We start from the raw sequence: 110,518 nt of genomic DNA, 5'->3' as shown, positions 1-110,518 counted from the left end.
TTGTCGACGGCATCGATGTTGAAAATTGGCAAATGCTCAACGAATCGATTGACAAACCGCTGCTCAACCGGGCGCTGCGCGGCACCTACCCGCCTGGCTCGACCTACAAGCCTTTCATGGCCATGGCCGCATTGTCTACGGGCAAGCGCAGCGCCAGCACCATCGTCAACGATGCAGGCTCCTGGACGTATGGCGGGCACACCTTCCGCAGCCACGGGGATGCTGGGCTAGGCGCAGTTGACATGGTGCGGTCCATTGTGCTGTCGAGCAACGTGTATTACTACTCGCTGGCCAATGAGATGGGTGTGGATGCGATCCATGACTTCATGAAGCCGCTGGGTTTTGGCCAGATCACCGGCATCGATTTGCCCGGTGAAGTGCGCGGCATCTTGCCCAGCACCGAATGGAAGCGCAATTATTACAAGCGACCCGAGCAAAAGAAGTGGTACGGCGGAGAGACCATTTCTTTGGGCATAGGTCAGGGTTACAACACCTTCACGATGCTGCAACTGGCTTCAGCCACGGCCACCTTGGCCAACGCAGGCTTGCAGTTCAAGCCCCGTGTGGTCACGGCTACCCAGGACGCGTTGACACACGCCCAGACCCAGGTGGGCGCACAGCAGCCCCTGGACCTGGGGTTCAAGCCAGAGCACATGGACGTGGTGCGCAACGGCTTGGTGGGGGTGGTCACTTCAGGCACCTCGGCACGGGTGTTTGCTGGAGCGGGTTACACCAGCGCGGGCAAAACCGGCACGGCCCAGGCAGTGACCATCGGGCAAAAAGACAAGTACGACGCGGCCAAGTTGTCCGAATACCAGCGTGACCATGCCTTGTACATGGCCTATGCGCCCGCCGATAAGCCGCAAATTGCGGTGGCGGTGGTGGTGGAGAACGCAGGTTTTGGCGCGGCCTCGGCCGCCCCAATCGCCCGCCGTGTGTTTGACTATTGGCTGCTGGGGCAATACCCCAGCGAAGAAGACATGGCGGCCACACAAAAAGGCCAGACCGCCAGCCCGATCGGCAAGCCAAGGAACAAAGCTGAGGTGCCCTTGATGGCCCCCAAAATCCTGCCTGCTGGCAAACCTGACAAGCCCTGAACGCGGCTTGGCAGGGCGCAGGCGTTCAGCTGGCGTAGACCGTGTCCAAGCGGGCGAAGCCTTTGACTTCGATGGGGTTGCCAAATGGGTCCATGAAGAACATGGTCCATTGCTCACCCGGCAGTCCGGCAAAGCGCAGGTGCGGCTCGACCACAAACTTCATTTGCCGGGCCTGCAGGCGATCGGCCAGCGCTTGCCAATCGGCCTTTTGCAAGACCAGACCAAAGTGCGGCATGGGCACCAGGTGATCGCCCACATGACCCGTGAGGGTGGTTTTGAAAGGCTCGCCCAGGTGCAGGGAAATCTGGTGCGAAAAAAAGTCAAAGTCCACCCAAGTCTCGGTGGAGCGGCCTTCCTGGCAACCGAGCACACCGCCATAAAAGCGGCGCGCTTCGTCCAGGTCGGTGACATGAAAAGCGAAGTGAAACAGGCTGTGCATGCGTCAAAGCATATCAGCCCAAAGATCCCGCAGCAGCGGGAAGAACCCGAAGTCCGAACGGCTCAGCGGTGGTGCTCGGACAGGCTTTGGCAATCGATGCAGCGCTTGGCTGTGGGGTAGGCGTTCAGACGGGATGGGGCAATGTTGACGCCGCAATCGGTGCAGATGCTGTAAGAGCCTGCCCGGATGCGCTCCAATGCGGCATCGATGTCGCCCAGCTCGGCGGTTTCGTGTTCGTTCATGGCGAACTCGTCATTGCGCTCGGAAGTGGCCTGGGCCCGGTCATCAAAACTGCGCACATCGTGCGCTGCCGCCATGTCCGCACGAGAGACCAATCCGCCGCGCTCTTGAGCCATGCGCGTCAGCAGCTCTGTGCGTGCTGCGATCAGCTGTGTTTTGAAGATGTCGTGTGGGGCGGGTGTGGCGGTGTTCATGGAAGCATCATGAAACCGCCTTGCGTCGGTGGTGTTGACGCAGGTCAAACCCTGGCGACGTGGCCCTTGCGAAGGGCCATGTCAGGGCTTGGGTGAGTTTCAGGCCTTGGCTTTGGCGCGCGCCATCAACAGCTCGGTGTTGGCCTTGCGGTCGGCATTGACCTGTTGCATGGTGGGGCGCTCATTCATGCGTTTGAGGTAGTCGCGCACGGGAAGATCCGCCAGAAAGTCGCGGCCATAAACGATTTTGGTGGCCGCGGACACCAGAGGCAAATGCACCACCGCCGCGCAGTCGGCCAGGCTCAGGTTGTCTCCCAGTATGTAGGGCTCGAATTGCGCCAACTGGGCGAAAGCGGCCACGTTCTTTTCCAGCTGGGCGGCAGTCTTTTCCTTCACGCTGTCGCTGACCTGCCCGCCAAAGAAGGCTTGTGGATACACGTTGCGAGCCACCAGCTCGAGGTGAAGCTCCAAGAACGTGACCAATTCACGCACCTTGGCCGCCGCAAAGGGATCGGCCGGCAGCAAGGGGTGCTGGGGGTGCTGCTGCTCGATGTACTCCATGATCACTGCCGACTCGCACAGCGTACCTTTTTCGGTTTTGAGGTACGGCACTTTGCCCAAGGGACTGGCCTTGGGGTCGGTTTGGCCCACCCAGGCCAGCTCTTCGGTGAAGGGCACGCCTTTTTCGAGCAGTGCGAATTTGACTTTGTTGTAGTAATTGCTGGCCGAAAAGCCGCAGAGTGTCAGCATGGGGGTCTCCTGGGATGATCAATGGATCTCCAGCTTAACCCGCAGGCTCAGAAATGCGCGTCGCTGACTTGACCGCTTCAAGCGGCTGGGTGCTGTTCAGTCGTGTGCTTCGGGCGTGCGCAGGAAGAGGGCGAAAGACAAGGGCTTGGCATCGGGGTTTTGGCGCTGCAGCGCAGAGCGTGGAGATGCCGAGATGGGCGCAGGAGGTGTAGGTTTCAAAAGGGCAGGGGAGGCAGGCGGTTTGAGCAGTTGCAACCGTGCAGCTGTGCCCGATGTGGCCTTCGTGACCACGCGGCCCGTCACGATGTCGTCCCAGTTGCTGCCCAAAATGGTCGACACGCGCTGGGCCGCTTTGCGGCGCAAGCCTGGCGTGTAAAACAAGCTGTCCTTGCCGGTTTCTAACTCATACAGCTGCCAAACGGTGATGCAGGCTCTGGACGCCACCACAAAGGCTTCGAGTCCTTGTTGGGTGCGCAATCGGCGCAAGACACCACCGCAGGGGTCATCCGACTCTGTGCTTTGTTGGCCAATGAACCGCTCCATGTTTTTGTTGGCCAGCAGCAAGTGACGCTGAATGTGCCGCACGCGCACGGACTTGAGCACGCGCGACTGACCAGGGCCAAAGGGCATTTCCACGGTTTGCGCTTCCTCTTGGGCCGGTGCATGTGCAAGTTGCAGATGAGATTTGACAAATGAGTTCATGGCAAGGGCGGCAATGACGTGGATCGCTTTTTAATAACAAAAGTTATCTATAATTTTGCAATTCTATTATTAAATTTTTGTATTTTTGCCTTTGCCAATTCATTATGTAAAAATTGTTACCTTTAAGCCAAAGTAATTATTTTGTTTGGATCGAGAGTTGGCCATGAGGCGGGGTGTCAGGACATGGGCAGTCCAGTGGTGTGCATAAGCTCAAGAGATAGATCTTGCAAGGCTGGCATCAAGACCAACAACAAAAAACGCTTGATTGGTCTTGGAGCCTGTATGTTGGAGCGCTTGGTCTACCGCTCAAAAGCCACCCACAAGCTTGGCAACTTGCATTTTTCAATCTGCTGCTGCAATGCCGCAAGCGCAACCGCGACTTGGGCATCACGGGGCATTTGCTCTACACCGAAGAGCTTTTTGTTCAGTAAATTGAGGGGCCACCGGAGTCGATCGATGCCTTGTGGAAAAGCCTCAAACGGGATGAACGACATGACCAACTTGAGCTCCTCTAGCGCAGCCGCGAATCGACGCGGCGATTTGGCAAATGGTCCGTGGCGTTTTCCACTTATGGACATTTCAATAAATACGAGATGCCCGGATTTTTCCGGTCTACGAGGCCAACATGTGCGAGGCGGCTGAGCGTTTTCCCGGCTTGGTCACAGCCTTGGTTTGGGGTGATCCGTGCCCTTGTCTAACGGACGGTCAAACCCTCAATGTCATAATTGAGCGACATGCTGACTCTGCAATCCCTGCGCAACGCCCACCGCCTCACCCGCCTCGTGCTGGTGTGGTTTGTGTTGTTTGTGGGGGCGGCCGTGGCTTCGCCGCTGGTCAACCCAGAGGGCATGCAGCTGGTGTGCACCACAGCGGGCAGCGTCAAGCTGCTCCAGCTCGATGCCGATGGTGAAGAAACGCAAGGCAGCCACCACGGCCTGCACTGCGCCTTGTGTTTGCCGGTGGCCGCGCCCCCGGTGGTGTCGGTTTCAGCGCCAGTCCATGCCGGGCTGTCTCATGCGCTGCGTCCTCTAGAGCAGGCTAGGCTGGCCTCGCTCATTGGCCTGCCCTGGCAGGCCCGCGCTCCCCCCTTCTTTTTCTTGATCTCGTCGGCAGTTTGACGGCCAAGTGCGGTGTGTCCGCATGAGCCGGTCCACCTGTTCACGATCCGATTGGCTTGCTTTCAAGCATCGCCACACCTTTTTTCCTTGTGTCTTTTTTAACTGGAGTTCGCCATGAAACGCGTAGTTGTCTCTTTTGCCGTCCTGATGTCGGCCCTGTTCAGCCAGGCCCAAGCCCAAGTCACCGTGAAGGACGCCTGGGTGCGTGCCACCGTGGCGCAGCAAAAGGCCACGGGTGCTTTCATGCAGCTGCAGTCGGCGCAAGACGCCAAACTGATCTCGGCTCAGTCGCCTGTGGCCGGTGTGGTCGAGGTGCACGAGATGGCCATGGACGGCGGCGTCATGAAAATGCGTGCGGTGCCCAGCCTGCCCTTGCCCGCGGGCAAAGCGGTGGACCTCAAGCCCGGTGGCTACCACGTCATGCTGATGGACCTGAAAGGGCAGGTCAAAGACGGTGACACCGTGCCCGTGACCCTGGTGGTCGAAGGCCAGGACGGCAAGCGCCTGACCTTGGAGTTGAAAGTTCCAGCACGCAAAGCCGCCGCGCCCGCCATGAAGCATGGCGAGGGTCATTCGGCGCACAAGCACTGATCGAATCGCATTGAGACCTTTGTACTGACACGTCTGCGCAGAGCCGCATCGCTGCCATGTTCGCTTTGACCACAACACGTCGACTGTGTGCCCGTTGGGTGCTGGCTTGGTACGTGCTGTTTGTGGGCGTTTCGGTGTTGGCGACCACGCTGCAGCCCAAGACCATGGATGTGGTGTGCTCCGCCATGGGCATCATGAAAGTGGTGGTGCAAGGCGAGGGTGACGCCGCCCCAGTGAGCAGCAGCATGGACTGCCCGCTGTGCGCTCACGCTACCCCTGCACTGCCGCCACCCACGGTGGCTGCTTTGGCGCATGTGCACGATGCACGCGCACACATCGTGCAAGCCTTGCCCGAGGCCTTGCTGCTGGCACGCACCGCGCCGCCACTGCCTTCCCGCGGGCCACCTGTTTTCAATTGATCCACACCCCCGCTCACTGAACGCCTTTGTGGTGCTCAGAGCCTGTTGTTGCGCTTGGCCAAAACGGCCGATAGCGACCGATCGATTGAAAACTTGTCATGAAAAATTCCCTCTCTCTTTCTCCTTTGTCTTTGGCCGTGTTCGGCCTGTTGGCCAGTTTCAGTGCCGCTGCCGTGGCCCAAACCGCGCCTGCGTTGGACACCATCGTGGTGTCGGGCTCGCGCTCTGAAACCAAATTGTCTGAAACCCCCGTGTCCATTGAGGCGGTCAGCCGCGCCCAGTGGGATGCCGACAAGCCCAAGTCGGTGGGCGAGATCATCAACCGCATTCCGGGCGTGCACTGGAACGATTTGGGCAACGAGCAGCACAGCATGGCCATTCGCCAGCCTATCAGCACCAATGCGGTCTACCAGTATCTGGAAGACGGCATCCCGATCCGTCCCTTGGGCGTGTTCAACCACAACGCCCTGAACGAAAACAACATGAACGGTTCGAGCGGTGTTGAGGTGGTCAAAGGCGCGGCTTCGTCGCTGTACGGCAGCAACGCGGTGGGGGGCGCGGCCAACTTTTTGACGCAACGCCCTTCACGCACACCCACGGGCTATGTGGGCATTCGCCACGACCACACCGATGGTTTTACCCGTGTGGACTCGGGTGCGAGCAACACCTGGGGCGATTTGGGTCTGCGGTTTTCGCACTACAGCTCGCAGCGCGATACCCACAACTGGCAGCAGTACAGCGGCGGTAAAAAAGACGCTTTCACACTGCGTGGCGACTACAAGCTGAGTGACAAGTCCTGGTTGCGTGCCTCGCTGGTGCACACGAATCTGGACTCGGACACACCCGGCAGCTTGTTTGAAAACGACTTCCGCAGCAACCCCGGCAAAAGCATCAACACCTTCACTTGGCGCAAAGACAAAACCACCCGCGCTAACCTGGCTTGGGAGGGTGAAACCACGCAAGGCGGCTTGACCACCGTCACCCTGTTTGCCCGTAACAACGACCATGGTCAGCTGCCCAACTACACCATCTCGGGTTGCTCGGGCGCCAACTGCAAGGGCACATTGAACAACAACCATGTTGAATCGCTGGGCGTGGACGTGAAGCACGAACAAAAACTCGATTGGCTGCGTGCCCGCCTGGTCACAGGTGTCTACATTGACCGCAGTCAGAACGACTATGTGTCGGGCAACCTGAAAGTGGTGCGCGATGTGCCGACTGGCCGCTACATCAGCTACACCTTGAACAGCGTGGCCAAGCCCAGCGGGGTGCGCAACTACGGTGCGGGCATTGCCAACGATGCCGCGTTTGCACAGCTGGAGTTCAGCCCCAGCGAGCAAATCCGTGTGGTGGCAGGTGGCCGTTATGACCGCATCCGCTACGACTTCAAGAACAACCTGACACCCGGGGCCAACTACGGCGCCGCCAACGAGGTGCGCAGCTTTGCCAAGTTCAGCCCCAAGCTGGGCGCGACCTATGCCCTCAGCCCTGCCAGCAGTTTGTACGGCAACCTCAGCATGGGCTTCACACCACCCGAAGTCAGCCAGCTTTACGGCAGGACCGCCATTCCCGAATTGAACTCGGCCACCTACGACAACGTCGAAGTGGGCTGGCGTGCTCTGCTGCTTTCGGGCATTCGCCTTGATTCGGCCCTGTACCAACTCAGTGGCAAGGACACCATCGTGTCTTACACCTCTGAAATTGGGGACAGCTACAACAAAAACGCGGGCAACACCCGCAGTCGAGGCCTGGAGCTGAGCGTGAACCAAGAGTTGCGAGGATGGGGAGGGGAGTGGGACTGGCGCGTGGGAGCGACTTGGGCCGAGCACACTTTTGTGTCTTACCGCGTCAGCGACAAAGCGGGCGCCATTGAAGACTATTCGGGCAAAGGCATGCCGCAGGCCCCTAACCACACCATCACCGCCCAATTGGGGTGGAAATTCACACCGACTTCGCGCGTGGCTTTGGGCCTGGTCCAGCAAGGCAGCTACTGGATGAACAACGCCAACACGGTGCGTTACGCGGGCCACACCTTGCTCAACCTGACCGCCAGCCACAAGTTGCAAGATGGCTGGGAGGTTTGGGGCCAAGTGCGAAACCTGACCAACAAGCTGTATTCGGACAACGCGTCCAGCAGCTACAAAAGTGGCGCTTACACACCCAACACACAAAACACCTACGCCGCAGGTGCGCCGCGCAGCGTCATGTTGGGCTTGACCAAATCTTGGGGTCAACGTTGACGTGCAGTTTGGCTGGCGATGATGGGTTTAAAAGTCACCAGGACTTCGCCAGCCTTCAATTCAATCTCCCGACTTTGTGAGAGAAGCCCATGAACTTATTGAACCGTTGGTGTGCCGTGTTGGGCCTGGTGATGGCCGGGCTGTGTGTGGTGCCGCAGGCTGGGGCGCAAAACGCTGTCAAAGAAGTCAGCCAACCTGCTGCGACTTCACAGCACCGCCACCAGCGCCCGCAACTGGCCACAGGCGCAGCCATCGCACCCGATGGCCGTTTGTGGGTGGTGGGTTTGAATGCGCAGGCGCAACTTTTTGTGCAAAGCACGCCTTTGGGCGGCGCTGTGCAGTGGAGCGATGCACGCATCTTGAACACCGGCGCTGACCCGATTGCGGCCGATGGCGAAAGCCGCCCAAAAATAGTATTTGGCCCCCAAGGCTGGGCGGTGATCAGCTACACCATGCCGTTGGCCAAGCCATACACAGGTTTCATCCGCATGCTGCGCAGCAGCAATGATGGTCAAACGTTCAGTGCGCCCTTCACGGTGCACCAGGATCGGCAAGAGATCACCCACCGCTTTGATTCGGTGGCCTTTGATGCGCAAGGTGTGCTGCACACGCTGTGGGTGGACAAGCGTGATCAGCCACCCAAAGGCTCGGCGCAAAAATACGCCGGTGCCGCGATTTACCGCAACGAGTCCAAGGACGGCGGCCAGACCTTTGGCCCCGACACCAAGCTGGCCGACCACTCGTGCGAGTGCTGCCGCATTGGCCTGGCCCGCAACCCGCAAGGCCAGTTGCAAGCTACCTGGCGGCATGTGTTTGAGGGCAGCACGCGCGACCATGCTTTTGCCAGCGTGGGTGCCCAGGCCAACCGCATCACCCGCAGCACACACGACGACTGGCAGATCAACGCTTGCCCGCACCATGGTCCTGGATTGGCGCTCAATGCAGGCTCGTCGGGTTACCACACCGTCTGGTTTGGCATCCGCAAAGTGAATGGCCAAGACCAAGCTGCTGTGCGCTATGCCAGGCTGAATGCGCAAGGCGAGCCCTTGCCCGAGACCCTGCGTGTCTTGCCCGACGCGCGTGCCGAGCATGCCGATGTGCTGGCCGATGGCCAAAACGTGGCGGTGATCTGGCGCAGCAGCAAAGGGGCGGTGACCTCTCTCAAAGCCTGGCTGTCGACCGATGGCGGGCAAAACTTCACGCTCAAAACCCTGGGCCAAGCCACGGGCTACAACGACCACCCCCGCTTGGCGCAAAGCGGCGCACGCATGGTGGTGGTGTGGCGCAACACACAGGAGACACAAGTCCATGAACTCCGCTTTTAAATCCACGGCACTCGTCATTTGTACCGCTGCCCTTGGCTTGAGTGCCTCGGCGGTTTGGGCACAAGCACACCAGCACGCACATCCCCAAGGTCATGCCAAGGCGACCACTCAGCGCGTGGTCCTGCCATTCGACGAAACAACCTGGGCGCATGCCTTGCAAAACGGGCCACGCCCTGCGGCTTATTTGTTCACCACCTCGTATTGCAGCACCTGTCCAGCCGCGTTTGCGGTGTTGCACAAGGCCGTGCAGCGGCACAAAGACAAGCCTGAACTCAATGCCGTCATGATCGACGTGACGGGCCCACAAGCTTTGCGTCACGCTGCGCATTTCAAAGGCATGACCCACATGTACGCGTTTGATGGCTTCGAGCCTGCCATTCGTCAAGCGGTCGATCCGGCTTGGCCCAACGTCACGCCTTACGTGGTTCTGGTGGACGCCAAAGGCCAGACCCAAAGGGTGATTGGGCCGCCAACGCCTGTGATGCTCAAGCGGTGGTTGGCACCTGCTTGAATGCATCAACAGGTCGCTCGTGAAAATCAGCGCCAGTGAATAGATTTTTTGCGCATGTACAAATAGGAAAACAGTCGTTTGTTTTTTGTGGTCGGGCTTTCAGAATTCATCTCATCAGATTTTTGATGTGTATTTCTGGAGTGATCCCATGCAAAACAAACGCCCTTTCCTCAAACTCGCTGCATTTCTCGCGCTGACTTTTTCAGGTTTGGCAGTGCAGGCCCAAGCCTCCGTGAGCTTGCTCAACGTGTCTTACGACCCGACCCGCGAGCTGTACGCCGAATTCAACCAGGCCTTTGCCAAACACTGGAAGACCCAAACCGGCCAAGACGTGACCATCAAGCAGTCGCACGGCGGCTCAGGCAAACAGGCCCGCTCGGTGATCGACGGGCTGGACGCCGATGTGGCCACCTTGGCGTTGGCCGGTGACACCGACGCGCTGCACAAAAACGGCAAGCTGATTCCGAAAGACTGGCAAAAGCGCCTGCCGCACAACAGCTCGCCCTACACCTCCACCATCGTGTTGGTGGTGCGACAAGGCAACCCCAAAGGTATCAAAGATTGGGATGATTTGGTCAAACCCGGCATCAGCGTGATCACGCCCAACCCCAAAACATCGGGCGGGGCCCGTTGGAACTATTTGGCCGCGTGGGAATTTGCCAAACGCCAATACGGCAGTGAAGCCAGGGCCAAAGATTTTGTGGCGGCCTTGTACAAAAACGTGCCCGTGCTCGACACCGGGGCCCGGGGCTCGTCCATCACCTTTGCCCAGCGTGCGCAGGGCGACGTGTTGATCAGCTGGGAAAACGAAGCGTATTTGCTGGAAAAAGAATTCGGCAACAAGGTCGATTTCGTTTACCCCTCGCTGTCTATCCTGGCCGAGCCAGCGGTCACCGTGGTCGATAAAAACGTGGACAAAAAAGGCACCCGCAAAGTGGCCGAGGCCTATTTGCAGTTCTTGTACAGCGATGAAGCGCAAGACCTGATCGGCAAGCATTTCTATCGCCCCATTTCACCCAAAGCCCAAGCCAAGTACGCCAAGCAGCTGCCCAAGATCAAGCTCTTCAAAATCGAAGAAGCCTTTGGCAGTTGGGAGCAAGCCGCTAAAACCCACTTTGCCGATGGCGCTTTCTTTGACCAGATTTACACCGCCAAGTGAGGCATCGGCTTTAGCTGTGAATTGGCATAAGCAAACAACAAATGAGTTGTTTGAGATGGAAGCGTCTGCTTTCACAATCGCCGCCATGGCTTGCTATGGGTCCTTCACTGCGACGGGCAGATAGCAAGCAACCGCACCCATTCTTCCTTCTGATTCACCATGAAAAAACACACCCACATTGCATTGGCCATCACGCTGGCCTTGTCAGGCTTGGCGGCCAACGCCCAGACCTTGCTCAACGCTTCCTACGACGTGGCGCGTGAGTTCTACAAGGACTACAACACCGCCTTTGCGGCGCATTACAAAAAGACCACCGGCAAGGACGTGAAAATCGATCAGGCCCATGGCGGCTCCAGCGCCCAAGCGCGCGCAGTCAATGACGGTCTGGACGCCGATGTGGTGACCATGAACACCACCACCGATGTGGACTTTTTGGCCAGCACCGGCATCGTCGGCAAAGACTGGAACAAGCGCTTCCCACACAATGCCTCGCCCACCACCTCGACCATGTTGTTCCTCACCCGCAACGGCAATCCCAAGGGCATCAAGGATTGGGACGACCTGGTCAAACCCGGCATCAAGGTGATCGTGGTCAACCCCAAGACCGGTGGCAATGGCCGCATGGCTTACCTGGCCGCTTGGGGCTATGTGAAGAAGAAGGGCGGCTCGGACGCCGATGCGGCCGAGTTCGTGAGCAAGCTCTACAAAAACGTGCCGGTGCTGGCCAAAGGTGGGCGCGATGCGACCACCATCTTCTTGCAACGCAACATTGGCGATGTGCTGATCACGTTTGAATCGGAAGTGGTGTCGGTGGACCGCGAATTTGGCGTGGGCAAGGTCGATGCCATCCACCCGTCCATCAGCATCGTGGCCGAAAACCCGGTGGCGGTGGTCGAGCGCACGGTGACCAAGAAAGGCACGGGCCAGTTGGCCAAAGCTTATTTGGACTATTTGTACTCTGAAGAAGCCCAAGAGATCGCGGCCAAACACGCATTGCGTCCACGCTCGGCCACGGTGCTGAAAAAGCACGCCGCCACCTTCAAGCCTTTGCAGTTGTTCACCGTGAACGAGGTGTTTGGCTCTTTTGCTGAGGCGCAAAAACTGCACTTCAACGATGGCGGTCAGTTCGACAAAATTTACACCGTCAAATAAGTTCTCTCCATGACCGCATTGCCCATTGCGGCGCCCGCCCCACGGCGGACGCCAGCCAGGGTGTTGCCCGGATTCAACCTGACCCTGGGCTTCACCGTCTTTTACCTGAGTCTGATCGTGCTGATTCCGCTGTCTGCACTGGTCTTCAAAACCTTCACCCTCACCTGGGAGCAGTTCTGGGCCGCCGTTACCGGGCCGCGTGTTCTGGCGTCGTACCGATTGACCTTTGGCGCTTCTTTTATAGCCGCGCTGGTCAATGTTTTCTTTGGTCTGTTGATCGCTTGGGTGCTGGTGCGCTACGATTTTTTTGGCAAAAAAATTGTGGACGCTTTGGTGGATTTGCCCTTCGCCTTGCCCACAGCGGTGGCGGGCATTTCGCTCACGGCGCTGCTCGCAGGCAACGGCTGGATTGGCCAATACCTGGAGCCGCTGGGGATTCAACTGGCGTTCAACCCCAATGGGGTGGTGATCGCACTCATCTTCATCGGTTTGCCTTTTGTGGTGCGCACCGTGCAGCCGGTGCTGGAAGACACTGAAAAAGAACTCGAAGAAGCGGCCACCTGCTTGGGGGCGACACGCTGGCAGACCTTCAGCCGGGTCATTTTTCCGACCATCGCCCCCGCTTTGCTCACGGGCTTTGCCATGGCGTTCGCGCGTGCGATTGGTGAATACGGCTCGGTCATCTTCATCGCGGGCAACATGCCCATGGTGTCCGAGATCACGCCGCTCATCATCATCGGCAAGTTGGAGCAATACGACTACGCGGGCGCCACCGCCGTGGCCCTGGTCATGTTGGTGTTCTCCTTCATCTTGTTGCTGATTATCAACGCTTTGCAAACCTGGCAACGCCGCCGCTCGGGAGCTTCCTCATGAGTCAGACACTCACCGCCAGCAAGGTGCAGGCGGGCACCACCGAAGCCCGCTGGATACGCCGAAGCCTGATTGGCTTGGCGCTGACCTTCATGTTTTTGTTTTTGGTCTTGCCACTGGCCGCCGTGTTCACCGAAGCCTTGCGCAAGGGGCTGGACGCGTATCTGGAAGCGCTGAAAGAGCCGGACGCCTGGTCGGCGATTCGGCTGACCTTGATCACCGCTGCAGTGGCCGTGCCGCTGAACTTGGTGTTTGGCGTGGCAGCGGCCTGGGCCATTGCCAAATACGAATTCAAGGGCAAGTCGCTTTTAACCACACTGGTGGACTTACCGTTTTCTGTTTCGCCCGTGGTGGCGGGTTTGATCTATGTGCTGATGTTTGGCGCACAGGGTTGGTTTGGCCCCTGGCTTCAGGCACACGACATCAAGATCGTGTTTGCGGTGCCCGGCATCATTTTGGCCACGGTGTTTGTCACCTTCCCCTTCATTGCGCGCGAGTTGATTCCGCTCATGCAGGCTCAGGGCAACGACGAAGAGCAAGCGGCCATTGTGTTGGGGGCTACGGGCTGGCAAACCTTTTGGCGCGTGACGCTGCCCAACATCAAATGGGGGCTGCTGTACGGCGTGATCTTGTGCAATGCGCGGGCCATGGGCGAGTTCGGCGCGGTGTCGGTGGTGTCGGGTCATATCCGGGGGCAGACCAACACCATGCCCTTGCATGTTGAGATTCTCTACAACGAATACCAGTCGGTGGCCGCGTTTGCCGTGGCGTCTTTGCTGGCCTTGCTGGCGCTGGTTACCCTGGCCATCAAGTCCTTCATCGAGTGGCGGCACGAGCAAGAACTCAAGGCTTCGGCCAACACCCCGCCCGAGCAGCCAGTCCATTGACTTCACCTTTAGATTTTGGTTTGAAACATGAGCATCGAAATCCGTAACGTCAACAAGCAGTTTGGCGACTTCACTGCGCTGAACAATGTCAGCCTCGACATCGACTCGGGCGAACTGGTCGCGCTGCTGGGCCCATCGGGCTGCGGCAAGACCACGCTGCTGCGCATCATCGCGGGCCTGGAAACGGCCGACAGCGGCACCATCGCCTTCAGTGGTGCCGACACGACGCATGTGCATGTGCGTGAGCGCCAAGTGGGTTTTGTGTTCCAGCATTACGCCTTGTTCCGCCACATGACGGTGTTCGAGAACGTCGCCTTTGGCCTGCGCGTCAAGCCCCGAAACCAGCGCCCCAGCGAGGCTGAAATCAAGCGCAAGGTGCACGATCTTTTGGGCTTGGTGCAGCTCGATTGGCTGGCTGACCGTTACCCCTCGCAGTTGTCGGGTGGGCAGCGCCAGCGGATTGCGCTGGCCCGTGCGTTGGCGGTGGAGCCCAAGGTGCTGCTGCTCGACGAGCCCTTTGGCGCGCTGGACGCCAAAGTGCGCAAAGAGCTGCGCCGCTGGTTGCGCCGCCTGCACGACGAGTTGCATGTGACCAGCATCTTTGTCACGCACGACCAGGAAGAAGCCCTGGAAGTGGCCGACCGCGTGGTGCTGATGAACAAGGGCAACATCGAGCAGATCGGCTCGCCCCAACAGGTGTGGGACCACCCGGCCAGCCCTTTTGTGTATGGTTTTTTGGGCGATGTGAATTTGTTCCATGGCCGCGCCCACGAAGGCGAGATGCTGATCGGTGCGGACCAGCACGCCATCCGCCTGCAAAGCCCGGAGCACGGCCAGGTGCAAGACGCCAAGGCCTTTGCCTATGTGCGCCCACACGATCTGGATGTGGCGCGTTACACGCCGGGCTCTGCGCACACCGGTATCGTGGCCAAGCTCAGCCGCGCCATTGTGGTGGGGCCCGTGGCGCGTTTGGAGTTGGACCCCGTGGAAGCGGGCCTGTTTGGCAAAGACGCGGTCATCGAGGCGCAACTCTCGGCCTCTCAGTACCGCCAACAAGACTTCAAGGAAGGCGAGACTTTGGTGTTGACGCCGCGCAAGGCGCGGGTGTTTGTGGAAGCTTGAGCGGCCATGACAACGCAAGACGAAGGAGACCTGGAGAAGGTTCTGAAGGACGCAGCCGAGCTTTTTGGGCTGTTGTCTGCCCCCATGCGCTTGCACATCATCAGTGCGCTTTGCCATGGTGAAAAGAACGTGGGGCAATTGATCGAGGCGGTGAAAACGACGCAGCCGAACATGTCGCAGCACCTGAACCTGTTGTATCGCAAAGGCATTTTGAGCAAGCGGCGAAAGGGTGTGCAAATTTACTATGCGATTGCAGACGACCAAATCGTGCATATTTGCCAGACGATGTGCGATCGGGTGAAGCATCGGCGTTAAAAGGCGGTCGGCTGATCTGAAAGCGTCTTCAGGTAAGCTTTGCAGACCAATTTTCAAGGAACTGCCATGAGCGACCCTTCCGCCTTCGGCTTTGGCCAATTTGTGCCGGGCTTTGACTTTTTACAAAACCTGTCCAAAACCGCTTCACAAGCTCAGCCTGCTGCGGCCCCTGGCATGTCTGGCATGCCCGGCATGGCCAGCTGGGTAGCCCCCACGCTGAACATCGAAGACATCGACAAACGCATTCAGGAGTTGAAGTCGGTGCTGTTCTGGCTGGAGCAAAACACCACAGCACTCAAGGCCACCATCCAGGCCATGGAAGTGCAAAAAATGACCTTGACCACGCTGCAAAGCATGAACGTGAACATGGCCGATTTGGCCAAGGCGTTCACGGCCAAGCCCCCGGTGGCCGAGCCTGCTGCGGCGGCTGCCGAGGCCGCGCCTGCCCCGGGTTCAACTGCAGGTTCTGCGCCAGCGCCCCGTCCTTCGCTGTTCACCCCCAAAGCAGTGCCACAGGCGCAGCCTGATCCCGAAGTTCAAGTCGCCACGGCAACGCCTGCCGAAGCCGCTGAGCCCGCCCCGGCTTCGGCCCCCTCAGATTCAACGGCCACGGAAGCGGGCAAACCGGCCGTGGACCCGATGCAGTGGTGGGGTGCTTTGACCCAGCAGTTCCAAGGCATTGCGGCGGCCGCTTTGAAGGACGTGGCGGGTGAAGCCATGAAGGCCGGCATGGCCGCCAAGACGGCCAGCAAAGCCGCTGCCAAGGTGAAGGCTCCGACTGCCCGTAAAGCGGCAACGGGCTCAAAAGGTCAAGCTGCTGCGATCCCAAGCCGGGGCAAGTCTGCGGCCCAGGCCACGGCGACCCAAAGAAAAACAGCACGCGCTGCGCCTGTCAAAGCCACCCGTCAAGCCACCCAGCCCGCAGCCAAATCCACCACGGCCGCGCCGCGCAAAGCCCCTAAGAAGTAAGTCGCCCATGAAGTTGTTTCCTTGTGGCCACGCCACCCATCCGCAGTGGCGCATGGCCGCTGGCCTGGTGCTGGCGCAGCTGCGCGCCCAGATGGGTTTGCCCGATTACGCCAGCCAACCCCGTTTGGGCTTGCTCTACATCACCGACCATTACGCGGCCGATGCGCAGGCCTTGCTCGACCACTTGCGTCAGGCGCTGCCCGAGGTGCCCGACTGGGCGGGCACAGTGGGCATTGGTGTGGCGGTGAACAACGCGGAGTACTTTGACGAACCCGCCATGGCGCTCATGCTGTGCGACCTGACGCCCGAGCAGTACCGCGTGTTTTCGGGGGTGTCACCGCTGCCTGCGGGTTGGGCCGATGCGGCCTTGGTGCACGCGGACCCACACACGCCCGACCTGGCAGAGCTGATCAAAGAGATGGCCGAGCGCACCCAGCAAGGCTATTTGTTTGGCGGTCTGAGCGCCAGCCGCACGCGCAGCGTGCAGTTTGCGGTGCGGGCCGAAGACGCGGTAGGGGCACAAGCCCACGGCGGTGTGTTCGAAGGCGGCTTGAGTGGCGTGGCGTTTTCGCCTGATGTGGCCTTGCTGTCGCGCGTGACACAAGGCTGTCAACCGGTGGCCCCCGAGCGCGAGATCACCGAAGCAGAAGGCCATGTGGTGCTCAAGTTGGCGGGCGAGGCCGCGCTGGATGTGATGTTGGCCGATCTGGACATCAGCCTGAGTGAGCCGCAAAAAGCCATTGCGGTGGTGCGCTCCACCCTGGTCGGTCTGAGCGCACCCGGGCAGTCCGGTGTGGGCCGTGCGGGCAATCTGGGCAACGATGTGCGGGTGCGCCACATCATTGGCCTGGACCCCTTGCGCCAAGGCGTGGCCATTGCCGAACACCTGGAGCCGGGCATGCGCTTGACGTTTTGCCGCCGCGACGTACAAGCGGCCCGTGCCGACCTGGTGCGCGTGTGCGCCGAAATCCGCGAAGCGCTGGAGCCCGATATGCTGTCCATCGAGGCGATCAATGCCCTGAGCGACGACCCGGTGCCGACCTTGCCCCAGGCAGGCCAGCGCATCGCGGGCGCGGTGTATGTGAGCTGCACCGGACGCGGCGGTCCGCACTTTGGCGGCCCGAGTGCCGAGATGCAGATTATTCGGCATGCCTTGGGCGATGTGCCCTTGGTGGGCTTTTTTGCAGCTGGAGAAATTGCCCGCAACCAGTTGTACGGTTACACCGGGGTGTTGACGGTGTTCACGACCGACTGAGGCGCCAAGAGGTTGAAACATCCTTGCAAAAATGGAGGCTCATTCCATGATTTGCAAGGATAAATACCTCAAACCCCGCGGGCCCGATCCGTCTTGAACTGCGCCCGGAACGCAGAGAACTGGCCTGCGTCCAGCGATTCGCGCACCTCGCGCATCAGGTTCAGGTAGTAGTGCAGGTTGTGGATGGTGGTCAGCATGGGGCCGAGCATTTCGCCGCAGCGGTCCAGGTGGTGCATGTAGGCGCGGCTGAAACCGTCTCGGCCGCCTTGGTCCCACGACACGCCAGATGTTCCCGCGCAGGCATGGCAGGTGCAACTGGTGTCGAGCGGTTGCGGGTCGTTTTTGTGGCGGGCGTTGCGAAGCTTCAGGTCGCCAAAGCGGGTGAACACCGTGCCATTGCGGGCATTGCGGGTGGGCATCACGCAGTCGAACATGTCCACGCCATCGGCTACGCCCTGCACCAGGTCTTCGGGCGTGCCCACGCCCATCAGGTAGCGCGGCTTGTTCGCGGGCAGGCGGTGGGGCGTGTGCGCCATGATCTGCAGCATCAGGTCTTTGGGCTCGCCCACGCTCACACCGCCGACCGCGTAGCCCGGGAAGTCCATCTCCACCAGCGCTTCCAGCGATTCCTGGCGCAGGTTTTCAAACATGCCGCCTTGCACGATGCCAAACAGCGCGTTGGGGTTTTCCAGGCGGGCGAATTCATCTTTTGAGCGAACAGCCCAGCGGCGGCTCATCTCCATCGACTTGCGCGCTTCGGCCTCGGTCGTCAGGTGGCCCTTGGTCTCGTAAGGCGTGCACTCATCGAGCTGCATCACGATGTCCGAGTTCAGGATGGTCTGGATCTGCATGCTCACTTCGGGCGACATGAACAGCTTGTCGCCGTTCACAGGGCTGGCAAAGGTCACGCCTTCTTCAGTGATCTTGCGCATGTCGCCCAGCGACCAGACCTGAAACCCACCCGAGTCGGTCAGGATGGGCTTGTCCCATTTCTCAAACTGGTGCAGGCCGCCAAAGCCCTTCATGATGTCCAGACCCGGGCGCATCCACAGGTGAAAGGTGTTGCCCAAAATGATCTGCGCGCCCATCTCGTGCAGGCTGCGCGGCATCACGCCTTTGACGGTGCCGTAGGTTCCGACGGGCATGAAGATGGGCGTTTGCACCACACCATGGTTCAGCGTCAATGTGCCGCGACGGGCGTGGCTGGAGGGGTCGGTTTTGAGGAGGTCGAATTGGAGCATGTAAGGCCTAAAGCTGAGGCCTGAATTGTAGGAGCACACCCTCTGAGCGGTTCTCCAAAAATTCAGGCCATTTGTTCTGCGCTGGCTTTGCTGCCATCACCAAACCATTGCGCGACCAACTCGCGCAGCCATTGGTGTCCCGGGTCTTTGTGTAATCGGGCATGCCAGAACTGGTGGATCACGCTGCCGTCCACAGCCAAAGGCAGGGTACGGGTGCTGAGGGCAAAGGGGCGTGTGACGCGTTGAGCGAAGCGCTCGGGCACCGTGGCGATCAAGTCCGAGTGCCCCAGCACATCGCCCAGCGCCACGTAGTTCGGCACCGTCAGGCGAATGCGCCGCTGCAAGCCCTGGCGCTCCAGCGCTTCGCTGATGGCCTCGTCGATTCGCCCATGGCCCGTGCCTGCGGCGATCACCCGCACATGGCTGGCGGCGGCGAAGTCGGGCAGGGGCAAGGTGTCTGCATTGGCCAGTGGGTGACCTTCTCGCATCAGGCACACATAGGGCTGGCGAAACAGCGCTTGCTGGAAGAAGCCAGCCTGCAACTGCGGCAACAAGCCCAGCGCCAAGTCGGTGCGGCCCGTGGCCATGTCCTCACCCAGGCTGGCGCTGGTCACAGCGACCACGTTCAGCGTGACGCTCGGGGCGCTTTGGGCCAGCGCGTCCATCAACACCGGCAGGAAATACATCTCGCCCACATCGGTCATGGCCAGGGTGAAGCGGCGTTCGCTGGTGGCTGGGTCAAAGGAGGCGCGCACCTGCAGCGCTTGCTGCAGGCCATCGAGCGCCTTGGCCACGGGCTCGGCCAGCTGCAGCGCATAGGGTGTGGGCAACATGCCGCCTTGGGTGCGCAAAAACAGGGGGTCGTCCAGGCTGGTGCGCAAACGGCCCAAGGCGCTGCTGACGGCGGGCTGGCTCATGCCGAGCACTGTGGCCACCGCCGACACACGCTTCTCGCGCAGCAGGTGGTGAAACACCAGCAGCAGGTTCAGGTCGAGGCGGGCAAGGTCCATGCGTCTTTGTTATTTTAAATTCAAATAGTTATTATCTTTGAAATTCGATTTACGGAATTCGAAGGGTTGAGCATGATGCCCGTCAAGTCTTGTAGGTCGGTGGCTTTAGCCCCGACATTGACGTCTTCCGAAAACGCCAGCGTCGGACCTGAAGGTCCGAACTACAAAACCCCAAACAGAAAGAGACCTGCATGAACGAACACCCCATCCACTGGGAAACGCCTGGCACCAGCCGTGTCCCGTTTGCCGTCTACACCGACGAGGCGCTGCACAAAAAGGAGCTGGAGCGCTTCTTCTACAAAAGTCACTGGAGTTATGTGGGCCTGGAGGCTGAGGTTCCGAATCCCGGCGACTTCAAGCGCACCGTGGTGGGCGAGCGCTCGGTCATCATGACGCGTGCCATCGACGGACAGATCCATGTGGTCGAGAACGTCTGCGCCCACCGGGGCATGCAGTTTTGCCGCGAACGCCACGGCAACAAGAAAGAGTTTGTCTGCCCTTACCACCAGTGGAGCTACACCCTCAAGGGCGACTTGCAAGGCGTGCCGTTTCGGCGTGGCGTGCGGCAAGACGGCAAGGTCAACGGTGGCATGCCCGCTGACTTTGACCCCAAAGACCATGGACTCACGGCCCTGAAAGTCGCCACCCGTGGCGGCGTGGTGTTCGCGTCGTTTGACCCTGCTGTGGAGTCGCTCGAAGACTTCATGGGTCCGACCATCTTGAAGTACTTTGACCGCCTGTTCAACGGCCGCAAGTTGGTGGTGCTGGGCTACAACCGCCAGCGCATTCCGGGCAACTGGAAGCTGATGCAAGAGAACATCAAAGACCCCTACCACCCCGGCTTGCTGCACACCTGGTTTGTGACCTTTGGCCTTTGGCGAGCCGACAACAAGAGCGAGCTGCGCATGGACGCGCACCACCGCCATGCCGCCATGATCTCGACCCGGGGCAGCGCGGGCCAGGCCACGGGGCAGGCGTCGCAAGTCACACAAGTGAGCAGCTTCAAGGAGAGCATGCAGCTGCACGACGCCAGCTTTCTGGACATCGTGCCCGAAGACTGGTGGCAAATGGGAGACCAGATGCCGACGGCGGTGATGATGACGCTGTTTCCCAGCGTGATTTTTCAGCAGCAGGTCAACAGCGTGTCCACCCGCCACATCCAGCCTGACGGGCATGGCGCTTTTGATTTTGTCTGGACACACTTTGGCTTTGAGGACGACACGCCCGAGATGACCGAGCGCCGCCTGCGCCAGTCCAACCTGTTTGGCCCCGCAGGGTTTGTGAGTGCGGACGACGGCGAGGTGATCGAGTTCTCGCAGCAAGCCTTCGAGACCAAACCCGAACACCGCATGCTGGTGGAGCTGGGGGGGCGTGATGTGGGCGAGACGGATCACATGGTGACCGAGACGCTGATCCGGGGCATGTACGAATACTGGCGCAAAGTGATGGAGGCCTAAAGATGAGCACAATCCCCATGGTGAACTTTGAAACCCATATGGCCTTGAGCCGCCTGTACGCCGATTACGCCCTGGCCGTGGACAGTGGCCACTGGGATTTGTGGCCGGAGTTTTTCACCGAGCAGTGCGTGTACAAACTCATTCCGCGAGAAAACCACGAGCGAGGCTTTCCGCTGTGCACCCTGTCGTTCACCAGCAAAGGCATGTTGAAAGACCGCGTCTACGGCATCCAAGAGACGCTGTACCACGACCCGTATTACCAGCGGCATGTGGTGGGCGCGCCGGTGGTGCGGCGCGTTGACTGTGAGCGCATCCATGCCGAGGCCAACTATGCGGTGTTCCGCACCAAACTCGATAAGGCCAGCACCGTGTTCAATGTGGGCCGCTACATCGACACCATCGTGAAGACCCCTGAGGGCCTGAAGTTCGCCGAACGCCTGTGCGTGTACGACAGCGAAATGATTCCCAACGCCATCATTTATCCGATATGACCATGACAAACTGGACCGCCGTGGCCGCCGAGGCCGATTTGTTTGAAGGCGCAGGCATCGCCGTGACGCCAGGGGGCCAAGACATTGCGCTGTTCAGCGTGGAGGGGGAAGTCTTCGCCATCAACAACCTGTGCACTCACGGCAACGCCAAGCTGTGCGACGGCTTTGTCGAAGGCGAGCACGTGGAATGCCCCTTTCACCAGGCGCAGTTCAGCCTGCGCGACGGCTCAGTGGCCTGCGGCCCGGCGACCGAGCCTGCCAAGTCTTGGCCGGTCAAGGTGGAGGGTGGGCGGGTGTTCTTGCAGCTTTAAGGCTTGGAAGCCAGCAGCCGGTCCAAGGTGGATTGGTACACCCTGCTGTTTTCGCGACGATCAACAGCCATGACCATGACGATCAGAACATCGTCCTCAACAGCGTAAACCAGTCGGACGCCTTGCTTGAGCAATTTGATCTTGTAGTAACCCTGCAAGTCCCCATGCAATGCGCCGCCAGGGACGTGAGGGTTTTCTAGGCGTTTTTTTAGAAGTTTGCGCAAAGGATCTTTGACGGAGCCATCCAGTGCCTGCCATTCGGCCAAAGCCTCAGGTAAGAATTTCAAGGCGTAAGCCACCGCTTAAACCGTGTCGATGTCCACCGAAATGGCTTGCGCCTTTTGCTCCAAGCGAGACCTGACCAGATTTTCCAGATCACGGTCTGCCATTTGAGCCAGCATGGCTTCAAACAAAGCCGGCTCGACCATGTAGAACGCGGCCTTGTTGTGGCTGAGTACGGCCACGGGGCGTCGGTTGGCAGAACGCAAAACTGAGGCCGGATTGCGTTTGAACTCAGACATGCTCACCGTCTGTTGGGTCATCAAGGTTTCCATAGCGAAACTCCAAGTGCGCCAAATAAAGAGCTAATTTTAGCGCCGAACCAGCAGCATCGCATCCCCATAGCTGAAAAACCGGTACTGCTGCGCGATCGCGTGGCGGTACAGGCCCATGATGTGTTCGTAACCCGCAAATGCGCTGACCAGCATCATCAAGGTGCTTTTGGGCAGGTGGAAGTTGGTGATCAGGCGGTCGACCACCTGAAACTCAAAACCCGGTGTGATGAAGATTTGTGTGTCGCCAGTGGCCAAGCCTGATTTTGCCCACGACTCCAGCGTGCGCACGGTGGTTGTGCCTACCGCCAGCACTTTGCCACCGCGTGCCTTGCACGCGGCAATCGCTTGCTGCGTGGCTTCGGGCACTTCGTACCATTCGCTGTGCATGGTGTGTTCGGCGATGTTCTCGGTCTTGACTGGCTGGAAAGTGCCCGCTCCCACATGCAGCGTCACGCTCGCGGTGTGCACGCCCCGCGCCGCCAGGGCGGCCAAAACACCTTCGTCAAAATGCAGCGCGGCCGTGGGCGCAGCCACCGCGCCGGGTGCCCGTGCAAACACGGTCTGGTAGCGCTGCGCGTCCTCTTCTGAATCGGTGTGGGTGATCGCGCCCGCAGGGCGCTCAATGTAAGGCGGCAGTGGCACCACGCCGTGCTTTTCCATCAAGGCGTGCGGCTCGTCGCTCAGTTGCAGATGAAACAACTGGCCGTTTTCATCGGGCCAACGGCCCAGCAGCACGGCGTCAAATCCGCCGTTGTGGGCGCCGCCCATCATGAACATCTTGCCGCCGATCAAAGGCTTTTTGCTCACCTTCATGTGCGCCACCACCTGATGGCCAGGCAGCACGCGTTCGATCAGCAATTCAAGTTTGCCGCCCGAGGCCTTCTCGCCAAAGATGCGGGCCTTGACCACCTTGGTGTCGTTGAACACCAGCAGATCGCCCGCTTGGAGCAAGCCGGGCAGTTCATGAAAAATGCGGTCCACCACCGTGGCCGATGAGCCATCGAGCAAGCGCGAGCCGCTGCGCTCGGTGGCGGGGTGCTGCGCAATCAGCTCGGGGGGCAGCTCAAAGTCGAAATCGCTGAGCGTGAAGCTGCGCGTGGGGGTGGGTGAGTCAGATGTCATGGGGCTTCAGGGCCGGACAGGCCCGTACAAAGTGAAAAACAGACGCCACACCTGCCGGTGTGGCGCGAGGGGCACCGCGTCGCGCGATCGCAGGTGCGGTGCGGTGGTTTCGTCAAACCGAGAACGCTCAAATGTCGATGTTGCCCGCCCGAAGCGCGTTGCTCTCGATGAAGTGGCGGCGTGGCTCGACCTCGTCGCCCATGAGCATGGTGAACACGCGGTCGGCTTCGATGGCGTCGTCGATCTGCACGCGCAGCAGGCGGCGCACGGTGGGGTCCATGGTGGTTTCCCACAGCTGGGCGGGGTTCATCTCGCCCAAGCCTTTGTAGCGCTGGCGGCTGGTGGTGCGTTCGGCTTCGCTGATGAGCCAATGCATGGCCTGGCGGAAGTCGCCCACTTTTTCTTCTTTCTGGCGCTCGCCTTCACCGCGAATGGCTTTGGCACCCTCGCTGAGCAAACCACGGAAGGTGTCGGCGGCTTCGGCCAGAGCGCCGTAGTCCGCGCCGTGCACAAAGTCTTGCGTGATGATGCTGCTCTTGATGTTGCCGTGGTGGCGGCGGCTGATGCGCAGAATCGGTTTGTCGGTGCGCACATCGAACTCAGCGGTCACTTCGGCCGGGATGCCGGTGGTGTTGAGTTCGCGCAATTTGGCTTGCAGCGCGGGGGCGCATGCAGCGGCTTGCTCCATGTTGTCCAGGTTCAGTGACACGCCGTCGGCCATGGCCCGCAGGGCTTCGGCATCCATGAAGTTGGACAAGCGGGCAATGACGTGTTCAGCCACTTGGTGCTTGCGGGCCAGCGCTTCGAGGGTTTCGCCGGTGAGCACTTGGGGTGCAGCGCCGCCGGTGGAGATGCTGGCATCTTTGAGCGCGATGCGCAGCAAGAAGCCGTCGAGCGCCGGGCCGTCTTTGAGGTACAGCTCTTCTTTGCCAGCCTTGACTTTGTAGAGCGGTGGCTGGGCAATGTAGATGTGGCCACGCTCCACCAAGTCGGGCATTTGGCGGTAGAAGAAGGTGAGCAACAAGGTGCGGATGTGCGCGCCGTCCACGTCGGCGTCGGTCATGATGATGATGCGGTGGTAGCGCAGTTTGTCGACGTTGAAGTCGTCGGTGCCGCTCTTGCCGGATTCGGCGCTGGCTTTGCCAATGCCGGTGCCAAGCGCCGTGATGAGCGTGACGATTTCGTTGCTGGTCAGCAGCTTTTCGTAGCGGGCTTTTTCGACGTTCAGGATCTTGCCGCGCAGGGGCAAGATGGCCTGGAATTTACGGTCGCGGCCTTGCTTGGCCGAGCCGCCAGCGGAGTCACCCTCGACGATGTAGATTTCGCACAGGGCCGGGTCTTTTTCCTGGCAGTCGGCCAGTTTGCCGGGCAGGCCCATGCCGTCGAGCACGCCTTTGCGGCGTGTCATTTCGCGGGCTTTGCGGGCGGCTTCGCGGGCGCGGGCGGCTTCGACAATCTTGCCGCAGATGATCTTGGCGTCGTTCGGACGCTCTTCCAAAAAGTCGGTCAGGGCTTTGGCCACGATGTCTTCCACCGGGGCGCGCACTTCACTCGACACCAACTTGTCTTTGGTCTGGCTGGAGAATTTGGGCTCGGGCACTTTCACGCTCAGCACGCAGCACAGGCCTTCGCGCATGTCGTCGCCACTGACTTCGACTTTTTGCTTTTTGGCGATCTCGTTTTTCTCGATGTACTTGGCAATCACGCGGGTCATCGCGGCACGCAGGCCCGTGAGGTGGGTGCCACCGTCACGCTGCGGGATGTTGTTGGTGAAGCACAGCACGCTCTCGTTGTAGCCGTCGTTCCACTGCATGGCCACTTCGACACCGATGCTGGTGCCGGGGATGCCGCCGTAGCTGTCGGCCGGGCGCTCGCCGTTGGCGTGGAAGGCGTTGGGGTGCAACACCTTTTTGTTGGCGTTGATGAAGTCCACAAAGCCTTTGACGCCACCGGCACCCGAGAAGTCGTCTTCTTTGCCGCTGCGCTCGTCTTTGAGGCGAATGCGCACGCCGTTGTTCAGGAAGGACAGTTCACGCAAACGCTTGGCCAAAATTTCGTAATGGAAATCGGTGTTCTGCGTGAAGATTTCCACGTCGGGCAAGAAGTGCACTTCGGTGCCGCGCTTGTCGGTGGCACCCGTCACGCGCATGGGCGAGACTTCGACGCCGTCCACGGTGTCGAGCAAACGGTTTTGCACAAAGCCTTTGGCAAAGTCGATCTGGTGCACTTTGCCTTCGCGGCGCACCGTCAGGCGCAGCCACTTGCTCAACGCGTTGACGCAAGACACGCCCACGCCGTGCAAACCGCCCGAGACCTTGTAGCTGTTTTGGTTGAACTTGCCGCCTGCGTGCAGTTCGGTCAGGGCGATCTCGGAAGCACTGCGCTTGGGCTCGTGCTTGTCGTCCATCTTCACGCCCGTGGGGATGCCGCGGCCGTTGTCGGTCACGGAAATCGAGTTGTCACTGTGGATGGTGACAACGATGTCGTCGCAGTGGCCCGCCAGCGCTTCGTCGATCGAGTTGTCCACGACCTCGAACACCAGGTGGTGCAGACCGGTGCCGTCAGAGGTGTCACCGATGTACATGCCGGGGCGTTTGCGCACCGCCTCCAGGCCTTCCAGAATCTGGATGGAGCCTTCGCCGTAGCCTTCGGATGCGCCCGCCTGGTGGGCGTCGATCTTGGGTTGCGCTGTGGTGAAAGCTTCTTCGCTGGGCTTGATGTCGTCGGTCATGTTCAATTTTCTCTGTCGCTTGAATGGCCGAAACCCGCGAGGGGTCGCGGGTTTCGATAAAAGGAGCCATATAGGGGCCTTGTGGGCTTTTGCCTTAAATGCGCATCGGCATCACCACATATTTGAAGTTGTCGTTCTCGGGGATCGTGATCAACGCCGAGCTGTTGCCGTCTGCCAGATCGATGCGGACCATGTCTTGGCCCATGTTGCTGAGCACGTCGATGATGTAGGTGACGTTGAAGCCGATTTCGATGGCGTCACCGCCGTAGTCGATGTCGAGCTCGTCCACGGCTTCTTCTTGTTCGGCGTTGGTCGATGCCACACGCAGGCTGCCGGGGTCGAGGTTCAGGCGCACGCCTTTGAATTTGTCGCTGGTCAGGATGGCGGTGCGCTGCAAGCACGACAGCAAGGCTTGGCGGCCCAGCGTCAGGTTGTTGCGGTGGCCTTTGGGGATGACGCGGTTGTAGTCGGGGAACTTGCCTTCGACCAGCTTGGTCACAAATTCCATGCCGTCAAAGCTGAACTTGGCCTGGTTGTTGGCGAATTGCATCTCGATCGCGCCGTCGGCGTCCGACAGCAAGCGCTGCAACTCGAGCACGGTTTTGCGCGGCAAGATGACTTCTTGTTTGGTGGGCACTTCCACGTCGAGCGTGGCAGCGGTGAAGGCCAGGCGGTGGCCGTCGGTGGCCACCAGGCTCAGGCGGTTGCCTTCGGCCACAAACAAGATGCCGTTGAGGTAATAGCGGATGTCGTGCACGGCCATGGCAAACGAGACTTGCCCCAGCAATTGTTTGAGGGTCTTTTGCGGCACGCTGAACACGGGGCCGAAGCTGGCCGCTTCTTGCACCAACGGGAAGTCTTCTGCGGGCAAGGTTTGCAAGGTGAACTTGGACTTGCCGCCTTTCAAGATCAGCTTGGCTTGCGACGATTCGAGGCTGACGGTTTGGTCAGCCGGCATGGTGCGCAGGATGTCGATGAGTTTGCGTGCGCCCACGGTGGTGGTGAAGTCGCCCGGATCGCCGTCCATCTCGGCGGTGGTGCGGATCTGGATTTCCAGGTCGCTGGTGGTCAGTTGCACGGCGTGGCCGGTTTTGCGGATCAGCACATTGGCCAGTACGGGCAGGGTGTGGCGGCGCTCAACAATGCCGGACACAGATTGCAGGACCGACAGCAATTTGTCTTGGGTGGCCTTCAGGACGATCATTTGTCTACCTTTGGTGGTTTTTGTCGCCGCAGCTCAGGGCCGGGCGAATTTTTCACAACAGCATGCATTTTCGCTGTTTTTTGGACCCAAAACGGCCTGGATGGGGTGCAAATCACCTAAAACCGGGGGCTGTGATGGGTTCATGGCGGCTCAACCCTTGAGGGACTGCTCCAGCACGTGCAGTTGCTGATTCAGCTCGGTCAGTTGCTGGCGTTCGGCGCTGATCTTGCGCACCGCATGCAGCACGGTGGTGTGGTCGCGCCCGCCAAACAGCTCGCCGATCTCGGGCAGGCTCTTTTGGGTCATTTCCTTGGCCAGGTACATGGCGATCTGGCGCGGGCGGGCGATGCTGGCCGGGCGCTTCTTGCTGTACATGTCGGCCACTTTGATCTTGTAGTAGTCGGCCACCGTTTTCTGGATGTTTTCGACACTGATCTGGCGGTTCTGGATGGACAGCAGGTCGCGCAGGGCATCGCGGGCCAGCTGGATGGAGATGTCTTTCTGGTTGAAGCGCGAGTAAGCCAGGATTTTGCGCAGCGCGCCTTCGAGCTCACGCACGTTCGAGCGCACGTTCTTGGCCACAAAAAACGCCACGTCCTCGGGCATTTCGCTGCCCTCGCTGATGGCTTTGTTGATCAAAATGGCCACCCGCATCTCGAGTTCGGGCGGCTCCATGGCCACCGTGAGGCCCGAATCAAAGCGCGAAACCAGGCGCTCGTGGATGTCGGCCAGGCCCTTGGGGTAGGTGTCGCTGGTCATCACGATGTGTGATTTTTTGGCCAGCAGGGCCTCGAAGGCGTTGAAAAATTCTTCTTGCGTGCGGTCTTTGTTGGCAAAGAACTGCACATCGTCGATCAGCAGCAAATCGAGCGAGTGGTAGTGGTGTTTGAACTCGTCAAAAGTCTTGCGTTGGTAAGCTTTAACCACATCCGACACAAACTGTTCAGCGTGGATGTACAAAACCTTGGCCTCGGGGCGGTCGGCCAGCAGCTTGTTGCCTATCGCGTGCATCAGGTGGGTCTTGCCCAAACCCACGCCGCCGTAGATGAACAAGGGGTTGTAGAGCTGCCCCGGTGAGCCCGAGACGTGCATGGCGGCTGCACGTGCCATGCGGTTGGCGGTGCCCTCGACCAGGTTGTCGAAATTCAGGGCGCTGTTGAGGCGGCTGCGGAAGGTGTTGGCCACCGCTTCTTCGGGTGCAGGGGCTGCTTCAGGTGCAGCTTCCATCGATGAAGGTGTGGATGCTTTTGCTGGCCTGATGCCGCCTTCACGGAGAGTGATTGCTAACTCAATCTTGACGGGGTGGCCTTGCAGGTTTTCCAGCAAGGCGGCCAGACGGCTGGCGTATTGGGCGCGAACCCAGTCGAGTTTGAAGCGGTTGGCGACAAACAAAGTGACACTTTGCTGGTCGTCCGAGACCTGTGCGCTGAGCGGTTTGATCCAGGTGTTGAACTGCTGCTCGGGCAGTTCGCGGGCGAGCTCTTCGACGCAGGCTTGCCACAGCGATTGGCCTGCATCCATCTGAAATTCTGGGGTGATTCCCTCGGGCATGTAGTACTTTTTATTGTGGACAGTGGGGGTCTGGGACGGCGGGATGTGCGGCTTTATCAAGAGCTTATCCACATGCCGATTCGGGTCGGGAGGGCGATCATAAACCACATCGATCTGCTTGAACCCCGGGCTCACCCTGATGGGAGAAAATACAGTTCATTTGCCGGGCTTGCGAAAGTTTGCGATAATCTTGGGTTTCGCCCAAAGCTGATTCATGGCCATGGGCACAAAGGAAGAGTTATGAAACGCACCTACCAACCATCCAAGACACGTCGCGCCCGTACCCACGGCTTTCTGGTTCGCATGAAGACCCGCGGCGGTCGCGCCGTGATCAATGCACGTCGGGCCAAGGGCCGCAAGCGTCTGGCTGTCTAATTCGGGCGCCTTGATGCCCATTCGACCGTCTGGCTGTGGCCTGGGGCCACTGGGGGCGGTCAATGCCGGGGTTTGGCCATCGTGCAGCGTTTAAAAACACGCCCACAATTTCAGGCCGCCTTGGCGGGTGGCACAGTCTCGCGTACGGCGCATTTTGCGCTGCACCGCCTGAGTTTGGTTCCGCCCGAAGACACCTCATTGGCACCCGCTCCATCCATCGGGCCTGCCCCTTCATCGGAGCAGGCCCTTTTTGGCATGCTCGACGTCTGGCTGGGCGCCATGGTGCCCAAGCGCTGGGCTCGTCGCGCCGTCACGCGCAATGCCATCAAGCGACAAATTTACAACGTGAGCGAGCACTTTGGTGATCGTTTGCCTGTGGCCGCGCATGTGGTGCGCCTGCGCACGACTTTCGACCGCAAACAGTTCATCAGCGCGACTTCCGAGCCCCTGAAACTGGCCGTGCGAGAGGAGCTGGTGCAGTTGTTCGAGCGGGCCGTGCGGCAAGAGGTGCGGCCATGATCATTCAACGCGTGTTGATGGGCGTGGTGCGTGGCTACCGCCTGCTGCTGAGCCCCTGGCTGGGCTCTTCTTGCCGCTTTGAGCCCACTTGTTCGGTCTATGCCTTGCAAGCCCTGGAGCTGCATGGCGCAGCCAAGGGCAGCTACCTCACGGTGCACCGCCTGGTGCGATGTGGCCCCTGGTGCAAGGGTGGCCACGATCCCGTTCCCGCACAAGCCCCGCGCTTGTTCTCTGATTTGTTATCTCCCACTTCGTCAAAGAAGACCCCATGAACGATATCCGCCGCACCATCCTTTGGGTGATTTTTGGTTTTTCCATGGTCCTGCTGTGGGACCAATGGCAGCTGCACAACGGCAACAAGGCCACGTTCTTCCCCAAGCCCGAAGTGGCCGCCAGCAAGACCACGCCCGCAGCGGCGGCTTCCAGCGCCAATGGCGTGCCTGCTGCGTCAGCGGCCGTGACGGCCACGCCAGGCCAAGTGCCCAGCTCAGCGCCTGCGGCTTCAGCTGCACCCCGCGAAAAAATCGAAGTGACCACCGACGTGCTCAAGCTCAGCTTTGACACCGAAGGCGGCTCTTTGGTGCGCACCGAATTCACCCGGCACGCCGACTTTGTGGACACCAGCAAGCCGTTTGTCTTGCTCGACCAAAGCAGCAGCCGTGTTTACATGGCGCAAACCGGTCTGATTGGCGGTGACTTTCCAACGCACAAGTCGCCTATGCAATTCAGCGGCGAACGCAGCCTCAAAGACGGCCAGAACGAGTTGAGTTTGCGCTTCGAGTCCGATGTGCAAAACGGCGTGAAACTGGTCAAGACCTACACCCTGCAGCGCGGCAGCTACGCTATCGGCGTCAAGCACGAAGTGGTCAACACCGGCACCACCAACGTGTCGCCTCAACTGTATTTGCAATTGGTGCGTGACGGCAACAAGCCCGAGGGCGAGTCAGCGTTCTACTCCACCTTCACAGGCCCTGCCATTTACACCGAGGCCAAAAAGTACCAGAAGGTCGAGTTCAGCGACATCGAAAAGAACAAGGCCGAAATAGACAAGTCATCGCCCAATGGCTACGTGGCCATGGTGCAGCACTACTTTGCCACCGCTTGGTTGCTGGCCGACGGCATTCAGCGCGAGAACTTCGTGCGCAAGGTCGACACCAACCTGTACGCGGTGGGCATGATCACGCCCTTGGCCGACCTGGCACCCGGCCAGTCCAAGAGCGTGAGCACCCAATTGTTCAGCGGCCCGCAGGAAGAAAAAGTGCTCGAAGCCTTGGCCCCCGGCCTCGACTTGGTGAAGGACTATGGCTGGTTGGCCATGCTGTCCAAGCCTTTGTACTGGTTGCTCGACAAACTGTTCAGCTTCATTCAGAACTGGGGCTGGTCCATCGTGGCCTTGGTGCTCTTGCTCAAGATCGCCTTCTATTGGCTCAACGCCAAGGCTTATTCGAGCATGGCCAAGATGAAGGCCATCAACCCCCGCATCATGGAAATGCGTGAGCGCTTGAAGAGCAACCCACAGCAGATGCAGCAGGAGATGATGAAGATCTACCGCGAGGAAAAGGTCAATCCCATGGGGGGCTGCTTCCCGATCATGATCCAGATCCCGGTGTTCATTGCCCTGTACTGGGTGCTGTTGTCCAGCGTCGAGATGCGCAACGCGCCTTGGGTTCTCTGGATTCAGGACCTGTCCGCACCCGATCCTTATTTCATCTTGCCCTTGGTCATGACTTTGACCACCTTGCTGCAGACCGCGCTCAACCCCGCGCCGCCGGACCCGATGCAAGCCAAGTTGATGTGGTTCATGCCCCTGATCTTCTCGGTGATGTTCTTCTTCTTCCCCGCAGGCCTGGTGCTGTACTGGATCACGAACAACATCTTGTCGATTGCCCAGCAGTGGATGATCAACACCCGCATGGGTGTGCCGCCGCAGTTCAATCTGCCCAAGTTCAAGTAACCCAAAAAAGGGCCGCGTAAGCGGCCTTTTTTTGCTTCACCTCGCCCGACACCGTCATGCTCGCCAGACACCAGGAACCCATCGTCGCCATCGCCACCGCACCCGGTCGCGGTGCTGTGGGCATCGTGCGGGTGTCGGGCAGAAATCTCTCATCGCTGATTCAGGCACTGTGCAGACGGCCACTCAAACCGCGTGAAGCCACCTACCTGCCTTTTGCAGATGCCGATGGCAGCCCCATCGACCACGGATTGGCTTTGCACTTTGTGGCCCCGCATTCGTTCACGGGCGAAGACGTGCTGGAATTGCAAGCGCACGGCGGGCCGGTGGTCTTGCAGTTGTTGGTGGCGCGTTGCCTGCAAGCTGCGGCCGAGGTGGACCCGGCCACAGGCCAGCCCCGTTTGGCCGGTTTGCGCGTGGCGCAGCCGGGGGAGTTTTCTGAGCGCGCTTTTTTGAACGACAAGATCGACTTGGCCCAAGCCGAGGCGATTGCCGACCTGATCGACGCCAGCACCGAGGCCGCTGCACGCAGCGCCAGCCGGTCCTTGGCAGGTGACTTCTCCAAAGAAATCCATGTGCTGCGCGATGCGCTGATTCACCTGCGCATGCTGGTCGAGGCCACGCTGGATTTTCCTGAAGAAGAAATCGATTTCTTGCAAAAGGCCGATGCGCAGGGGCAGCTGACGCGCCTGCAAGCGGCGCTGCAGACGGTGCTGGGCAAAGCGCGGCAGGGCGCGTTGCTGCGCGAAGGCATCAAGGTCGTGATTGCGGGCCAGCCCAATGCGGGCAAGAGTTCGCTGCTCAACGCGCTGGCCGGGGCTGAGCTGGCCATCGTCACGCCCATTGCGGGCACCACACGCGATGTGGTGCAACAAACCATCCAGATCGAAGGCGTGCCGCTGCATGTGATCGACACCGCCGGGCTGCGCGAAGGCGAGGGCGTGGACGAGGTCGAGCAGATCGGCATTGCGCGTGCCTGGGGCCAGATTGAAGGGGCCGACGCGGTGCTGTTTTTGCACGATCTCACGCGCGTGGGCCAAGCCGATTACGACACAGCCGATGCCGACATTGCCGCCGCCTTGCACAGCCGCTTGCCCGCCAGTGTGGCGGTGATCGATGTGTGGAACAAGGCCGATGCCGCCGAGGTGTCGGGGGAGCGCACGGGCTTGACGCTCTCAGCACGCACCGGTGAAGGCCTGCAAGCCCTGCGCCAGCAACTGTTGCAGCAAGCCGGTTGGCAGCAGGCCAGCGAAGGCCTGTTCATTGCACGCGAGCGCCATGTTCAGGCGCTGCACCGCGTGCGCGAGCACCTGCAAGTGGCCGACGCCCATTTGGCTGCGCAAGCGCAGAACCTCGACCTGCTGGCCGAAGAGCTTCGCCTGGGCCAGAACGCGCTCAATGAAATCACGGGCGAATTCAGCGCCGACGATTTGCTGGGCGTGATTTTTTCAAGTTTCTGCATTGGCAAGTAGGGGCTCATACCTTGGGCGATGGGCGTGGCCAAGACGTTCAAAAAAGACGCTGCACGAATTGCACAGACCGTGATCAGGGAAAGCCCCGAAAAGGTCACGCCTGTGACTATCCGTCGGGGCCCAAAGGCACAAGATAGGCCTTTTGCCGAACCTCTTGCCATGACCACCGACACCCAGCCCAGCCTGAGCCCCGCACAAGACGCGTATTTGCGCGAACGCTCGGACTGGATGGGCGCGTATTTGGTGTTGCACGCTTGGGGCATGATTGCCTTGGCCATGGCGTTTTTCATCGCGTGGCCCAACCCCTTGAGCTTCATCGTCGCCGTGGTGGTGATTGGCGGCAGGCAGCTGGGCTTGGCGATCTTGATGCACGACGCGGCGCACCGTGCCTTGTTCAAAAACACCCGGCTCAATGACACGCTGGGCGCATTTTTGTGCGGCTGGCCTGTGGGGGCCAGCCTCACGCTGTACCGGCCTTATCACCTGAGCCACCACCGCCATACGCAGCAAGCCGAAGACCCCGACCTGATTTTGTCGGCACCCTTTCCCATCTCCAAACAAAGCTTTTGGCGCAAGATGCGGCGCGACATTTTGGGCATCACCGGATACCAGCGGCGCATGGAGTTTTTCCGCATGGAAATGGGCGACAGCCCCAGCCGCTGGCAGTGCATGAAGAACCTGTTTGCCGCAGAAAAATACTTTTTCTTGAGCAACCTGGCCATCTTCGCCGTCACGGCCGCAGCGGGCGTGTGGTGGGCTTACTTTGCGCTGTGGCTGCTGCCTTTGTTGACGTGGTACCAAGTCATCAGCCGCGTTCGCAACATCGCCGAGCACGCGGTGGTGGGCGATAACAACGACCGCCTGCGCAACACCCGCACCACCATGGCGAACTGGGGCATGCGCATGGTGCTGGCACCGTACTGGGTCAACTACCACCTGGAGCACCACCTGTTTGTGTTCACCCCCTGCTGGAAGCTGCCTGCGGCGCACCGCATGCTGATGGCGCAAGGCTTTGGCCCGCGCATGGAACTGGCCCCGGGCTACCTGGCCGTGCTGCGCCAAGCCACCGCCAAAACCCACGACGGCCCGGGCGGCCGGTCGCGCCAGGCTGCGATGATTTGAGTGCAGCGTTCACCGTGTGGTGAACAGCAAAAACACGGCGTACATCAACCCGGCAAACCGCCAATGCGTGCCATCAGTTCGGCTGCGTTGCGGGCCCCGAAATGTGCACGCAAACTGGCCCGCAGTTTTTCCACCGTGCGCGGACTCAGGCCCAGCTCTTTGGCCGAGTCCTTGGAGGTTTGCCCCTTGGCCATGCCGGCCAGAACTTCGCGCTCACGCGGGGTTAGACGTTCAGCATCTGCGACAGCCGACAAGGGTTCAAACACCCACGAAGCCGTCTCAAACGGATCGGTCAGGTCTGCCGCACGCCCATGCACACGCACCCAGATCATGGAGCCATCGCGGCGACGCATGAGGCGTTCGTCCTGGTATTGCCCCTGAGTGGCCATGACGTGCAAGCCGCGTTGACCAATGCGCTCGAACTCGTCCTGGCTGGGGTAAAGCATGGCCAGGCTGGCGCCTTGCATTTCGTGGATTTCGTGGCCAAAAATATGGGCAAATGCGGTGTTGCACAGCACGATCTGGCGACGAGAAGACATCATCAAACCCAAGGGGCTGAGCGAGGCCAAATCGCCCCAATCGGTGCTCATGTTGGATGAATCAGAAGGAGGGGTATTTTTACGCAAGGGTTAGTCCGGGCGTGTTTTGACGACTGCACAAAGCATGATGAGCCACCTAATATAGCCGCAAGCGTGATCCCTCTCACGCACCTGAAAACCCTTTGTTCATTGGATGATCCCTGATGTTGGTTGACCTGATTGGTTACGCGCACACCCCATTTGGCAAGCTGCCAGGAGCGGATGTCGAGGCTTTGATGCGCGAGGTGAGCACCACCGCCATTGGCGATGCGCACCTTGACGCCAATGAGATCGACGCCGTGGTGGTGGGCCACTTCAACCCCGGATTTGTTCGGCAAGGATTCACCGCTGGCCTGAGCGCGGGTTTACTGCCAGGCCTGCACATGGTGCCCGCAGTGCGCGTGGAAAACGCCTGCGCTACTGGCAGCGCGGCCATTCACCATGCCCAGGCACTCATCGCTTCGGGTCAAGCCCGCCATGTGCTGGCCATCGGGGTGGAGGTCATGTCGGCATTGCCCACACGCGAAGTGGGACAGGCCTTGCTGCAAGCCTGTTATGTGCCCGAAGAAATCGACACGCCCGCCGGATTTGCGGGCATGTTTGCACGCTTGGCCGATGCCTATGCCGACCGCTACGGAGATCCTCACCCGGCCATGGCCCGCATTGCCGCCAAAAACCATGTCAACGGCCTGCACAACCCACTGGCGCAGCTGCATCTGAATGTGGATGCGGCGTTTTGCGCCACCGAATCCGACAAAAACCCCCGAGTGGTGGGGCGTCTATTGCGCAGCGATTGCTCGCCCGTGTCCGATGGTGCGGCGGCTGTGGTGCTGAGCGCTGCCGATGCACACCAGCGCCAAGACAACGCTGTTCGTCTGCGAGCGACCGCACAGGCGACCGACTTGATGCCATTGTCACGGCGTGACATGAGCGAGTTGGCCGGTACGCGTGTGGCGTGGCAGCGTTTATTGGCAAAGGCTGGTATCTCGCTGGATGACCTGGATTTGCTGGAAACCCACGACTGCTTCACGATTGCCGAGTTGATGCAGTACGAAGCCATTGGCTTGTGCGCACCTGGCCAAGGGGCGCGTGCGCTCGAAGAAGGCTGGGTCATGCCCGGTGGTCGTTTGCCGGTCAACCTGTCGGGAGGGCTCAAATCCAAAGGCCACCCAGTGGGTGCGACTGGCGTGTCGATGCATGTCATGGCGGCCTGGCAGTTGCTGGGGCGCTGGCGCAGCGCCCCTTTGCCAAATGCCCGGCTGGCCGCTGTGCTCAACATGGGCGGTGCTGGCGTGGTGACCTGCGGCTCGGTGCTGGAAAGGTTGTCATGAACATCGCCCTTTGGTTGGCCCGCAGCGCCGAACGTTATCCGCAGCAAGCGGCCATCGCGCATGGCACCGAGGTCTGGTGCAACTACGCCGAATTTGCACGCCGCGCCGCACGCACAGCCCACTGGCTTCGCGCACAAGGCGTGCAGGCCGGTGATCGGGTGGTGCTGTTCATGCATAACGCGCCCGAGTACCTGCCCCTGATGTGGGGCATCTGGTGGTGTGGCGCAGTGGCCGTACCGGTGAACGCCAAGTTGCACGAACGCGAAGCGGCCTGGATTGCCGGGCACAGCGAAGCGCGTCTGGCGCTGGTGGATAAGGAACGCGCCAGTGGCTTGCAGCAGGCCTTGCACGAGATCAAAGTCACCACGCAGGTGCAGGCTGACCACACCTTCATGGAACAAGCCCATGGGCCGCAGTTGGCTTTGCAGCCCCGTGAAGACGACGACCCGGCTTGGCTGTTTTACACCAGCGGCACCACTGGCAGGCCCAAAGGCGTGGTGCTGTGCGCACGCCAGTTGCGCGGCTGTACGCAGGCGTATTTCGGCTCGGTGCAATCGGTGCAGCGCGGCGACACCATGCTGCACCCCGCCCCCCTCTCACACGGAGGCGGAATGTACCACCTGCCCTATGTGCTGAACGCGGGCTTGAACGTGGTGCCGCGCTCGGATGGCTTTGACCCGCATGAAGCCTTGACGCTGGCCGCGCACTGGCAGCAGGCCTCGTTTTTTGCAGCGCCCACCATGGTGCGGCGGCTGGTGGATGCAGCGCGCACTTTGCCCGAGCGCCCGCAGGGCCTGGCCACCATCGTCTATGGCGGTGGCCCCATGTACCTGGCCGACATCGAAGAAGCCCTGCAAGTCATTGGGCCGCACTTTGCGCAGATCTACGGCCAAGGCGAATGCCCCATGACCATCAGCGTCTTGCCCAAGGGCGATGTGCTGGACACCGGCCACCCGCGCTGGCGCGAACGCCTGGCCTCTGTAGGCCACGCGCAGGCCATGGTCGAGGTGAGGATTTGCGACGAGGCGGGCAACGAACTGCCCGTGGGCGAGGTGGGTGAGATTTGTGTGCGCAGCGAGTTGGTCATGGCCGGGTATTGGCGCGACCCCGAGGCCACGGCCAAAACCATTCGCAACGGCTGGCTACAAACAGGCGATGTGGGTCGCCTGGACGCCGATGGCTACCTCAGCCTGCTTGACCGCTCCAAGGACATGGTGATCAGCGGCGGCACCAACATCTACCCGCGTGAAGTGGAAGAAGCGCTGCTCACGCACCCGCAGGTGGCCGAGGTCTCGGTGATTGGCCGGCCCGACCCCGAGTGGGGCGAGGTGGTGGTGGCCTTTGTGGTGTGCCGGCAAGCCTTGAGCGTGGCCGAGCTGGATGCGCATTGCCTGAGCCAAGTGGCACGCTTCAAGCGCCCCAAGCATTACCACTTTGTCGAGGTCTTGCCCAAAAACAACTACGGCAAGGTACTGAAAACTGAACTGCGCAGCATCGACGCGCAAAGCCTGAAAGGAAACACGTGATGAGCACCACACACTGCGCGCTGGTCACCGGTGCCACGCAGGGCATTGGCTTGGCCATCGCCACTCGCCTGGCCGAGGCCGGACACGATGTGGTGCTGCATGGCATCGAACCCGTGTCCGAAGGTCAGGCGGTGGCACAAGCTCTGGCGCAACGCACCGGACAAAAAACCGCTTATGTGCCAGCCGACCTGCGCGACCCGCAAGCGGCCAGTGCGCTGTGGGCGCAAGCGGCCAAGGCCTTGCGCACGCCGGATATCCTGGTCAACAACGCGGGCATTCAACACACCTGCCCGGTGCAAGACTTTCCGACCGAACGCTGGGACGCGATTTTGGCCATCAATCTGAGCGCGGCGTTCATGACCATGCGCTCGGCCGTGCCCGCCATGCGTGCGCAAGGCTGGGGCCGCATCGCCAACATCGCCTCGGTGCACGGGCTGGTGGCCTCGGTCAACAAAACGGCTTACTTGGCGGCCAAGCACGGCCTGGTGGGTCTGTCCAAAGGCGTGGCACTGGAGACCGCCACCGATGGCATCACCGTCAACTGCATCTGCCCGGGCTGGACCGACACCCCCATCATCGCGCCCCAAATTGAGGCACGGGCGCAGGCGCTGGGTGGCAACCGCGATGCGGCCATCCGTGATTTGCTGCGTGAAAAGCAGCCTAACCAAACACTGCTGCCACCCGGGCGCATCGGTGATGTGGCGGTGTTTTTGTGCAGCGATGCGGCCGCAGGCATCACGGGTGTGTCCCTGCCGGTTGATGGTGGTTGGACGGCGCAGTAATCCCCTTTTTTTACGACCTTTCTACCCGCCCTGATGGGCATACAACAGAGGAGACAAGTGAAATGAAAAAACAACACAAAACGATGATGGCGGGGGCCGTTCCCCTGCTGTTGGCCGCCTGTGGCGGCGGAGACGGTGGGAGCGGCGTGACTGTCAATACGCTGCCGAAACAACTGACTCAACACAGTGTCATGGCCTACACGGCAACGACGCCTGGTGCTGGCAACAGCACAGATTCGCAGGACTTGCTGACCGCTGGCCTAGGCAAAACTGGCCTTGGTACTGCTACTGCGCCAAGTTATGCCGATCCTCTGAAGCCAACTGCTCTGGAGCTGCGACGCAACGCCATACACGCCAACTACCGCGCCATTCTTGATCCAAGCGCCAATGGCGGTTATGGCCGTTTGTACGGACCCAACATCGACCAGAACGGCGCAAACACACTCGGTGAAGGCATGATTCCTGGTAAGGAGTTCATTGCATCGCTGGACGACGGAAGTGGCAACAAGCAGGTCGTGATCGCTGTCCAAATCCCTGACAGTTTTGATGTCAAGAACCCTTGCATTGTGGCCGGTCCATCCTCAGGTTCGCGAGGTGTATATGGCTCGGTTGGCAGCGCGGGCGAGTGGGGACTCAAGCGTGGCTGCGCTGTGGCACTGACCGACGCCGGCAAGGGCGTAGGCCTGTATGACCCCAGCGATGACACTGTCAACAAGATAGACGGTACTCGTGCGACCCGATCAGCAGCTGGTGCCTTGTCCTTCTTCGCTGCCAGTTTGAGCGACAGCGCTCGGTCATTGTTCAACACAGCGTTTCCGAACCGACTTGCCCTCAAGCACGCGCACTCGCAGATGAACCCCGAAAAGGACTGGGGCAGCGACACGCTGACTTCCATCCGCTACGCCTTGTACGTACTGAATGAGCAATATGCGTCCACCGTCCCGGGTGGCACAGGCAAGGCAGTGCGGTTTGACGCTGGCAACACACTGGTAATTGCAGGCTCCGTCTCCAACGGTGGCGCAGCAGTATTGCGGGCCGCCGAACTCGACACTGCAGGTTTGATCGATGGGGTGGTGGCCTCCGAGCCGAGTGCTCAACCGTCTCGAACCACCGGGTATGGCGTGCAGTTCGGGGGCTCGGACATTCCTGTCAAGGGACTTCCGCTGATCGACATCTTCACTATTGCCAACCTTTACCAGCCCTGTGCGGCACTGGCACCCACTGCCGCTATGGCCGAATCGACGATCTACAACTATATGACCTTGACCGGCATGAACGCGCGCGCGAGCAACCGCTGCGCAGCGCTTGCAGCCAAAGGCCTGGTCAGTGGCACTACAACTTCGGAGCAGGCGGCGGACGCGTTACGGAAGCTTCGAGACAGCGGGTTTTCGGCGGACCACGACACCATGCACAACGCCCACTATGGACTGGGCAACGCGGCCATCATCAGCATGATGTACACAAACGCCTTTGGACGATTCTCGGTCATCGACAACCTGTGCGGCATGAGCGCAGCTCAGGTGGACGGGACAGGCTCCGTTGTGCCTGTGAACCCGACCGTCAAGGCGCAGAGCTTTGCAGGTGGCAATGGCACGGTTAACGGTGCGCCTGCAAGCGTGGTCTACAACACATCGGTGGGCGGGGCTAAGTCTTGGGCGTTCGGAGTTTCTCCGTCGAGCGGAATGGCCGATTTCTCATTGGATGCGGCGCTTTGCCAGCGTGCCCTGGTGACCGGCAAGGATCCCGTAAAAAACACCGACCTCACGACGACCAGCAGCCCGACCTTGGCTCAAAGCCAGGCAGTCCGCACAGGTATGCGCGAGGTTTTGCTCAACGGCAACCTTCAGAACAAACCGACGCTGATCGTCGCCGGACGCAACGACGCGTTGGTGCCTGTTAACCACGCTGCCCGAGCCTATGCCGCGTTCAACCGAAGCGTTGAGGGAACTGGTAGCCAGCTCCGTTACATCGAGGTGACTAACGCGCAGCACTTCGACACCTTCTTGCCATTCTCAGGCTTTGATACCCGCTTCGTCCCCCTGCACGGCTACTTCAATCTTGCCATGGACGCGATGTACGCCAAGCTCAAGAATGGCACCGCGCTGCCTCCCAGCCAAGTGGTGCGCACTACGCCACGCGGGGGCACACCTGGTGCTGCGCCAGCGATCACTGCAGCGCACCTTCCGTCATTTGCTTCGACTCCTGTGTCCAGCGATGTCATCGGCATCAGCGCGTCACACGTGATCGAAGTGCCGAACTGAGGCAAACCGTCGGGCTACAGCTTTCGTGCTGCAGCCTGACGCCGCGACCTATGCGTAGTAATACACCGGTGAAAACCCGCTTACGCGTTCAGGATCAAACTGCAAACATAGGCAACTGCGTTGGCGCAAGCCAACGTGCGAAAAACAGCCCATATCCGGAGAGCAATATGTCATCAAAATGTATTTTCACAACTTTGGCGCTCTGCAATCCAGACACTTACGAGACACCCCCGGGGATAACCATGACGCAAAACTGACAAGAGCCCAGCACAATCAACAAGCTGAGAATTTTTACCCGCCGAACAATGAACCAGAGCCCTCCAGATGTCCAGCCATTTCATTCTTGAAACCCGAGAGCTCGTCAAAGAGTTCAAAGGCTTCGTTGCCGTCAACGGCGTGAGCCTGAATGTGCAGCGTGGTCATATCCACGCGCTGATCGGCCCCAACGGTGCAGGCAAGACCACAGTCTTCAATCTGCTGACCAAGTTCCTGATCCCCACGCGTGGGCAAATTCTGTTCAACGGTCACGACATCACCCCCGAGAAGCCCTCCCAGGTGGCGCGGCGCGGCATTGTGCGGTCTTTCCAGATTTCGGCAACTTTCCCCAACCTCACGGTGATGGAGAACGTGCGCATTGGTTTGCAACGCGCCACGGGCACCTCGATGCACTTTTGGCGATCTGAGCGCAGCCTGAACCAACTCAACGACAAGGCCATGGCTTTGCTCGACCAAGTTGACTTGGGCAACATGGCCGACCTGACGGCGGTGGAGTTGCCTTATGGCCGCAAGCGCGCCTTGGAAATCGCCACCACACTGGCGATGGACCCCGAGCTGATGCTGCTGGACGAACCCACACAGGGCATGGGCCACGAAGACGTGGACCGCGTGACGCAGCTGATCAAGAAAGTGGGAGCCAACCGCACCATCTTGATGGTGGAGCACAACATGAATGTGGTGTCCAAAATCGCAGACACCATCAGTGTCTTGCAACGTGGACAAGTGATTGCAGAAGGACCTTACGCCGTGGTGTCGCAAAACCCTCAAGTGCTTGAAGCCTACATGGGCACGACCGATAACCAACTGGAGGGGGCCCATGGCTGAGTCCAAAGAATTCTTGCGCATCAGCAACCTGCAGTCCTGGTACGGCGAGTCGCACATCCTGCACGGGGTGGACATGACCGTGAACGAAGGCGAGGTGGTCACCTTGCTGGGTCGCAATGGCGCAGGCCGCACCACCACTGTCAAATCCATTTTGGGCCTGGTGGGCCGCCGCACCGGCTCCATCACCATCAAGGGCCAGGAAACCGTGAACTGGGCGCCGCACCAGATTGCCAAGCTGGGCATTGGGTATTGCCCCGAAGAGCGTGGCATTTTCTCGGCCCTGACCTGCGAAGAAAACCTGCTGCTGCCGCCTGTCATTGCACCCAACGGCATGTCGGTCGAAGAAATTTACGACATGTTCCCCAACCTGCTGGAGCGGCGTAACAGCCCCGGCACGCGCCTGTCGGGTGGCGAGCAGCAGATGCTGGCTGTGGGCCGCATCCTGCGCACAGGGGCGCGCTTTTTGTTGCTCGACGAAATTTCTGAAGGCCTGGCCCCCGTGATCGTGCAAGCGCTGGCGCGCATGATCACAGCCCTGAAAGCCAAGGGCTTCACGATCATCATGGTGGAGCAGAACTTCCGGTTTGCCGCGCCCCTGGCAGACCGGTTTTATGTGATGGAACATGGTCAGATGGTGGAGAGCTTCAGCGCACAAGAGCTGTCCTCCAAGATGGGCATGTTGAACGAGTACCTGGGTGTGTGATTTTTTTCTAACTGGAGACAACACGATGAAACGCAAACTTCTTTCCCTCGCTGCCTTGGCCGCCTGTGCCTTTGCAGGTTCAGCCCAAGCCCAGATCTCTGACGGCATCGTCAAGATCGGTGTGCTCAACGACATGTCGGGCCTGTACTCGGACATCACCGGCCCCGGCTCGGTCACCGCAGCCCGCATGGCTGTGGAGGATTACATCAAGGCCTCGGGCAGCAAACTCAAGGTGGAAATCGTCAGTGCCGACCACCAGAACAAACCCGATGTGGGCTCCAACGTGGCGCGTCAGTGGTACGACACCGACAAGGTTGACATGATCGCCGATGTGCCCACATCGTCTGTGGGCTTGGCCATTGCCAAACTGTCGGCTGACAAGGGCAAACTGCATGTCAACTCCGGCTCGGCCACGGCCGACCTGAGCGGCAAGGCCTGCAATGCCAACACCATCCACTGGGCTTATGACACCTGGATGCTGGCCAACGGCACCGGCAAAGCGATTGTCAAAAGCGGTGGCGACACCTGGTTCTTCCTGACTGCTGACTACGCTTTCGGCCAAGCGCTGGAGCGCGACACCGAAGCTGTGGTGGTGAAAAACGGCGGCAAAGTGGTGGGCAAAGTGCGCACACCTTTCCCAACACAAGACTTCTCCTCTTTCTTGCTGCAAGCGCAAGCTTCAAAAGCCAAGATCATTGGTCTGGCCAACGCAGGCGGTGACACCACCAACTCGATCAAGCAAGCTGCCGAGTTCGGCATCACCAAGGGCGGTCAGAACCTGGCAGGTTTGCTGGTGTTCTTGCCCGACGTCCACTCGCTGGGTCTGAACATCGCGCAAGGCCTCAAGTTGACCGAAACCTTCTATTGGGACCTAAACGACAACACCCGCGCTTTCACCAAGCGTTTTGCAGCAGCCCAGGGCGGCAAGCACCCATCCATGGTGCAAGCGGGCGTTTATTCGAGCGTGATCCACTACCTGAAGGCCGTGGACGCAGCCAAGACCGATGACGGCACCAAAGTCGCCGCCAAGATGAAAGAGCTGCCCACAGACGATCCTTTGTTTGGCAAAGGCACCGTGCGTGCTGACGGCCGCAAGATCCACCCGGCCTACCTGTTCGAAGTCAAAAAACCTGCCGAATCCAAGGGCCCATACGACTACTACAAGCTGATCGCCACGATCCCTGCTAACGAGGCATTCCGTCCCTTGGCCGAGAGCGATTGCCCGCTGGTCAAGAAGTAATTTAACCCTTTGTTCAAGCAAGTCGATACATCACCATGGAAATCTTTGGCATACCATCGCAAGCCCTGTTTGGGCAATTGCTGATCGGGCTGATCAACGGCTCTTTTTACGCATTGCTCTCGCTGGGCCTGGCCGTGATTTTCGGCTTGCTGAACATCATCAACTTCACCCACGGCGCCCAGTACATGCTGGGCGCCTTCGTGGCCTACCTGTCGCTCACCAAGTTGGGTATCAACTACTGGGTGTCGCTCATCGTGACGCCCATTTTGGTGGGTGCCACCGGCATGCTGATTGAGCGCACCATGCTCAAGCAGCTGTACAAGCTGGACCACCTGTATGGCCTGCTGCTCACCTTCGGTCTGGCTTTGATCATTCAGGGTTTGTTCCGACACGAATTCGGCTCTTCGGGCATGCCTTATCCGGTGCCCGAAGTCTTCAAGGGTGCTTACAACACCGGCTTCATGTTCCTGCCCAAGTACCGCGCCTGGGTCATCGTGGCTTCGCTGGTGGTGTGCTTCACCACCTGGTACGTGATCGAACGGACCAAGCTGGGCGCTTATCTGCGCGCCGCCACTGAAAACCCCAGCCTGGTGCAGGCGTTTGGCATCAACGTCCCGCGCATGATCACATTGACCTATGGCTTCGGCGTGGGCTTGGCTGCTTTTGCGGGTGTGATGGCCGCGCCCATTTACCAGGTCAACCCCACCATGGGCGCTGACATCATCATTGTGGTGTTTGCGGTGGTTGTGATCGGCGGCATGGGCTCCATCATGGGTGCGATCCTCACCGGTTTTGGCTTGGGCCTGATCGAAGGCCTGACCAAGGTGTTCTACCCCGAAGCCTCCAGCACGGTGATTTTCATCATCATGACCATTGTTCTCCTGATCAAGCCTGCCGGGTTGTTCGGCACCCAGAAATAAGACCATGACCACTGTCTCGACCCCCACACTCAAGACCCAGTCGTTCACCCACCAGTGGGTGGCCTTTGCCATCATGGTGCTGGTTCTGGTCATCGCGCCCATCTGGGTGTACCCCATTTTCCTGATGAAGGTCATGTGCTTTGCCTTGTTTGCATGCGCCTTCAACTTGCTGATCGGTTTTGGTGGCCTGCTGTCTTTTGGCCACGCCATGTTTTTGGGCACGGCCGGTTATGCCGCTGCCCATGCGGCCAAAGTCTGGGGCTGGAACCCGGAGCTGGCCGTGTTGTTTGCCACCGCTTGCTCTGGGTTACTGGCGCTGGTGACGGGCATGCTGGCCATTCGCCGTCAAGGCATTTACTTTGCCATGATCACCTTGGCGTTTTCCCAGATGGTGTTCTTCTTCTATCTGCAAACGCCTTTCACGGGCGGTGAAGACGGCATCCAGTCGGTGCCACGCGGCAAGTTGTTTGGTGTGTTTGATTTGTCCGAGAACTCGGCCATGTACATGTTTGTGCTGGCGATCTTCTTGGCGGGTTTCGCCCTGATCTGGCGCATCATTTATTCGCCCTTTGGCCAGATCCTCAAAGCCATCCGCGAAAACCAGGACCGCGCCATTTCGCTGGGCTACGACACCGACCTCTACAAGCTGATTGCCTTCGTCATCTCTGGCGCATTGGCGGGTACGGCCGGTGCCACCAAGTCGCTGGTGTTCCAGTTGGCTTCGCTGACAGACGTGCACTGGTCCATGTCGGGCGAGGTGGTGCTGATGACGCTGGTGGGTGGCTTGGGCACCTTGTTTGGCCCGGTGGTGGGTGCGGCTGTGATCGTGAGCATGCAAAACTACCTGGCCCAGCTGGGTGCATGGGTCACCATCATCCAGGGTGTGATTTTTGTGATTTGCGTGCTGGCTTTTCGCCGGGGCATTGTGGGTGAGATTGCCCACTGGCTCAAAAAGCCGCTGTAAGTGATCCATCCCACAGATTCCTCATTCAGCCATTGGGCATCCAGGCCGCAAGACAAGACAGCGGCCTGCGCAATGTGGGGTCAAAGGGGTTGATGTGCGGGGAAACACGTTGTGCCTCCTTTTTGAGCAGCTCCACCACAGTGGGCAGCCGCTGATCGTTCAGGCGAGCTGAAATCGTTCCGACGCTGATGGCCGCCACCGCGTGGCCATCGCGGTCACATACAGGAACCGCCACACCGGCCATGCCTTCGAGCAAACCCGAGTTGGTGTCGGCATAACCTTGGGCCCGAACCCGGTCAATTTCGGTCCTGAGGTACACCTCATCGAGTGTGCCCAGTTCGCGAACACGGGGCACATTGAAGCGGATCACTTCTTCGCGTTCGGCCTCGGGCAAAAAAGCCAGAATGGCCAAACTGCCTTGCCCCACCCCTAAGGCCACTCGGCCGCCAATGTCGCCCGTGAACGACCGGATGGGAAAAGGACCTTCGCTTCGATCAATACACACCGCATCGAAACCGCTGCGGGCCAGTAAAAAAAGGGTGTCACCCAAACTGGCCGACAGACGCAGCAGCAGTGGGCGGCACAGGTCGCGCAAATGTGATGGATTGCCTGCTCGTGCGGCCAATACAAAAAACTCAATGCTCAAGCGGTAATGCTTGGTCCGCTCATCTTGTTCCACCACATTTTGGGCAATGAGCGCCTGCAAAGTGCGGTGCACGGTGGCTTGCGTCAAACCGATGTCTTTGGCGATTTGGGTCACCCTTGCTCCCTCGCGCTGGGCTTGGGACAAATGGCCAATGATGGCGAAGGCGCGTTCGAGCACGCCTGATCCCATTTGTGGTGTTGTCATGTTGATGATCCGAAGTTTTGAAGAAATTTTATGGATTTAATTCGACTGAATGGAATTAAATAAATACTTTTATCATTTAATGAAATACCCTGTTGACGCCATCGCCTGATTCAAACACCATTTGTCAATGTCCGTCGTCCATATTTGCAAAGGCCAAAGCCAGGCCAGCGGGCACAGGAGTGTGGTGAATGTCTTTTTTGACGCTGACAAATCTTTCCAAGTTTTACGGCACGCAATGCGCCGTCGACAAGGTGAACCTGAGCGTTGAAAAAGGCGAGTTCGTCACCCTGCTGGGGCCTTCGGGCTGCGGCAAAACCACCACGCTGCAAATGATGGCCGGCTTTGTAGAAGCCAGCGAAGGTGACATTTTTCTGGATGGCCAGAACATCACCCACAAAGCCCCGAACACGCGCGGCTTGGGCATTGTGTTTCAAAGCTATGCGCTGTTTCCCCACATGACGGTGGCCCAAAACGTGAGTTTTGGCTTGGAGATGCGCTCCATGGCCAAGGCCGAACGTGTTCAGCGCGTGGCCTCGGCTTTGGCTTTGGTGCACCTGAGCGATTTGGCGCAGCGCTACCCCCGGGAACTCTCGGGCGGGCAACGCCAAAGGGTGGCTTTGGCTCGCGCTTTGGTGATTGAGCCGCCAGTGTTGTTGCTGGACGAGCCTTTGTCCAACCTGGACGCCAAACTGCGTGAAGAAATGCAGTTTGAATTGCGGCAAATCCAGCGCAAAGTGGGGACCACCACCATCATGGTCACGCATGACCAAACCGAAGCCATGTCGCTGAGCGACCGGGTGGTGGTCATGCAAGCAGGGCGCGTCACGCAAATCGACAAACCGTATGCGTTGTACGAAAACCCTCAGACACCCTTCATTTCCACATTTGTTGGCAAAGCTAACCTTTTGCATGGCCAAGTCAAAGTCAACGAGGGAGATTGCTTCATAGACATGCAAGGCTTGAAGCTCCCAGTCGCTGGTGGCGTCTGGGCAGAAGGGCAGGCGTTGATGGTCAGCGTGAGACCCGAAAAAATTCTGTGCGTTGCACCCGGCACGGGCCGTTTGGAGGGGACTGTCAAGGCGCGGTTTTTCCTGGGCAGCCAATGGCTCTACCAGATCGACACAGCGCTTGGACTGCTGACCGTGACCTGTGCCAACAACGAAAGTTTGCCCCTCCAAGAGGGGCAAATCACCGGTCTGAATTGGTCCGATGCCGCTATGCGGGTGATGCCATGAACAGGCCGGGGCGCTGGACACCCTGGTTTCTGTCGGCACCGGCTTTGCTGCTGTTTTGTGGTTTGTTGCTGCTGCCTTTGTTGATGACGGGCATTCTGTCATTCCACGTTTTTGACTACAACACGGGGGTCAAAGACGCGTACACCTTGGCCCATTACGTGGCAGTGCTGACCGACCCGTATTACTTTGAAATTTTCTGGCGAACGTTTTGGGTGTCTGCCGTGACGACCGCCATATGCCTGCTGATCGGTGCCCCTGAGGCCTATGTGTTGAGCCGCATGCGTGACCCATGGCGCACGGTGTGTTTGCTGGTGGTACTGGCTCCCTTGCTGATTTCTGTGGTGGTGAGGGCCTTTGGCTGGAGCATGCTGCTGGGGCCGCGAGGCGTGATCAGCCAATTTTTCAACTTTGCGGGCCTGGGCACATTCAAAGTCCTCTACACCGAGTGGGCCGTGGTGATTGCCTTGGTGCACGTCATGCTGCCTTTCATGATCATTCCGATCTGGACCTCACTGCAAAAGCTCGATCCGGGCGTCGAACAGGCGGCGCTGTCTTTGTCGGCATCGCGATGGACTGCTGTGCGTCGCATTGTGTTGCCACAGGTGATGCCCGGGATTCTGTCGGGCTGTCTGATCGTGTTTGGCTTGTGTGCAAGTGCTTTTGCCATTCCGGGTTTGTTGGGAGGGCGGCGTTTGAAAATGGTGGCCACTGTGGTTTATGACGAATACCTGCACGAACTGAACTGGCCGCTGGGGGCCACTTTGGCCTTGATTTTGCTGGTGGCCAATCTGGTGGTCATGCTCAGCTACAACCGCGTGCTGGAAGGCCGTTACAAAAAATCAATGGGGGTGGCATGACCTCCAATGGCGGGCTTGCAAAGCTGTTCAACGCACTGGTGATGGTCTTCATGCTGGCGCCATTGATTGTGGTTTGCCTGGTCGCGTTCACTCCTGAAAACACCTTGACGATTCCGACCACTGAGTATTCATTGCGCTGGTTCAAGGCCGTGTTTGAGCACCCTGATTTCGTCACTTCGTTCTGGAACAGTCTGTGGCTGGCTTTGGGTGCAGCCAGCTTGTCCACGCTGGTGGCCGTGCCTGCTGGCTTGGCCATTTCACGCTATGAATTCAAAGGGCGCGACGCACTCAATGCCTTGTTTCTTTCACCTTTGATCGTGCCGCACTTGGTGTTGGGTGTGGCCATCTTGAGGCTGTTCACACTCATTGGCGCGACAGGCAATTTTTATTGGCTCATGTTGGCGCATGTGGTGGTGATCACCCCCTATGCCTTGCGCCTGGTGTTGGCAGCGGCTGTGGGCATGGACAAGCACTGTGAGCATGCCGCTTTGTCTTTGGGGGCGAGTCGGATGACGGTCTTCAGGCGCGTGACCTTGCCCATGATCTTGCCCGGCGTGACGGGTGGGTGGTTGCTGGCTTTCATCAACAGCTTTGATGAGGTGACCATGTCTATTTTTGTGACCTCTCCAGCCACGGTGACTTTGCCCGTGCGCATGTACATGTACGCCACGGAGTCGGTCGACCCCTTGATGGCTGCCGTATCGGCGTTGATGGTGGCTTTGACCGCAGGGGTGATGGTCATCTTGGACCGACTGTATGGTCTGGACAAAATACTGTTGGGTGGCAAATGAAACAAGAACCTTGCGCAGGCTCAGGTTTGTGGGTCAGACTGGCCGAGACCGAGCGTGAGACGCTGGGTTTTTTTCTCAATGGCCAAGCTTGCGAGGCGTTGGCAGGTGACACCATCATGACCGCCTTGCTGACTCAAAGTCGCGCTCTGGGCCAAAGCGATCAATCCGGTACCCTGCGGGCGGGGTTTTGTGTCATGGGGGCTTGCCAGGATTGCTGGGTCGCCACAGAAGACGGTGCCCGGCTGCGCAGTTGTCTGCGCCTGATTGAGTCAGGGATGCGCTTGGTGGTGAAAACATGAACAAGCTTCAGTCACCCCCTGTGATTGTGGGCGCAGGACCGGCCGGCATGCTGGCTGCGCAAACCCTGGTGCGCAAAGGTTTGCGCCCGGTGGTGCTGGATGAAAACGCTCGCCACGGCGGCCAGATTTTCCGCCAACCGCCTGCACATTTTCAGCGCAGCCCAAAGGCCCTTTACGGGTTTGAGTCGGACAAAGCTGGGGCTGTGCTCCAGGCCATGCAGGACTTGTTGCCGCACATTGATTACCGGCCCAACACCTTGGTGTGGAATGCACAAGCGGCTTGCCTGGATTTGCTGCACGAGGGCAAGACATCGGTCTTGCCCTATGGGGCCTTGCTGGTGGCCACCGGGGCCACCGACCGGATCTTGCCCTTCCTGGGTTGGACACTGCCGGGCGTCTTCAGCTTGGGCGGCGCTCAAGTGGCGCTGAAATTTCAGGGCTGCGCCATTGGCCGTCAAGTGGTTTTTGCGGGCACGGGGCCGCTGCTTTATTTGGTGGCTTACCAATACGCCAAAGCGGGTGGGCAGGTGGCGGCCATTTTGGACAGTGCCCAGTGGAGCGATCAACTTCGCGCGTTGCCTGAGCTGACGGCCCAGGCATCGATGCTGTCCAAAGGCGTGTATTACGTGGCTTGGCTGATGGCGCATGGCGTGCCGATTCACCGAGGTGCGTTGCCGGTGCAAGCGCTGGGCAAGGCATCGGTAGAGCGGTTGATCTGGCGCGACAAACAAGGCGAACACCGCCTTGTTTGTGATGCCGTGGCCACGGGTTACGGTTTACGATCCGAAACGCAGTTGGCCGATTTGTTGGGTTGTGAATGGGTCTATGACGAGGCCGACAGGGCCTGGTTGCCTGCCAAAGACAGCGCTGGCCGCGCCTCCGTACCAGGGCTTTACTTGGCCGGCGATGGGGCGGGCATTCAGGGTGCCGATGCCGCGCAATGGTCTGGTGAACGGGCGGCGTGGGCATTGCTCAGCGATCAAGGACTGGTGCTGAGCGAAGATGAAAAAGCACGCATCGAGGCGCTGGACAAAATGATGGCCCGACGCAAGACTTTTGGGGCGGGTTTGACCAAGGCCTTTCCCGAGCCGCACCAATGGCCCGCGTTGACCTCGGATGCAGTGGTGATCTGCCGCTGCGAAGAGATCACAGCCGGAGACATTCGCAACGCGGCCAAAGCATCGGGGGCGCTTGAGCTGAACCGTTTGAAGGCTTTTTCGCGCGTCGGCATGGGGCGCTGCCAGGGGCGGATGTGTGGGTGCGCCGCAGCCGAGTTGCTGGCGCATTGCACACAGCAATCGCCCTCGCAGGTGGGCCGTTTGCGTGGGCAAGCGCCCATCAAACCCATTCCGTTTGAAAACACGCTCAGCGCCCAAACCGAGGGGCCTGCATGAGCCGCAGACAAGACTTTGATGTGGCCATCGTGGGCGGCGGCATTGTCGGGGCCTCCGCTGCCTTGGCTTTGAGGCGACACGGCAAGTCGGTTGTGCTCCTTGAGCGGGATGTGTGTGGATCACGCTCAAGCGGAGTGAACTACGGTGGCGTGCGCCGCCAAGGTCGCTCGCTGGTGCAGCTGCCCCTGTCTCAGCGGGCCCACGAAATCTGGGGACGCTTGCCCGCAGTGATCGGGATCGAAGGCGAATACATTCGCTCCGGGCATCTGAAGATCGCCCGAACAGAAGCGGACATGGCCTCGCTGCAAGCGTACCGCGAGAAGTGTCAAGCGCATGGCCTGAATTTGCAGACCATCGGGGGCGATGCATTGCGCAAAACCTACCCTTGGCTGGGCGAACGCATCGTGGGCGGTTCTTTGTGCGCTGAAGATGGGCACGCCAACCCCCGTTTGGTGTCACCAGCTTTTGCCAAGGCCGCGCAAGATGCGGGTGCGGTGATCATGGAGAGAACTTCTTGTGTGCGCATCGTTCATGCACCGAGTGGTTTCGAGATGGAGACGAACACGGGTGTTCGCATTGGCAGCACCCATTTGCTCAATTGTGCAGGGGCCTGGGCAGGGCAAGTGGCCGCCCAATTCAACGAACCCGTGCCCATGGAATCGGCACACCCGGTGATGGCCGTGACCGAACCCCTGCCAACATTCATGAACTTGAGCCTGGGTGTGGAAGGCGGTGGCATCTACGCCAGACAAGCGCCCAGAGGCAATTGCGTGATCGGTGGCTCGCGTGGTTTTGCCCTGGATGACCTGCGGGCCAGTCCCTCACGCGAAGCCATTGGCCTGGTGCTGGCCCGATCGGTTGAATTGCTTCCCCGCTTGCGGCATGCCCATGTGATCCGCACCTGGAGTGGCACAGAAGGCTACTTGCCAGACCACGAGCCGGTGATTGGCTTGAGCCAGACCACGCCCGGCTTGATTCACGCTTTTGGCTTCGCAGGCGCTGGTTTTCAAACCGGCCCCGCTGTGGGTGAGGTGTTGGCCGAACTGGTTTGTCACGGCCGCTCGACCACGCCCATTGAGGCGTTTTCCATTGCCCGTTTTTCTGCCTTTCCTTTGTCCGTCACATCAACCCCAGGAGACTTACCATGACCCCCTTGTTGCGATCCACTCTTTCTGTGAAAACGCCCCTTTGCGCCCTCACCGTAGCACTCGCGGCCTTGACGCCGAGCTTGTCGCAGGCCCAAACCAAAACCTTGTACATCGGCATGAATGGCGGCGTGATGGAGAAAACGTGGACAAGCCATGTGTTTCCAGCTTTTGAAAAGGCCAACAATGTGAAGGTGGTGGTGGTGCCTGGCACCTCTTCCGAAATCTTGGCCAAGGCGCAGGCCAACAAAGACAAGCCTCAGATGCATGTGATGTTCCTCGACGATGGCGTGATGATCCGCGCCGCTGGCATGGGCCTGTGTGAAAAACTCAAACCCAGCCCGGCTTTGAATGAGATTTTTCCCACCGCTCGTTTCAAGGATGACATTGCCGCTGGCGTGACCATGGGCATGACCGGGCTGGCCTACAACAAGAAGATGTTTGCTGAAAAAGGCTGGGCCGCCCCCACCTCTTGGATGGACATGGCCGATCCCAAATTCAAGGGCAAGGTCGTGTTCCAGTCCATGCCCTCATCTTCCTTTGGTCTGCATGGTTTCTTGATGTTCAACCGCATCAAAGGCGGCACCGAGGCCAATGTGGAGCCCGGCTTCGGTGCATGGAAATCATCGATTGGCCCCAATGTCCTCGAGTACATCCCCAGCTCGGCCAAATTGGCTGAAATGATCCAGAACGGCGAAGCAGCCATCGCGCCCCTGACACCCACGAGCGTGGCGACTTTGCAGGAAAAAGGCATTGCCGTTGAATACGCACAACCCAAAGAAGGCTCTGTTGTGCTCATGGTGGCCCAGTGTGTGATCGCCAACAACTCCGAGCCGGTTTTGGCACAAAAGTTGGCCGAGCACCTGTTGTCAGCTTCTGCGCAAGCGGCTGGACTGGAGCATGGCAATCAAATTCCGTCCAACCCCAAAGCACCTGCTGTGGGCGACGATGCCAAATTGAAACTCCGGCAATTTGCCGATTACATGAAAACAGCGGTGGTGCTCGATTGGTCGGTCATCAACGAAAACCGACCCACTTGGAATGCCCGTTGGAACCGCACCATTGAGCGTTAAATCCTGAACAGCTTCGGTCTGAACTTTCAACCCCCGCCCCTTTTGCACAAGGGGCGGGGGGCTAAGAAAGGTCGGTGCTTATCGCATGAAGGTCTTCACGTAATCCGCGCCCAGCCCCACCGCCTCAAAGTGGGCGCGGTATTTCTCGATGCGGGTGAACACATCGTCGTAGCCGGTGGCATTGCCTTGGGTGTCCACGTACATCAAAGCACCATGCACGGTGAACATCGTCACCATGTCCTGGCAGTCGTCGGGCACCACCAGTGTGTGGGTCTCGCCCGGGGGTTCGAACACATAGCTGCCTTCTTCGGCCACCCAGTCATGTTCCAGATACAGCCATTTGCCGCGCAGCACATGCGCGTGCACCATGCCGGAATGGCGGTGGCGCTGCAGCAAGCCCGAGCGCTTGACTTTGAGCAGGTGCACATAAAAGCCACCCGTCACGTTCAGGTGCAGCGGGCGCGACCAGATGCCGGGGGCGACAGGCGCCCACAGGCGCTCGTCTTCGGTTTGCACGTCGTGCACCACCATGTCCGGGGCCATGCCCCAGGGTTGGGGTTTGGCGTAAGGCACGCGGTCGTCGGCGGCCGCTGGTGGGGTGGAGGGTGTGCTCATGGGGCGGTCCTGGGCCAAGTGGAAAACACCCAGCTTAAAACGGTCCGCTTGGCTTGTCAGCGCCGGGGGTGACAGCGCGCAGCAGGGGCTGCCTCAATCCTCAATGCCCCTCGAAAGACACCAGCGTGAACAGCTTCAAGCCGCTGGCTTGGATGCGCTCAGATCCGCCCAGCTCCGGCAAATCCACAATGGCTGCGCCTTCGATGACCGACGCGCCCAGCTTTTCGAGCAGCTTTTTGCCCGCCATCATGGTGCCGCCCGTGGCGATCAGGTCGTCGATCAGCAGCACGCGCTGACCGGGCTTGACGGCATCGGTGTGCAGCTCCACGGTGGCGCTGCCGTATTCCAGCTCGTAGGTTTCTTCCACCGTGGTGAAGGGCAGTTTGCCTTTTTTGCGGATGGGCACAAAACCCAGCCCCAGCTCGTACGCTACGACCGAGCCCAATATGAAGCCGCGCGCATCCAGACCTGCCACCACGTCAGGCCGCAAGGCGGGGTGCATGTAACGGTGCACAAAGGCGTCGATCAGCACTCGGAACACGCGTGGGTCTTGCAAGAGCGGCGTGATGTCGCGGAACTGCACGCCCGGCGCAGGCCAGTCTGGCACGGTGCGGATGTGACTTTTCAAATAATCGTTGACGTTCAAATCGTCCATGCCTTTAACCTCTTAAGAGTTTTTCTTCGGCCACTGCCAGCGTTTGGGATTTGCCCGACAGCACCAGCGTGTCGCCCGGATGCAGCGACGTGTTGTCGTTCACGGTTTCGGGTTGGCCATTGGCGCGGCGCAGGTTCACCACACGCACGCCCATGGCGTGAAAGGCCAGGTCTTTTACCCGCTTTCCCAACCAGGGGGAGGCCAGAGGCAGGCCCACCGTGGTCAAACGCTCGTGGTCGATTTCGTCCAGCGTGTCGTCGTCTGCGCCATGGAAGTAACCGCGCAGCAGGTTGTAGCGGGCGTCGCGCTGGTCTTGCACGATGCGGATCACGCGCCGCATGGGCACGCCCACCAGGGCCAGCGCATGGCTGGCCAGCATGAGCGAGCCCTCCAGCGCCTCGGGCACCACCTCGGTCGCCCCAGCCAGCTGCAGTTTTTCCAGATCGAGGTCGTCCTTGGTGCGCACAATCACCGGCACTTGCGGCGCATGGCTGTGGGTGTGGTCCAGCACCTTCATGGCAGCGGGCACATCCAGATAGGTGATCACCACTGCGCTGGCGCGGGCCAGGCCTGCGGCCATGAGTGACTGCAGGCGTGCGGCATCGCCAAACACCACCGAATCCCCGGCCGCAGCGGCTTGGCGCACCCGGTCGGGGTCCAAGTCGAGCGCCATGTAAGGGATGTTTTCCTTTTCAAGCATACGGGCCAGGTTCTGGCCGCAACGCCCGTAGCCGCAGATGATGACATGCTTGCTGGTGTTGATCGATTTGCGGGCGATGGTGGTCATTTGCAAGGACTGCTGCAACCACTCGCTGGCCACCACCTTGAGCACGATGCGGTCGCTGTGCATGATGATGAAAGGCGTGGCCATCATCGACAAAACCATGCTGGCCAACACCGGGTTGAGCAAGGCTGGCGGGATGATGTTGCTCTGTGCCCCCAGTGTGAGCAGCACAAATCCGAATTCACCCGCCTGCGCCAGGTACAAGCCGGTGCGCAGAGACACCCCATTGGGCGCACCCGTCAACTTGGCCAGCGCCGTCACCAGCACCAGCTTGAACAACACCGGCAAGGTGGTCAGGATCAGCACCAGAGGCCAGCGCTCGACCACAATGTGCCAGTCCAGCATCATGCCGATGGTGATGAAAAACAGGCCCAGCAACACGTCGTGGAAAGGCCGGATGTCCAGCTCCACCTGGTGCTTGTACTCGGTCTCTGAAATCAGCATGCCCGCAATGAACGCCCCCAGCGCCAGGCTCAGGCCCGCCAGCTCGGTGATCCAGGCCAGCCCCAACGTGACCAGCAGCAGGTTGAGCACAAACAGTTCCTCGCTTTTGCGCCGCGCCACCAGGGTCAACCACCAGCGCATCACGCGCTGCCCGCCTGTCATGAGCAAGGTGATCAAGACCGTGGCTTTGAGCGCGGCCATCATCAAGGCCGTGAGCATCTGGTCGGCGGGGGCGCTCAGGGCCGGGATCATCACGATCAGGGGCACCACCGCCAAATCCTGAAACAGCAACACGCCCACCACCCGTTTGCCGTGCTCGGACTCGAGCTCCAATCGGTCGGCCACCAGCTTGATCACGATCGCTGTGCTGCTCATGGCCATGGCGCTCGACAGCGCCAGCGCGGTTTGCCACTCCATCTTCCACAGCGTAGGGGCCAAGGTGGCCACAAACAAGGAAAACACCGTCACGATCACCAGCGTCAATAGCACCTGCAACAGACCCAGGCCAAACACATGTTTGCGCATGGAGCGCAGCTTGGGCAGGTTGAATTCCAGCCCGATCACAAACATCAAAAACACCACGCCGAATTCGGCCAAGTGCCGAACGCCCTCGGAGTTTTGTGCCAGCGCCAGCGCATTGGGGCCAATCACCACCCCCACCGCCAAGTAGCCGAGCATGGGCGGCAGCTTGAGCATGCGGCAGCCCACCACGCCCAGCACGGCCGCCAGCAAATACAACAGGGTCAACTCCAAAGCACTCATGCGTCAATGGTAACAAGCGTGTGTGACCTGCTGGGCGCTCCAGTCGATTCATTCACCCCGAGGTGCGGGCTCAGGCAGATCCGGAGTGGGGCACCACACGCCGCCCGATAAAATGAGGCCATGCTTGCCCATCCCGACCACACCCTGCAGCTCGCCCGCGAAACCCTCGACATCGAGGCCACCGCCTTGCTCCGCCTGAAAGACCGGCTGGACGAGCGCTTTGTCCGGGCCGTGAACATGGTGCTGGCCGTGCAAGGCCGCGTGGTGGTCACCGGCATGGGCAAAAGCGGTCACATTGGTCGCAAGATTGCCGCCACACTGGCCTCGACCGGCACCCCGGCCATGTTTGTGCACCCCGGCGAAGCCAGCCATGGCGACCTGGGCATGATCAAAACCGTGGACGTGGTGCTGGCCATCTCCAACAGCGGCGAAAGCGACGAGCTGGTGGCCATCTTGCCCGTGCTCAAGCGCCAGGGTGTGCCCCTGATCGCGTTGACGGGTGGCCTGCAGTCCTCCTTGGCTCGCCACGCCGACGTGGTGCTCGACTGCTCGGTCGACAAAGAAGCCTGCCCGCTGAACCTGGCCCCCACCGCCAGCACCACCGCCCAGCTGGCCATGGGCGACGCGCTGGCCGTGGCCCTGCTCGACGCCCGGGGCTTCAAACCGGAAGACTTTGCCCGCTCGCACCCAGGTGGTTCGTTGGGCCGCAAGCTGCTCACCCATGTGGGCGATGTGATGCGCAAAGGCGCCGATGTGCCGCAAGTCGGACCAGATGCCGAATTCACCGCCCTCATGCGCGAGATGAGCAGCAAAGGCCTGGGCGCGACCTCGGTCACCGATGCCGATGGCCGTGTGCTGGGCGTCTTCACCGATGGTGATTTGCGCCGCCTCATTGAAAAAGGCGTGGACCTGCGCAGCCTCAGTGCCCGGGACGTCATGCACCCCAACCCGCGCACCATCCGCCACGACGCGCTGGCCGTCGAAGCCGCCGAGATGATGGAGCTGCACCGCATCACCAGCATTTTGGTGGTGGATGCGCAGGGCCTGCTGTGCGGGGCCATCAACTCCAACGACCTGATGCGCGCCAAGGTGATCTGAGATGCAAGCCCTGACACCTGCTCTGCACTACCCGCCCGAATTGCTGCTGCAAGCACAAGGCATTCGTGTGGCGTTTTTCGACATCGACGGCGTGCTGACCGATGGTGGGCTGTATTTTTCTGAAAGCGGCGAGACCCTCAAGCGCTTCAACACGCTGGACGGCCAGGGCCTGAAACTGCTGCAAAAGGCGGGCATCACGCCCGTGGTCATCACCGGCCGCGATTCGGCCCCGCTGCGCCTGCGCCTGAAGGCGCTGGGCATCACCCACGCCCGATTTGGCACCGAAGACAAGCGCCCGGCAGCCGAGGCCTTTTTGAGCGAATTGAACCTGAGCTGGGCGCAAGCGGCCGCCATCGGCGATGACTGGCCCGATTTGCCCGTGATGCAACGCGCCGCTTTCGCTTGCGCCCCGGCCAACGCCCATGCCCAGGCCAAAGCGCTGGCTCACCACACCACCGCCGAGCGCGGCGGCGAAGGCGCTGCCCGCGCCTTTTGTGACTTGCTGCTGGTGGCGGGCGGGCACTACGCCGCCTTGCTCGCACAAGTGGGTGTGCACGACCACCCGGGCGCATCGGCATGAACCTGTTCACGCGAGTGCGCCGCACCCTGGACCGGTTCACAATTTACCTGCCCTTGTTCCTGTTTGCCATTTTGGCTTTGGGCAGCTGGTGGCTGGTGCGCAGCGTGCCCGAGTTGATGCCGCCCGGCATCGATCCCCAGCTGCGCCAGGACCCGGATTTTCGGCTCGATCAATTCACGGTCAAATCCTTTGACGCTTCAGGCCGACTGACCCGCGAAATCAGCGGCCAAAGCGCCACCCACTTTCCGGCCACCCAAAGCCTGCACATCGAGGGCGTGCGCATCCTGGCCGAAAACGAGGCGGGCACACGCCTGACGGCCCAGGCGAAAAAAGGCATTTCCCGTGAAGCCGAACAACAGGTGACCCTGAGCGGGGATGCGATCGCGGTGCGACAGGCCGATGCGCAGAGCCCGCGCGTCGAGCTGCGCGGCGAAACACTCACGGCTTGGCTGGAAGAAGAGCGCCTGGTTTCGGACCAACCCGTGCGCATCACCCGCGGCGCGGACGTGTTCAGCGCCCAAACCCTGAACTTCGACACCCGCAGCGGCCAGTACGAGCTGCAGGGCCGGGTGCGCGCGGTTTTGCCGCCACGTCAGACCCCCTGAGGGCATATCGGCTTCGCCCCCTCGCGGATGGGGCACCCCAACCCGAGACCAGGCCGACCTGGGCCAGCGCTCAAACAAGCACTCAACAAACGCCAGAAACGACAAAGCCCTGCAATGCAGGGCCTTGGACATGTTGGGGCTGAGTGATCAGCCCAAGCCATTGCGCGATCAGTAACCGCCGCCGTAGCCGCCGCCACCGCCTTCGCGACCACCTTCACGGCGACCGCCACCGCCGCGAGGGCCTGCGCCGTAGGGGCTGCGGAAACCACCGCCGCCACCTTCGCCACGGCCGCCGCCGCCATAACCGCCACCACCTTCGCGGCCACCGCCGTAGCCGCCACCGCCTTCACGGCCGCCGCCATAACCACCGCCGCCGCCTTCACGACCGCCGCCGTAGCCGCCACCGCCGTAACCACCACCGCCGCCTTCCCGGCGACCGCCGCCAAAGCCGCCACCACCACCACCACCGAAGCCGCCACCACCTGAGCGGGGAGGACGCGCTTCCATGGGGCGTGCTTCGTTCACGACCACATTGCGGCCGCCCAAAGGCTGGCCATTCATGCCGTTGATCGCGGCTTGCGCTTCGTCGTCGCTGCCCATTTCCACAAAACCAAAGCCTTTGGAGCGGCCGGTGTCGCGCTCCATCATGACCTTGGCGCTGGTCACAGCACCGAATTCGCCGAAGGCTTGTTCCAGATCGCCGTCACGAACCGAGTAAGGCAGGTTGCCGACGTAAAGTTTGTTGCCCATGAAAAGGGACTCCTCAAAACACAGAAATAAAAGCGATGGAGCTCCGAAAGCGCATTCAACAAACCTGAAAACATCGGAAGGAAAGCGAAACTGATCTGTTCACCGCAGACTGGACTTCAGGGTTTTTGCACCGAAGTCAAGTCATTATCTGCGATATCGCCAAAAAAATTGCAAGGCGTTTTCCCTAAAGGCCCGTCAAAACGTGCTCTGGCACACCTTGATGTTGTTGTTTTACCAACTCACTTCGCGGTCGGGTGTGGCGCTGATTTTGTGGACGCTCAAATCGGCCCCGTCGTACTCTTCTTCGGGGCTGAGTTTCAGGCCCAGCGTGATTTTCAAAATGCCGTAAATCGCCAAGCCACCGAGCAAGGCCCAGGCGACACCCATGGCCGTGCCGAGCAACTGCGCCATCAGGTTGACGCCCCCCAAGCCACCCAGACTGCTGGCCCCAAAAATGCCAGCGGCAATCCCGCCCCAAGCACCGCAGATGCCATGCAAGGGCCACACGCCCAACACGTCGTCGATCTTCCACTTGTTCTGGGTCAGTGTGAACATCACCACAAACAGGGCGCCTGCCACAGCGCCCGTGACCAGTGCACCAAACGGGTGCATCAAGTCAGAGCCCGCACACACCGCCACCAAACCGGCCAAGGGGCCGTTGTGCACAAAGCCGGGGTCGTTCTTGCCCAAAATCAAAGCCGCCAAGGTGCCGCCCACCATGGCCATCAGGGAGTTGACCGCCACCAGGCCCGAGATCTTGTCCAAGGTCTGGGCGCTCATCACATTGAAGCCAAACCAGCCCACGATCAGGATCCACGAACCCAGGGCCAGGAAGGGGATGCTCGAGGGTGGGTGCGCCGACACCACGCCGTCCTTGCGGTAGCGGTTGTAGCGGGCACCCAACAAGACCACAGCCGGCAGCGCGATCCAGCCGCCCATGGCGTGGACCACCACCGAGCCGGCAAAGTCATGGAACTCATCGCCCGTGACGGCTTTGATCCAGGCCTGTACGCCAAAGTGCTGGTTCCAGACAATGCCCTCAAAGAAGGGGTAGACAAAGCCCACGATCACCGCCGTAGCGATCAACTGCGGCCAGAACTTGGCCCGCTCGGCAATGCCGCCCGAAATGATGGCGGGAATGGCGGCGGCAAAGGTCAGCAAAAAGAAGAACTTGACCAGGTCATAGCCGTTCTTGGCGGCCAACTGCTCCGCCCCCACAAAGAACGTGGTGCCATAGGCCACGCTGTAACCGACCACAAAATAAACCACGGTGGACACTGAAAAATCCACCAGGATTTTGACCAGCGCATTGACCTGGTTCTTTTTGCGGACCGTGCCCAGCTCCAGAAAAGCAAAACCAGCATGCATGGCCAACACCATGATGCCGCCCAACAAAATAAAAAGCGCATCTGCGCCCTGTTTCAGTGCTTCCACGATCGTCCTTTGAGGATTTTTGAAATGATTTGGTGCATAAAGGGCTCAAAACACCTTGGTGCACCAAACATAAGCAAGATGTAGGCCCAAATTGATGCGCGTCATACACTGTGGACAGTCAGGACCGCTTGCACAGTGAGGCATCTTGTTTTTGAAGTCAGCATTGAGCAAGCCCAATCCGGGTTGAGCACCCACGGCCGACAGGGGGAGGACTGTGCGTTGTTTGCAAGTCGCCGAAAAAAGGTTCGTCAAACAGGATTGATCGAGCCCGCCAGTGAAAAAACAATTCGGATCGACATTGAGAAAATATTGACAGCTGAAGAAACAGTCATCAATAATTATTTCGTGTTCACAAAAGCCGCACTCACACATCACTTTGCACAACTGCTGCAAATGGGCACATCTATGTGCGCGCTGACCCTGTGCAGCCGACGATGGCGGCCCTTGTGACACCCCGGCAGTGACCCACTGCCAATCCTCCAAGGCTCGCTCACCCAGCGGGCCTTTTTGTTTGTGCAATCCACCACCCATAGGAGCCTTTCATGACCGCGTCCCCGATCACCCTCCGAAGCGTTCAGCTGCAAGACGCCGCTGCAATCGCCACATTAATGGCCGACCCCGAGGTCTTTGGTAACTCGCTGTCAGGTCCTTATGCTAACGAAGAGGACTGGGCCAAACGGCTTAGCACACCTCAAACAGGCAGCAGTTTGAGACTGGTCGCAATACAAACCGAGCAGGTCGTGGGGCTGGCCAACCTGCACGACATGGGGCGTGTGCGCCGCAGCCATGCTGTCGGTCTGGCCATCGCGGTCGCCAAACACGCCCAAGGCCAAGGGGTTGGCACCGCCCTGATGCGTGGATTGACGGATTACGCTGACCAATGGGGACACATCCTGCGCATCGAGCTGACGGTGTTTGCCGACAATGCCCGGGCCATTGCGCTGTATGAGCGCTTTGGCTTTGAACATGAAGGACGGCACAAGGGTTATGCCATGCGCAACGGCCAATACAGCGATGTGTTGTGCATGGCCCGCTGGCACCCCACGCCGCCTGGCCTGCACCCCTCCTAAACCCATGGGGCCATGTCCCGTCAGAGTTGGAGCCCAACAGGCAGGGGGGACGCAGCACTCCCGTAAGATCAGGATCTTTTGATTTTTAAGTGGGTTGGTCGCCCGCTGTTTGTCCTGTATGGAAGCATTCTTCGTCTCTACCGGCATCGTCGCCTTGGCCGAAATGGGTGACAAAACCCAGCTTTTGTCACTCGTGCTGGCCGCGCGTTTTCGCAAACCCTGGCCCATCGTGCTCGGCATTTTGGTGGCCACCTTGGCCAACCATGGCCTGGCCGGTGCCGTGGGCAGCTGGGTCACCACTTTCATGGGGCCTGATGTGCTGCGTTGGGTGCTGGGCGCGTCCTTCATCGCCATGGCGGTGTGGATGCTGATTCCGGACAAGCTGGACGACGAAGAAGGCGACAGCGCCCCGCGCATGGGGGTGTTCCTCACCACCGTGGTGGTCTTCTTTTTGGCCGAAATGGGCGATAAAACCCAGATCGCCACCGTCATGCTGGCCGCGCAATACAACGCTTGGTTTGCCGTGGTGGCGGGCACCACACTGGGCATGATGCTGGCCAACGCACCCGTGGTGTGGTTCGGCGATGCCATCACCAAGCGTGTGCCACTGCGTCTGGTGCACCTGATCTCGGCGGGCATCTTTGCCGTGCTGGGCGTGATCGCGCTGTCGGGCTGGGGCGCTTAAAAAAAACAGTCAAGCACCCGAGTGTGGGAGCGCACCCCTGTGCGCGATGTTTTCAAGTGGGCGGCTGGCGCTTGTAAATTACGTGGTACACCCCCGCCACCAAGACCGCGCCCCCCAACACATTCCCCAAAATCACGGGCAGCAGGTTGCCCAGCATGCCGCCCCAAGTGACGGCGGGGTAGCCCGCCAGGCCGCTTTGCTGCAACAACATGGCCAAAGGCATCAGGTACATGTTGGCGATGCTGTGCTCAAAGCCAGCTGCCACAAAGGCCATCACCGGCAGCATCACAGCCACGGCCTTGTCGGTCACACTGCGCCCGGCCATGGCCATCCACACGGCCATGCACACCAGCACGTTGCACAGCACGCCGCGCAACAAGGCCGTGACCAAGGGCAACTCCTGCTTGGCCACGGCGATCTGCACCACCTTGTGGCCAATCGCGCCGCCGTTCAGGCTGGCGTGGCCGCTGGCAAACACCAGCAGCGCCAGACCAGCCGCGCCCACAAAATTGGCCAGGCACACGATGACCCAGTTGCGCAGCACCTGCCCCGTGCTGACCCGGCCGTCGGCCCAGGCCATGACGATCAGGTTGTTGCCGGTGAACAGCTCGGCCCCGGCCACCACGACCATGAGCAAACCCATGGCAAACACCAGCCCGCCCAGCACCGAACTGGCCGCAAAGCCCAGGCTCGGGTCGGACTTGACCAGCACAAACAGCATGGCTCCGAGACCTATGAAAGCCCCCGCCAACACGCCCAGCAAAGCCAGCGGCAGCGCGGCCATGCGGGCCTTGGTCTCGCCCACAGCCTCGATGCGGCGGGCGATCTCGACGGGACTGTAGGCGTCCGAGCCATAAAGATCCGACATGCGTTCTCCTGAAATGGGCCCGTGGGCTTCGTCATATACTTGCCCCATGCGCCGATTTGAACCCGATTGCGGGCGCCGAAACCACGATGGTTTCGAAATTCAGCTAAATGGCGTGTGTTTCATCTCACAGAAACCCGGCCCAGCTGACTGCGAAGCCGGGTTTTGTTTTTTTTGCACACCTGAACACATTCGATGCTGATCGCCGAATCCCAAAGCATGCTGTTTGAAGCCCCTTTGCCTTTGCAAAGCGGTGCGTCCATCCGTGGCTATTCGCTGAGCTACGAAACCTACGGCACGCTCAACGCCGACAAATCCAACGCCGTGTTGATCTGCCACGCGCTCAACGCTTCGCACCATGTGGCGGGGGTCTATGCCGACCAACCCAAAAACCTGGGCTGGTGGGACAACATGATTGGCCCGGGCAAGTCGCTCGACACCGACCGCTTTTTTGTGATCGGCGTGAACAACCTGGGCTCGTGTTTTGGCTCGACCGGTCCCATGCACATCAACCCCGACACCGGGCGCGTGTATGGCGCGGACTTTCCTGTGGTCACGGTAGAAGACTGGGTCAACGCCCAAGCCCGCTTGCTCGACGCTTTGGGCATCGAACAACTGGCCGCCGTGATGGGAGGCAGTTTGGGGGGCATGCAGGCTCTGAGCTGGACGCTGCAATACCCCGAGCGCGTGAAGCACGCGGTGGTGGTGGCCAGTGCTCCCAACCTGAACGCCGAAAACATCGCTTTCAACGAAGTGGCCCGCCGCGCCATCGTGACCGACCCGGACTTCCATGACGGGCACTTTGTCGCGCAAGGCGTGGTGCCCAAGCGCGGCCTGCGCATCGCCCGCATGATTGGCCACATCACGTACCTGAGCGACGACGTGATGAACGAAAAGTTTGGCCGCGAATTGCGCCAGGCCGTCACGCACAACGCCACCGGCTACAAATATTCCACACAAGAAGTGGAGTTCCAGATCGAAAGCTACCTGCGCTACCAGGGCGACAAGTTCAGCGAGTACTTTGACGCGAACACCTATTTGCTGATCACCCGGGCACTCGATTACTTCGATCCGGCCCGCGCCTTTGGCGGCGATTTGTCGCAGGCTTTTGCCCGTGCCCGCTGCAAATTCCTGCTGGTCAGTTTCAGCACCGACTGGCGCTTCTCGCCCGCCCGCAGCCGGGAAATGGTCAAGGCCCTGCTCGACAACCGCCGTGATGTGAGCTACGCCGAGATCGATGCGCCGCACGGGCACGACGCCTTCTTGCTGGACGATGCCCGCTACATGAACGTGGTGCGCTCTTACTTTGACAACATGGCGAAGACTTTGAACGAAGGAGGTGCCGCATGAGCGACCCCCTGATCATGCAAGCCATTGCCCGCCTGGTGCCGCAAGGCGCCCGCGTGCTCGATTTGGGCTGCGGCGATGGGGCCTTGCTGGCCTATCTGCAACAACACAAGGGCTGCACCGGTTACGGTGTAGAGCTGGACGACGCCAATGTGCACGCCTGCGTGCAGCGCGGTGTGAATGTGATCCAACTCAACCTGGACGAAGGCCTGAGCCTGTTTGCCGACCAGTCGTTTGACGTGGTGCTGCAAATCGACACCCTGCAACACCTGCGCAACGCCGAGACCATGCTGCGCGAGACGGTGCGCGTGGGCCGCGTCGGCATCGTGGCCTTCCCCAACTTTGCGCACTGGTTCAACCGCCTGAGTGTGCTGCAAGGCCGCATGCCGGTGACCAAGCGCCTGCCTTACCAGTGGTACGACACGCCCAATATCCGCGTGGGCACTTACGCCGACTTTGGCGACCTGGCCCGCAAGAACCAGTTGCGCATCATGGACGCCTTTGGCCTGCAGCAGGGCCAGGAAGTGCGCCTGTGGCCCAACCTGATGGCGGGCACGGCGGTCTACAAACTGCAGCGCAGCTGACATGGTCACTGCGTCCGGCTCTCCAGGCCCGGCCGCCCACAGCCCCTGGCTGATCGCCAACGTGCTGGCGCAAATCTCGTTTGGCCTGCTGGCCATGACCTTGTGCCTGCCGTCCATGCAGGAGTGGGGCGCCATCTTCAGCACGCACCAAGCCGATGTGCAGCTGACCTTCAGCGGTTATGTGGTGGCCTACGGTGCCTTGCAACTGGTGTACGGCCCGCTGTCCGACCGGCACGGTCGCAAACCCATCTTGATGCTGGGCCTGGTGGTGGCGGGGCTGGCCTCGGTCATGGCCGCGCTGGCCACCGACATCGCCACGCTCACCGCCGCCCGTGTGTTGCAAGGCGCAGGCAGTGCGGCCAGCATGGTGGTCAGCCGCTCCATGGTGCAAGACCTTTTTGCTGGACCGCAACGCACCCGTGTCATGGCCTACATTGGCATGGCGCTGGGCATGTGCCCGCCGCTGGCCACACTGATCGGTGGGCAGATCCATGTGCGCTACGGTTGGCAGACCAACTTCGTGCTGTTGGCCGTGTTGGCGGTGGTGCTGCTGGTGGCCGCTTGGCTGGGCTTGCCGCGTGTGGCCAAACCTGCGCCCGCTGCGGGCCATTGGCTGAGGGCCATGCTCAGTGCTTATGCCCGCTTGCTGCGCGAGCCGCGTTTTTTGCTCTACGTCGCCATCCTCGCGGCCACCACCGCCACCTTTTACGCCTTCCTGGCCGGGGCACCCATCGTGCTCAAGGGCTACGGCATCGGCCCGGACGGCATTGGCTGGTTCATCATGGCCGTGCCAGTGTCCTACATCCTGGGCAACTTCATGACTTCGCGGCTTATCGCACAGGCGGGCGAATCGCGCGTCATGGCCTGGGGCCAGGCCCTGACGCTGGGTGGCCTGGTGGTGATGCTGGCGCTGGGCCTGGGGGGTGTGCAGACGGCGCTGGCGGTGGCCTTGCCGCTGCTCTTGCTGGGCTTTGGCCACGGCTTGCTCAACCCGCCAGCGCTGGCGGGCACGGTGAGCGTGCTGCCTGCATTGGCCGGCTCGGCCGCTGCGGTGGCCGGCCTCATGCAGCAACTCACCGGCGCCACGGGTGGCTATCTGGTGGGGCTGGTGCCGCACGAAGGCGCGGTGAACCTGGGCTGGATGATGCTGGCCTTTGCCCTGACCGGCGCCGTGGCCCAATTTTTTCTGCACAAGCGTTGAGCCACTGCAAGGCTTGGTGCTGGGGGCACTGACACCGAACGGGTTTTCGGTGTAGCCTGAAACCCATGGACACCCCAGCGCCCACAGCCGCAACCCCGACCGGACCTGCGAGCACCCCCGAGAGGACATCGCCCTTGTCGTTGCGCCGCGTGGGCATCGACACCTACCGCGAAAACGTGGCCTATCTCAACCGCAATTGCGCGGTTTACCGGGCCGAGGGTTTTCAGGCGCTGTCCAAAATCGAAGTGCGCGCCAACGGGCGGCATGTGCTCGCCACCCTGAATGTGGTGGACGACGACAGCATCGTGGCTTGCGGCGAAGTGGGCCTGTCCGAAGACGCCTTTCGGCACCTGGGCATTCCAGGCGGCCACACCGCCTCGGTCTCGCAGGCCGAGCCGCCTGCCTCGATGGAAGCGCTGTTTCGCAAAATCAATGGCGAGCGGCTGGACAAGGACGACTTCTACGCCATCGTGCAGGACATTGCGGGGCACCATTACTCCAAGATCGAACTCACCGCCTTTGTGGTGGCCACCAACCGGGGCGAGATGGACCGCGAAGAGGTCTACTTCCTGACCGAAGCCATGGTCAAGGCCGGGCGGCGTCTGGACTGGCGCGAACCCTTGGTGGTCGACAAACACTGCATCGGCGGCATCCCCGGCAACCGCACCTCCATGCTGGTCATGCCCATCCTGGCGGCTTACGGCATCCTGTGCCCCAAAACTTCGTCTCGCGCCATCACCTCGCCCGCCGGAACGGCCGACACCATGGAAGTGTTGGCCGATGTGGAACTGCCCTTCGAAAAGCTCTCCGAGATCGTGCGCACCCACCGGGGTTGTCTGGCCTGGGGCAGCACGGCCGATCTGTCGCCCGCCGACGACGTGCTGATTGCGGTCGAGCGCCCGCTGTCGCTGGACTCGCCCGCACAAATGGTGGCCTCCATCTTGTCCAAAAAAATCGCGGCAGGCTCCACCCATCTGGTGCTGGACATCCCGATTGGCCCCTCCGCCAAGGTGCGCTCCATGCCCGAAGCGCAGCGCCTGCGCAGGTTGTTTGAATACGTAGCCTCGCGCATGCACCTGTCGCTCGAAGTGGTCATCACCGACGGCCGCCAACCCGTGGGCCAGGGTGTGGGCCCGATGCTCGAAGCCCGCGATGTGATGCGCGTGCTGGAAAACGACCCGCGTGCGCCCAACGACCTGCGCCAAAAATCGCTGCGCCTGGCCGGGCGCCTGATCGAAGCCGACCCCGATGTGCGCGGCGGCGACGGTTTTGCCATAGCGCGCGACATCCTCGACTCCGGCCGTGCGCTCAGCCGCATGCAGGCCATCATCGCCGCGCAAGGTGCACGCCCCTTTGATCACAACCACCCGCCGCTGGGCGCGCTCACGCTGGAGGTGTGCGCCCCCATGGAGGGTGTGGTGACCGGCATCGACAACCTGCAAATCGCCCGTGTGGCCCGCATGGCTGGGGCCCCCAAAGTGCAAAGCGCCGGGGTGGACCTGCTGCTCAAACTCGGCGACAGCGTCAAGCCAGGCGAGCCGTTGTACCGCGTGCACGCCGCCTACCCGAGCGACCTGGAATTTGCCACGCAGCTGTGCCGCAAAGCCAGCGGCTACACGCTGGGCCAGGCCCATGAAGTGCCGCATGTGTTTGTCGAGTTTTAAGGCAACACTCCGATGACCCAGCCCGGCGTCCTGCTGTATTTTGAAGACGAAGCCCCTGCCGCCCTGCGCTTGGCCGAAGCCTCGGGCCTCGAGCCGCAGCAGGTGCATCGTCACCGCTTTCCCGACGGCGAAATGCAGCTGACCTTGCCCGCCCGCTTGCCCCCGCGTGTGGTGTTGCTGCGCAGTCTGCACCAGCCCCATGACAAACTGACCGAACTGCTGCTGGCCGCGCCCACGGCCCGCCAACTGGGTGCAGTGCACCTCAGCCTGGTCGCGCCCTACCTGGCCTACATGCGCCAAGACAAAGCCTTCGCCCCGGGCCAAGCCGTGAGCCAGCGCATCGTGGGCGCCTGGTTGGCCACGCTGTTCGACGCCGTCATCACCGTGGACCCGCACTTGCACCGGGTGACCACCCTGGCCGAAGCCGTGCCCGCCCAACAAGCCATCACGCTCAGTGCGGCCCCATTACTGGGCAACTGGATTGCAAAGCACCGCCCGGGCGCGTTCTTGCTCGGGCCCGACAGCGAATCGGCGCAATGGATCAGCCAAGCGGCCACGGCCCACGGCCTGCCCCATGCGGTGTGCAGCAAAGAGCGCCTGGGCGACCGCGCTGTGCGCATCACACTGCCCGCGTGCGACCTGCGCGGCCAAGCCGTGGTGCTGCTGGACGATGTGGCCAGCAGCGGCCACACCCTGGCTACCGCAGCTGCCTTGGCATTGGCCGCAGGTGCGGCCAGCGTGGACGTGGCCGTGACGCACGCCCTGCTGGCAGGCGACGCGCTGCAATGCATCCACCAAGCGGGTGTGGGTGAATTCTGGAGCACCGACAGCGTCACGCACCCGAGCAATGTGGTGACGTTGGCGGCCTTGCTGGCGCAGGCGCTCAGTTGGGAGGCGGCGGCGGGGTGACTTCTGCGCTGCCCCGCGCTCTTCCACGCCATGGGCCACGGCCCTGGGCGCCGATCATGCTTGTCTCAGCCAGTCGGCCAGTTCGCTGGGGGAGGGTATGCGTCCAGCGGCCTTCACCGTGCCATTGATCACCAAGGCGGGTGTGCCGACCACAGGGTATTTCATGATCTCAGCGGGGTCTCGCACATGCGCCACTTCAATCCTGAGGCCCAGTGCTGCAGCCGCATCGCGGGTGAGTTGCTCCAGGCGCTGGCACCGGGCGCAGCCTGTGCCTAAAATTTGGATGTCCATGCAGTTGCTCCTTGATGTTGCGCATCAGGCTGAGCCAACGGGTTCTTGCAGTTGCCTGCGAGCCAAGATGCGGACAGTCGCTGCCACAGCCAAGCCCAGCGTCGCCACAGAAAGTGCGATGTGCCAGACCGGTCGTCCATCGGTCCAAGCACCATAGGCCAGACCTGCTGCTGTCGCAAAGACGGCCACCAACACCACATAGGTGGCCGTCTTGCGTCGGCCGATGATGGAGGCCGTGATCAGCATGCTTTGCACCGAGAGCTCCGGGTCCGCCATGATGTAAGCCAACAAGGGGCCCGGGTGCATGCCCAGCGACAGCAGCATCTTGGCCACGGGTACCTCGACCAGCGTTGGAAAGTACATGAAAACGCCAAACACCACGCCCGCCATGTTGCCCAACAGCGTGTTCTGCCCCGCCACGGCCTGCACCCAGGCGGGCTCGATGAAAACCCGGATGACCCCCACGATAAAAACGCCGGCCACCAGCAGCGGAAAGATCTGTTTGACGAAGCGCCATGTCTCCCAGAGCCACTGCTGCACGTCCCAAGGATCGAATGTCCGGGCCAGTGGAACCAGTGCGGCCATCAGTGCTGCCACCACCACGGTGCGCCCCGTCAGCGCCACTTGAAGGCCTTCAGCTGTTGCGCGAATGCCGACTGCGGCAAAGATCAACGTCAAGGCAATGAGGCTCAGGCTGGTCCATGTGCGTGTGTTGAACCCCTCATCCACCTTGCCCAGCCCGCGCACCGAAGTCATGCCGATGAGCCCCAGCAGGCCAATGAGCACAGTGCCTTGCAGGCTCAAGCCTTCTTCGCCGCGCAGCTCGTCCATCGGCAGCCACTGGTCCAGTTTCGCCTGTGCCAGGGGGGCCCAAGACCAGGCCAAGTCAGCACGCCAGAGTTGCGCGGTGAGCGGGCTGGTCTTGAGCGTTCCGCCGATCAGCAATGCCACCAAGGCCAACAAAAAAACAAGGGTCAGGCGGCCCATGCCAGCCTTGTCTTGGAACGCTTCAATCTGGGCAGTTCGCGCCATGTCATCGCGGTGGAACAGCATGGCCATGATCATGCCGATGCCGACGCCAAAGATCAGCGAGAGGACCAGCCGTGCGAATGCGAATTCACCGCCAAGCGCCACGCCCGTGTAGGACAGGGCCAGAATGTTGGCCGCTGGTGCGAAGAACATGAACGTCATGGCAGGCCCCAGTCCCGCTCCTTGCTTGTAGATGCCTGCAAACAAGGGTTGTACCGTGCAGGAACACACAGCCAGCAAGCTGCCTGCACCAGCCGCAGCAGGGTAGGCCACCCACTTGGATGCGCCGGGCCCGAGAAAGCGCACCACCGCTGCCTGTGGCACCAAGGCAGAGAGGGCACCTGCGACAAAGAAGGCGGGCACAAGGCAAAGCAAGACATGGGCCGCCAAGTACGACACCAGACTGGCCATTCCGCTTTGCAAGATCACCAACAGAAAATCCACGTCAGCCCTCAAAACGTTGACAGTGGGAGGCCTTGGCACACGGGTGCTTCGGTGCTCCAGATCGGCCATGTTCAATCAAGGGTGGCCGCGCTTGATTGATCCATGTCAACGGTGCGCTTTCATGTGGTTGATCGATCACGTTGAGGTGAAGTGATGCTTGCTCCGTGTGCAGGCGGACAGACAGGGCGATGACCGTTGGAAAGAATGGGCGGGTAAATCAGGTGCACATGGTTTACAGATCTTTTCACTCACCATTTTCAAAAGGGAAGCCCCATGACACTCGACACCAAAACACCAGCGACCACCGCTGTGAAACCTGAGCAGCACCACACCAAGGTGGCTGAGCATCTGGAGATGGCCGCCAAGTCTCACAAAGAAGTGGCCAAGCTCATCTCTGCCAATGACCACACTGCAGCCCAAGCCCACGCCAAGGTGGCTGAAGAGCACATGAGCAAAGCCAAAGAGCATGCAGACTTGGCCAAAAAAGCCATGCCCGCGTCCAAGTAAGCGGTCGCTGCGCTAACCAAGGAGCTATTGGCCTCACAAGGGCGGATGGCTCCTTTCGCGCTGGTATCCTGCGCCTTTTGGGCAGGCATGCCTGGCGCGTCATGACGGGTAGACCATCCCGTCATTCCTCTTGTCCAAACACATCTTGTGAACACCACACACATCAACGCCGACAACTTCAACCGCGAATGCTTTTGCATCAGTCTGGATGAGCAAGCCTTGCGCCGCAGCATGGCGGCAGAGATCGGGGACCCGGCTTTGTTTGAGTGGGTGCAGGGCCGCTTGCCCTCCTTGTTTTCAGCGCGGCCCGTGGTGCTGTCACAAGCCCAGGTTCAGGGCATGGCCCAACTGATTTCGGCGCTGGAATCTGTGGTGGCCTTGCCCACTTACCGTGAGGAGGTCTTGTCTCGTTCAACCCCGATTGCCCGTCACCCGACCAACGCCAAAAGTGTCTTCATGGGCTATGACTTTCATGTCAATGACGCGGGTCTTGGCCTGATCGAGGTCAACACGAATGCGGGCGGCGCATTGCTCAACGCCTTGCTGGCCAGAGCGCAGCGAGCATGCTGCGCCGAGATCGAATCGCTGGTGCCCACCAAGGCCCAAGTGGATGCCCTGGAAGCGGCCTGGGTGGCCATGTTTGAGCGCGAGTGGCAGCTTTGTCACCCGGGTCGTCCTTTGCGAACCGTGGCCATTGTGGACGCCTCACCCGAGCAGCAATACCTGTATCCCGAATTCTTGCTGTTTCAGTCCTTGTTCAAGCGCCATGGCGTGGCGGCCTTCGTGGCAGACCCGGCGCAATTGGACTGGCGCGATCAGCAGCTGTGGTGCGAGGGTGTGGCCATCGATCTGGTGTACAACCGCCTGACCGACTTTGGCTTGAGAGAGCCCCAACATGCCCACTTGCGTGAAGCCTATGTGCAGGACGCGGTCGTCTTGACGCCCCACCCGCAAGCCCATGCGCTGTGGGCCGACAAGCGCAACCTGACCATCTTGTGCAACGCGAACAAGCTTGAGGCCATGGGTGTGCCTGAAGCGACGCAAGCGGTGTTGTTGTCGGGCATTCCGCACACCGAAGTGGTGACACCTGCCAATGCCGAGCGTTTCTGGGCCGAGCGCAAACAGTTTTTCTTCAAGCCCTTTGCAGGCTATGGCGGCAAGGCCGCTTACCGGGGCGACAAGCTGACACAACGTGTCTGGGCCGAGATCGCGGCGGGCGGCTACATCGCCCAGGCTTGGGTGGCTCCGGGCGAGCGCACCATCGCGGGCGGCGACTCGGCGCAGGTGCTCAAGTTCGATGTGCGCAACTACGTGTACGACGGCCAGGTGCAGTCTTTGGCTGCCCGTTTGTACCAAGGTCAAACCACCAATTTCAGAACACCTGGCGGCGGCTTCTCGCCGGTGTATGTGGCCCCTTGAAACGCAGGCGTTCAGAACCCCGCTGCAAGAGGGCTGCCTGCACCTGGCCGTCCATGGGATGTGCCCCCGCCTGGGGTTGAGCCATGCACCTAAACCCCTTTGTGTAACGGGATATGTTCACTTCTTGATGTCATCTTGGCATTACACTGACTGGGTCTGCCGGCTTAAATTCAGGCACACCGCCCATCCAGGCGGCCCTGATGGCTTTCAACCAGGAGATGGCCTTGAACATCTACATCTGTCTGTTCCTCTTGTTTGGCGCTGTGTTCGGTCTGGCGACTTTTTCTTACCAGCACATCTTCAGCGAGGGGCCACACAAGGTGGAGACGCCTGAAGGGGGCTCTACGCTGGGCGGTCGCCTGTTGTGGGCCCTGGTCTGCACCTTCTTGTGGCCCATCATGGTCCTCACCGGGCTCAACTCGGCACGGATCCTGGCCAAGCGCAAACGTCAAGCGGCAGCTGCCAACCACTGAGGGGGGGATCGGATGGGGGACACACAGGCCCATCCGACGCCCTTGCGTCGCTTCAGCTTTGCAACTCGGTCTCGTGCATCCAGGCGGCGTGTTTGGGGGCGCGTTTGGTTTGGGCCCATTCATGGAGCATGTCCCACTTGCAGGCGTCGAGCTTGGCGTACATCTCGGGCGTGCCCACGTCGGCGGCCAGTTCCAGGCGGTGGCCGTTGGGGTCAAAGAAGTAAATGCTCTTGAAGATGGTGTGGTTGGTGGGGCCCAGCACCTCCACGCCGTTGGCTTGCAGGCGGGCTTTGGCGTCTTCCAGGGCTTGCAGGCTATCGACCTTGAAGGCGATGTGCTGCACCCAGGCGGGGGTGTTGGTGTCGCGGCCCATCTCTGGCGAGTTGGGCAGCTCAAAGAAAGCCAACACGTTGCCGCCACCTGCGTCCAGAAACACATGCATGTAGGGGTCGGGGGCTTTGGTTGAAGGCACCAGGTCTTCGGCGATGGCCAGCACGAAGTCCATGTTCAGGTTTTTCACGTACCACTCGACGGTGGCTTTGGCATCTTTGCAGCGGTAGGCGGCGTGGTGGATGCGGTCGATTTTCATGGGGTTCTCCTAGGGGCTCAGTCGGTTTGGCGGGCGGCCTGCAGCGCCTCGCGCAGCACGCGCAAGTCGCCAATGTGGTTGGCCAGCAGCAAGATCAGGCGGGCGTTGAGCGCCTCGCTTTGTTCGTCGCTCAGGCCGTTGTGCGCGTCGATCAGGTGTTCATAAAACTCGTCGCCGGGTGAGAAGTCACGGAAGAAGTGGCGTCCAGTTTCATGAAAATTCGGCGCGGTGTTCAGGGCTGTGGGGGTGTCGGTGGGCATGTCTGTTCTCTCTTCCATTCAGGCCCGTTCGCCCACTTGCCCCAAGGCACGGGCCATGGCCGTTTGCAGCCGGGCGCTGTCCAGGCTGCGCCAGCGGGCCAGCACATGCTGGTCGGGGCGCAGCAAATAGGTGGTGCCGGGCTGGGCGTCGTAGCGCTTGGCCATCCAGCCTTGCGCGTCCACCAACACTTTAAAGCCGGGCACCTGCAGGGCCTGGCGCGACACAATCAGGCTGTCCACCGGCACCGCGCCTTGTTTCAGCGCTTGCAGCGTGGCCAGTGTCTGGGCATCGGGCGCAGCATCCACAAAGTGCAAAACCGCAAAGCCGCGCCCCACCTGGTCCAGCAGCCAGGCGTCTTGGCCGTCCAATTGCAAGGGTGCGTCGTCCATCGGTGCGCCGGGCACCATCTGGCCTTCAAACGCGTCGGCGTCGGGAGTGTTGAGAACCGAGCCGGTCAGGAAAGACGGCACCGACAGGCGGCCCGAGTTGACCAGCTTGCGCGCAAAGGGGTGGTGCTTGGCCAGTGCCAGCACCTGGTTGCGGAATGTCTTGCTGGTGCGGCTCTTGGGTGTGATGAAGTCGGTCGAGCGCGTCGAGTTCATGATGTTTTCGTCGGCGGCAAACTGACGGTCCATCGCGTAAGTGTCGAGCAACTTCTCGCTGGCTTGGCCCTTGATGACCAGGCCCAGTTTCCACATCAAATCGTCCGCGTCCTGAAAGCCCGAGTTGGCCCCGCGTGCACCGAAGGGTGAGACCTGGTGCGCCGCGTCGCCCGCAAACAGCACACGACCATGGCGAAAGTCGGTCATGCGGCGGCACTGGAAGGTGTAGATGCTGACCCACTCCAGCTCAAACGGGCGCTCGTCGCCCAGCATGGCCTTCAGGCGCGGAATGACTTTTTCGGGCTTCTTTTCTTCTTCAGGGTCGGCGTCCCAGCCGAGCTGAAAATCGATGCGCCAGACGTTGTTGCTTTGCTTGTGCAGCAGCACGCTTTGGTTGGGGTGAAAGGGCGGATCGAACCAGAACCAGCGCTCGGCGGGGTAGTCGGCTTTCATGATCACGTCGGCAATCAAGAAGCGGTCCTGGAACACGCGGCCTTCGATGTCCAGCCCCAAATGGCGACGAATGGGGCTGCGTGCGCCATCGGCCACCACCAGCCAGTCGGCCTCGATGTCGAACGTGCCTTCGGGCGTTTCTACCGTCAGCGTGGCGTGCGTGTCGTGGGGCGTGACGGCAGTGACCTTGTGCTGCCAGCGGATGTCGGCCCCCAATTCGAGGGCGCGTGCAATCAGCATCTCCTCGACGTGGTACTGCTGCAGGTTGATCATGCCGGGGCGCTTGTGGCCCGCATCGGGCACCAGGTTGAACTGGTAGACCTCGTCTTCTTCCAAAAAGGTGCGGCCAATGTTCCAGCTCACGCCCAGCTGGCAGGCCTCGTTGGCAATGCCCAGGCGGTCCAGAATTTCGAGCGAGCGCTTGGCGTAGCAAACCGCCCGCGAGCCAACCGACACGGTTTTGTCGTCGTCCAGCACCAGCACATCCAGGCCCTGCAAGCGCGCATCGATCGCAGCGGCCAGGCCCACCGGCCCTGCGCCAATCACGATCAGCGGTTTGCGCTGCGGCGGTGTGGCCATCAGGTCGGCAGGCGACTTGTAGGGATAAATCGGGTTGACGTAAGCACCCATGTGACGAGCTCCAAATTGGTCAAAAAGCACCCTGCGGTGCCCAGGCCGTAATTTACCATTGATAAATCGGTTTACCTAAACGTAATTTCAAGGTGGGCTTGCTGTGTCGGCTCATTGATTTGGCCCTATGCAAGTACAACTGCGGTAATGAAGCCCGGCCCGTACGGATGGCGCGACGGCCAACGGTGAAACTCGAAATTGCACTGCGCAATCTACCCGGACAATATAGCCCCCTGGCCCGGTAGAAGGCGCAGATCCTTGCTTCCACACACGAGGCCCCCTCAAGCCACTACAACGGCTGGAAAGCACTGGACCAACTCACGCGTGACATGCGCGTGATGCACGCGTTCCACAGGCACACGCACGACGATTTGAGCTAGGTCATATGCCTTGAAGCGTCAGCGGATGAGGTTTAATGCGCGTGCAGTTAACTACTGCTGAAATAAGAACGGGCTGGGCGAGTTCGTCGCGTGCCCTAGTGGAAGATCAGCTTCATCCAACCAGCCTCCACGATACGCGGCAGTTCATGCTGTCAAAACGCGCGATTGCGTGGACGGTTCAAGCGCAAGGCAGAAGGCAGCACGTCCTCACGCTTAACCCAGTTGGCCCTGAAGGCCTGAACGCTGTGGAAGCCGCATTGCTCGGCGATGAGCTCGAGTGAGAGCTTTGTTCCGGTGAGCATTCGACGCGCCTGTTCCATGCGGAGTTTTGTCTGAAAGCTTTTCAGCGTGATGCCTGTCTCGGTCAGGAAGACGCGAGCCAAATGACGCTGGCTGTAGCCTATGGTCTGCGCAAGCTCAGCGACTTTGATGTCGCGCGTGAGATTATTAGCGATCAGATCTTGTACGGCATGGATCTTGGAATGGCAGTGAGAGCGGTAACGGAACGCTGCGCCCAATTCCGGATCACTGCCGAATCGGCGAAAGCTGACGACATTCTCCCTGGCTACTTGAATCGCCGCGTCGTCGCCGAAGGCGTCGGCGATCAGGTGTAGCGCTAGGTCTATCCCAGCAGCCACACCAGCGGAAGTCCACACCTTGTCGTCGCGGACGTGTAAGCGCCCTTCGACAACATTAACTGCAGGATAGTCCCGCCTGAGTTGCTGCAAAAAACGATGATGGGTTGTACACGTCCGTCCATTCAGCAAACCGGCCTGCGCGAGCAGGAAGCTACCAGTGCAAATACCGCAGACATTCCAGTCGCCATCGACATTCGCGGTGCGTTCGCGCAACCATTCGCTGGCTTCGAGCCAAGGACGCGAACGCTGCATCGCTACGTTGAATTTACCTCCGGCGACAAACACCACTGAGTGTGGACGCAGCCGCTTTGGCAATGGCCACACATCTGAGATCGTTGAGCCTTGGAAGGTTTTAACCTGTGCTTGAGGCCCGATGCACTCCACGTTGATGTTGGCGATATTGAGCTCACGCAGCGTCGAGATGATCTGCAGCGGGCCCGCCAAATCGAGCACATGTGTGTCTGGTAAGACGACGAAGTAGGCGTGTTTCATGGTCGAAAAAGCACCGTGATGGAGCAAGGGAATCGGGTGCAAAGCTAGATGTCCATTTTATTGGTATTTTGGTCTCTAATTTTGCTTAACAAAGAATGGTAATCACGTATTCTGATGGAAGGTAAATAATTTGGTGTCGGAGAAAAAATGAATAGCCCAAGTGTGACTTATGAGTGGATCGCGGAGTTCAATCCTGACATGGCAAGCGCCATTGTCAATCTGGTCAATTGCGCAACCGGGGACGGGGGCACGCTGGGTTATGCAGAGCTAATGTCCGTAGCCGAAGCCCAGGCCTTTATCGAAGCTTTACGACGCTCCGTGGTTGCTGGAGAGTCCAGTGTCCTGCTTGGTCGCGTGGACAGTCAACCCGCCTTCCTCGTAATCATCACGCTAAACCGCATGCCCAACTGTCGGCATCGTGCCGAGCTAAGCAAGGGAGTCGTGCATCCGGACTATCGTGGAAAAAACTATGTCCAACTGGGGTTCCGCGCCTTGGTCCAGCGCGCCGAGCAACTAGGCGTCGATCAACTGGTACTCGATGTCCGTGAAGGCTGCCGGGCACACGCTTTGTGGCAGCGTTTCGGCTTTGTCAGCTTCGGTGTACTTGATGACTACGCGCGTATCGGCGGCAAGAGTTACCGCGGGCATTTCATGATCCAGAGCGTCACCGCCCTTCGTGCGCTGGTTCTTCCCGATAACCACCAATCCACCTAACTAGAGAGAAATACCCATGTCCAATTCGAAAGCACGATTCAAGCAGGAGCTTCGTGAACTGCTCGAGAGCCACCTGACGCTCTCACATCCGATCTTCCACGAGTTACTCGACCCGAAATGCAAGAATATCGACCTCCTGCGCAAGGTAACTCTGCAGGGCTACCAGCTCACCAAGCATTTTCTCGACTACGTTGAGCACCTCTACTTCTATTGCCCAGAGCCGAAATTCAAGCGCGCCTTGCTGATCAATGTCTACGAAGAGGAGACCGGACGTCTCTCCAAAACAGACAACCATGTTGTGCTGATGCAAAACTTCATCCGTGCTCTGGGTGTCGACGAGGCCTGGCGCGATTCCATCACGCCCTTGCCGGCCACTCAGGAGCTGATCAATTACCGCTTAAACGCAGTGCGCGACATTTCGTGTTACCACATTGGAGCGGCAGCAGTCATGATTGCCAGCGAGGGGCAAAATCTCGAGACCCGTGCCGGCGAGGCTCGTCATGAGCTACTAGGAAAGGTCTATGGACTCAACGAATTCGACCTACAGTTCTTCTCAGTCCACCAGCAGGAGGATGTGGGACACGTCGAGCAGGGACTGAACCTCGTTTCTGAACTATGCACCACCGAGGTGATGCGCAAAGAGGCACTGTATGCAGTCGACCACACCTGCCGCCTCTTCTATGCAATGTATGACGACATGCATCGCGAATACCGTGCATCTGCAGAAATCGCTTAGGCTGAGTGAAACATGAACAACTCAGCTGCTTCGCGCAAGTTAATTTACTTGCTGGTTACATTCGGCTTCGTGGTGATGTTTCTATCCACGAGCATCAAGAGCGTCTATCAAATTTACTTTAGCGACTTGGCGGGGCATTTCGGCCGCGGCCGAGCCGACTTCGCTTGGTCGGGTTCAATTTTCATGCTGGTTACCGGCCTCGTCTCGCCGCTCGTCGGCTTGCTCAGTGATCGATTCGGGCCTCTACGCACTGTGGTGGTCGGCGCTGTTGCCGCGGGCATCGCGCTCGTCGGGACCAGCCTTCTGAACCAGTCTCTCGGCCTGTTTATCCTTGCCTATGGATTGTGTGGAGCTTTCGGTTTAGCCGCCATGACCTACGTACCGATGGGAGTGCTGGTCGACAGACTGTTCGAGCAGCGCAAAAGCGGATTTGCCTATGCAGTGATCACCAATGGCACGTCCATTGGCTTCATCATCCTGTCACCGTTCTGGTTGTGGCTGCAACCGCAGGTGCGCTGGACAGAGGCCTTCTTCTGGACCGGATTCGTCCTGCTTGTTCCAACTGCAGTAATTGCTTGGTACGCTGCGCGTAGAGCCGACTCAGTCGGGTTGGGTGAGGAGGCGTCGGTTGGGACGGAGCGCAAGCCTTCGGCTTGGCGAGAGGTGCGCACTGATCCTGGCTTCTATGCCCTAGCATGCGGCTTCTTTGGCTGCGGCGCCACTATGGCATTTGTCGATGTTCATCTGGTCGCCTTCTGGCAGGACGGCGGAACGTCGCGCACCCAGATGGCCGTTAGTCTTGGCATGCTTGGCACGCTTGAACTGGTAAGCGGTTTAGTGACCGGCTGGCTGGCTATGCGATACAACAAGCATTCACTGCTTGCTAGCTTCTACGTGATGCGTTCGCTCGCCATGCTGCTGTTGCTTAGCTCGGTATCGGAAGTACGCACCATCGTCTTCGCCAGCTTGTTTGGGGCGAGCTACCTCGGGACTGTCGTGATCACGTCGATGTACTGCCTAGAGCGTTACGGGCTAAAAATCAAGGGACAGACCTTCGGGCTGCTATTCCTAGCACACCAGCTAGGCGCTTTCGTCTCGGTGCAACTGGGGGCCGCTACTTTCGACGCCTTCAAGACTTACACGCCAGTCATCGTCTCACTGGCCGGGGTGACTATTGTCGGTTCGGTGATTAGTTGGTTGACGTTGCGTAGTAGCCAACGCGTGCCTGAACCGGAGACTTGTTCATTGGTGGAGTTCGATAGGTAGAGAAGCATGATGTCACAACACACCACTAAGTACGTTCAGTAAGGGAGTAACTGCTTTGACACACCATTTAACGACCCGCGCAGTACGCATTGGACAGTTCCCGGACATGTCCGATGCCTATTGCGAGCCAATCGGCATGACTTCGGCGTACGTGTTTGCGTCCGCTGCGGACGCAGCGAGCAAATTCAGCGGCGCGAAGAAGGGGAATGTCTATTCGCGCTTCTCGAACCCCACCGTACGTTCTTTCGAGAAACGCATCGCATCTATGCAGGGCGCAGAGGATGGGGTTGCCTTCTCGTCAGGCATGGCCGCTATAGTCGGCATCGCTCATGCTTGGCTGAGCGCAGGGAAGAACTTGGTAGTTTCCCGCGACGTGTTCGGAACGACCTTGACTGCCTTCTGCAACTATTTCAGAAAGCTGGGTGCCGACGTGCGGGTGGTGAACCTCACATGCCTCAACGAATGGCGAGCTGCCATCAATGAGAACACCGCCTTCGTCTTCTTGGAGTCACCGTCGAATTCCTTACAAAACGTTGGCGACATTGCTGCGATTGCCCAGATCGCGCATGCGCTCGGCGCGCTGGTAGTGGTTGACAACACGCTGCTGACGCCAATTCACCAGAATCCGCTGGAGCATGGGGCCGACCTCGTTGTGCATTCAGCAGGAAAGTACATCGACGGCCAAGGGCGTTGCGTAGCTGGTGTCGTCGTTGGTAGCGAGTGTCTAATGCACGAACTGCGAGGCGTGCTGCGCGCGCTCGGGTCCACGCTTGGGGCCATGGATGCGTGGTTGCTACACAAGAGCCTCGAATTGCTTGAATTGCGTGTTAACGCCATCAGTCAGAAGACCTTGCAGCTCGCCCACTGGATTCGTACCCAGCCCGAGGTCGGGCGTGTGTTCTACACGGGCCTCAATGACCATGATCAGCACGCGCTGATATGCCGTCAGCAGACCGGCTACGGTGGCGTGCTGAGTTTCGAAGTAGGTTGCAGCCGTGAGAGTGCTTGGGCGATGATCGATTCGCTCCAGTTGATCTCCATTGCGACCAACATTGGCGACACTCGCAGCATGATCACCCACCCTGCGTCGACTACGCACGGAAAGCTGTCACCGGACGAGCGGCTGTTCGTGGGCATCACTGATCGTTTGGTCCGCCTGTCCGTTGGTCTAGAGAATGAGGCCGACTTGATGTCAGACATCCACCTTGGGCTCACATCCATCTCGTCAATGCACGCAGAGCGAGAAGGCGAGAGTGTTGCCACCTAATGGAACTGGGACAGTCATAGTGTTGCTAGCTGATGTTCTTAGATGGGCGGTGGTCGTTTGCTGCACCACTCCGGTAATCATCGCTGCGCTGCGTTTACAGCGGTCCCAGCACGATGCTGGGTGGTGGACCACTGCAGTGCTGGTTGCTAGCATCAGCGCGACGGCCGATCCGCTAGCAGTCGCGCTGCGCCATGTCGACGGCACCCTGATGGCATCGTTCTGTATAGGTTAAAGATCTAGCGACAAGTTGCTCGAAGCCTGGACTGTTAAAGGATGATCAGGACCTTCAGATTTTTCAAAAATCACAAGGATACGTTCTCGAAGTTGAACGGACTTGTCGAATTTAGCTACCGGTTCATTCGACGGTTTCGGGCACAGCGCAGCCAGACGGAATTGTTGCTTTTTTGATCCGGTCTGATAGAGATTTAAGCGATAGCCATTGTACGAATCTTGGTCAAAGAGACCACTCCGTGGGCGATGGGCGCGTTACATGCCCTCAAAAACCATCGCCCACAGGGCGGTGGGCACCTACAAAAGTGAAGACAACGCCATCTTGGACTTTTCTCAAACAGTTCAAGCATCATGGAGCCGAATCTATAGTTTGGTAATGAGGGACGCGCTCATGGATGACAGACAAGCTGTCAAAGCCCAGTTATGCTTGAACTTGTTTCTTGTATGACAACCACATGAGTCAACACTTCACCCCCGTCTCCAGCGGCGCTCGCCTGTCCGATCAGGTGGCCGAGCAATTGAGCGCCGAGATCAAGCAAGGTCGTTTGGCACCGGGCGACAAACTGCCCACCGAGGCGCGACTGGTCGAGCAGTTCGCCGTCAGCCGCACCGTGGTGCGCGAGGCGGTGTCGCGCCTCAAATCGCTGGGCTTGGTGGATTCGCGCCAGGGCAGTGGGGTGTTTGTGAGTGCGCAGCAGCCTTTTGCGCCCCTGAACTTCGAAGCCCGGCATGCCGCTTCGCAAGAGGCCGTGGTCCAGATGGTGGAGGTGCGCCGCGCCCTGGAGGCCGAGGTGGCAGCACTGGCGGCCGAGCGGCGCAGTGCCAGCGACCTGCGGGCCATCGAGCAGGCGGTCCAGGCGCTGGACCAGGCGGTGCAGTCCGGTGGTGATGGCGTGGCCGAGGACGTGAACTTCCACCGCGCCATTGCGGAGGCCACGCGCAACCCTTTCTTGATCCAGACGCTCGGTTATCTCAGCCAGTTTTTGCACGGGGCCACCCAGGTCACGCGGGCCAACGAGGCCCGGCGTGGTGACTTTGCGGCCGCTGTGCGCAGCGAGCATCAGGCCATCTTGCAGGCCGTGCGGGCTGGCGATCCGGTCCAAGCGCGACAAGCTGCCGCCGCCCACATGGGCAACGCCATCGGCCGCATCCGCAACGCCGACCCGGCCTTCTGGGTACAAGAAGGCGAGCGGCTGGCGCAGCCCCTGGTCAAGGGGCTGCGGGGCTGAATCACTCGGCCTTGATGTTGGCCGCCTTGACCACTGCCGCGTAGCGCGACAGGTCTCGCGCCATGTCGCGGCCAAAGCGCTCTGGGCCGCCGGGGCTGGCGGTGATGCCCAAGGTGTTCAGGCGCTCGCGCACGGCCGGGTCGTTGAGCACGGCGTTCAGCTCGGTGTTGAGCTTGTCCACAATCGCCCGGGGCGTTTTGGCCGGGGCCAGCAAACCGACCCAGGAGTTGATGTCGAAATCGGCCACGCCCGCTTCGATGAAGGTGGGCACATCGGGCATGGACGGGGCGCGTTGTGCGCTGGACACGGCCACCGCGTTCAGCTTTCCCGACTTGACGTGCTGGATCGCCCCCGCTACAGCGGTGTAGACCAGCGGAATGTTGCCGCCCATCACATCGATCATGGCCTGCCCACCGCCTTTGTAGGGGATGTGCGTCAGGTTGGCTCCCGTGCGCTGCTTGAGCAATTCACCCGCGATGTGTGGCGTGCCGCCCGTGCCGGAGGTGCCATACGACAGGCCGCCCGATTGGGTCTTGGACAGGGCGATCACTTGTTGCAGTGTTTTGGCGGGCACGCCGGGGTGCGACACCAGAATCAAAATGGCATCGCCAATCTTGCCAATGGGGGCAAAGTCCTTGGCGGTGTCAAAACCCACTTTGGGAAACACATGGGGGTTGATCACCATCGTGCCGTCGAAGCCCAAGAGCAAGGTGTAACCATCGGGCTCGGCCGTGGCCACCATTTGTGTGCCGATGTTGCCCGAGGCGCCGGGCTTGTTGTCCACGATCACCTGCTGGCCCAAGCGCTTGGACAGCTGCTCGGCGATCAATCGGCCGCTGGTGTCGGTCACGCCGCCGGTCGCAAAGGGCACCACCAGGCGAATGGGTTTGGCGGGGTAGGCCGCTTGTGCAGCAGCGGTGCTGGCGCTCAAGGCCAGACCGCTGCAGGCAGCGGCCATCAAGCCCGTGCTCAGCGCGGCTTTGAGCCATTGGCGTCGGGGTGTTGTCGTGTTCTGAGGCATGTTTGTCTCCAAGGGGTTTAAGTGGTCCATCAATCGGTTTCAGCGTAGCGCTTTTCAAAAGCCCACACGTCTTCAAAACCCATGAGCTTCGTCAGGTCGGCAAAGTCGTACAAAGGCGTGTTGCCCTTGGCCGACGAGCCGGTGTCCTTGAACTGCTGGTACACCTGCGCCATGGCCTGCACGCCCGCCAGCAACGCGGTCACCGGAAAGATGGCGATCTTGTAGCCCAGTGCTTCCAGCTCTGGCTTCGTCAGCACCGGGGTGCGGCCTTTCTCGACCATGTTGGCCACCAAGGGCACATCAAAGTTTTGGCCGATGCGGCGCATCTCTTCTTCGGACTCGGGCGACTCCACAAACAAGATGTCGGCACCGGCTTTGGCATAGGCTTCGGCCCGGCGCAGCGCCTCGTCCAGGCCCAGCGTGGTGCGGGCGTCGGTGCGGGCGATGATCAAAAAGTCTTTGGATGCGCGCGAATCCACCGCCACCCGAATCTTGCGCACCATGTCGGCCATGGGGATGACGCGGCGTCCCGGCGTGTGGCCGCATTTTTTGGGGAACTCCTGGTCTTCGAGCTGGATGGCGCAAGCGCCTGCCGCCTCATAGCCCCGGATGGTGTGGCGCATGTTGAGCAAGCCGCCATAACCCGTGTCGGCATCGGCAATGAGTGGCGTGCGGGCCATGCCCGCCATGGCCGTGACGCGGCCCACCATGTCGCTGTAGGTGGCCAGGCCCGCGTCGGGTAGGCCCATGTGCGAGGCCACGGTGCCGTAACCGGTCATGTAGAGCGCATCAAAGCCAAAGCTGTCGGCCAAGCGCAGCGACACCATGTCAAACACACCGGGGGCCACCACCAGGCCGGGTTGGTTCAAACGCGCACGCAGCGCAGAGGTTTTGGAATTCATGGAGCAGGACCCGAGCAAGAGTGATTAAATTGGCAGGTTTTGAATTTTCCATTTCATCAGAGAAAAACACCATGGACCTGCACCTAAGCGACAAGCACATCCTCATCACTGGCGGCAGCAAGGGCATTGGCCTGGCTTGCGCGCAGGGCTTTTTGGCCGAAGGCGCCCGCGTGAGCCTGGTCTCGCGTGACAGCGCCCACCTCGACGCCGCACGCGCCCAGCTGCAAGCCACATTCCCTGCTGAGCGCATCCACACCGTGGCCGCCAATTTGCGCGACGCCTCGGCCGCGCTGGCGGCTCTGGACTCGGCCGAAGCCGCGTTCGGCCCCGTCGATGTGCTGGTCAACTCGGCCGGCGCGGCCAAGCGCACGCCCGCGCCCGAACTCACGCCCGAGGCCTTTGCCGACGCCATGCAGGCCAAGTACTTCACCACCATCCACATGCTCACGCCCTGCATCCAGCGCATGGCCGCACGCGGGCAAGGCGCGGTGGTGAACGTGGTGGGCAACGGCGGCAAAGTGGCCAGCCCCATCCACCTGCCTGGTGGCGCAGCCAATGCGGCGCTGATGCTGGTGAGCGCGGGCTTTGCCGCCGCTTATGGCGCGCAGGGCATCCGTGTGAATGCGGTGAACCCCGGGCTGACCTTGACGGGCCGCCTGCAAGAGGGCATGGCGGCCGATGCGCGCCTCAAGGGCATCGGCACCGAAGAAGCCATGGCCCAAGCTGTCGCCAAAATCCCGCTGGGCCGCATGGCCGAGCCCGAGGAAATCGCCAACGCTGTGCTGTTTTTGGCCTCGTCCAAAGCCAGCTACGTCACCGGCATTTGCATGAGCATGGACGGCGCGTTGAACCCGATCGTGGTGTAACGGACAGACCCGGGGCGCTCGCTGTGCCAAGCTCGCCGAAAAGGCGCAGTCGCCCCAGCATTGCCGCATCCCCCGTTACCCCACACTGGACAAGCCCATGAACCCCACACCCCATCCAACGAACACGCCAGCGCGACGGGCCGGTCGGACCACCTTGCCCAAGATGGCCACAGGCCTGCTGGCTTTGGCCTTGAGCGCATTTGTGGCCATCGGTCCCGCGCAGTCCGAGCCCGCGCCTTTGCAAACCGTGCCCTCGGTCGACGTGCCGCGCTACATGGGCACCTGGCACGAGATCGCCAAGTACCCGAACTGGTTTCAGAAAAAATGCGTCAGCAGCACGCAGGCCACCTACACACTGCAAACCGACGGCCGGGTGCAGGTGCTCAACCGCTGTAAAACCGACAAGGGCGAATGGAGCGAAGCGCTGGGTGCGGCACGCCAAATCGGCGGACCGAACTCTCCCCGGCTCAAGGTGCGCTTTGCCCCCGAGTGGCTGTCCTTCATCCCCCTGGTCTGGGGGGACTACTGGATCATCGACCTGGACCCGGACTACCAGTGGGTGGTGGTGAGCGAGCCTGATCGAGATTACTTGTGGATCCTGTCGCGCACGCCGCAAATGCCGGCGGCGACCTACCAGGAGTTGCTGGGCAGACTGCACGACCGGGGCTTCGACCTCAAACGGATCGAGCCCAGTCGGCCTTGAGCGTCAGTGTGCGGCTGCGGTCTCGCGCACTTGACGCGCTTCGCTGGCCTGCAGCCAGCCTTGGGCTGCGGCGTCTTGCGCCAATTGGGCGATCAGGGCGCGGGCATCGGCGTTGACCATGGCCACGGGTTGCAGGCGCAGGGCGGCGTCCGAGAAGTGGTGCACCACCTCGGCCACGTCGTCCGCATCCAGGGCCGTGGGTTTGTAGACCGGGCTGTAAGGCGCTTTTTGGCCCAGGGCTCGGTAGAAAACCGCAGCCAGGTGGCTGGATGCGCCGTACACGCTGCGCTGCTGGCCGGCGGCCGTCACTCGCAAGGTGTAGCCGTATTTGCCTTTGACGCACTCGGCCTGGGTGATATCTTTCAGGGCAAAGTGGTGCACCAAGGTGCCCGTGTCGTTTTCTGAAACCAGCAGGTGGCGGTCGGTCAGCAACCACAAGCCACGGCCGGACAACACCACACGACCCAGCACATAACCCAGCACCCGCTCGTCGGGCTGGATGTGGTTGCGCATCTGGTCCACATCGGCTTGCTTGAGCAACTGGGCGCCGTAGGGGTTGTTCCCCTCAATCAGCAGTTCGCTCAGTTCGTTGCCGTTTTTCAAAAAGTCCAGCCAGGCCATAAAGTCTCCAAAATATTACCCTGCATGTTCGGCCATGGCCCGAGGTGCAGACCCTTGGGGCTCGCAATGGGCTTGTTTTGTGTCGGGGTATTAGAGCGAAGGGGTGGGCAAAGGCCATTGGCCTTGCGCCTGCACGGCAGTTGCCGCTGAACCACACTGGGGTTTTTCCAAACCCACAGGCCATGGCCAGACCGTCGTTTTTTCAATCGCCCTTGACCAGTCAGCTGCAAACGCAGCTCCAAGCGCAGATCAAGGACCAGCTGGGCCAGCGCGTGCGGGCCATGACCGGGGCCACGGGCGATGCGCGGGACTTCTTGCAGCCTGCGGGCGACCCCGGTCTGTTTGGCCCCGACTCGGCCGCCTGGCAGGTGCACGCTCACTTTGTGGCCATGATGACCGGTGGTTTGTCGTCGCTGATGCTGCAGGCCCTGCACCCTCGGGCGCTGGCCGCCGTGTGGGACCACTCCAGTTTTCGCACCCAGCTGCAGGCCCGCCTGGGGCGCACCGCCTTGTTTGTGGCCACCACCACCTATGGAGGCACAGCGGCGGCCGTGCAAACCATCGAGCGGGTCAACCGCATCCACGCGCACATTCGCGGCACGCTGCCCGACGGCACGCCCTATGTGGCCAATGATCCGGAGCTGATCCGTTGGGTGCACCTGGGCGAGACCACCAGTTTTTTGCGGGCCTACCAGGACCTGTCGCTGCAGCCTTTGCCCACCGACAGGCAGGACCTGTACTTTGCCGAAATGGCGCACGTCGGCGAGCGCCTGGGGGCTCACGATTTGCCGCTGACACGCCACCAGGCCCTGACGCAGCTGCAAGCTTTTCGTACCGAGCTGCGGGTGGACGAGCGCACGCGAGAGACGATTGACTTGATCGAACACTACCCGTGTGCGCCCCTGGACCGGCCCTTGGTGAGCCTGATCGTGCGGGCCGCGTTTCAGATGCTGCCCGATTGGGCGCTGGAGATGCTGGGGCGCGAGCGCAGTTGCCCGTTGGAGCAAGCCGCAGTGCGCACAGCCTTGCAAGGCATGGGCGTGTCGCTGGCCTGGGCTTTTGCCGACACGGGCGTGGCCGCCCGCGCTCGACAGCGCATGGTCCCAAGCTTCAGGGCTGCTGAATCGTCTCCAGGTATTTGAGCAAAGACACGATGCGGTTGCGAGCCGACCACTCGGCGGTGCGGGGCGAGTCGCTGGGATGAGTCATGGCACGGGCCTTGAACTCGTTGCCCCAGACCGGCATCTCGCGTGAGCCGTGAGGCCCACCATCACCCGACCAACGGCCGTCGATCACCTCCCACATCAACTCCTGCGGAAACTTGCCACCGTTGCGCTGTGCGATGGTGGTCAGGTCCGAGGGCGGTTTCACCAAAAACGAATGCACCGGACCATCGCCCTTGCCCGATGCGCCGTGGCAGCTGGCGCAGTTGTCCTTGTAATCAACGCGGCCCAAACCCACAGATGTCTGTGCCCATGAAGAGGCGGTGATGCTGAGGATGCTGGCGATGACGCAGCGGCAAATGCTTTGTTTGTCCATGTGGGCTCCTGTTATTTTGCAAAAGCCACATCATCTGAAAAAGGGTGTTCAACGTCTGTGCGTTGGCACGCCAAAACGTCGGGATTGGGCTACCCATTTGCAGGTAACGGTGTCTGGCGCACAGGTTCTGTGCCCTGAAAAATGCGCCGGTGGCGTGAATTCAACGCGATTCAGTTCAGCGTACCGCCGCTGATGGCCGCATCGGCCAAGCCTTGCTGGCGCTGCGCCAGGAGCAGGGCCAGGGCCTGCGTCACGCCGGCGATTTGCAAGCTGGCGGGCCAGCTGGGCAGGCTGGGGCCTTTCCACTGCGCGGCTTGCTCGGGCAGCAGCGGCAGGTGCATGAAGCCGCTGTGCACCCCCAGCCCCGCCAGCGTGTGCTGCAAGGCATAAAACAATTGGTTGCAGACAAAGGTACCCGCCGTTTGCGACACCGAGGCCGGAAAACCCGCCGCCTTCAAGCCCGCCACCAGCGTCTTGATGGGCAAGGTGCTGAAGTAGGCCGCAGGTCCCCCCGCGATCACCGGCACATCGATCGGCTGCACCCCCGCGTTGTCGGGGATGCGGGCGTCTTGCACGTTGATGGCCACACGCTCGACCGAGAAATCACAACGCCCCTCGGCCTGGCCCAGCGCCAGCACGATGTCCGGGCGGTATTGCTGCAAGGCTTGCTGCAGAGCGGGCAGGGCTTGGGCAAACACGCAGGGCAGCTGCACCGCCGTGACCTGAGCACCTTGCAGTTGCAAACCGTGCAAGGCACGCGCCACCTCCCACGACGGGTTGAGGCTTTGCCCGCCAAAGGGCTCAAAGCCGGTGACCAGGATGCGCATCACGGCCTTGCCCTTCAGGCGTTGAAGATCGACACCGTCTTGCTGTTCAGGTAAGCCTCCAGCGCCTCAGGGCCGCCTTCGGAGCCGTAACCCGAATCCTTGACGCCACCAAAAGGCAGCTCGGGCCAGGGCGCGGCAGGCTGGTTGACCCACAGCATGCCCACGTCCAGACGCTGGCTGAGCTGGTGCATGGTTTTCATGGAGTTGGTGAAGGCATAACCGGCCAGGCCAAACGGCAGGCGGTTGGCTTCGGCAATCGCGTCTTCGATTTTTTCGAAGCTGCGGATCGCGGCGATGGGGCCAAAGGGTTCGTTGACCACCACATCGGCGTCGAGCGGCACATGCGAGAGCACGGTGGGTGCAAAGAAGTTGCCTTGGGTGCCAATGCGTTCACCACCGGTGAGCACCTTGGCGCCTTTGGCGCGGGCGTCTTGCACGATGGACTGCATGGCCGCCAGGCGGCGCTCGTTGGCCAGTGGCCCCATTTGTGTGCCTGCGGCCAGGCCGTCGCCCACTTTCAGGGCCTGAGCTTGCGCGGCAAATTGTTCGGCAAAGGCGTCGGCAATGCTGTGGTGCACCAAGAAGCGGGTGGGCGAGATGCAGACCTGGCCCGCGTTGCGGAACTTGGCCGCGCCGGCGGTTTTCAGGGCCAGCGCGATGTCGGCGTCTTCGGCCAGGATGACCGGGGCGTGGCCGCCCAACTCCATGGTCACACGCTTCATGTGCTGACCCGCCAAGGCGGCCAGTTGCTTGCCAACGGGCGTGGAGCCGGTGAAGGTGATCTTGCGGATCAGTGGGTGCGCGATCAGGTAGTTCGAAATCTCGGCGGGCGTGCCGTAGACCAGACCGATCACGCCAGCAGGCACGCCCGCATCGTGAAAGGCGCGGATCAACTCGGCGGGCGCGGCAGGCGTTTCTTCAGGCGCTTTGACGATGATGGAGCAGCCTGTGGCCAGGGCGGCCGACATCTTGCGCACCGCCTGGTTGATGGGGAAGTTCCAGGGCGTGAAGGCAGCCACAGGCCCCACGGGCTGCTTGAGCACTTGCTGCTGCACGTTGATGTTGCGCGGCGGCACGATGCGGCCATACACGCGGCGGCCTTCTTCGGCAAACCACTCGATGATGTCGGCGGCCGACATGGCCTCGACCTTGGCTTCGGCCAGGGGTTTGCCTTGCTCTTGGGTGAGCAGCTCGGCAATTTGCGGAGCACGTTCGCGCATCAGGGCAGCCGCTTTGCGCAAGATGGCGCTGCGCTCGTTGGCCGGTACATCGCGCCACAACTCAAAGCCCTTTTGGGCAGCTTGCGCGGCACGCTCCAGGTCGGGGATGCCCGCGTGCGCTAGGCGGCCGATTTCGGTGCCGGTGGCGGGGTTGAACACGGCCAGGGTGCGGCCGCCTTCGGCATCGCACCACTGGCCGTTGATGAAGAGTTGGGTGTTGGGGTAGGTCATGGCGGGGTCCAGTCAAAAACAGTCGACAAAAGGTTGGGTGATTGTGGCTTGAAATGGGTGGGCCGCCGTCAACACCGTGACAGCGCAAGCCCTGTTCAGCGGTCGGCAAGAAAGTCAGACAGGTGCTCGATCAGCGCATTCACCCGGTGCGGGATGTAACGGTTGCTGGGCAAGACGGCGTAAATGCCCAAGGGCGGCGCCTCGAAGTCCTGCAAGATCTCGACCACTTCGCCGCTTTGCAAGAACGGTTCGGCAATGAAGTCCGGTTGCAAAGTGATGCCCATGCCCTGCGCGGCCGCCTGCACCAAGGCCGCGCCATTGTTGGCCTGAATGCGGCCGCGCACCGCAAACAACTGCGGCTGGCCTTGAACGCGATACGGCCAGCTTGCGCCTTTGGCGGTGATGGAATAGACCAAGCATTCGTGGTGGCGCAACTCATCGGGGTGGCGCAGCGTGCCGTGTTCGGACAGGTAAGCGGGCGAGGCCAGCGTCAGCAATCGGCAATGCCCCAGGCTGCGCACGATGTCGCCGGGCTGCAGGTCGGCGGTGATGCGGATCGACAGGTCGATGCCTTCCTCGATCAGGTTGGCCCTTTGGTCCGAAAAGTCCATCAGCAACTCGATGTGCGGCTGCGCTTTGGCGAACGCAAGCAAGGCGGGCATGAGCCGCTGCAGTCCAAAGCTCAGCGGCAGGCCCAGGCGGATGCGTCCGCGTGGCACGGCTTTTTCTTCGTCCAGACTGGACTCGGCGGCGTCCACCATGTTCAGGATCACGCGGCACTTTTCGAGGTAGGCCGCGCCTGCAGGCGTGAGGGTCAGGCTGCGGGTGCTGCGCGTGATGAGTTTGACGCGCAGGCGCTTTTCAAGTGCCGCGATTTGGCGCGTGACCACCGAGCGGGCCACCTGCAGTTGGTCGGCCACGGCGGTGAAGCTGCCCGCTTCGGCCACCCGCACAAAGGTTTGCATCGCATCGAGTTTGTCCATTGTTGCCGATTGTGCAACAAACATTTGAAGATTGGCTACTTTTTCAAATCGACTGGTCCGCCTAAAGTCCAGCCCATCGCCACACCCACCCTTTTGAAACCACCATGTCCGCCCCACGCTCTGTTTTGTTTGTGCCCCATGGCTCGCCCATGTTTGCCCTGCACCCCGGCGCGGCGGGCGCGGCCATGACGCAGTTAGCGGCCCAGCTGGGCACGCCCCGCGCCATCGTGGTGGTCAGTCCGCACTGGGAAACCTCTGTGCCCACAGTGGGTTTTTCCACCCGGCCCGAGACCATCCACGACTTTGGCGGCTTTGACCCGCGCCTGTACGAGATGCAATACCCCGCCACCGGCTGCCCCGAAGTGGCCGCGCAGGTGGTGGCTGCCCTGCAAGCGGCGGGCCTGCCCGTGGCACAAGACGTCCAGCGCGGCCTGGACCACGGCGCCTGGATTCCGCTGCGACAGATGTTTCCCGACGCCGACGTGCCGGTGGTGCCCCTGTCGGTGCAAAGCCACCTGGGCCCGGAGCACGCTTACCGCGTGGGCCAGGCTCTCGCCGGTCTGGCGCAACAAGGCATTTTGGTGCTGGCCTCGGGCAACATCACCCACAACCTGCGCGACTTCATGGTCGTGCGCATGCAGGGCGGTGCCACCCCCGCTTATGTGCAGACCTTTACCGACTGGATCCACACCCACATGACCGAGCGCGATGTGCCCGGCCTGCTGGCCTACCGCCAGCAAGCGGCCGGCCAGCGCGCCCACCCCAGCGACGAGCACCTGCTGCCGCTCTTCACCGCCCTGGGTGCAGCGGGAACTGACGCGCAACCCGAAGCGTTTTTCCGGGGCATCAGCGACCACGTCATTGCGATGGATGGCTACGCCTTCCACTGACCGACTTTTCAAAACCGCACACCATGAACACGCACTACACCGCCGTGGCCAAAAGCCTGCACTGGCTGATGGCACTTTTGATTTTGGGCATGCTCGCGCTCGGCTTTTACATGACCGACCTGCCTCTGTCGCCCGACAAGCTGCAGTACTACGCTTGGCACAAATGGGCTGGGGTGAGTGTGTTCATCCTGGTCTGGCTGCGTCTGGCCTGGCGGCTCATGTTCCCGCCGCCGCCCTTGCCTCTGGGCATGTCCAGCGCCATGACATTCGCAGCGCACGCCGGGCACTGGGTGCTTTACGCGTTGATGGTCTTGATTCCCCTCACGGGCTGGCTGATGAGCTCGGCCAAAGGCTTTCAGACGGTGTGGTTTGGCGTATTGCCCTTGCCCGACTTGCTGGTCAAAGACAAAGCGCTGGGCGATCAATTGGCCCAGTTGCACTGGGCCCTGAACGTGGGCTTGCTGCTGCTGATCGCAGGCCATGCAGGTGCCGCGTTGTGGCACCACCTCGTGCACAAAGACGACACCTTGCGCCGCATGCTGCCCGCACGCTGAACGCTGAACGCTGAACGCCGAACGCCGAACGCCGAACGCCGAACGCCGAACGCCGAACGCCGAACGCCGAACGCTCAACGCCCCTTAAAAAGAAGCTCCATGAATACCCTGTTGAAATCCCTCATCGCCCTGTCAGCCGCCGCGCTCGCTTGGCAAGTGCAGGCCGCACCTTACCAATCCATCGTGCCTGCCAAGAGCAGCATCACTTTCAACTTCAAACAGATGGGCGTGAGCGCCGATGGCCGCTTCAAAAAGTTCGCCGCGCAAGTGAACTTTGACCCGGCCAAGGCCGCCCAAGGCCAAGCCAGCTTTGAAGTCGAGTTGGCCAGTGTGGACACCGGCTCGGGCGAAGCCGATCAGGAAGTGGTGACCAAGTCGTGGTTCAACACGGCTGCTTTCCCCAAGGCCCAGTTTGTCAGCAAGCAAATCAAGCCAACCGGACCCAACCAATACGAAGTGCTGGGCACGCTGAGCATCAAAGGCCAAAGCCGCGAAGTGAAGTTTCCCCTCAAGCACACGCCCCAAGGCAAGGACGGCCTGCTCACAGGCGGCTTCACCTTGAAGCGCGCCGACTACAGCATCGGCGAAGGCATGTGGGCCAAGTTCGATGTGGTGGCCAACGACATCCAGGTCAACTTTTCGATCACTGCGTCACAGGGCAAATGAACTAGCCCAAGACATGGACCCCGGATCTCCCCTTTTCCTTTCAACTCACTTTTTTCAACAGGAGCTTTCTCATGACATCTTTCAAACAACTCGCCGCAGCTTTGGCCTTCGCATCAGTGACCGCAGGCGCGGCCCTGGCCGCACCCGTGACCTACAACGTGGACGGCTCGCACACCTTCCCACGTTTTTCGTATTCGCACTTCGGTCTGTCCACACAGCTGAGCAGCTTCAGCAACACCAGCGGCAAAGTGGTGTTTGACGCCGCAGCCAAGACGGGTTCGGTGGACATCACCATCGACATGAAATCGGTCAACACCGGCTTTGCCGACTTCAACAGCCACATCCAGGGCGAAGACTTTCTCGATACGGCCAAGTTTCCCACCGCGACCTTCAAGTCGACCAAGGTGGTGTTTGAAGGCGACAAGCCCAAGACCATCGAAGGCAACCTGACCATCAAGGGCGTGACCAAGCCCGTGACCCTGCAGGTCACCAACTTCCTGGCCATGCCCCACCCGATGATGAAAAAACCGGCTTTGGGCGCGAACGCTTTCACCACCATCAAACGCACCGAATTCAATGCCGGTAAATTTGCACCCTATGTGGGTGACGAGGTGCGCATCGACATCGCCATCGAAGCCGTGGCGCCCTGATTGGCGTCGGGTATTGGGCGTTGCGCTTTAGGCGTTGAGGTCGGGCACTCAAACTGCTGTCTGTAGGAGCGGTCTCTGGCCGCGATCTGTCTGAGGGCAGGCCCCGCGCCTGGCTGCACAAAGCGCCAAGACCCTCGCGCATCCTGTGCAAGCTGTCACGCGGCTGCGGCAGGCAAGGTCAGCGTCACCTGCAAACCCCGGCCCTGCGCCGGGGTTTGCAATTGCAGATCGCCCCCGTACACCGCCACCAGATCCTGCACGATCGCCAAGCCCAGGCCGCTTCCGGGCACGGACTCGTCCAGGCGCACGCCGCGCTGCAGGACGCGGGGCATCTGCTCGGCTGGCATGCCCGGGCCGTCGTCTTCGATTTCGACGCGGCACATGCCCAGCGATGCACTTGAAGGCACACCCGGCACGGGCTGCACCCGGATGCGCACTGCGCTGTGCGCCCATTGGCAAGCGTTGTCCAGCACGTTGCCCAGCATCTCCTGCAGGTCTTGCGATTCACCAGCAAACTGCACGCGTTCATCTGCCCCCTCCAGCGTGATGGCCAGCTGGCGCTCGGCGTGCACGCGCTGCATCACGCGCACCAGGCCTTGCAGCGTGTGGACCACAGGCACTCGCTGACCGGGCACGCCGGTGGACGCGGCCATGCGTGCGCGTGCCAGGTGCCAGTCGATGTGCCGCCGGGCCAGTTGCACCTGTTCGCGCACCAGCGGTGCCAGGCCTGTCGTGTCGGTTTGGCGCGAAGCCTGGTCCAGCACGGTGAGCGGGGTTTTCAAGGCATGGGCCAGGTTGCCCGCCTGTGTGCGTGCACGGCCCACCACCTCGTCGTTGCGGTCCAGCACGCCGTTGAAGTTGTCCACCAAGGCTTGCACCTCGCTTGGGAAGTCGCCCGTCAAACGGGGCGAGCGTCCTTCGCGCAGCGTGTTCAAACCCTGCTGCAAAGCCATCAAAGGCCGCAAGCCCACAGCCACTTGCGCCCAAGCTGCCGCCAGCAAGAGCAAGAACAGCGCCGCCAGCGAGGCGACCAGCACGCGCTGAAACCCCGCCACCGCCTCGTGCGTGTCGTTCAGGTCGGCTGCCACACTCAAGCGCCAGCGCACACGCTCGTCCGGCCGCACCGTGCGCTCCAGCACGCGCAAGCGGGTGTCGCCGGGGCCGGGCAACTCGTGCGCGTGGATTTCGCCATCGCGCAGCACATCGGCGGGCAAGGCCAGCTGCGTGTCCCACAAAGAGCGTGAGCGCAATACGCCCGCCCGACCAGCGGTGGGCGTCACATCGTCGAGTTGCCAATACAAACCCGAATAAGGCCGCTGCCAGCGCGGGTCGGACAAGGACTGTGCATCGATCAGGGGCTGGCCTTGCGCATCGGCCGACAAACGGGCGGTGACCTGGTCGAGCTGCTGGGCCAGACCTTTTTCAAACTGGCGCATCACATGCTCTTGGAACAAGCCATTGAGCACCACGCCCGCCAAGACCATGGCCAGCGACACCCCCAGCACGGTCGCGGCCAGCAGCCGAAAGCGCAGCGAGCCCATCAGGCCTTTGACGCCGGGCTTCACGCAGCCTCATCCTTGGCGTGCAGCAGCCGATAACCCAAACCGCGCACGGCCTCGATCGTCAGAGTGGGCAGTTTCTTGCGCAGGCGGCCCACGAACACCTCTATGGTGTTGGAGTCGCGCTCAAAGTCTTGGGCATAAATGTGCGCAATCAAATCGCTGCGCGAAACCACGGCATCCGGGCGGTGCATCAGGTAGTCCAGCACTTTGTATTCGTGGCTGGTCAGGGGCACGGTTTGGCCCTGCACCGTCACGCGCCCGCTGCGCGTGTCCAGCGCCACATCGCCCAGCCGCAGCACCGCAGAGGCCACCCCGTTGGCACGTCGGTTCAAGGCACGCAAGCGGGCCAGCAACTCTTCCATGTGAAAAGGCTTGGTCAAATAATCGTCCGCCCCGGCGTCGATGCCCGCCACTTTGTCGTGCCAGTTGTCGCGTGCCGTCAGGATCAGCACCGGCATGCGGCGGCCCTGCTCGCGCCAGCGCTGAAGCACCGTCAGGCCATCCATCAGGGGCAGGCCCAGGTCCAGCACCACGGCATCAAAGTCTTCACTCTCGCCCATGAAGTGGGCATCGCGCCCGTTGTCGGCCTGTTCCACCACATGCCCGGCCTCGGCCAGGCCTGCGTGCAATTGCGCACGCAAAGTGGGTTCGTCTTCAACCAGCAAGATGCGCATGGGACTTTCTCAAGGGGGTTCTCAACGGCGTTCACGACGGGTTTGGCGCTTCAGGACCTCGCCCGTGCGGGCATCGACCTGGAGCTTCATCAAGCGGCCATCAGGCTGCAAGAGTTTGATCTCGTATTGCCATTGTTGCTTCTCGTGCTCCAGTTCCACCTCCAGCACCTGGCCGGGGTGGGCCTTCTCGATCAGCGCCAGCACCTTGGCCAGCGGCAAGACCTGGCCTGACTGCACCGCCTGCAAGGCGCGTTCATGGTCGCCCTTGTCACTGGCCAGCGCGTTGCCGTGCCAAACCGCAGCGCAGACGGTCAGCGTGGCCAGCATGACACAGGCGGCCCAGCGCCAATTCGGCAGCAGGGTCATGGGGGAGGTGCAGGTGTTTTTCACCCCTGGATTGTCCCGCACCAAAGCTGAACGGCCGATGAACAAACGCTTCAGCCAAGGTTCAAGCAGGGCCTCACACAATCGACCCACACACGCCTTCACATACACCCCTTGAAGCCTTGAACGGAGAACATCATGACGCGGCTCATCCCCAACACTTTCGGCACTTTCGCCACCCGCCGCTTTTGGGCGCTGGCAGGCCTGTGCGCCCTGCAAGCCATGGCCACCCCATCCGCCCACGCCGCAGACACCAGCCCGGCGCAGCAGCTGAACCACTGGATAGCCCAGGCCGGTGCCCCGGCCAAGGCCGATCGGGGCCAGGCCCTGTTCAACCAACGCCAAGGCGGCGAATGGTCGTGCGCCTCGTGCCACGGCACGCCACCCACAGCCCAAGGCAAACACGCGAGCACGGGCAAAGCCATCGCGCCTTTGGCACCGGCCTTCAATGCCAAAGCCTTCACCGACACCGCCAAGGTCGACAAATGGTTCAAACGCAACTGCAAAGACGTGTTCAGCCGCGAATGCAGCGCACAGGAAAAGGCCGATGTGCTGGCTTACCTGATCCAGCTCAAGCCCTGAAGCACCCGAAGCACCCATGATGAAAGCATCACCCATGAACCCCATTTTTCAAACGACTCAGCGGGCCATGCGCCGCCCGATCTGGCAGGTCACGGCCTGCACCTCGGTCTTGGCCTGGGCCTGTCCGGTGCCCACGCCGACGGCACCCGCATGCCTGCGAAAGTTCTGCCGTCTTACACGGCCGAATGCGCGGCTTGCCACACGGCTTACCCGCCCGGCATGCTGCCGGCCAAGTCCTGGCAACGCATCATGAAAGGGCTGGACCAGCATTACGGCAGCGATGCCTCGCTCGATGCAAAAACCGTGGCCGAGATCGGCCAGTGGCTGCAAACCCATGCGGGCACCTACAAACGCGTGGCTGAAGAGCCGCCACAAGACCGCCTGACGAAGTCGGTCTGGTTCGAGCGCAAGCACCGCAAGATCGAGCCCGCTGTCTGGCAACTGCCCAGCGTCAAGTCGGCTGCCAACTGCGCCGCTTGCCACACCGGCACCGAGCAAGGCCGGTTTGACGACGACCACCTGCAACGCCCCGCAGGCCTGAGCGCCCGCCAAAGCCGCGCCTGGAACGACTGAAACACCTCGGCACCCAGAAAGCACACCATGACCACCTTGACATCCTCCTATCCTGAGCCGAATGCGGCCAGCGGCCCAGCCGTCACGCCCGCCCCACCCGCCAAGCCGGTGGCACCCGAGGGCCCCGGCCGCCTCGTGACCGATGCGCCCATGCGCATGTTCCACTGGCTGTTTGCCCTGAGCTTTGTCGGGGCCTACATCAGCGCCGACAGCGAGCACTGGCGGCTGGTGCATGTGGTGCTGGGCTACACCCTGGCGGGCTTGCTGGCTTTTCGGATCGTTTATGGCCTGGTGGGGCCCAGACCGGCCAGGTTCAGCACGATGTGGCGCAAGGTGAGTGGGACCAAGGCCTGGCTGAAAACCATTCAAGCCGCTTGGGGGCCAGGTGGCAGCTGGCAAGCGGTGGTGTGGCGACAGGCACCTATTTTGGGGATGGCCATGTCCTTGCTGGCCTTGCTGGCCGTGGTGTTGCCGCTGACCCTGACCGGCTATGGCACCTTCCACGAGTGGGGGGGCGATCTGGGCGGCGAGGTGTTCGGGTCTTTGCACGAGTTTTTTGGCAACACGGCTTTGAGCCTGGTGCTCTTGCATCTGGCCCTGCTGGCAGGTCAAAGCTATTGGCGTCAAAAAAACCTGGCGTTGCCCATGCTCACGGGTCGCCTCGAAGGCCGTGGCCCCGATCTGATCGCACACAACCGCGTGTGGCTGGCGGTCTTGTTGCTGTTGTGTGTGTTGGCCTACATCGCGTGGGAGATTTTCAGCGCTGCACTGTGACGAGCAGGTAGAGCCCGGTATACAGATCTCTATCCAAAGGTCAATGGTTTTATCTGGCGCATTTTTTTAGCATGAAGCCACATTGCGCCCCGTTGCCAGTCGGGGTTCAGTGTCCAGCGTGGCTCCCCACGTCATCACCTCACTTCGGAGAACTTCATGCCCGTATTCAAAAAAATCCTCGTTCCCGTGGACGGCAGCGCCACTTCCAACAAAGCGGTGGACTTTGCCTTGCGAATGGCAAAAGACGATCTGGCCAGTGTTCGGTTGCTCCACTGCATTGACGAGACGTCCTTCCTTGACGCCTATGAGTATTCCAGTGAATTGATCAAGCAAGCGCGGCAGGCGGGCCAGAAGATCTTGCAAGACGCTTTGGCGGCCGCGCAAAAGCTGGGGGTGAATGCCGACACCTTGCTGCTGGAACGCGCAGGTCAGCGTTTGGGGCACTCAGTGGCCGACGCTGTGGGTGACTGGGGTGCTGATTTGGTGGTCGTGGGCAGCCATGGCCGACGGGGCATTGGCCGCTTGCTGCTGGGCAGTGGTTCAGAACAGATTTTGCGCGACAGTCCTGTGCCCGTGCTGTTGGTCAGGGGCTTTGACTGAACGGACCGTTTCCAGCCCGTCCCGCCTGGCGCGTCCTGAACCGGTCAGTCGATCTTCGCGCCCGAGGCCTTGACCACCTGCGCCATGCGCACATAGTCGGCGGCCAGCAACTTGCCGAAGTCGGCGTTGCTCATGTCGCGCGGCTCGATGCCTTGCTTGTCCAGACGTCCCAAGATCACCGGGTCCTTGAGCAGCTTGCTCACGGCAGCGTTGATGCGGTTGGCCTGCTCGGGGGGAACGCCTGCCGGGCCAAGGAAGCCAAACCAGGAATCAAACTGGTAACCCGGCAGGCCGCTCTCGGCGATGGTGGGCAAATCGGGCAGGTATTTGCTGCGCTGGGGCGAGGTCACGCCCAGCAAGCGCACGCGGCTGTCCTTGGCAAAGGCCAGCGCGCCAATGCTGGCAGCAATCACGGCCTGCGCCCGTCCCGACAGCACTTCGTTGATGGCTTCGCCTGTGGCTTTGAGCGGGATGTGCACCACATCGATGCCGGCCAAACCCGTGAAATAGGCCATGGCCAAGTGCGTGGCGCTGCCCACGCCGGCGCTGGCGTAGTTCATCTTGCCGGGGTTGGCCTTGGCGTAGCGGATGAATTCGGCAGCGGTCTTGGCGGGCACATCGGGGTGCACCATCAGCACATAACTGGCGCTGCCAATGTGGGCCAGTGGCGTGAAGTCTTTTTGCGGGTCGTAAGGCAGCTTGGTGTAGAGCGAGCCTGCAATGTTGTGGCTGGCCGCTGCAGCCACCATCACGGTGCCGTCGGCCTCTGCACGCGCCACATAGCCGGTGCCTATGGTGCCGCCCGCACCTGCACGGTTTTCCACAATCACCGTTTGGCCCAAGGCCGCGCCCATTTCCTGTGACAGCGCACGGGCCAAGGTGTCCTGCACGCCACTGGAAGCAAAGGGCACCACGATGCGCACCGTTTTGGTGGATTGGGCCTGGGCCAAGCCCACCGCCGACAGCATGGCCATGCCCAGACTGGAAGCCAAAATTTCACGTCGTTGCATCATTTGAGATTCCTTGAAGTTCGATCAAACCGTTAGACCCATCAGCCCACGCACACCCGGTCGGCCAGGCGGCGCATGAAGCGCTCGCACCAGGCCAGCTGCTCCAGCGTGACCCACTCGTTGGGCTGGTGCGCCTGCGCGATGTGGCCGGGGCCACACACGATGGTGGGCACACCCGCCTGGTGGAACAGAGCAGCTTCCGTGCCAAACGACACCTTGCCTGCGCCACTGGCCGGGTCGACCTCGGCGCAGTCAAAACACAGCTGCGCGATCTCGCTGTCGGCCGCCGTGGCAAAACCGGGCAGCACCGATTTGAGCTCGTGGGTGATGCCCGTGTCCGGCGCGACCGCTTGCATGGCGGGCACCAAGCTCTCGCCAAAGGCTTTGGCGCGGGCAAACAGGTCTTCCGGCGTGTTCATGTGGTGGTGGCGGATTTCCCAAGTCACCTCGCACTGGCGCGGGATGATGTTGAGCGCGGTGCCGCCTGCGATGACGCCCGTGTGGATGGTGGTGTGCGGCACGTCGTAAATCGGGTCAAACGGGCCGTTTTGCACCAACTCGCGGTGCATGCTTTTCAGGTTGGCGACAAACTCGCAAGCGATCTCGACCGCGTTCACACCCAGCGGCGTGAGCGAGGAGTGCGCCTCAAAACCGTGCACCGTGGTTTTGTACGAATGCTTGCCCTTGTGCGCAATCACCACCTGCATGCCGGTGGGCTCGCCCACGATGCAGCCTGCAGGCTTGAAGCCCTGCGCCACCATGTCGGCAATCATGCGGCGCACGCCGATGCAGCCCACTTCTTCGTCGTAACTGAAGGCCAGGTGAATCGGGCGCTTGAGTTTGCGCTTGAGCAACTCGGGCACCATCATCAAACAGATGGCCCCAAAACTCTTCATGTCGGTCACGCCACGGCCGTACATCTTGTCGCCTTGGATCACCACCTTGAACGGGTCGGTCTCCCAGGGCTGGCCGTCCACCGGCACCACGTCGGTGTGGCCCGACAGCACCAGGCCGCCGATTTGGGTTTCACCGTCGTGCGCGGGCAGCGTGGCCCAGAGGTTGGCTTTTTGGCCGCTGTCGTCGTAGGTGCGGCTGCAGTGGATGCCTAAATCGTTCAGGTAAGCCTCGGTCCAGTCCAACAAGGCCAGGTTGCTGTCCCGCGAGACGGTGGCAAAGGCGATCCATTTTTCGATCAGGGGCAAGGCGGCCAGGTCGGCGGCTTGCACATTCGCCAAGGCTGCGCGGGAGAGGGGGGCGTTCATGGGTTTGCGTCCAATAAGAATCAGGGTGTGAATGATCTTACAGGGCGCCAGAACCTGCAGCGTCACCTTGCCGACAGCGCAGCCGCTTCGGCCCGCCTACAGTGGGATGTCCATTTAACAGGAGTTTTTCATGGCCATTTATGAGCTGCGCACCTACAACGCCATCGTCGGGAAAATGTCGGAACTTACCTCGCTTTACAAAAGCGAGGGCTGGCCTGCGCTGTCCAAGCACCCATCCAAATTGGTGGGTTACTTCACGGGCGATGTGGGGGCCTTGAACCAGCTGATCCACATCTGGAAGTTTGACGACGATGCCGACCGCCGTGCCTTTTGGGCTGGCGTCTACGGCGATCCGGACTTCATGGCCTTTGCCGCCAAAATTCGGCCGCTGATTGCCGAACAGCAAAACAAGCTCATGATGTCTGCGCCATGGGGGCCTCAGCCCTGAGCCTTGGCTGGGCTTATTGGATCAGGTAACCGCCATCCACCGGCAAGACCACGCCCGTGACAAAGCGCGCCGCCGGGCTGGCCAGAAACAGCACCGGACCCGCCACGTCTTCGGGCTGGCCCCAGCGGCCCATGGGTGTGCGGCCCACGATCTGGGCGCTGCGTGTGGGGTCGTCCTGCAGGGTCTGCGTCAAGGGCGTGGCGATCCAGCCCGGGGCCACCGCATTCACCCGGATGCCGTCGGCCGCATAGGCAATGGCCAGCGACTTGGTCAGTTGCGCCACGCCGCCCTTGCTGGCGCTGTAGCCGGGCGTGAGGCCGCCCCCAAAAAAGCTCAGCATCGAGGCGGTGTTGACGATGCAGCCTTGGCGCGCCTTGAGGCCCGCACGCGCCGCAGCGCACACCCGCATGGTGCCGTTGAGGTTGATGTCCACGGTCTGCGCGAACACTTCCGGGTCGTGCTCGACATGGCGCTGGATGATGCCCGCGCAATTGACCAGCACATCGCATTCACCAAACTCCGCCAGCACGTTTTGCACATGCTCGTTTTGCCGCACATCCAGCACATGGAAGGCGATCAGGCGGTTGGCGCCGAGGGCTTGTGCCGTTTCGACTTCGGCAGGTGTGGCCCCGGTGGCGGTCACGCTGCAACCCGCTGCGGCAAAGGCACGGGCGATGGCCGCGCCAATGCCGCTGGTGCCACCGGTGATGAAAACTTTTTTGACTGTGTCCATGAAACCTCTCCCTTGCTGTTGTTAAAAGTCCAGGCGGATCACACCCCCGGCCTGCTGGGTGCGTGAGCAGCACAAGATGATTTTGTGCTGCCGCTCTTTTTGGCTGAGCACAAAGTCGCGGTGCTCCACCGGGTCAGAGGCCTGTGCATCGTAGGGCAGGGCGCACACGCCGCACAGACCGTCGCTGCATTTCACACTGATGCCCAGCCCTGCCTCCGCCAGCACCTCAGTCGCGCTGCGCTCGGCGGACACGCTCAAGCGGCGGCCCGACTTTTGCAGCACCAATTCAAAGGCTTGGTTCACCCAAGCGTCGGCCTCGGGCACGCTGAAGTATTCGCGGTGCATGGCGTCTTGTGGCCAGCTGTGCGCAGCAGCCGCTTCGAACACGCCGTCCATGAACCGTGGTGCACCACAGGTGTAGACATGCTGGCCCGGCGCGTAGTCGGGCAAGAGCTGCATCAGCTCAGCCCGCTGGCCTTCGTCTTTGAAGTGGTACTGAACTCGCTGGGCCCAAGGGGCCTGGGCCAGGTCTTTCAAAAAGCCTGCTGTTGTTCGGCTGGCCGCGCTGTAGTGAAAGTCAAAAGGCTTGCCCAAAGCGTGCAGGCGGTGCGCCATGGCGATCATGGGCGTGACACCAATGCCGCCTGCAAACAGCCAGCTGTGCGTGGCGTCTTCGTGCAGCGCAAAGTGGTTGACCGGGCGCGACACAAACACCCGGCGCCCTTCGCGAAAGGCCCGGTGCATCAGCGCCGAGCCGCCGCGCCCCCCTGATTCGGGCGGCTCGCGCAACACGCCCAGCACATAGCGGCTGCGGTCGGCCGGGTCGCCCGCCAGGCTGTAGGGGCGCTGGTATTCGGGCGCGATCACCACGTCAATGTGCCCGCCTGCCGTGAAGGGCGGCAACTCGCGGCCATCGGGCGCTTTGAACACGTAACGCGCCAGGCCCTCGGCCATCTCTTCGCGTTTGTGCAACACCACCGGAAACACGGGCGGTTCGGCCGGCAAGGGCTGCGGCCCCGGGGCCAGGCCCTCGGTCTGGCCTGCTGCCAAGCGGGCTTGGTATTGCGCGGGCGTGAGCAAGGCCTGGTAACGGGCAATGCCCTCTTCGCGGTTGACCGGGTAATTGACCGGGTAGGGCTGCGGCATTTTGTCGGCCGGGTACACGGCCAGGGTTTGGTCTTCATAGCGCAGGTCCAGGTCTTTTTGCAGGGTGCGCTGGTGGGTTTGCGCCGCTTGCACATAGCGCCCCGTGCGCTTGTCCAGCTCGATGTCCCACCACCACTTCTTGACCGGGTTGATGCTGCCGCGATCGAGCAAGTCATCGAGCCGTGCCAGCGCGGGTGCAGCGGCGGGCAGCTTCATGGCCACTTGCCGCCACAGGCTGTCGGCCAGCAGGCCTTCGAGGTTCCAGGGGCAGGTCTTCATGCAGCGCCCGCACATGCCGCCTGCCGCGTTGGTGATGCGGTAGCGGGCGCATTTTTCGGCGTCGCTCTTCCAGATTTCGTAGCCGTTGTACATCAGCTTGGGCCCCGCGGTGATGGCCCCGGACGGGCATTCGCGGGCGCACTTGTTGCAGCTTTCGCAAAAGCTTTGCAGGCCAAAGTCGATGGGCCGGTCGGGCGTCATGGGCATGTCGGTGGTCACGCTGCCGCTTTTCAGGCGCGGGCCCAAAAACGGGTTGAGGATCACCTCGCCAATGCGGCTGACTTCGCCCAGGCCCGACAGCAGCAACAAAGGCGGTTGCAGCACATCGCCGTCGAGCACCGAATGCACCCGAGCCGAATAACCGAGCCGCCGGATTTGTTCGGCCAAGATGCCGCCCATCAGCGAAAACCGCAAATAAGCCCGCATGCTTTGCGCCACCGAAATCCAGTCGTCGCCGCTGGCGCCTTCCATGGTTTCGTGGCCCTGGTCGATCAGCAGGTTCACGGCGTTGGCGTGGTAAGCCGGCATGGGGTTGCCGCCCGCGTCGTGCGAGTAATAGGCCCACTCGGGCACGGCGCACAGGCCCACCGCGTCCACCCCCAAATAGTAAGAAGCGGCTTTGAGCTTGTCGGCGTTGCGTTGGGGGTCGAGCGTGCTGGCGGCCACCGGGCCACGCGCCGGGCCAAACTGCAAGAGCAGCAAAGCGCCCAGCGCCCGACGCGCACAGGCCCCGATGGGGCTTTTCATCACGTAGTGCGCGTTCTTGGCGCTGTCCTGCACCGTCTTGCCCAAGTCGCCAAACAAAGCCCGCGCAAAAAAGTCGGCCCGCTTCGGGAATCGAGGCACCCGGTCGTGGTCGATGAAGGTGGTGGGCGTGTCCTGGCGTTTGAGCGTTTCAAACGGGTGCGCGCCTTGGCGAAACTCGCGCTGCGCAAATGCGTCTTGGTGAAACGCGCTTTTGAACGTGCCCAGCCCCAGCCACCAGGCCGGGCCGTGGCTTTGCCAGCGGTTTTGCTGCGGGTCCAGCGCCTGATCCGGGGCCAACGCCAAAGTGGTGCTGACGGCGGCCAGGGCGTAGCGCTGGCCAACATAGGGGTTGCCGCCATCGGGCAGCGTCAGGCCTGCGGCCAGGGCCAGGCGGGCCAAATCCAAGTCGCTGCAGCTGGCGCTGTGGGCGCGGGCCTCGTGGCCCAGCATGCGCAAATAACTCGACAGCAGCACGGCTGTTTGCGCCGCCAGCACGGCGGCGCGGGGCGCTTGTGTGCTGGCCAGCCAGTCGCAGCCGGGCTCACCCGGTTTGGGGTCCCGCGCAAACTCCACCAGGATCACGATGGCGTGGCTGTGGTGCGCAATCGGCCCGTGCACCGTGCGGGCCGACTCCAGCACATCGGCCAGGATCATGTCCATGCCTGCCGCAAAACTGGCCGGTTGGCTCTGCGCCAACTCTTCGCCCAGGGCGGGCACAGCGGGGTTGCGGATCGGCTCGGCCAGCCAAGCGCTGGCGGGCAGGGCGCAAATGCCCATCATCGATGCGTCAAAGTAATAACCGGCGGCCTTCAGGTGGCGTCCACGCTCGTCGGGCTCAGCTGGGATCTCGCCCACTTGCGGGTTCACGGCCCCGTCGCGCACCAGGTCGAACATGGCCATGTAACGCGCCATGGCGTGGGCCATCGATTCGGGGTCATCGTGCTCAAAACGCAGCGCCTGCATGGGCGGCAGGGTACTGTCGTCGGGCGTGTGGGTCGTGCGGCGCAGGCGTTCCAGCGGGTAGGGCCCCAAGTGCACGGGGCGGTCGCGGTACGAAAACAAGCGCATGCTCAAAGCCTTTTTAATTGTCGATCCGCTGCCCCAAGACCTTCACCATCTCGGGCTGCACCTCGACCATGCCGTAAGGGCCGATCAGCGCACCCGCCAGCGTCTGCCCTTGCACCTGCAGTTTGGCAGCCTGCAACTGCCCCTCGGCATTGACAAAACTGAAGTGCAAATCGGCGCCGTCGATGCGCGCGCCCAGCACAGGCTGCACCTGCGCGCCCCAGGCCAGCGTGCCGCCCAAGCGCTGGTGGCGCTGCGTCAGCTGAAGCCGTGCCGGGCCACGGCGGTCCAGGCCTTGCAGCGTCCACTGGCCCGCCACCACAGCGGGCACCGTCCAGAAATAACCGGTGTTCGTGCCCACACGGATCACCTGGTCCGGCTCCCAGTCACCCATCGAGAAGGTGTTGGACACCACCCGCGTGCCCGGGCGCATGGCCAAAATCGTGGGGCGCAGCTGCGCGTTCAGCTCTTCCAGCAGGTACAGGGTGACCACCGTGGCTTTGGAAAAGTCCTCCTTGAAGATGTCGCCATGCACGATGCGCACACGGTCGGCCACCCCCGCCCGCTGCGCGTTGCGCTGGGCCAGTGCGGCCAGGTCCTTGTTGTACTCAATGCCCCAGGCCCGCGCCCCGAACTGCCGCGCCGCCGCGATCGGGATCTTGCCGTCCCCCGCGCCCAGGTCCACCACCTCGTCCTCGGGGCCAACCCGCGCCGCCGTCAAAAGCTGGGTCACCAGCTCATCGCGGGTGGGCAGCCACATCACGTCCTTGCCCATTTGGCCCAGCTTGGGTGCATAGGTTTCGGGCGGCAGGCTGGTGCAGGCTTGCAGCAGCACCAAGGCCATAAGGGGCCAAAGGCGGGCAATGGAAGGCATGGGCGAGGTGCTTTCAAAATCGGTTGAACACTTTTGAGGTTAACCGCAAAAGGGCCGTTTGCGCACCTGGCCCATGCGCTGTCATCGGTTGGTGCGACGATCCCGTCTGCGCCATTCACGGGGACAATGCGCGTCCATGCACCTCTTTTCCAGAAGCCAATGATGGGCTGATGAATGGGCGCCCGACAACCTCCGGGTTTTCACCAAGCCTCATGGTTTTTGACATACTTTGAACATGCAGCAATCCACTCCCGCCAAACCCCTGCCGGTCTACCTTCAGATTGCCGAATTGCTGGCCCGTCAAATCAAGGCGGGCTATTGGCACCAAGGCGAGCGATTGCCCACCGAGGCCGAATTGGCCCAGAAGCTGAACGTGGCGGTGGGCACCTTGCGCAAATCGCTGGCTTTGCTGGAGCAGCAGGGCGTGCTCGAACGCATTCAAGGCTCGGGCACTTACGTCAAAAAAGTGGCGGGTACCCAGCAAATCTATGAACTCTTTCGGTTGGAGCTGAGCACCGGTCCCGGCCTGCCCACGGCGCACATCCTCGACGTGCAGCAACTGCCCAGGCCTGCCTACGTGCCCGCGTTGGGCGAAGACCCGAAGGCCCCGGCCTGGCGCGTGCGTCGGCTGCGCCACCTCAGCCAAGTGCCGGTCGCGCTTGAAGAAATCTGGTTCCAGGCCCCTTCTTTGCAGACCTTGTCTGCCCATGACCTGGGCGACTCGATGTATTTGTTTTACCAGCAGCGCTTTGGGGTCTGGATGGCGCGGGTGGAGGACCGCCTCTCGGCCGCGCCCGCCCCGGATTGGGCTTGCCCGCCCTGTGGGTTGGCCCCAGGCGACATCGCCGGGTTCGTCGAGCGCCTGTCTTGGACCGCCGCCAATGTCCTGGCCGAGTATTCACGGACCTGGTTCGATCCGGCTGTTTGCCGGTATTCCTCGCGCCTGAGCCAGTGATGCGCTCTGGCCCCGCCCCGCGTTGCGGGCGCGTCTGCCCGATGGCGACCTTGAACGGCTGACCGAAAAAAAGCGCCGATTCGCCCAGCACGCCTGGGTTCACGTGGCGCACCGAACCCAGCTGCGCTGCCGGCCAATGCCCCCACACCCTCCTGGCACCGCGCCCAGGTCCCGCCTTGGCCCAGGCAGGGTTTGCCGCGCCTTGCCACCTTGCGCCTTGAACGCGCAGGGCACGCAGGTCACCTGCAGCACGGCGATGGGTTGGTGATGCTTGGACAGGGCCCACCAGCAGCGATGGGGCAATGCTGTTGATGCAAGGTGGATGTGGAAAACGGCGAAAAATGGCAGTTCAAAAACGCTCAAAAGATAAATATAAAACAAAGTAAATGAATAATAATTGACCTTTTATGATTCAATCTGATCTTTTTGAATCGGCGTCATGGGGTGCAGCCGACTGCGCAGCCCTCCTCAAAGCCGATCTGAACGGTTTTCTCGCCCTTGGCCAGCTGTCCTGGCCGTCAGTCAACCCGACCTGAACGCTTGGCATTTTTAACCCCACACCTCGGAGAACTCCCCTTGAATCACCCCACGAACCAGAGCGTGCGATACGGCATCATTGGCTGCGGCATGATGGGTCAGGAGCATTTGCGCAACATTGCGCTGCTGCCCGGTGCCAGCGTGAGCTGCATTTTTGAACCCGATGACGACATGGCCACCAGCAGCTTGGGCCTGGCGCCAGGTGCCCGCCGCGCAGGCAGCCTGGCCGAGGTGGTCAGCGCCGCCGATGTGGACTGCCTGCTGATCGCCAGCCCCAACTTCTGCCACGCCGAACAGCTGCGCGAAATCGCTGCGCTGCGGCCTTTGCCTGTGCTGCTGGAAAAACCGGCCTGTACCAGCCTGGCCGATGCCCGAGCGCTGGCCGAACTCGGCCGCCATTACCCGGCGCCGATCTGGGTGGCCATGGAATACCGCTACATGCCGCCCGTGGCACGCTTGACCGAAGAGGTTCACAGCGCGCAAAACACCGGTCCTGTCACCCTGCTCAGCATCCGTGAGCACCGATTTCCTTTTCTGGTCAAGGTGGGGGACTGGAACCGTTTCAACCGGTACACCGGCGGTACCTTGGTGGAAAAGTGCTGCCACTTTTTTGACCTGATGCGCCACATGACGCGCAGTGAACCCGTGCGCATTTACGCCTCGGCCTCGGTGGCCCACAACCACCTGGACGAGCGCTATGCCGACGGCACGCCCGACATCCTGGACAACGCCTATGTGGTGGTCGACTTCGCCAGCGGACAGCGCGCCTTGCTCGAGTTGTGCATGTTTGCCGAAGGTGCCCGCTACCAAGAAGAAATCTCGGTGGTCGGCCCGCTCGGCAAGGTCGAGTGTTTTGTGCCGGGTCCGGGCCGTTTTTGGCCCGAGCATCTGGGCGAGCCACCAGTGCCCAAGGTCGTGATCAGCCCGCGCCATCCCAAAGGCCCTCGCGAGTTGGATGTGCCGGTTGACCCCACGGCCTTGGCCGCAGGCGACCACAACGGCTCCACCTTTTACCAACACCAGCGTTTCAACGCGGTGGTGCGCGGGCAAGGCCAGGTGGAAGTGGGCTTGGGCGATGGTCTGGCGGCCGTGTTGATGGGTCTGGCGGCTCAGGAGTCCGCGCGCACCGGTCAGGCCATTTCCTTGCGAGAGGGGGATTTTTCTCTGAAAGGCCTGCTGCATCAGGATTAACCCCAAGAGGCATTTAGGTCCGATTCATTTATTATTCATATACATTTTTATTGCTTTTTCTCCTTTGATTGACATCAAGGGACTGCGAATCGACCATGGCCTCTGTTCAACTTCACAACGTTCAAAAATCCTACGACGGCAAAAACCAGGTCATCCACGGCATCGATCTCGAGATTCAGCACGGCGAGTTCGTGGTTTTTGTCGGGCCCTCCGGCTGCGGCAAATCGACC

The 110,518-nt window shown here is 61.0% G+C and carries 116 protein-coding genes (1 of these 116 cut by a window edge); 75 read left to right on the top strand and 41 right to left on the bottom strand.

The genetic code is table 11. The annotated features are described in order from the left end of the window. Positions 1 to 1,097 carry the 3' portion of a penicillin-binding protein 2 gene (mrdA, locus tag QZ190_RS06900; protein ID WP_291915041.1) on the top strand. The gene continues 904 nt to the left of window position 1, outside the view, so the window shows 1,097 of its 2,001 coding nt (coding positions 905-2,001); its start codon lies off the left edge, out of view; it ends in the stop codon at positions 1,095 to 1,097. Between the two features lie 25 nt (positions 1,098 to 1,122). On the opposite strand, the gene QZ190_RS06895 is transcribed toward mrdA, so the two are convergent. From QZ190_RS06895 to QZ190_RS06880, 4 genes are all read right to left on the bottom strand, one after another. Next, on the bottom strand, positions 1,123 to 1,536 hold the full coding sequence (locus tag QZ190_RS06895; protein ID WP_291915040.1) for a VOC family protein: 414 nt from the start codon (positions 1,534 to 1,536) through the stop codon (positions 1,123 to 1,125). A 62-nt stretch (positions 1,537 to 1,598) separates the two neighbouring features. Then, positions 1,599 to 1,970, bottom strand: a complete 372-nt coding sequence (locus tag QZ190_RS06890) for a TraR/DksA family transcriptional regulator (protein ID WP_291915039.1) — start codon at positions 1,968 to 1,970, stop codon at positions 1,599 to 1,601. 99 nt (positions 1,971 to 2,069) lie between these two features. Continuing rightward, positions 2,070 to 2,720, bottom strand: coding sequence for a glutathione S-transferase (locus tag QZ190_RS06885; protein WP_291915038.1), 651 nt, complete (start codon positions 2,718 to 2,720; stop codon positions 2,070 to 2,072). Between the two features lie 96 nt (positions 2,721 to 2,816). Continuing rightward, positions 2,817 to 3,422 (bottom strand): hypothetical protein, encoded by a 606-nt coding sequence (locus QZ190_RS06880; RefSeq protein ID WP_291915037.1) that lies wholly within the window; start codon positions 3,420 to 3,422, stop codon positions 2,817 to 2,819. Between the two features lie 224 nt (positions 3,423 to 3,646). Here QZ190_RS06880 and QZ190_RS06875 point away from each other — a divergent pair, with 224 nt between their 5' ends. The 15 genes from QZ190_RS06875 (at position 3,647) to QZ190_RS06805 (ending at position 17,355) form a co-directional block, all read left to right on the top strand. After that, positions 3,647 to 3,853, top strand: coding sequence for a hypothetical protein (locus tag QZ190_RS06875; protein ID WP_291915036.1), 207 nt, complete (start codon positions 3,647 to 3,649; stop codon positions 3,851 to 3,853). Between the two features lie 303 nt (positions 3,854 to 4,156). Continuing rightward, positions 4,157 to 4,540 carry a DUF2946 family protein gene (locus tag QZ190_RS06870; protein WP_291915035.1) on the top strand — a complete coding sequence of 128 codons (384 nt, stop codon included), beginning with the start codon at positions 4,157 to 4,159 and terminating at the stop codon, positions 4,538 to 4,540. Positions 4,541 to 4,654: 114 nt separating this feature from the next. Beyond that, positions 4,655 to 5,131, top strand: coding sequence for a copper chaperone PCu(A)C (locus QZ190_RS06865; protein WP_291915034.1), 477 nt, complete (start codon positions 4,655 to 4,657; stop codon positions 5,129 to 5,131). 56 nt (positions 5,132 to 5,187) lie between these two features. Beyond that, positions 5,188 to 5,550, top strand: a complete 363-nt coding sequence (locus QZ190_RS06860; RefSeq protein WP_291915033.1) for a DUF2946 family protein — start codon at positions 5,188 to 5,190, stop codon at positions 5,548 to 5,550. Positions 5,551 to 5,648: 98 nt separating this feature from the next. Then, complete coding sequence (locus tag QZ190_RS06855; RefSeq protein WP_291915032.1) at positions 5,649 to 7,790, top strand: TonB-dependent receptor; 2,142 nt, start codon at positions 5,649 to 5,651, stop codon at positions 7,788 to 7,790. Positions 7,791 to 7,879: 89 nt separating this feature from the next. Continuing rightward, positions 7,880 to 9,115 (top strand): hypothetical protein, encoded by a 1,236-nt coding sequence (locus QZ190_RS06850; RefSeq protein WP_291915031.1) that lies wholly within the window; start codon positions 7,880 to 7,882, stop codon positions 9,113 to 9,115. After that, entirely contained in the window at positions 9,099 to 9,626 is a 528-nt protein-coding gene (locus QZ190_RS06845; protein ID WP_291915030.1) for a hypothetical protein, read from the top strand. The genes QZ190_RS06850 and QZ190_RS06845 overlap by 17 nt, the downstream gene beginning before the upstream one ends. 148 nt (positions 9,627 to 9,774) lie before the next feature. Further along, complete coding sequence (locus QZ190_RS06840) at positions 9,775 to 10,785, top strand: sulfate ABC transporter substrate-binding protein (RefSeq protein ID WP_291915029.1); 1,011 nt, start codon at positions 9,775 to 9,777, stop codon at positions 10,783 to 10,785. A 159-nt stretch (positions 10,786 to 10,944) separates the two neighbouring features. Then, the gene (locus QZ190_RS06835) at positions 10,945 to 11,937 is read left to right on the top strand and encodes a sulfate ABC transporter substrate-binding protein (RefSeq protein ID WP_291915028.1); all 993 of its coding nucleotides are present in this window, start codon (positions 10,945 to 10,947) and stop codon (positions 11,935 to 11,937) included. Positions 11,938 to 11,946: 9 nt separating this feature from the next. Then, the gene (gene cysT / locus QZ190_RS06830) at positions 11,947 to 12,810 is read left to right on the top strand and encodes a sulfate ABC transporter permease subunit CysT (protein ID WP_291915027.1); all 864 of its coding nucleotides are present in this window, start codon (positions 11,947 to 11,949) and stop codon (positions 12,808 to 12,810) included. Then, positions 12,807 to 13,694 (top strand): sulfate ABC transporter permease subunit CysW, encoded by an 888-nt coding sequence (gene cysW / locus QZ190_RS06825; RefSeq protein ID WP_291915026.1) that lies wholly within the window; start codon positions 12,807 to 12,809, stop codon positions 13,692 to 13,694. The genes cysT and cysW overlap by 4 nt, the downstream gene beginning before the upstream one ends. Before the next feature lie 27 nt (positions 13,695 to 13,721). Beyond that, positions 13,722 to 14,816 (top strand): sulfate ABC transporter ATP-binding protein, encoded by a 1,095-nt coding sequence (locus QZ190_RS06820; RefSeq protein ID WP_291915025.1) that lies wholly within the window; start codon positions 13,722 to 13,724, stop codon positions 14,814 to 14,816. A 6-nt stretch (positions 14,817 to 14,822) separates the two neighbouring features. Further along, positions 14,823 to 15,131 carry a helix-turn-helix transcriptional regulator gene (locus tag QZ190_RS06815; RefSeq protein WP_291915024.1) on the top strand — a complete coding sequence of 103 codons (309 nt, stop codon included), beginning with the start codon at positions 14,823 to 14,825 and terminating at the stop codon, positions 15,129 to 15,131. A gap of 66 nt (positions 15,132 to 15,197) precedes the next feature. Further along, positions 15,198 to 16,100 (top strand): PhaM family polyhydroxyalkanoate granule multifunctional regulatory protein, encoded by a 903-nt coding sequence (locus tag QZ190_RS06810; protein WP_291915023.1) that lies wholly within the window; start codon positions 15,198 to 15,200, stop codon positions 16,098 to 16,100. A 7-nt stretch (positions 16,101 to 16,107) separates the two neighbouring features. After that, positions 16,108 to 17,355 (top strand): FIST N-terminal domain-containing protein, encoded by a 1,248-nt coding sequence (locus tag QZ190_RS06805; protein WP_291915022.1) that lies wholly within the window; start codon positions 16,108 to 16,110, stop codon positions 17,353 to 17,355. A gap of 68 nt (positions 17,356 to 17,423) precedes the next feature. On the opposite strand, the gene tgt is transcribed toward QZ190_RS06805, so the two are convergent. Both tgt and QZ190_RS06795 read right to left on the bottom strand, forming a co-directional pair. Further along, a complete protein-coding gene (gene tgt, locus QZ190_RS06800) occupies positions 17,424 to 18,596 on the bottom strand; it encodes a tRNA guanosine(34) transglycosylase Tgt (RefSeq protein WP_291915021.1) in 1,173 nt (390 codons plus the stop codon). A gap of 62 nt (positions 18,597 to 18,658) precedes the next feature. Beyond that, on the bottom strand, positions 18,659 to 19,606 hold the full coding sequence (locus tag QZ190_RS06795; RefSeq protein ID WP_291915020.1) for a LysR family transcriptional regulator: 948 nt from the start codon (positions 19,604 to 19,606) through the stop codon (positions 18,659 to 18,661). A gap of 191 nt (positions 19,607 to 19,797) precedes the next feature. Here QZ190_RS06795 and QZ190_RS06790 point away from each other — a divergent pair, with 191 nt between their 5' ends. From QZ190_RS06790 to QZ190_RS06780, 3 genes are read left to right on the top strand one after another with little or no spacing between them, the layout of a single operon-like run. Then, positions 19,798 to 21,063 carry an aromatic ring-hydroxylating dioxygenase subunit alpha gene (locus tag QZ190_RS06790; RefSeq protein ID WP_291915019.1) on the top strand — a complete coding sequence of 422 codons (1,266 nt, stop codon included), beginning with the start codon at positions 19,798 to 19,800 and terminating at the stop codon, positions 21,061 to 21,063. A gap of 2 nt (positions 21,064 to 21,065) precedes the next feature. Next, positions 21,066 to 21,554 carry a nuclear transport factor 2 family protein gene (locus QZ190_RS06785; protein ID WP_291915018.1) on the top strand — a complete coding sequence of 163 codons (489 nt, stop codon included), beginning with the start codon at positions 21,066 to 21,068 and terminating at the stop codon, positions 21,552 to 21,554. After that, entirely contained in the window at positions 21,551 to 21,865 is a 315-nt protein-coding gene (locus QZ190_RS06780) for a non-heme iron oxygenase ferredoxin subunit (RefSeq protein ID WP_291915017.1), read from the top strand. Before QZ190_RS06785 ends, QZ190_RS06780 begins: the two co-directional genes overlap by 4 nt. On the opposite strand, the gene QZ190_RS06775 is transcribed toward QZ190_RS06780, so the two are convergent. The 6 genes from QZ190_RS06775 to dnaA all read right to left on the bottom strand — a co-directional run bounded on the left by QZ190_RS06775 (position 21,862) and on the right by dnaA (position 29,027). Then, entirely contained in the window at positions 21,862 to 22,164 is a 303-nt protein-coding gene (locus tag QZ190_RS06775; protein ID WP_291915016.1) for a type II toxin-antitoxin system RelE/ParE family toxin, read from the bottom strand. The two genes, QZ190_RS06780 and QZ190_RS06775, sit on opposite strands and share 4 nt — an antisense overlap. Before the next feature lie 3 nt (positions 22,165 to 22,167). Further along, on the bottom strand, positions 22,168 to 22,419 hold the full coding sequence (locus tag QZ190_RS06770; protein WP_291915015.1) for a type II toxin-antitoxin system Phd/YefM family antitoxin: 252 nt from the start codon (positions 22,417 to 22,419) through the stop codon (positions 22,168 to 22,170). 36 nt (positions 22,420 to 22,455) lie between these two features. Beyond that, positions 22,456 to 23,541: a tRNA preQ1(34) S-adenosylmethionine ribosyltransferase-isomerase QueA gene (gene queA / locus QZ190_RS06765; RefSeq protein WP_291915014.1), complete on the bottom strand. Its 1,086-nt coding sequence runs from the start codon at positions 23,539 to 23,541 to the stop codon at positions 22,456 to 22,458. Positions 23,542 to 23,668: 127 nt separating this feature from the next. Beyond that, the gene (gyrB, locus tag QZ190_RS06760; protein WP_291915013.1) at positions 23,669 to 26,272 is read right to left on the bottom strand and encodes a DNA topoisomerase (ATP-hydrolyzing) subunit B; all 2,604 of its coding nucleotides are present in this window, start codon (positions 26,270 to 26,272) and stop codon (positions 23,669 to 23,671) included. A gap of 94 nt (positions 26,273 to 26,366) precedes the next feature. Then, positions 26,367 to 27,476, bottom strand: coding sequence for a DNA polymerase III subunit beta (gene dnaN / locus QZ190_RS06755; RefSeq protein WP_291915012.1), 1,110 nt, complete (start codon positions 27,474 to 27,476; stop codon positions 26,367 to 26,369). Between the two features lie 150 nt (positions 27,477 to 27,626). Beyond that, a complete protein-coding gene (dnaA, locus tag QZ190_RS06750; RefSeq protein WP_291915011.1) occupies positions 27,627 to 29,027 on the bottom strand; it encodes a chromosomal replication initiator protein DnaA in 1,401 nt (466 codons plus the stop codon). 240 nt (positions 29,028 to 29,267) lie between these two features. On the opposite strand from dnaA, the gene rpmH reads away from it, so the two are divergent. The 6 genes from rpmH to QZ190_RS06720 all read left to right on the top strand — a co-directional run bounded on the left by rpmH (position 29,268) and on the right by QZ190_RS06720 (position 34,466). Further along, complete coding sequence (gene rpmH / locus QZ190_RS06745; RefSeq protein ID WP_005798102.1) at positions 29,268 to 29,402, top strand: 50S ribosomal protein L34; 135 nt, start codon at positions 29,268 to 29,270, stop codon at positions 29,400 to 29,402. A gap of 81 nt (positions 29,403 to 29,483) precedes the next feature. Further along, positions 29,484 to 29,921, top strand: coding sequence for a ribonuclease P protein component (locus QZ190_RS06740; protein ID WP_291914972.1), 438 nt, complete (start codon positions 29,484 to 29,486; stop codon positions 29,919 to 29,921). Further along, positions 29,921 to 30,193 (top strand): membrane protein insertion efficiency factor YidD, encoded by a 273-nt coding sequence (gene yidD / locus QZ190_RS06735; RefSeq protein ID WP_291915053.1) that lies wholly within the window; start codon positions 29,921 to 29,923, stop codon positions 30,191 to 30,193. The genes QZ190_RS06740 and yidD overlap by 1 nt, the downstream gene beginning before the upstream one ends. Next, positions 30,190 to 31,875, top strand: a complete 1,686-nt coding sequence (gene yidC / locus QZ190_RS06730) for a membrane protein insertase YidC (protein WP_291914970.1) — start codon at positions 30,190 to 30,192, stop codon at positions 31,873 to 31,875. Before yidD ends, yidC begins: the two co-directional genes overlap by 4 nt. Positions 31,876 to 31,931: 56 nt before the next feature. Beyond that, entirely contained in the window at positions 31,932 to 33,344 is a 1,413-nt protein-coding gene (gene mnmE, locus QZ190_RS06725; protein ID WP_291914969.1) for a tRNA uridine-5-carboxymethylaminomethyl(34) synthesis GTPase MnmE, read from the top strand. A gap of 159 nt (positions 33,345 to 33,503) precedes the next feature. Beyond that, a complete protein-coding gene (locus QZ190_RS06720; RefSeq protein WP_291914967.1) occupies positions 33,504 to 34,466 on the top strand; it encodes a fatty acid desaturase family protein in 963 nt (320 codons plus the stop codon). Positions 34,467 to 34,510: 44 nt separating this feature from the next. Here the strand turns inward: QZ190_RS06720 and QZ190_RS06715 are convergent, their stop codons facing one another. Further along, positions 34,511 to 35,056, bottom strand: coding sequence for a LuxR C-terminal-related transcriptional regulator (locus QZ190_RS06715; RefSeq protein WP_291914965.1), 546 nt, complete (start codon positions 35,054 to 35,056; stop codon positions 34,511 to 34,513). Positions 35,057 to 35,208: 152 nt separating this feature from the next. Here QZ190_RS06715 and QZ190_RS06710 point away from each other — a divergent pair, with 152 nt between their 5' ends. The 9 genes from QZ190_RS06710 to QZ190_RS06670 all read left to right on the top strand — a co-directional run bounded on the left by QZ190_RS06710 (position 35,209) and on the right by QZ190_RS06670 (position 45,872). Further along, positions 35,209 to 36,375: a thiolase domain-containing protein gene (locus QZ190_RS06710; protein WP_291914964.1), complete on the top strand. Its 1,167-nt coding sequence runs from the start codon at positions 35,209 to 35,211 to the stop codon at positions 36,373 to 36,375. Continuing rightward, a complete protein-coding gene (locus QZ190_RS06705) occupies positions 36,372 to 37,901 on the top strand; it encodes an AMP-binding protein (RefSeq protein ID WP_291914962.1) in 1,530 nt (509 codons plus the stop codon). The genes QZ190_RS06710 and QZ190_RS06705 overlap by 4 nt, the downstream gene beginning before the upstream one ends. Continuing rightward, a complete protein-coding gene (locus QZ190_RS06700) occupies positions 37,901 to 38,683 on the top strand; it encodes a 3-hydroxybutyrate dehydrogenase (protein WP_291914960.1) in 783 nt (260 codons plus the stop codon). Before QZ190_RS06705 ends, QZ190_RS06700 begins: the two co-directional genes overlap by 1 nt. Before the next feature lie 62 nt (positions 38,684 to 38,745). Continuing rightward, positions 38,746 to 40,944 (top strand): 3-hydroxybutyrate oligomer hydrolase family protein, encoded by a 2,199-nt coding sequence (locus tag QZ190_RS06695; RefSeq protein ID WP_291914958.1) that lies wholly within the window; start codon positions 38,746 to 38,748, stop codon positions 40,942 to 40,944. Between the two features lie 324 nt (positions 40,945 to 41,268). Next, positions 41,269 to 42,045, top strand: a complete 777-nt coding sequence (locus QZ190_RS06690; RefSeq protein ID WP_291914957.1) for an ABC transporter ATP-binding protein — start codon at positions 41,269 to 41,271, stop codon at positions 42,043 to 42,045. Then, complete coding sequence (locus QZ190_RS06685; RefSeq protein WP_291914955.1) at positions 42,038 to 42,748, top strand: ABC transporter ATP-binding protein; 711 nt, start codon at positions 42,038 to 42,040, stop codon at positions 42,746 to 42,748. The genes QZ190_RS06690 and QZ190_RS06685 overlap by 8 nt, the downstream gene beginning before the upstream one ends. Positions 42,749 to 42,773: 25 nt before the next feature. Then, positions 42,774 to 43,988 (top strand): ABC transporter substrate-binding protein, encoded by a 1,215-nt coding sequence (locus QZ190_RS06680; RefSeq protein WP_291914953.1) that lies wholly within the window; start codon positions 42,774 to 42,776, stop codon positions 43,986 to 43,988. A gap of 35 nt (positions 43,989 to 44,023) precedes the next feature. After that, positions 44,024 to 44,908, top strand: coding sequence for a branched-chain amino acid ABC transporter permease (locus tag QZ190_RS06675; RefSeq protein ID WP_090139828.1), 885 nt, complete (start codon positions 44,024 to 44,026; stop codon positions 44,906 to 44,908). 4 nt (positions 44,909 to 44,912) lie between these two features. Beyond that, positions 44,913 to 45,872 (top strand): branched-chain amino acid ABC transporter permease, encoded by a 960-nt coding sequence (locus QZ190_RS06670; protein WP_291914948.1) that lies wholly within the window; start codon positions 44,913 to 44,915, stop codon positions 45,870 to 45,872. A gap of 25 nt (positions 45,873 to 45,897) precedes the next feature. On the opposite strand, the gene QZ190_RS06665 is transcribed toward QZ190_RS06670, so the two are convergent. Next, positions 45,898 to 46,722, bottom strand: coding sequence for an IclR family transcriptional regulator (locus QZ190_RS06665; RefSeq protein WP_089961299.1), 825 nt, complete (start codon positions 46,720 to 46,722; stop codon positions 45,898 to 45,900). 188 nt (positions 46,723 to 46,910) lie between these two features. Between QZ190_RS06665 and QZ190_RS06660 the strand changes: the two genes are divergently transcribed. From QZ190_RS06660 to QZ190_RS06630, 7 genes are read left to right on the top strand one after another with little or no spacing between them, the layout of a single operon-like run. After that, positions 46,911 to 47,957, top strand: coding sequence for an ABC transporter ATP-binding protein (locus QZ190_RS06660; protein WP_291914943.1), 1,047 nt, complete (start codon positions 46,911 to 46,913; stop codon positions 47,955 to 47,957). Continuing rightward, positions 47,954 to 48,814, top strand: a complete 861-nt coding sequence (locus QZ190_RS06655) for an ABC transporter permease (protein ID WP_291914942.1) — start codon at positions 47,954 to 47,956, stop codon at positions 48,812 to 48,814. The genes QZ190_RS06660 and QZ190_RS06655 overlap by 4 nt, the downstream gene beginning before the upstream one ends. After that, positions 48,811 to 49,605, top strand: a complete 795-nt coding sequence (locus QZ190_RS06650) for an ABC transporter permease (protein WP_291914941.1) — start codon at positions 48,811 to 48,813, stop codon at positions 49,603 to 49,605. The genes QZ190_RS06655 and QZ190_RS06650 overlap by 4 nt, the downstream gene beginning before the upstream one ends. Then, on the top strand, positions 49,602 to 49,904 hold the full coding sequence (locus QZ190_RS06645) for a (2Fe-2S)-binding protein (RefSeq protein ID WP_291914940.1): 303 nt from the start codon (positions 49,602 to 49,604) through the stop codon (positions 49,902 to 49,904). Before QZ190_RS06650 ends, QZ190_RS06645 begins: the two co-directional genes overlap by 4 nt. Next, on the top strand, positions 49,901 to 51,298 hold the full coding sequence (locus tag QZ190_RS06640) for an FAD/NAD(P)-binding oxidoreductase (protein ID WP_291914939.1): 1,398 nt from the start codon (positions 49,901 to 49,903) through the stop codon (positions 51,296 to 51,298). Before QZ190_RS06645 ends, QZ190_RS06640 begins: the two co-directional genes overlap by 4 nt. Continuing rightward, positions 51,295 to 52,446 (top strand): FAD-binding oxidoreductase, encoded by a 1,152-nt coding sequence (locus QZ190_RS06635; RefSeq protein ID WP_291914937.1) that lies wholly within the window; start codon positions 51,295 to 51,297, stop codon positions 52,444 to 52,446. Before QZ190_RS06640 ends, QZ190_RS06635 begins: the two co-directional genes overlap by 4 nt. Then, on the top strand, positions 52,443 to 53,516 hold the full coding sequence (locus tag QZ190_RS06630) for an ABC transporter substrate-binding protein (protein ID WP_291914935.1): 1,074 nt from the start codon (positions 52,443 to 52,445) through the stop codon (positions 53,514 to 53,516). The genes QZ190_RS06635 and QZ190_RS06630 overlap by 4 nt, the downstream gene beginning before the upstream one ends. Before the next feature lie 78 nt (positions 53,517 to 53,594). On the opposite strand, the gene QZ190_RS06625 is transcribed toward QZ190_RS06630, so the two are convergent. The 3 genes from QZ190_RS06625 to QZ190_RS06615 form a co-directional block, all read right to left on the bottom strand. After that, positions 53,595 to 54,131, bottom strand: coding sequence for a 2,4'-dihydroxyacetophenone dioxygenase family protein (locus tag QZ190_RS06625; RefSeq protein ID WP_291914933.1), 537 nt, complete (start codon positions 54,129 to 54,131; stop codon positions 53,595 to 53,597). 100 nt (positions 54,132 to 54,231) lie between these two features. Further along, complete coding sequence (locus QZ190_RS06620; RefSeq protein WP_291914931.1) at positions 54,232 to 54,786, bottom strand: adenine phosphoribosyltransferase; 555 nt, start codon at positions 54,784 to 54,786, stop codon at positions 54,232 to 54,234. A gap of 4 nt (positions 54,787 to 54,790) precedes the next feature. Beyond that, on the bottom strand, positions 54,791 to 56,776 hold the full coding sequence (locus tag QZ190_RS06615; RefSeq protein ID WP_291914929.1) for a monovalent cation:proton antiporter family protein: 1,986 nt from the start codon (positions 56,774 to 56,776) through the stop codon (positions 54,791 to 54,793). Between the two features lie 120 nt (positions 56,777 to 56,896). On the opposite strand from QZ190_RS06615, the gene QZ190_RS06610 reads away from it, so the two are divergent. Genes QZ190_RS06610 through lptC form a run of 3 tightly spaced genes read left to right on the top strand, consistent with a single transcriptional unit; the run spans position 56,897 to position 59,059 of the window. Next, positions 56,897 to 57,874, top strand: a complete 978-nt coding sequence (locus QZ190_RS06610; RefSeq protein WP_291914927.1) for a KpsF/GutQ family sugar-phosphate isomerase — start codon at positions 56,897 to 56,899, stop codon at positions 57,872 to 57,874. Between the two features lies 1 nt (position 57,875). Next, positions 57,876 to 58,454 (top strand): HAD family hydrolase, encoded by a 579-nt coding sequence (locus QZ190_RS06605; RefSeq protein WP_291914925.1) that lies wholly within the window; start codon positions 57,876 to 57,878, stop codon positions 58,452 to 58,454. Continuing rightward, positions 58,451 to 59,059 (top strand): LPS export ABC transporter periplasmic protein LptC, encoded by a 609-nt coding sequence (lptC, locus tag QZ190_RS06600; RefSeq protein WP_291914923.1) that lies wholly within the window; start codon positions 58,451 to 58,453, stop codon positions 59,057 to 59,059. Before QZ190_RS06605 ends, lptC begins: the two co-directional genes overlap by 4 nt. 168 nt (positions 59,060 to 59,227) lie before the next feature. Here lptC and QZ190_RS06595 read toward each other — a convergent pair whose 3' ends face one another. Beyond that, entirely contained in the window at positions 59,228 to 59,809 is a 582-nt protein-coding gene (locus tag QZ190_RS06595; protein WP_291914921.1) for an RNA-binding protein, read from the bottom strand. A gap of 231 nt (positions 59,810 to 60,040) precedes the next feature. After that, positions 60,041 to 61,243, bottom strand: a complete 1,203-nt coding sequence (locus QZ190_RS06590; RefSeq protein ID WP_291914919.1) for an ammonium transporter — start codon at positions 61,241 to 61,243, stop codon at positions 60,041 to 60,043. A 183-nt stretch (positions 61,244 to 61,426) separates the two neighbouring features. On the opposite strand from QZ190_RS06590, the gene QZ190_RS06585 reads away from it, so the two are divergent. The 3 genes from QZ190_RS06585 to QZ190_RS06575 all read left to right on the top strand — a co-directional run bounded on the left by QZ190_RS06585 (position 61,427) and on the right by QZ190_RS06575 (position 62,998). Then, the gene (locus QZ190_RS06585; RefSeq protein ID WP_291914917.1) at positions 61,427 to 61,693 is read left to right on the top strand and encodes a hypothetical protein; all 267 of its coding nucleotides are present in this window, start codon (positions 61,427 to 61,429) and stop codon (positions 61,691 to 61,693) included. A gap of 92 nt (positions 61,694 to 61,785) precedes the next feature. Next, positions 61,786 to 62,313 carry a GNAT family N-acetyltransferase gene (locus tag QZ190_RS06580; RefSeq protein WP_291914915.1) on the top strand — a complete coding sequence of 176 codons (528 nt, stop codon included), beginning with the start codon at positions 61,786 to 61,788 and terminating at the stop codon, positions 62,311 to 62,313. A gap of 118 nt (positions 62,314 to 62,431) precedes the next feature. After that, positions 62,432 to 62,998: a TMEM165/GDT1 family protein gene (locus QZ190_RS06575; protein WP_291914913.1), complete on the top strand. Its 567-nt coding sequence runs from the start codon at positions 62,432 to 62,434 to the stop codon at positions 62,996 to 62,998. A gap of 52 nt (positions 62,999 to 63,050) precedes the next feature. On the opposite strand, the gene QZ190_RS06570 is transcribed toward QZ190_RS06575, so the two are convergent. Then, entirely contained in the window at positions 63,051 to 63,866 is an 816-nt protein-coding gene (locus QZ190_RS06570; protein ID WP_291914911.1) for a formate/nitrite transporter family protein, read from the bottom strand. Positions 63,867 to 64,058: 192 nt separating this feature from the next. On the opposite strand from QZ190_RS06570, the gene QZ190_RS06565 reads away from it, so the two are divergent. The 5 genes from QZ190_RS06565 to QZ190_RS06545 all read left to right on the top strand — a co-directional run bounded on the left by QZ190_RS06565 (position 64,059) and on the right by QZ190_RS06545 (position 69,568). After that, positions 64,059 to 65,213, top strand: a complete 1,155-nt coding sequence (locus QZ190_RS06565; RefSeq protein ID WP_291914908.1) for a homoserine O-acetyltransferase — start codon at positions 64,059 to 64,061, stop codon at positions 65,211 to 65,213. After that, positions 65,210 to 65,794, top strand: coding sequence for a methionine biosynthesis protein MetW (metW, locus tag QZ190_RS06560; RefSeq protein WP_291914906.1), 585 nt, complete (start codon positions 65,210 to 65,212; stop codon positions 65,792 to 65,794). The genes QZ190_RS06565 and metW overlap by 4 nt, the downstream gene beginning before the upstream one ends. Before the next feature lies 1 nt (position 65,795). Then, positions 65,796 to 66,995 (top strand): Bcr/CflA family efflux MFS transporter, encoded by a 1,200-nt coding sequence (locus tag QZ190_RS06555; protein WP_291914904.1) that lies wholly within the window; start codon positions 65,796 to 65,798, stop codon positions 66,993 to 66,995. A 134-nt stretch (positions 66,996 to 67,129) separates the two neighbouring features. Continuing rightward, a complete protein-coding gene (locus tag QZ190_RS06550) occupies positions 67,130 to 68,659 on the top strand; it encodes a thymidine phosphorylase family protein (protein ID WP_291914902.1) in 1,530 nt (509 codons plus the stop codon). 12 nt (positions 68,660 to 68,671) lie between these two features. Then, on the top strand, positions 68,672 to 69,568 hold the full coding sequence (locus QZ190_RS06545) for a ribose-phosphate diphosphokinase (RefSeq protein ID WP_291914899.1): 897 nt from the start codon (positions 68,672 to 68,674) through the stop codon (positions 69,566 to 69,568). A gap of 54 nt (positions 69,569 to 69,622) precedes the next feature. Here the strand turns inward: QZ190_RS06545 and QZ190_RS06540 are convergent, their stop codons facing one another. Then, positions 69,623 to 69,859 carry a thioredoxin family protein gene (locus QZ190_RS06540; protein WP_291914897.1) on the bottom strand — a complete coding sequence of 79 codons (237 nt, stop codon included), beginning with the start codon at positions 69,857 to 69,859 and terminating at the stop codon, positions 69,623 to 69,625. Positions 69,860 to 69,883: 24 nt separating this feature from the next. Beyond that, the gene (locus QZ190_RS06535) at positions 69,884 to 71,332 is read right to left on the bottom strand and encodes a permease (RefSeq protein ID WP_291914895.1); all 1,449 of its coding nucleotides are present in this window, start codon (positions 71,330 to 71,332) and stop codon (positions 69,884 to 69,886) included. 273 nt (positions 71,333 to 71,605) lie between these two features. Here QZ190_RS06535 and QZ190_RS06530 point away from each other — a divergent pair, with 273 nt between their 5' ends. From QZ190_RS06530 to QZ190_RS06520, 3 genes are all read left to right on the top strand, one after another. Then, on the top strand, positions 71,606 to 71,839 hold the full coding sequence (locus tag QZ190_RS06530; RefSeq protein ID WP_291914893.1) for a hypothetical protein: 234 nt from the start codon (positions 71,606 to 71,608) through the stop codon (positions 71,837 to 71,839). Between the two features lie 147 nt (positions 71,840 to 71,986). Next, entirely contained in the window at positions 71,987 to 73,258 is a 1,272-nt protein-coding gene (locus QZ190_RS06525; protein WP_291914891.1) for a hypothetical protein, read from the top strand. Between the two features lie 200 nt (positions 73,259 to 73,458). Continuing rightward, positions 73,459 to 73,731 (top strand): hypothetical protein, encoded by a 273-nt coding sequence (locus QZ190_RS06520; RefSeq protein ID WP_291914889.1) that lies wholly within the window; start codon positions 73,459 to 73,461, stop codon positions 73,729 to 73,731. 52 nt (positions 73,732 to 73,783) lie between these two features. On the opposite strand, the gene QZ190_RS06515 is transcribed toward QZ190_RS06520, so the two are convergent. The 4 genes from QZ190_RS06515 to QZ190_RS06500 form a co-directional block, all read right to left on the bottom strand. After that, on the bottom strand, positions 73,784 to 74,320 hold the full coding sequence (locus QZ190_RS06515) for a VOC family protein (protein ID WP_291914887.1): 537 nt from the start codon (positions 74,318 to 74,320) through the stop codon (positions 73,784 to 73,786). A gap of 17 nt (positions 74,321 to 74,337) precedes the next feature. Then, complete coding sequence (locus tag QZ190_RS06510) at positions 74,338 to 74,580, bottom strand: DUF2783 domain-containing protein (protein ID WP_291914885.1); 243 nt, start codon at positions 74,578 to 74,580, stop codon at positions 74,338 to 74,340. 18 nt (positions 74,581 to 74,598) lie between these two features. After that, entirely contained in the window at positions 74,599 to 76,266 is a 1,668-nt protein-coding gene (locus QZ190_RS06505) for an FAD-dependent oxidoreductase (protein WP_291914883.1), read from the bottom strand. 532 nt (positions 76,267 to 76,798) lie between these two features. Beyond that, positions 76,799 to 77,776 (bottom strand): GlxA family transcriptional regulator, encoded by a 978-nt coding sequence (locus QZ190_RS06500; protein ID WP_291914881.1) that lies wholly within the window; start codon positions 77,774 to 77,776, stop codon positions 76,799 to 76,801. 147 nt (positions 77,777 to 77,923) lie between these two features. On the opposite strand from QZ190_RS06500, the gene QZ190_RS06495 reads away from it, so the two are divergent. From QZ190_RS06495 to QZ190_RS06475, 5 genes are all read left to right on the top strand, one after another. Next, positions 77,924 to 78,490, top strand: coding sequence for a GNAT family N-acetyltransferase (locus tag QZ190_RS06495; protein WP_291914879.1), 567 nt, complete (start codon positions 77,924 to 77,926; stop codon positions 78,488 to 78,490). Between the two features lie 16 nt (positions 78,491 to 78,506). Then, positions 78,507 to 79,226, top strand: a complete 720-nt coding sequence (locus tag QZ190_RS06490; RefSeq protein WP_291914877.1) for an iron-containing redox enzyme family protein — start codon at positions 78,507 to 78,509, stop codon at positions 79,224 to 79,226. Between the two features lie 12 nt (positions 79,227 to 79,238). Further along, a complete protein-coding gene (locus tag QZ190_RS06485; RefSeq protein WP_291914875.1) occupies positions 79,239 to 80,492 on the top strand; it encodes an MFS transporter in 1,254 nt (417 codons plus the stop codon). 55 nt (positions 80,493 to 80,547) lie between these two features. Beyond that, positions 80,548 to 81,759, top strand: coding sequence for an aminotransferase class V-fold PLP-dependent enzyme (locus QZ190_RS06480; protein ID WP_291914872.1), 1,212 nt, complete (start codon positions 80,548 to 80,550; stop codon positions 81,757 to 81,759). 686 nt (positions 81,760 to 82,445) lie between these two features. Then, complete coding sequence (locus tag QZ190_RS06475; RefSeq protein ID WP_291914871.1) at positions 82,446 to 83,219, top strand: FadR/GntR family transcriptional regulator; 774 nt, start codon at positions 82,446 to 82,448, stop codon at positions 83,217 to 83,219. 1 nt (position 83,220) lies between these two features. On the opposite strand, the gene QZ190_RS06470 is transcribed toward QZ190_RS06475, so the two are convergent. Continuing rightward, positions 83,221 to 84,240 carry a tripartite tricarboxylate transporter substrate binding protein gene (locus QZ190_RS06470; protein ID WP_291914869.1) on the bottom strand — a complete coding sequence of 340 codons (1,020 nt, stop codon included), beginning with the start codon at positions 84,238 to 84,240 and terminating at the stop codon, positions 83,221 to 83,223. 29 nt (positions 84,241 to 84,269) lie between these two features. After that, positions 84,270 to 85,142, bottom strand: a complete 873-nt coding sequence (locus tag QZ190_RS06465; RefSeq protein ID WP_291914867.1) for an isocitrate lyase/PEP mutase family protein — start codon at positions 85,140 to 85,142, stop codon at positions 84,270 to 84,272. Positions 85,143 to 85,213: 71 nt separating this feature from the next. Between QZ190_RS06465 and QZ190_RS06460 the strand changes: the two genes are divergently transcribed. Beyond that, complete coding sequence (locus tag QZ190_RS06460; protein ID WP_291914866.1) at positions 85,214 to 86,008, top strand: SDR family oxidoreductase; 795 nt, start codon at positions 85,214 to 85,216, stop codon at positions 86,006 to 86,008. Positions 86,009 to 86,171: 163 nt separating this feature from the next. Beyond that, the gene (locus QZ190_RS06455; RefSeq protein ID WP_291915052.1) at positions 86,172 to 86,711 is read left to right on the top strand and encodes a lipocalin family protein; all 540 of its coding nucleotides are present in this window, start codon (positions 86,172 to 86,174) and stop codon (positions 86,709 to 86,711) included. Between the two features lie 3 nt (positions 86,712 to 86,714). On the opposite strand, the gene QZ190_RS06450 is transcribed toward QZ190_RS06455, so the two are convergent. Next, positions 86,715 to 87,332 carry a hypothetical protein gene (locus tag QZ190_RS06450; protein WP_291914864.1) on the bottom strand — a complete coding sequence of 206 codons (618 nt, stop codon included), beginning with the start codon at positions 87,330 to 87,332 and terminating at the stop codon, positions 86,715 to 86,717. 182 nt (positions 87,333 to 87,514) lie between these two features. Here QZ190_RS06450 and QZ190_RS06445 point away from each other — a divergent pair, with 182 nt between their 5' ends. Further along, entirely contained in the window at positions 87,515 to 88,474 is a 960-nt protein-coding gene (locus tag QZ190_RS06445) for an oxygenase MpaB family protein (RefSeq protein ID WP_291914862.1), read from the top strand. Here the strand turns inward: QZ190_RS06445 and QZ190_RS06440 are convergent. The 4 genes from QZ190_RS06440 to QZ190_RS06425 form a co-directional block, all read right to left on the bottom strand. After that, positions 88,443 to 88,871 (bottom strand): c-type cytochrome, encoded by a 429-nt coding sequence (locus QZ190_RS06440; protein WP_291914861.1) that lies wholly within the window; start codon positions 88,869 to 88,871, stop codon positions 88,443 to 88,445. The two genes, QZ190_RS06445 and QZ190_RS06440, sit on opposite strands and share 32 nt — an antisense overlap. Positions 88,872 to 89,041: 170 nt before the next feature. Then, a complete protein-coding gene (gene pcp / locus QZ190_RS06435) occupies positions 89,042 to 89,698 on the bottom strand; it encodes a pyroglutamyl-peptidase I (protein WP_291914857.1) in 657 nt (218 codons plus the stop codon). Positions 89,699 to 89,712: 14 nt separating this feature from the next. Beyond that, complete coding sequence (locus QZ190_RS06430) at positions 89,713 to 91,149, bottom strand: NAD-dependent succinate-semialdehyde dehydrogenase (protein ID WP_291914856.1); 1,437 nt, start codon at positions 91,147 to 91,149, stop codon at positions 89,713 to 89,715. Between the two features lie 95 nt (positions 91,150 to 91,244). Further along, positions 91,245 to 92,132 (bottom strand): LysR family transcriptional regulator, encoded by an 888-nt coding sequence (locus tag QZ190_RS06425; RefSeq protein WP_291914854.1) that lies wholly within the window; start codon positions 92,130 to 92,132, stop codon positions 91,245 to 91,247. Positions 92,133 to 92,236: 104 nt separating this feature from the next. On the opposite strand from QZ190_RS06425, the gene QZ190_RS06420 reads away from it, so the two are divergent. The 4 genes from QZ190_RS06420 to QZ190_RS06405 all read left to right on the top strand — a co-directional run bounded on the left by QZ190_RS06420 (position 92,237) and on the right by QZ190_RS06405 (position 94,892). Further along, positions 92,237 to 93,022 carry a class III extradiol ring-cleavage dioxygenase gene (locus QZ190_RS06420; RefSeq protein WP_291914852.1) on the top strand — a complete coding sequence of 262 codons (786 nt, stop codon included), beginning with the start codon at positions 92,237 to 92,239 and terminating at the stop codon, positions 93,020 to 93,022. Between the two features lie 23 nt (positions 93,023 to 93,045). Beyond that, on the top strand, positions 93,046 to 93,576 hold the full coding sequence (locus tag QZ190_RS06415) for a cytochrome b (RefSeq protein WP_291914851.1): 531 nt from the start codon (positions 93,046 to 93,048) through the stop codon (positions 93,574 to 93,576). Between the two features lie 99 nt (positions 93,577 to 93,675). After that, positions 93,676 to 94,242, top strand: a complete 567-nt coding sequence (locus tag QZ190_RS06410; protein WP_291914849.1) for a YceI family protein — start codon at positions 93,676 to 93,678, stop codon at positions 94,240 to 94,242. Positions 94,243 to 94,313: 71 nt separating this feature from the next. Then, complete coding sequence (locus tag QZ190_RS06405; protein WP_291914847.1) at positions 94,314 to 94,892, top strand: YceI family protein; 579 nt, start codon at positions 94,314 to 94,316, stop codon at positions 94,890 to 94,892. A gap of 155 nt (positions 94,893 to 95,047) precedes the next feature. Here QZ190_RS06405 and QZ190_RS06400 read toward each other — a convergent pair whose 3' ends face one another. The 3 genes from QZ190_RS06400 to QZ190_RS06390 are packed head-to-tail and all read right to left on the bottom strand — an operon-like array spanning position 95,048 to position 97,494. Continuing rightward, positions 95,048 to 96,457 carry a sensor histidine kinase gene (locus QZ190_RS06400; RefSeq protein ID WP_291914844.1) on the bottom strand — a complete coding sequence of 470 codons (1,410 nt, stop codon included), beginning with the start codon at positions 96,455 to 96,457 and terminating at the stop codon, positions 95,048 to 95,050. After that, positions 96,454 to 97,128, bottom strand: coding sequence for a response regulator transcription factor (locus QZ190_RS06395; RefSeq protein WP_291914842.1), 675 nt, complete (start codon positions 97,126 to 97,128; stop codon positions 96,454 to 96,456). The genes QZ190_RS06400 and QZ190_RS06395 overlap by 4 nt, the downstream gene beginning before the upstream one ends. A 21-nt stretch (positions 97,129 to 97,149) precedes the next feature. Continuing rightward, on the bottom strand, positions 97,150 to 97,494 hold the full coding sequence (locus QZ190_RS06390) for a PepSY domain-containing protein (protein WP_291914840.1): 345 nt from the start codon (positions 97,492 to 97,494) through the stop codon (positions 97,150 to 97,152). A 156-nt stretch (positions 97,495 to 97,650) separates the two neighbouring features. Between QZ190_RS06390 and QZ190_RS06385 the strand changes: the two genes are divergently transcribed. The 4 genes from QZ190_RS06385 (at position 97,651) to QZ190_RS06370 (ending at position 100,041) form a co-directional block, all read left to right on the top strand. Then, a complete protein-coding gene (locus tag QZ190_RS06385) occupies positions 97,651 to 98,094 on the top strand; it encodes a DUF1924 domain-containing protein (protein ID WP_291914838.1) in 444 nt (147 codons plus the stop codon). 150 nt (positions 98,095 to 98,244) lie between these two features. Beyond that, on the top strand, positions 98,245 to 98,667 hold the full coding sequence (locus QZ190_RS06380) for a diheme cytochrome c (RefSeq protein ID WP_291914836.1): 423 nt from the start codon (positions 98,245 to 98,247) through the stop codon (positions 98,665 to 98,667). A gap of 27 nt (positions 98,668 to 98,694) precedes the next feature. Then, positions 98,695 to 99,441: a cytochrome b/b6 domain-containing protein gene (locus QZ190_RS06375; protein WP_291914834.1), complete on the top strand. Its 747-nt coding sequence runs from the start codon at positions 98,695 to 98,697 to the stop codon at positions 99,439 to 99,441. Between the two features lie 156 nt (positions 99,442 to 99,597). Continuing rightward, positions 99,598 to 100,041, top strand: a complete 444-nt coding sequence (locus tag QZ190_RS06370) for a universal stress protein (RefSeq protein WP_291914832.1) — start codon at positions 99,598 to 99,600, stop codon at positions 100,039 to 100,041. 44 nt (positions 100,042 to 100,085) lie between these two features. On the opposite strand, the gene QZ190_RS06365 is transcribed toward QZ190_RS06370, so the two are convergent. Continuing rightward, on the bottom strand, positions 100,086 to 101,051 hold the full coding sequence (locus tag QZ190_RS06365) for a tripartite tricarboxylate transporter substrate binding protein (protein WP_291914830.1): 966 nt from the start codon (positions 101,049 to 101,051) through the stop codon (positions 100,086 to 100,088). Between the two features lie 41 nt (positions 101,052 to 101,092). Then, the gene (argE, locus tag QZ190_RS06360; protein WP_291914828.1) at positions 101,093 to 102,313 is read right to left on the bottom strand and encodes an acetylornithine deacetylase; all 1,221 of its coding nucleotides are present in this window, start codon (positions 102,311 to 102,313) and stop codon (positions 101,093 to 101,095) included. 130 nt (positions 102,314 to 102,443) lie between these two features. On the opposite strand from argE, the gene QZ190_RS06355 reads away from it, so the two are divergent. Beyond that, the gene (locus tag QZ190_RS06355) at positions 102,444 to 102,761 is read left to right on the top strand and encodes an NIPSNAP family protein (RefSeq protein WP_291914826.1); all 318 of its coding nucleotides are present in this window, start codon (positions 102,444 to 102,446) and stop codon (positions 102,759 to 102,761) included. A 13-nt stretch (positions 102,762 to 102,774) separates the two neighbouring features. Here QZ190_RS06355 and QZ190_RS06350 read toward each other — a convergent pair whose 3' ends face one another. From QZ190_RS06350 to QZ190_RS06340, 3 genes are read right to left on the bottom strand one after another with little or no spacing between them, the layout of a single operon-like run. After that, positions 102,775 to 103,494 carry an SDR family oxidoreductase gene (locus QZ190_RS06350; RefSeq protein WP_291914824.1) on the bottom strand — a complete coding sequence of 240 codons (720 nt, stop codon included), beginning with the start codon at positions 103,492 to 103,494 and terminating at the stop codon, positions 102,775 to 102,777. A gap of 21 nt (positions 103,495 to 103,515) precedes the next feature. Beyond that, positions 103,516 to 106,734, bottom strand: coding sequence for a 4Fe-4S double cluster binding domain-containing protein (locus tag QZ190_RS06345; protein WP_291914822.1), 3,219 nt, complete (start codon positions 106,732 to 106,734; stop codon positions 103,516 to 103,518). Positions 106,735 to 106,747: 13 nt separating this feature from the next. Beyond that, complete coding sequence (locus QZ190_RS06340) at positions 106,748 to 107,605, bottom strand: class I SAM-dependent methyltransferase (RefSeq protein WP_291914820.1); 858 nt, start codon at positions 107,603 to 107,605, stop codon at positions 106,748 to 106,750. Positions 107,606 to 107,840: 235 nt separating this feature from the next. On the opposite strand from QZ190_RS06340, the gene QZ190_RS06335 reads away from it, so the two are divergent. From QZ190_RS06335 to QZ190_RS06325, 3 genes are all read left to right on the top strand, one after another. After that, a complete protein-coding gene (locus QZ190_RS06335; protein WP_291914818.1) occupies positions 107,841 to 108,560 on the top strand; it encodes a GntR family transcriptional regulator in 720 nt (239 codons plus the stop codon). Positions 108,561 to 109,136: 576 nt separating this feature from the next. Next, positions 109,137 to 110,288, top strand: a complete 1,152-nt coding sequence (locus QZ190_RS06330) for a Gfo/Idh/MocA family oxidoreductase (protein WP_291914813.1) — start codon at positions 109,137 to 109,139, stop codon at positions 110,286 to 110,288. Between the two features lie 95 nt (positions 110,289 to 110,383). After that, positions 110,384 to 110,518 (top strand): ATP-binding cassette domain-containing protein (locus tag QZ190_RS06325; protein WP_291915051.1); only part of this gene is annotated, 135 nt, incomplete at its 3' end.

It is taken from the genome of Limnohabitans sp. (assembly GCF_017848645.1).
Classification (GTDB): domain Bacteria; phylum Pseudomonadota; class Gammaproteobacteria; order Burkholderiales; family Burkholderiaceae_C; genus Limnohabitans_A.
This window is presented reverse-complemented; position numbering and strand designations above follow the sequence as displayed.

Excerpts from the sequence above, each read along its gene's own strand:
- QZ190_RS06895 (WP_291915040.1), bottom strand. The coding sequence starts at position 1,536 with ATGCACAGCCTGTTTCACTTCGCTTTTCATGTCACCGACCTGGACGAA.
- QZ190_RS06890 (WP_291915039.1), bottom strand. The coding sequence starts at position 1,970 with ATGAACACCGCCACACCCGCCCCACACGACATCTTCAAAACACAGCTG.
- QZ190_RS06885 (WP_291915038.1), bottom strand. The coding sequence starts at position 2,720 with ATGCTGACACTCTGCGGCTTTTCGGCCAGCAATTACTACAACAAAGTC.
- QZ190_RS06880 (WP_291915037.1), bottom strand. The coding sequence starts at position 3,422 with ATGAACTCATTTGTCAAATCTCATCTGCAACTTGCACATGCACCGGCC.
- QZ190_RS06870 (WP_291915035.1), top strand. The coding sequence starts at position 4,157 with ATGCTGACTCTGCAATCCCTGCGCAACGCCCACCGCCTCACCCGCCTC.
- QZ190_RS06865 (WP_291915034.1), top strand. The coding sequence starts at position 4,655 with ATGAAACGCGTAGTTGTCTCTTTTGCCGTCCTGATGTCGGCCCTGTTC.
- QZ190_RS06860 (WP_291915033.1), top strand. The coding sequence starts at position 5,188 with ATGTTCGCTTTGACCACAACACGTCGACTGTGTGCCCGTTGGGTGCTG.
- QZ190_RS06855 (WP_291915032.1), top strand. The coding sequence starts at position 5,649 with ATGAAAAATTCCCTCTCTCTTTCTCCTTTGTCTTTGGCCGTGTTCGGC.
- QZ190_RS06850 (WP_291915031.1), top strand. The coding sequence starts at position 7,880 with ATGAACTTATTGAACCGTTGGTGTGCCGTGTTGGGCCTGGTGATGGCC.
- QZ190_RS06845 (WP_291915030.1), top strand. The coding sequence starts at position 9,099 with ATGAACTCCGCTTTTAAATCCACGGCACTCGTCATTTGTACCGCTGCC.
- QZ190_RS06840 (WP_291915029.1), top strand. The coding sequence starts at position 9,775 with ATGCAAAACAAACGCCCTTTCCTCAAACTCGCTGCATTTCTCGCGCTG.
- QZ190_RS06835 (WP_291915028.1), top strand. The coding sequence starts at position 10,945 with ATGAAAAAACACACCCACATTGCATTGGCCATCACGCTGGCCTTGTCA.
- cysT (WP_291915027.1), top strand. The coding sequence starts at position 11,947 with ATGACCGCATTGCCCATTGCGGCGCCCGCCCCACGGCGGACGCCAGCC.
- cysW (WP_291915026.1), top strand. The coding sequence starts at position 12,807 with ATGAGTCAGACACTCACCGCCAGCAAGGTGCAGGCGGGCACCACCGAA.
- QZ190_RS06820 (WP_291915025.1), top strand. The coding sequence starts at position 13,722 with ATGAGCATCGAAATCCGTAACGTCAACAAGCAGTTTGGCGACTTCACT.
- QZ190_RS06815 (WP_291915024.1), top strand. The coding sequence starts at position 14,823 with ATGACAACGCAAGACGAAGGAGACCTGGAGAAGGTTCTGAAGGACGCA.
- QZ190_RS06810 (WP_291915023.1), top strand. The coding sequence starts at position 15,198 with ATGAGCGACCCTTCCGCCTTCGGCTTTGGCCAATTTGTGCCGGGCTTT.
- QZ190_RS06805 (WP_291915022.1), top strand. The coding sequence starts at position 16,108 with ATGAAGTTGTTTCCTTGTGGCCACGCCACCCATCCGCAGTGGCGCATG.
- tgt (WP_291915021.1), bottom strand. The coding sequence starts at position 18,596 with ATGCTCCAATTCGACCTCCTCAAAACCGACCCCTCCAGCCACGCCCGT.
- QZ190_RS06795 (WP_291915020.1), bottom strand. The coding sequence starts at position 19,606 with ATGGACCTTGCCCGCCTCGACCTGAACCTGCTGCTGGTGTTTCACCAC.
- QZ190_RS06790 (WP_291915019.1), top strand. The coding sequence starts at position 19,798 with ATGAACGAACACCCCATCCACTGGGAAACGCCTGGCACCAGCCGTGTC.
- QZ190_RS06785 (WP_291915018.1), top strand. The coding sequence starts at position 21,066 with ATGAGCACAATCCCCATGGTGAACTTTGAAACCCATATGGCCTTGAGC.
- QZ190_RS06780 (WP_291915017.1), top strand. The coding sequence starts at position 21,551 with ATGACCATGACAAACTGGACCGCCGTGGCCGCCGAGGCCGATTTGTTT.
- QZ190_RS06770 (WP_291915015.1), bottom strand. The coding sequence starts at position 22,419 with ATGGAAACCTTGATGACCCAACAGACGGTGAGCATGTCTGAGTTCAAA.
- queA (WP_291915014.1), bottom strand. The coding sequence starts at position 23,541 with ATGACATCTGACTCACCCACCCCCACGCGCAGCTTCACGCTCAGCGAT.
- gyrB (WP_291915013.1), bottom strand. The coding sequence starts at position 26,272 with ATGACCGACGACATCAAGCCCAGCGAAGAAGCTTTCACCACAGCGCAA.
- dnaN (WP_291915012.1), bottom strand. The coding sequence starts at position 27,476 with ATGATCGTCCTGAAGGCCACCCAAGACAAATTGCTGTCGGTCCTGCAA.
- dnaA (WP_291915011.1), bottom strand. The coding sequence starts at position 29,027 with ATGCCCGAGGGAATCACCCCAGAATTTCAGATGGATGCAGGCCAATCG.
- rpmH (WP_005798102.1), top strand. The coding sequence starts at position 29,268 with ATGAAACGCACCTACCAACCATCCAAGACACGTCGCGCCCGTACCCAC.
- yidC (WP_291914970.1), top strand. The coding sequence starts at position 30,190 with ATGAACGATATCCGCCGCACCATCCTTTGGGTGATTTTTGGTTTTTCC.
- mnmE (WP_291914969.1), top strand. The coding sequence starts at position 31,932 with ATGCTCGCCAGACACCAGGAACCCATCGTCGCCATCGCCACCGCACCC.
- QZ190_RS06720 (WP_291914967.1), top strand. The coding sequence starts at position 33,504 with ATGACCACCGACACCCAGCCCAGCCTGAGCCCCGCACAAGACGCGTAT.
- QZ190_RS06715 (WP_291914965.1), bottom strand. The coding sequence starts at position 35,056 with ATGAGCACCGATTGGGGCGATTTGGCCTCGCTCAGCCCCTTGGGTTTG.
- QZ190_RS06710 (WP_291914964.1), top strand. The coding sequence starts at position 35,209 with ATGTTGGTTGACCTGATTGGTTACGCGCACACCCCATTTGGCAAGCTG.
- QZ190_RS06705 (WP_291914962.1), top strand. The coding sequence starts at position 36,372 with ATGAACATCGCCCTTTGGTTGGCCCGCAGCGCCGAACGTTATCCGCAG.
- QZ190_RS06700 (WP_291914960.1), top strand. The coding sequence starts at position 37,901 with ATGAGCACCACACACTGCGCGCTGGTCACCGGTGCCACGCAGGGCATT.
- QZ190_RS06695 (WP_291914958.1), top strand. The coding sequence starts at position 38,746 with ATGAAAAAACAACACAAAACGATGATGGCGGGGGCCGTTCCCCTGCTG.
- QZ190_RS06690 (WP_291914957.1), top strand. The coding sequence starts at position 41,269 with ATGTCCAGCCATTTCATTCTTGAAACCCGAGAGCTCGTCAAAGAGTTC.
- QZ190_RS06685 (WP_291914955.1), top strand. The coding sequence starts at position 42,038 with ATGGCTGAGTCCAAAGAATTCTTGCGCATCAGCAACCTGCAGTCCTGG.
- QZ190_RS06680 (WP_291914953.1), top strand. The coding sequence starts at position 42,774 with ATGAAACGCAAACTTCTTTCCCTCGCTGCCTTGGCCGCCTGTGCCTTT.
- QZ190_RS06675 (WP_090139828.1), top strand. The coding sequence starts at position 44,024 with ATGGAAATCTTTGGCATACCATCGCAAGCCCTGTTTGGGCAATTGCTG.
- QZ190_RS06670 (WP_291914948.1), top strand. The coding sequence starts at position 44,913 with ATGACCACTGTCTCGACCCCCACACTCAAGACCCAGTCGTTCACCCAC.
- QZ190_RS06665 (WP_089961299.1), bottom strand. The coding sequence starts at position 46,722 with ATGACAACACCACAAATGGGATCAGGCGTGCTCGAACGCGCCTTCGCC.
- QZ190_RS06660 (WP_291914943.1), top strand. The coding sequence starts at position 46,911 with ATGTCTTTTTTGACGCTGACAAATCTTTCCAAGTTTTACGGCACGCAA.
- QZ190_RS06655 (WP_291914942.1), top strand. The coding sequence starts at position 47,954 with ATGAACAGGCCGGGGCGCTGGACACCCTGGTTTCTGTCGGCACCGGCT.
- QZ190_RS06650 (WP_291914941.1), top strand. The coding sequence starts at position 48,811 with ATGACCTCCAATGGCGGGCTTGCAAAGCTGTTCAACGCACTGGTGATG.
- QZ190_RS06645 (WP_291914940.1), top strand. The coding sequence starts at position 49,602 with ATGAAACAAGAACCTTGCGCAGGCTCAGGTTTGTGGGTCAGACTGGCC.
- QZ190_RS06640 (WP_291914939.1), top strand. The coding sequence starts at position 49,901 with ATGAACAAGCTTCAGTCACCCCCTGTGATTGTGGGCGCAGGACCGGCC.
- QZ190_RS06635 (WP_291914937.1), top strand. The coding sequence starts at position 51,295 with ATGAGCCGCAGACAAGACTTTGATGTGGCCATCGTGGGCGGCGGCATT.
- QZ190_RS06630 (WP_291914935.1), top strand. The coding sequence starts at position 52,443 with ATGACCCCCTTGTTGCGATCCACTCTTTCTGTGAAAACGCCCCTTTGC.
- QZ190_RS06625 (WP_291914933.1), bottom strand. The coding sequence starts at position 54,131 with ATGAGCACACCCTCCACCCCACCAGCGGCCGCCGACGACCGCGTGCCT.
- QZ190_RS06620 (WP_291914931.1), bottom strand. The coding sequence starts at position 54,786 with ATGGACGATTTGAACGTCAACGATTATTTGAAAAGTCACATCCGCACC.
- QZ190_RS06615 (WP_291914929.1), bottom strand. The coding sequence starts at position 56,776 with ATGAGTGCTTTGGAGTTGACCCTGTTGTATTTGCTGGCGGCCGTGCTG.
- QZ190_RS06610 (WP_291914927.1), top strand. The coding sequence starts at position 56,897 with ATGCTTGCCCATCCCGACCACACCCTGCAGCTCGCCCGCGAAACCCTC.
- QZ190_RS06605 (WP_291914925.1), top strand. The coding sequence starts at position 57,876 with ATGCAAGCCCTGACACCTGCTCTGCACTACCCGCCCGAATTGCTGCTG.
- lptC (WP_291914923.1), top strand. The coding sequence starts at position 58,451 with ATGAACCTGTTCACGCGAGTGCGCCGCACCCTGGACCGGTTCACAATT.
- QZ190_RS06595 (WP_291914921.1), bottom strand. The coding sequence starts at position 59,809 with ATGGGCAACAAACTTTACGTCGGCAACCTGCCTTACTCGGTTCGTGAC.
- QZ190_RS06580 (WP_291914915.1), top strand. The coding sequence starts at position 61,786 with ATGACCGCGTCCCCGATCACCCTCCGAAGCGTTCAGCTGCAAGACGCC.
- QZ190_RS06575 (WP_291914913.1), top strand. The coding sequence starts at position 62,432 with ATGGAAGCATTCTTCGTCTCTACCGGCATCGTCGCCTTGGCCGAAATG.
- QZ190_RS06570 (WP_291914911.1), bottom strand. The coding sequence starts at position 63,866 with ATGTCGGATCTTTATGGCTCGGACGCCTACAGTCCCGTCGAGATCGCC.
- QZ190_RS06565 (WP_291914908.1), top strand. The coding sequence starts at position 64,059 with ATGCTGATCGCCGAATCCCAAAGCATGCTGTTTGAAGCCCCTTTGCCT.
- metW (WP_291914906.1), top strand. The coding sequence starts at position 65,210 with ATGAGCGACCCCCTGATCATGCAAGCCATTGCCCGCCTGGTGCCGCAA.
- QZ190_RS06555 (WP_291914904.1), top strand. The coding sequence starts at position 65,796 with ATGGTCACTGCGTCCGGCTCTCCAGGCCCGGCCGCCCACAGCCCCTGG.
- QZ190_RS06545 (WP_291914899.1), top strand. The coding sequence starts at position 68,672 with ATGACCCAGCCCGGCGTCCTGCTGTATTTTGAAGACGAAGCCCCTGCC.
- QZ190_RS06540 (WP_291914897.1), bottom strand. The coding sequence starts at position 69,859 with ATGGACATCCAAATTTTAGGCACAGGCTGCGCCCGGTGCCAGCGCCTG.
- QZ190_RS06530 (WP_291914893.1), top strand. The coding sequence starts at position 71,606 with ATGACACTCGACACCAAAACACCAGCGACCACCGCTGTGAAACCTGAG.
- QZ190_RS06520 (WP_291914889.1), top strand. The coding sequence starts at position 73,459 with ATGGCTTTCAACCAGGAGATGGCCTTGAACATCTACATCTGTCTGTTC.
- QZ190_RS06515 (WP_291914887.1), bottom strand. The coding sequence starts at position 74,320 with ATGAAAATCGACCGCATCCACCACGCCGCCTACCGCTGCAAAGATGCC.
- QZ190_RS06510 (WP_291914885.1), bottom strand. The coding sequence starts at position 74,580 with ATGCCCACCGACACCCCCACAGCCCTGAACACCGCGCCGAATTTTCAT.
- QZ190_RS06505 (WP_291914883.1), bottom strand. The coding sequence starts at position 76,266 with ATGGGTGCTTACGTCAACCCGATTTATCCCTACAAGTCGCCTGCCGAC.
- QZ190_RS06500 (WP_291914881.1), bottom strand. The coding sequence starts at position 77,776 with ATGAAACACGCCTACTTCGTCGTCTTACCAGACACACATGTGCTCGAT.
- QZ190_RS06495 (WP_291914879.1), top strand. The coding sequence starts at position 77,924 with ATGAATAGCCCAAGTGTGACTTATGAGTGGATCGCGGAGTTCAATCCT.
- QZ190_RS06490 (WP_291914877.1), top strand. The coding sequence starts at position 78,507 with ATGTCCAATTCGAAAGCACGATTCAAGCAGGAGCTTCGTGAACTGCTC.
- QZ190_RS06485 (WP_291914875.1), top strand. The coding sequence starts at position 79,239 with ATGAACAACTCAGCTGCTTCGCGCAAGTTAATTTACTTGCTGGTTACA.
- QZ190_RS06475 (WP_291914871.1), top strand. The coding sequence starts at position 82,446 with ATGAGTCAACACTTCACCCCCGTCTCCAGCGGCGCTCGCCTGTCCGAT.
- QZ190_RS06470 (WP_291914869.1), bottom strand. The coding sequence starts at position 84,240 with ATGCCTCAGAACACGACAACACCCCGACGCCAATGGCTCAAAGCCGCG.
- QZ190_RS06465 (WP_291914867.1), bottom strand. The coding sequence starts at position 85,142 with ATGAATTCCAAAACCTCTGCGCTGCGTGCGCGTTTGAACCAACCCGGC.
- QZ190_RS06460 (WP_291914866.1), top strand. The coding sequence starts at position 85,214 with ATGGACCTGCACCTAAGCGACAAGCACATCCTCATCACTGGCGGCAGC.
- QZ190_RS06455 (WP_291915052.1), top strand. The coding sequence starts at position 86,172 with ATGGCCACAGGCCTGCTGGCTTTGGCCTTGAGCGCATTTGTGGCCATC.
- QZ190_RS06450 (WP_291914864.1), bottom strand. The coding sequence starts at position 87,332 with ATGGCCTGGCTGGACTTTTTGAAAAACGGCAACGAACTGAGCGAACTG.
- QZ190_RS06445 (WP_291914862.1), top strand. The coding sequence starts at position 87,515 with ATGGCCAGACCGTCGTTTTTTCAATCGCCCTTGACCAGTCAGCTGCAA.
- QZ190_RS06440 (WP_291914861.1), bottom strand. The coding sequence starts at position 88,871 with ATGGACAAACAAAGCATTTGCCGCTGCGTCATCGCCAGCATCCTCAGC.
- pcp (WP_291914857.1), bottom strand. The coding sequence starts at position 89,698 with ATGCGCATCCTGGTCACCGGCTTTGAGCCCTTTGGCGGGCAAAGCCTC.
- QZ190_RS06430 (WP_291914856.1), bottom strand. The coding sequence starts at position 91,149 with ATGACCTACCCCAACACCCAACTCTTCATCAACGGCCAGTGGTGCGAT.
- QZ190_RS06425 (WP_291914854.1), bottom strand. The coding sequence starts at position 92,132 with ATGGACAAACTCGATGCGATGCAAACCTTTGTGCGGGTGGCCGAAGCG.
- QZ190_RS06420 (WP_291914852.1), top strand. The coding sequence starts at position 92,237 with ATGTCCGCCCCACGCTCTGTTTTGTTTGTGCCCCATGGCTCGCCCATG.
- QZ190_RS06415 (WP_291914851.1), top strand. The coding sequence starts at position 93,046 with ATGAACACGCACTACACCGCCGTGGCCAAAAGCCTGCACTGGCTGATG.
- QZ190_RS06410 (WP_291914849.1), top strand. The coding sequence starts at position 93,676 with ATGAATACCCTGTTGAAATCCCTCATCGCCCTGTCAGCCGCCGCGCTC.
- QZ190_RS06405 (WP_291914847.1), top strand. The coding sequence starts at position 94,314 with ATGACATCTTTCAAACAACTCGCCGCAGCTTTGGCCTTCGCATCAGTG.
- QZ190_RS06395 (WP_291914842.1), bottom strand. The coding sequence starts at position 97,128 with ATGCGCATCTTGCTGGTTGAAGACGAACCCACTTTGCGTGCGCAATTG.
- QZ190_RS06390 (WP_291914840.1), bottom strand. The coding sequence starts at position 97,494 with ATGACCCTGCTGCCGAATTGGCGCTGGGCCGCCTGTGTCATGCTGGCC.
- QZ190_RS06385 (WP_291914838.1), top strand. The coding sequence starts at position 97,651 with ATGACGCGGCTCATCCCCAACACTTTCGGCACTTTCGCCACCCGCCGC.
- QZ190_RS06380 (WP_291914836.1), top strand. The coding sequence starts at position 98,245 with ATGCCTGCGAAAGTTCTGCCGTCTTACACGGCCGAATGCGCGGCTTGC.
- QZ190_RS06375 (WP_291914834.1), top strand. The coding sequence starts at position 98,695 with ATGACCACCTTGACATCCTCCTATCCTGAGCCGAATGCGGCCAGCGGC.
- QZ190_RS06370 (WP_291914832.1), top strand. The coding sequence starts at position 99,598 with ATGCCCGTATTCAAAAAAATCCTCGTTCCCGTGGACGGCAGCGCCACT.
- QZ190_RS06365 (WP_291914830.1), bottom strand. The coding sequence starts at position 101,051 with ATGCAACGACGTGAAATTTTGGCTTCCAGTCTGGGCATGGCCATGCTG.
- argE (WP_291914828.1), bottom strand. The coding sequence starts at position 102,313 with ATGAACGCCCCCCTCTCCCGCGCAGCCTTGGCGAATGTGCAAGCCGCC.
- QZ190_RS06355 (WP_291914826.1), top strand. The coding sequence starts at position 102,444 with ATGGCCATTTATGAGCTGCGCACCTACAACGCCATCGTCGGGAAAATG.
- QZ190_RS06350 (WP_291914824.1), bottom strand. The coding sequence starts at position 103,494 with ATGGACACAGTCAAAAAAGTTTTCATCACCGGTGGCACCAGCGGCATT.
- QZ190_RS06345 (WP_291914822.1), bottom strand. The coding sequence starts at position 106,734 with ATGCGCTTGTTTTCGTACCGCGACCGCCCCGTGCACTTGGGGCCCTAC.
- QZ190_RS06340 (WP_291914820.1), bottom strand. The coding sequence starts at position 107,605 with ATGCCTTCCATTGCCCGCCTTTGGCCCCTTATGGCCTTGGTGCTGCTG.
- QZ190_RS06335 (WP_291914818.1), top strand. The coding sequence starts at position 107,841 with ATGCAGCAATCCACTCCCGCCAAACCCCTGCCGGTCTACCTTCAGATT.